Source organism: Paenibacillus sp. MBLB1832, assembly GCF_032271945.1.
Classification (GTDB): domain Bacteria; phylum Bacillota; class Bacilli; order Paenibacillales; family NBRC-103111; genus Paenibacillus_E; species Paenibacillus_E roseopurpureus.
This window is the reverse complement of the sequence record NZ_CP130319.1, coordinates 265001-380343: the sequence shown is the minus strand read 5'-3', so window position 1 is coordinate 380343 and position 115343 is coordinate 265001. Positions and strand designations below refer to the sequence as shown.

The following is a 115343-nucleotide window of genomic DNA, read 5'->3' as shown; positions in this document are numbered from 1 at the left end:
GCGGTATTTCGGATACTTCCCTTTGCGGATAAGCGTACTCTCCCTTTAATTATAATAGTGACTGTAGCACGGGGGCCTAGCGTGCCGATTCTGTAAACGCCAGGCCACGGTTGATACGTAAGACCTCCATCTACTGAGAATACGACCTGTGTAAGCTCACCTGACACACTATCTAACACAGATACGTTTTGGGCTTCTGACGGACCTGCGTTCGTCACTGTCACTGTGTAAGTGAGTACTTGGCCTGGAAGCACGGGATTCGGGCTGCTGCGTTTAACAACGGAGAGATCTGCTTGCGGCGCAAGCAGTGTTCGTTCCGTGGACGTGTTATTGGTTGGATCTGGATCTGGTGTCGTGGAAACGACGACTGCCGTATTCGTGATCGTTCCCGCAGCCGATGGATTGACCGAGCCTCGAATGAGTACGGTTACGGTTTGGCCATTGGCTATCGTCCCTAAATTAATAAAACCTGTCCATGGATTATAGGTGGTTCCTCCATCAAGGGAGTATTGAACATTCGTTAGCTCGCTTGGCACAATGTCTTGTAACATAACGCTCAGTGCATTAGACGGACCTGCATTTGATACGGATACGGTATACGTGAGCTGCTGCCCCCCAGGTATTGGCGATAATGCCCCTGTTTTCTCAACCGAAATGTCAGCAGAAGCATCAACAAGTGTAACTGTTGTTGATGTGTTATCAGAGGGATCAGGATCTGGCGTTGTTGAAGTCACGCTTACTGTGTTCGTAATAGAACCCGTAACAGATGGGCTTACAATGCCACGAAGCAGGATGGTTGCACTTGAACTATTGGATAACGTGCCCAGATTAACAGAACCCGTCCATGGGACGTACGTTATGCCTCCATTTAACGAGTATTGGACTTGCGTAAGCGAATTTGGCACCACGTCGGTCACAATCACTTGCTCAGCTGCCGATGGGCCCGCATTGGATACAACAATCGTATAGGTGAGCAGTTCGCCTGGAAGTACGGGATTGGGACTGCCCACTTTGACAACCGCCATGTCTGCTAAAGGTGTAATCGGTGTGTTGATTGTAGAGGTATTGTTGGAGGGATCAGGGTCTGGTGTCGTTGAAGTGACCGTTGCCGTATTCGTAATCACTCCAGAAGCCGTTGGGTTAACCAAGCCGCGAATATAGATGGTTGACACTAGCCCGCTAGCGAGTGTTCCAATATTGTACGAACCTCCCCATGGATGGTACGTCGTGCCGCCATCTACAGAGAATTCTACATTGGAAAGCACACTTGACACCGCATCGGTGACGGTCACGTTCTGCGCATCGGATGGGCCTGCATTCGACAAGACAATCGTATACGTGAGCAGCTCATCAGGGAGTGCAGGATTAGGACTCTCCGTTTTTACAATGGAAACATCAGCAGATACACTTACATTCGTAGTCGTCGTAGAGGTGTTATTCGTTGGATCTGGGTCTGGTGTCGTTGAAGTAACGACTGCTGTATTCGTAATGCTCCCCTCATCGGATGCGCTGACCGTTCCTCGAATGAGCAAGGTGACGGTGGCGCCGCTTGCAAGTGCCCCCAAATTATACGGATTCACCCATGGGTTAAATGTGATACCGCCATCGATCGAAACTTCTTCATTGGCAAGATCGCTTGGCACCGCATCAATAATCATGACTTCCTCGGCATCAGAAGGGCCCGCGTTGGAGATCACCAATGTGTATGTGAGTACACCACCGACTGTCACAGGGTCTGGGCTTGCTGTTTTGACAATCGAAATATCTGCTGAAGCGTTGATGGGCGTAATAACGGTAGAGGTATTATTCGTTGGATCTTCATCAGGCGTTGTTGAATCAACTGTCGCCGTATTCGTGATCGATCCAGAAGCTGAAGAACTTACGGTTCCCCTGATCAGAACGGTAGTCGAAGCTCCTGCTATCAATGTGCTTAAATTGTAAGTTCCCGTCCATGGGTTATACGTAGCTCCACCATCTACCGAGAACTCAGCTCCCGTCAATTCACTCGGCACCGCGTCCGTTAGCATGACAGCCAGCGCATTATTAGGGCCTGCATTCGCAACAACGATCGTGTACGTCAACTGGTCTCCGGCTGAAACGGGATCTGGACTGGCCGTTTTGACAACGGAAATATCCGCCGATGTATTCACGGCTATTATCACCGTTGAGGTATTGTTCGTTGGATCTGGATCTGGCGTCGTTGAATCGACAGTTGCCGTATTGGTAATCACATCGGTAGCTAACGGATCGACCGTCCCGCTGACGAGGATACTGGCTGTCGACCCATTGGCTAGTGCACCGATATTAATTGAACCAGTCCATGGGTTAAATGTAACGCCGCCATCCAGAGAATACTGCACGCCCGAGAGCTCACTTGGCACTGCATCCGTTACTGTCACATTCTGAGCGGTGTTCGGCCCTGCATTGACTACAAGCAATGTGTAGGTCAACACGCTTCCTGCTGGTACAGGATCTGGGCTTCCCGTTTTGGTAATGGATAGATCGGCAGACGTATTCACGGGTGTAATTTCGGTTGATACGTTGTTCGTAGGATCTGGATCTGGCGTTGTACTGCTGACAACAGCGGTATTTGTAATCGTGCCAGTGGCAGATGGATTGACCGTTCCACGGATCAAGATTGTCATAGATGTTCCATTGTTCAATATGCCAATGTTGTAACTGCCAGGCCATGGTGTGTAGGTTAAGCCGCCATCGATAGAGAATTCTGCGTTCGTTAGTTCACTTGGTATGGCATCAGCCAATGTCACATCGGCTGCATCCGATGGACCTGCGTTGGCGACAACGATACTATACGTGAGCACGCCGCCAGCAGGGACAGGGACAGGGCTTCCTTGCTTATCCACCGAAATATCCGCGGAGGTAATCACTGGGGTCACCTCTGTGGAGGTGTTGTTCGTTGGATCAGGGTCTTCCGTTGTCGAATCTACACTTGCTGTATTCGTAATGGTTCCAACTGCGGCAGGACTAACCGTCCCTCTTAGGAGTATGGTGACTGTATCCCCGCTGGTCACTGTTCCAATGCTGTAAGGGCTAACCCATGGGTTATACGTAACGCCTCCATCACTGGAGAATTCCGAATTAAGCAGCTCACTTGGCACGACATCAGTTAAACTTACGTTAGCCGCGTCAGATGGGCCAGCATTCGAAACGACAATTGTATACGTAAGCAGCTCGCCAGAAAGCACAGGACTTGGACTTCCAATTTTGATTACCGATAAATCGGCACTTGCAACCACAGGTGTATTCACTGTTGAGCTATTATTGGAAGGGTCAGGATCAGGGGTTGAGCTACTGACAACAGCTGTATTCGTAATAATGCCAGAAGCCGATTTACCCACAGTACCTCGTATTAGAACGAGCAGGTTGCCTCCAGCTGGTAAAGTTCCTAGGTCTACACTTCCATCCCATGCTTGATACGTTGCTCCACCATTTAAGCTGTATTCAGGGTTCTGCAACTCTGCTGGAATTGCATCCGTTAAGGTAACATCTTGTGCGTCATTAGGCCCATTGTTCGTAATATCAATCGTGTAGATGAGCTCCTGGCCCGGGAGCACTTGTGGCAAATTACTACCTTTAACAACTTGCAAGTCCGCAACCGCATCAATTTGGAGCAAATAATCTTCGACTTCTCCGTCTGAGGCTGGTCCCAAACTTCTCGTATCCTCAGCCGTAGGACTAGCATTCTGATTAACCAGTATATCAGTTGTAAATCTAAGTCTTACAAACGTGTGATCTGGTGTTAGACCTGCACCTGTGGGTACTACAAAGTTTAAAGTCACGACTTGCGTCCCTGCTTGAGATGGAACTACTTGAACGGGTGCAGCTTCATTGCCTTGGAAGATTCCGTTTCGATTGAAGTCAACCCAACCGTACAAATTAGCGGAACTTCCCGATTGGTTGGTTACCGTTACATGTAAAGAATAATTAGTGGCATTAACAGGCAGTGTAGGGAGTGGAACAGAAAGTCCGTCATCTTGTACACCTTGTATGAGATCATCGCCTGTTGCTGTAGGGTTTTGATAAGCGTCTGTTTCTGATGTGACTTGCGTACCAAGTACCAATCCGCTTAGGAGTTGATGACGAGGTCCATCGCTAGCCAGTGTGGTCGAATAGTTATTGGGGCCATTGCCTGCGGACGTATCTGGCGCATCTCCGTAATCCAGACTGATCGTCGCCAAAGGGCAAAGCGTTGCATCATTAAAGGAGGAGGTTACCGTCGTAGAAAATCTGAGGGCAGTTGCTGTATTTCCCGCAATCGTATAACGATAAATGTTTCCGTTACTATTTGAAATCGCATAGATGGTACCCGTGGCATCAATTGCTACGGCTCCGAATGGGCCTGTATTCTGAGGTGTGGTCGTTATATTGGTAATAACTCCCGAGGTGGGGGAGATTCGTTGAACAACGCCTGTTGGCGTGATTCCGTATAAATTATTGTCTTGGGAGCGATATACCCAGTCACTGACATTTAAAGCTCTGCTTAAGGCGACGCCGAAATTGCTCGTCTGTTCTTGAAAGCCGTTGGCCGGATTCACCAGTTTCAAGTAGGTTGGCGAGTTAGGTCGTAAGTCTACGACATAGAATCGTGAGTTATCGTTCACAAACACATAGTAAAAACCATTTAGATCAAATGTCCCTGTATTATACCCATCGACAGGCATTCCAGGAGGAAGCGGCGACAAAACGGTCACATTTCCACTACTATCTACACGCACAATATGATTCGTAAGCTGATCATAGCCGTAAATATAATTGTCTAACGGATTGTAAGCTATGGCATTAATTTCTAAGGCTGGACTGACCGTCCCTTGGGCAGTTGCGGTGCCCGTTACAATGTTGATGTTGTACCAAACCGATGGACGTCCTGTAAACTGAATCATTGTTGTAGAACAAAATAATGGGTTGTTCGTCGTATCATGGCTGAAATTTATGTTTGAAATGGTAGCGTTATTATTTATTTGAGTTTGGGTAACCGTAACGGTTAATTTCCTTGGCCCATTCGACACCGTAAAGCCACTAGGTTGTGTAAAAATAGTAGGGGGACACGTTACCCCAGGATTAGCAACGGGCTCATACACTGTGTAAGTCCCTGCCACACTAACGGAAAAACTATAATTGCCATTAGCATCTGTTTGTGTAGTAAGGCATGTCGCACTCGTATTGCTGTATAAATCAACGAAAACATTGGCAATCCCAGGCTCACTAGGATTGAATTGGCCATTATGATTTAAATCATTAAACACAATTCCTGTAATTAATGCAGGCATCTCAGTCATTTGCTCCTTTCATATCATCGATTATCAAGAAACACGCGCTTAGTAATCACCTCCATTTTCCGCCTATTCAATGTTTGAAATACCTAATTTGGATTAAAATGGGTATAAATAGCGCAGTAAATTAACAGGACTTGCTTACATTGTATGCGTGCGCGAATTCATGGTGTGGATGAGCTGTTATGTTGGGTCTACGTGTGCGAGGGAAACTTACTTAGAAGTTGACTTCTATCCAACAGAAGAACTACAATTTGTAGTGTCTGCTTAATTGAGGAATGTAAAAACAATACATGTCGAGGAATCACGCTACTTAACAGGAGGGAACTCATTCTATGATCTTGCTGTATATTGGACTGGCTGTTCTTGTATTGGCTATCGCAGGTTACATCTTAGCGGCCAAAGTGAATAAGGAAAACAACTCTCGATTGAAGAAGGCTGAGAAACAGCTCTTGAAAAAGAAACAAAAAACGTGGCTGCTCCTCTCCCACGCGCTTGTGATTATTGCCATTGGCTTGGTCGGAACATCGCTGCTGCAAAGCACCGCAGGCAAGTACAGTCTCGATAAGCTTAACTTTCATGCGCCGATTCAAGTGACAACTGATAAAGATTATGGCCGTGATCACAAAGACGGCACGTTGATGTATGAAATGAAAATTCCGACATCTGGCACGCACAGCCCGCACGATTTGAAGTTCGGTTTCTATAAGGAGAAACCTCCGACAGAAAAGATCGTCCACAATATGGAACATGGCGATATCATTATTCACTACCACCCCGACGCCCCAAAGGCGCTGCTCGATCAGATTGAGTATTTAACCCATTTCACGACGGCTGGCGCAGGTGTGCTCGCTGTACCAAACCCCGACGTTCCTGCGGATCAAGAGGTTGTCGTCACCGCTTGGACCAAAACGATGCCGCTCGCAAAGTTCGATGAAGCTAGTGTCGGCACATTTATTTATGAGTACATCAACAAAGGACCTGAACAAATTCCTGCTAATGTGCGTCTTGGCGGCGGTACGATGTAATTATTTTCGAATCGTTTCACGGTCAGAGACGAGCTCCGTCGGTACTAACCCCGTAATTTTACGGAATACCCGGTAAAAATATGAAGGATCATTATAGCCGATAAACTCGGCTATTTCTGTTACGGTGAGTGCAGAATGGCGGAGCATGTACACGGCTGTTTTGATCCTCGTCATGTTAACGAATTCGCTGATCGTTTGGCCTGTCACTTGGCGAAATAGGGACGCCGCATAGTTCGGAGATTTGCCGATACATGACCCTAGCTCCTCCTTGGTCACATGCTCCCGATAGTGATTCTGTATATAGCCTTTCATCTGCTCCACGAGCAGTGAAGTTCCAGTGGTGACAGCCGCTTGATCCCACTCTCGCTGCAGATACACGAACAGCTCTTGCAAATGCGCTTCACACAGCACTTTGTAGTAGGGCTGTTTGTCTTGCCATCCGCGATACATCAGGCGCAGCCGGTCGACGATAATATCGAATTTACCTGTCTTACGGGAGCTGAAGGACCCCTGTCGAAGCAAAGGGAAAAGCTCTCCAGTCGTTCGGGGATCGAAGTGCAGCACGAATTTTTCGTGAATTTTCGTTGGGACACTGCGACCATGGTGTGAGGTATGCGCAGGAATTAGCAGCCACTGCCCCTTCTCCAGCGTTTGTTTCTTCTCCTCGATGGTGTATGTACAGCGTCCGTAGGATACAAAAACCATTGTCCAACTGGCCTGCTCACAAGGTACTTCTTCCTGCCAGGTACTGCTTTTATCATAGGCAAAATCCAATAGCTGCATCTCATCGCCGCCCCTTCATCGTACTATATTACATATATCATACTATAGTTCATGGAAACTCGCACCATTTCAGCATATAATGAAGCCAACTAATCCCTTACCATCGAAAGGAAGTCCTTCACCATGCGTAAAACGAAAATTATTTGTACGATGGGGCCTGCGTGCGACTCCGTCTCTACTCTGAAAGAAATGATTCGCGCTGGCATGAGCGTTGCGCGTTTGAATATGGCGCACGGCGATCTCGATGAGCATCGCGGCCGTATTGCGCGCGTGCGTCAAGCCGCAAAGGAAATGGGCACGATTATCCCGATTCTGATGGATATTAAAGGTCCGGAAATCCGCATCGGCCAGTTGAAAGATGCTTCTTATGATCTGCAAACGGGCGATCGCATCGTATTGACAACGGAACAAATTATCGGCGACTCCAGCCGTGTCTCTGTGAACTACCCAGGCCTGCCGCAAGACGTGAAGCCTGGCAATTTGGTTCTGATCGACGACGGCTCGATCGAGCTTCGCGTCGAAATGATCGACGGCACGGAAGTGACTTGCTCCGTCTTGAATCCAAGCCAATTGAAGCAGCGCAAAGGGGTTAACCTTCCTGGCGTACGCACCTCCTTGCCTGGCGTCACCGAGCGCGATGTCATGCACATCAAATTCGGCGTCGAAGAGAAAATCTCCATCGTGGCGATGTCCTTCGTACGTAACGGCAATGACGTCCGCGAGGTTCGCGCACTGCTTGAACAATATGGTGCTGGCTTAACACCGATTATCTCGAAAATTGAAAACGAAGAAGGCATGACGAACTTCGCAGGGATCTTGGAAGCTTCCGACGGCATCATGGTTGCCCGTGGTGATCTTGGGGTTGAAATTCCGACCGAAGAAGTTCCGATCGCCCAAAAAGATATGATCCGCGCTTGTAACCTAGCGGGCAAACCGGTTATTACCGCAACGCAAATGCTGGATTCCATGCAGCGCAACCCGCGCCCTACTCGCGCGGAAGTGAGTGACGTTGCGAATGCCGTGCTTGATGGCAGCGATGTCGTGATGCTCTCCGGCGAGACGGCCGCTGGGAAATATCCTGTGGAATCCGTTACGACGATGGCCACGATTGCCGAGCGCGCGCAGCAGCTGAAAGAGCCAAGCTCCGCACTGGATGCGCAGCTGCAGGATTACAATGACGTGACGGAAGTGCTCTGTCAGGCGGTCGTATCCTCTGCGAATAAGCTGCGTGCCGCAGCGATTCTGACGCCGACCGAAACTGGCTTCACCGCGCGAATGATCGCGAAATACCGCCCAGAAGCGCCGATCATCGCAATCACGGCGAGCGAGTATGCGATCAGCCAATTGAGCATGGTGCAAGGTGTTATCCCTGTGCTTGGCGAGTTCTGCGAATCGACGGACGCGATGATTCGTCAGGCGATCTCCCAAGCGGAAGCTCTAGGCTATGTGAAGAAAGGCGACCTGACCGTCGTCTCCGCAGGTGTGCCTGTCGGGAAGTCGGGTACGACGAATTTGTTGAAGGTTGAGCGAGTTTAACGATATGTAAAAATGGAGAGGCTCCTTGGCATTTGCCACGAGCCTCTCCGTTTTTTGTTTACAAGCTTCAATTGTCAGACACCATTTTACGCCATTCGCTCGGTGAACTGCCGATGATTTTCTTGAACACCCTCGTAAAGTGCTGACTCGTCTTGAAGCCAAGCTCCAAAGCGGTCTCTGTTACAGAGATTCCTGTCTTTAACAACGTGCACGCACGTTCGATGCGGATGCGATCCATGTAAGTGGAAGGCGATTGTCCGAATATTTCATTAAAAAGTTTGAAGTAATATGACTCACTCACGCGAACGGCCTCAGCCATATCAGCAACCGAAAATCGCATCTCAGGTGATTGCGTCATTTCCTGAACGGTGCGGATGATTGTTTCTCTAAGCTCGGGCTCTACCTTCTTCGTGGTAACAGGCTGCAATAAACGAAGGATGATGTCCATCAGCTGATAGCGAGCGAACAGCAAATGATCGGGACTATCCGAATTGAGCGTCGTTTTTAGGTGTGCGAACCGCTCATGCGTGCGAGGATCGCCCTGAAATATTCGTGGAAGTCTGTGAAAACGGGAAATGATGATCTCTCGCTCTGCCTCATTCAGACGGAACCAGTTCGGATCGTTTTCCGGATCGTTGATGATCACCCACCAGATTTGACTCGGCTCCATATAATCGTACCGTGCTTTGTGCAGCTCACCTGGCCGGGTATAGAACCACTGCCCAGCGCTCATTGGAAATAGCGTTCCGTCTATTTCCCAGGTGACGCTGCCATTTTGCAAGTAGACGAATTCGTATGCATGTTCATGACGGTGTAGTGGAATTTGAAAAGCTTCCGTGTATTTCTGATGTCCAATTCGGCACAATTCTGGAATGATTCTCGCCAGGGTTGGATCGGACTCTTGTAGCGATGGTTCTGATTCAGGCGGGAACACCCATCGCGTTAAGGCAGCAGCACGTTTAGTGGACTTGTCCATCGTCAGCCTCCCGAACGTAATACGCTCATGTATCCAATCCTATTTTATATAATCTAGGAAGTCAATGATGATGTAATCGTATACACTTGGCATATAACGAGTTCAAATCAGGCTGCAAGCCGATAAGGAGCGATTGCATATGAGCGAAATGAAGCAAAGGGACTACAGCATATGGGGGCCAGAGCGTCACAAAGCGATAGAGAAAGGACTCGTGTCTGCCGAATGGTACCAGTGTCCTGTTCCACGTAAACGAATGAAGGAACTTATGGCCCGCAAGGACGGACCAGCCTTGCGCGACATCTTACTTTGGATCGGATTGTTGGTCGTTTCGGGGTATGTGGCTTTTCTAACTTGGGGCACCTGGTTGGCCATTCCCGCGTTTGCCGCATATGGCATGATTTACTCGATATCAGCCGTATCGAGATGGCACGAATACAGCCACGGAACGCCGTTTCGAACGGCTTGGGTCAACGAAGTGATTTATCAGATTTGTTCCTTTCTCATCCTGGAGCAAGCGACGAACTTTCGATGGACCCATACTAGACACCACACAGATACGATTATTGTAGGGAGCGATCCTGAAATTATGGAGCCGCGTCCGCCGAAGTTCCGTCGCATACTTCGCGTGTTTTTGCGCGTGACTGGGTTCCATCTTCAAGTTCACACGCTGCTTAGACAATCGATCGGCATATTGAACGCCGTGGAATTGGAGTTGATTCCAGAGAGCCAGCACCGCAAGCTGTTTTGGGAAGCACGGTTATTTGTCCTGATTTACGGAGGATTGATTGCGTTATGCTTTTATCTGGGAACTGTTCTGCCTCTCTTATATGTAGGTTTGCCGGCATTTTACGGCTTCTTCGCCAATACGTTGCTTGTCTTGACCCAACACATGGGCCTTTACGAGGACATGACCGATCACCGGATATGTGCCCGCACATTCTATACGAATCCGTTCCTTCGGTTTTTGTATTCGAACATGAATTATCATATGGAACACCATATGTTTCCTATGGTTCCGTATTATAACTTGCCTGCGCTGCATGCAGAAATTAAGCACGACTGCCCTGCCGCGGCTCCGAGTCTCCCATCAGCCGTTCGTGAGACAGTCGCCGCCCTTAGGCGCCAAAAGAAGGATCCTACGTATGTCGTGCCGCGTTATCGGGAGTTTGCCGAAAAGAATGCTCGGAAGCAAGCATCTGTTCCAATAACTGTGGGACAGGGAGGTGCGAATTATGACGCAGTATGAGCCATGGATTCAGGTATGCGCCGCTGAAGATATCGATCCAGAAGACGTCTTCCGCTTTGATTATGGCGAGCGAACATTTGCCCTCTATCGTGCGGACCACAACCACTATTTCGCTACCGATGGTTATTGCACACACCAGAAGTTTCATTTATCGGAAGGGCTGGTTGTGGGAAAGACAATCGAATGTCCGAAACATAACGGGCGCTTTGATTATACGACAGGGAAGCGAAGCGTGCTCCTGCTTGTGTCGATTTGAAGACGTATCCTGTGAAACTCGATGCTGAATATGTTTATATTAAAATCGATTAAAGTGAGGGGCAGCCACGCTGCACACGATCTAGAAGCCAATTTTCAGTCTTAGGTTGAAAAAGGATTAGGCAAATTTTTAAAAAAAGGGTACACTATGGACACCCACAAGTCCACTTTCGTGTATCGGAGGCATTTACTTGATCATACGGCTTGGCTACGTATCTACGGCAATGGCGATTTTCAATAACACGCCGAGCTCGACGTTTACTTATAAGCTCTTCTCGGAGCGTCCGCGCGAAGAGGCGCTGCAGCGTGCCCTGGAGATTGGCCGCAAAAACTTGCAGGCGACGCAGCGCATCCTCTACTACAATGCCGCCCACGGTATTCGGCTGTTTCGGCTGTCGTCCGCGCTGATCCCGCTTGCGACACATCCTGATGTGGGCATCGATGTTGCCGCGGAGTTTGCCAGCGAGCTGCGGAGGCTCGGCGACTTCGCAAAGGAACAGGACATGCGGCTCAGCATGCACCCCAACCAGTTCACGCTCCTGAACGGCAGCGATAAGGTTGTCGATGCCGCGATTGAAGACCTGAACTACCATGCTGCTATTCTGGATGGCATGGGACTTGACGAGTCCGCCATTATTAACATTCACGTCGGCGGCGTGTACGGGGATAAAGAAGCCGCGACGCAGAAGCTCTTCGACAACGCACCGAAGGTGCCCGCGCATGCGATGCGGCGATTGACCTTCGAGAACGATGACAAAACCTATACGCTCGAGGAAACATTAGCTGTCAGCCAGAAGCTGCAGCGCCCATGCATGCTGGATTTGCACCATGACTGGTGCAATCCCTCAGCGGCGACGCCGATCGAGCTGCTTCCCCAAATCGCGCAAACGTGGGGCGAGCTGCCAATGAAAATTCACGTTTCCTCGCCCAAAAGTGAAAAGGAGGTTCGCTCGCACGCCGACTACATCGAGCCAGAGATGCTCACCGCTTTTCTCAAAAGCTGTAAAGAGATCGACCTCCCTCGCATCGATGTGATGATTGAGGCGAAGGTGAAGGATCTCGCGCTGTTCCAGCTAGCCGAGCAGCTTGGCAAAATCCGAGGTGTGAAGCGGATTGAGGGCGGCGTTTTGAGCTGGTGAGGGGGTGGGTCCGCAATTCGGTGCTCAAACGCTAATTAACAGTGGTTGACCACCTCTATTCTCCTGCAAACTGGCTGAATTCTCGATTTAGAGGTGGTTAACCACTCTTAAATCGCACTATTCGCCTACATTTGGTGCTCAAACGCAAATTTAGCGGTGGTTGACCACTTCTATTTTCCTGCAAACTAGCTGAATTCTCGATTTAGCAGTGGTTGACCACCGCTATCGAGCCCCTCCCGAGGGGCTCCCCCGCTAAACCTACAAAACCCCAACGCAGATCGCGTTGGGGTTTTTCACTGAAGCGCGAATAGCTCTGGCGTGCGCCAAAGAGCGTCGTCACTCAGACGAGCTTCTTCCCTGCCGCGTCGTCGCCTACTTTGGCGATGGCAATGGTTCGCACATGCCGCAGGGCGTTAATCTCACCACCGACGATGATAATCAGCGCAGAAATGTAAAACCAGGTCATCAGCACGATGATCCCGCCAATGCTGCCATACGTGGCGCTGTAGTTGGTGAAGCTGTTGACATAGAAGGAGAACGCCCACGACGTTCCTTGCCAGCCGATTGCCGCGAACAGGGCGCCGGGGAGTACGCTTTTGCACGTTAAGCAGGTATTGGGGGCGATGTAGTAAATCCCAATGAAAACGACGAAGACGATGACAAAGTTAATGATCCAGCGAAGATGATTCCACAACTCCACATGAGAAGCCGCGACATGTACATGCTCAGCCAACCAATCCCCAATCCAGTGACCGAAGACGCTGAGCAGCAGCGCCGAGACGATCACGACCATCATACCCAAGGTGAGTAGTATTGCCAGGAACCGCGAGTGAATAAAACTCTTGCGCGCGGGAAGCCCATACGCTTTATTGACCGCCCGCACAATCGCATTCATCGCGGCGCTGGCGGATACTAAGGCTAAAATTAAACCGAAGGACAGGGTCGCTCCTCTTTTGACATTGAGCAAATTACTTAAGGTATCCTCGAGCCACCCTGCCACTGCGCCTGGAACGTACTCGCGAATTAAACCAATAACATCGTCCGAGTCGAACGGCAAGTACCCCAATAAGCTCATCACAAACAGCAGCAACGGAAAGAGAGAAAGTAGAAAATAGTAAGCGCATTGGGCGGCAAGCCCTGTCGCATCATGCTCCGTGAACTGCTTCCACAGCAATTTTACGTAAGATTTACCCATATACCTATTTATCCTTTCATCCCGCTGTATTTATGCTAAAATAGATGATTCAGTCCTTCAGAGGCTGGTATGAACATTGTCATGAAACAGGTGGTCAAAATGAATCCCCTTCCTATGTATACAACGCCTTTAGGCTTTAAACCAACTACGGAGCGTCCCATTCCGCACGCGCGGCTGGCGCTTATAACAAATAGCACCGAGCTCGTGCCGGATACCGATGCGGATGCTTATTTTTTCCGCGAGCTGGAACAGCACGGCATTCTCCTGAATGAAGCACAAATCAAGGCGGTGCGCCATGTGAATGGCCCTCTCCTCACACTGGCTGGCGCAGGCTCAGGCAAAACGACCGTGCTCGTCTGCCGCGTCGCCTACCTCGTTCGTGTCCATCGCGTTCAGCCGAGCAGCTTGCTGCTCATTACGTTTTCCAAAAAAGCAGCCGAAGAAATGCGGGAACGTCTCACGACGATGCCTGGCCTGGATGCGAGATCAGCGTCGATGATGCAGGTGCGGACGTTTCATGCCTTTTGCCTGCGACTATTGCGGATGAATGGGCTGCAACAGGAAATTCTGAGTGACGGGCGCTATCAGCAAATCGTGTTCAAAAAGATCATGCTAAGCATGGGCTTGCAGGACACGTACCAACCTGAAGTGCTCATTTCCTTACTTTCTTCGTACAAAATGCAGCTAATAGCAATCGAAGATCTCCCCGAGGGCACAGAGGAAGAGCAGGAAGTAAAGCGGATTTTCTTGCAATATGAACAGTGGAAAATGGAACAGATGAGGATCGATTTTGACGATATTTTGATTAAAGCGTATGAACTTCTTGGGCAGAATCCCGATATCCTGCGCTCCCTGCAGCGGAAATTCACATATATCAGTGTCGATGAGTTTCAAGATACGAATACGATTCAGTATGAGGTTATTAAAATGATTGCCCAAACCCACCAAAATTTGATGGTTGTAGGGGATGATGACCAGACGATTTATTCGTTCAACGGGGCGCGCAATGAATTTATTTTACACTTTCACAAGCAATATCCTGCCGCCACAACGGTTACGCTCGATATCAACTATCGCTCCACCTCCAGCATTGTCGGGTTGGGGAATGCGATTATTAAGCACAATGTGCAGCGGAAATCGAAGACGCTTCTGGCAACCAAGGAAAGCACGTTAAAGCCGCACTATGTTAAACCTGCGAACAGTGATGACGAGGCCGACTGGCTCATCCAAGATCTTCGGCTGAAAGTCGCTGAGGGCGGTAAGCGGTATGGGGATTTTGCGATTTTGTACCGAACGGCGAGCAATAGCCGCGCTATTATTGAAGCGCTCATCCTGCATAACCTCCCTTTCGTCGATTACGGGACCAACGATTCCTTCTATGAGCAGTGGATGGTGAAACCGATTATCGACCATTTGCGCATTGCCCATGAGCGGAGAAATTTCGAAGCGATCGAAGGTGTCCTCCCCTCATTATATATTGGACGAGATCAAGGCATGCGTATTATTCAAGATGGCGAAGCGATTCAGGCGAAAAAGTGGCCGCTGATCCATCTACTTGGGCTTCCGCAGTTGAAGGATTTTCAGAAAGATAAGCTGAAAGCTCGCATCCGTCTAATTAAATCGCTTGTGGAGATGACGCCGCTGGCGGCGATTCAGGCGATTCGAAAAGATTTCTATGATGCGTTCCTGGAAACGAATAAGCGCAGTAAGCTTACGCATCATCGCGAAATGTTGAAGGAAACGCTGGACGAGCTGGAGTCTTCGGCCAAGCGGTTCGATACAGTGGAGCAGTTTCTTTATTTTATCCATGAAGTGGCGGAAAAACGCACGGAAATGGGTCGGCTGCCAAAAGATCAATTCGCGGATAAAATTTCACTCATGACGATTCATAAGTCGAAAGGATTGGAGTTTCCAGTTGTATACCTCCTCTGTGCGATCGAGGGCAATATGCCGCATAGCTCGGCACTGGATGCGGGCCATTTGGACGATGTCAAAATGGCGGGTGTGGAGGCGCGGGATAAGGCTAGCGCCGCGCTGGAGGAGGAGCGGCGACTCGCTTACGTCGCCGTGACAAGGGCGAAAGGCGAGCTGCTCATCTCCTCGCCGGCGTATTATCGCGGGAAGAAGGCGGAGCCTTCCCGCTTTCTGCTGTCCGCGTTCCCAGACGCGGACGCAGGGGTTGTCAGCCGCAGCAAGCCGGCGGCTGTGGGTGGTTCGGCCGCTGCTTCGCGAGCGGCCGGAGGGCGGGCAGCCACAGGCGGAGCCGTGGCTGGTGCGGGCCGAGCCGCGACCGAGCGGGTCGCGGCGTGGGTGTGCGGCGCGACCGGCTGCAAAGCCTGGTCGCGGATCTCTTCGCCGCAGGAGGCACGACGCGCGGCGAAGCCGTGCCCGCTCTGCGGAGCGGGCATGGTCAAAGGCAGCCGCGAGATCCCGCTGCGGCGGTAGCGTTTTGCGCCGCGTCGCTAGTCGCGCGGCAACACGCTTGTGCGGCGCAGAATGGCCGCATGGCCCCCGCGGGCCGTCCACACGCGAATTGATGCGAATATGCATCATTTCCGCGCCCAGCATTCATCTCGCACTAAAATCCTGCAAATCTGCAGGATTTTTCTGCTTTTTCCGCTCCACAGCCCGATTACGCACCAAAATCCTGCATTTTCGCATCAATTTACCTCTCAACACCTCATCCCTCAATAATGATGCATATTTGCATCATTCCAATCTAATTTGCACAATCAACCAAACCCAACCTATCCAGCACGACAAAAACTCTCTACTAAACTAGCTAATTTCTTACTCATCTGACCACTACTTGTACAGTGAATGCGACAAAGAGCTGTTTCACTAGACTCATCATCACAACGCAAAAAAGCAGCCATCCCCCAGGATGGCCGCCCTCTGCTCTCTACTCTTTACCCACTACTCCCGCCTTACACAATCTCCTTCAAAGCAAGTAACGCCGCATCATAATCGGGATGATCCTTCATCTCGGTTAGATACTCAACATAGCGAACAGTGTCATTCGCATCCACGATGAAGATCGCGCGTTGGTCCAACTGGATCTCTTTAATCAAAACGCCGTAAGCTTGCCCGAACGAACGATATTTATAGTCGGACAAGGTCACGACTTTATCAATACCAGCTGCCCCGCAGAAACGGCTTTGTGCGAATGGCAGATCCACCGAGATGGTTAGAATCACTACGTTGTCCCCAAGCTTATCGGCTTCTACATTGAAGCGGCGTGTCTGCGCATCGCAGGTTCCTGTATCAACGGATGGCACGACGGAAATCAGTTTCACTTTGCCCGCATAGTCCGCCAAGCTCACCTCAGTCACCAAGTCTTTGTTCACTTTAAAATCAGGTGCATGATCCCCTACTTTGATTTCTGGACCCAGCAAGGTTATTGGATTTCCGCCTAAGGTTGCGATACCTGTACGTTCTTGTAGGTTGGATTGGTGTTGTGTCATTATCGTTTCCTCCTATTTTCTATAGATACTCTATTGCTCGGCAATCATTGGTTTCTCGTGTTAACGCACTTGCAATTCCTGCTCCACCGAAGCATGCTCAGTCAAATACCGCTCCGCATCCAACGCAGCCATACATCCGCTTCCTGCAGATGTGATCGCTTGGCGATAAATGCGATCTTGCACATCACCGCATGCGAACACGCCTGGAATCGCCGTCTGTGCTGTGCCTGGGATTACTTGCAGATAGCCAAGTTCATCTGTCGGCAATTGGCCTCCTAAGAAGCCTGTGTTCGGGGTATGCCCAATCGCCAAGAAAATTCCGTCAGCCTCCAGCACTTCTTCCTGACCTGTCGTGTTGTTGCGGACTTTCAGTCCTGTCACGCCCAGCGGTCCAGCCATGACTTCCAGCGGCGTCCGATCGAGGCTCCACGTCACTTTGGTGTTGCCGCGGGCATGAGCTTGCATGATTTTCGAAGCCTTGAGTTCTTCTCTTCGGTGCACAACACGTACTTCCGAGGCGAATCGCGTCAGGAAGTTGGCCTCCTCCATCGCAGTGTCGCCACCGCCGATGACGATGATTTTTTTGTTACGGAAGAAAAATCCGTCGCATGTCGCACACGTACTTACTCCTTTGCCGATATTGTCGGACTCGCCCGTGATGCCTAGCTTCTTAGCTGTCGCACCTGTCGAAATGATGACAGCGTCCGCGGTCAATTGCCCACCATCCTCCAGAAACAGGGTAAATGGACGATGAACAAAATCAACCTCTTTCACGCGTCCTGATTGAATGGCAGCGCCGAAGCGCAACGCCTGTTTCCGCATGTTATCCATGAGTTCAGGTCCTGTAATTCCGTCCGGAAAGCCTGGGAAATTATCTACTTCCGTCGTCGTGGTCAGCTGTCCTCCTGGCTGAATCCCTTCGATGACGAGTGGTGACATATTCGCTCTCGCTAAGTAAATTGCCGCAGTTAAACCCGCTGGTCCTGTCCCGATAATAATGGCTTTGTGGTGCATAGGAACGCCTCCTTTGACTTTCATTGTGACGATTCGTTTATTTAATTTGCATACAATTTAATTTACAACAACTCGATATACACATGCTATCACATCGTAATTTATATTGTCAACAAATTAATTGCACACAATTAATTAACGCGTAGCGACCCTCTTCCCATTCATCCAATCTTCAGCTTACGTTCATATTCCTTTCAGCATCACCCATCATAATGGGGATATCGAACAAGCCCTACAAATAACCACAACACGAGAGGAATCACTCCCATGAGTTCAAAAAATAGCAATCGTAAATGGATATGGACATCATCTGTCCTTTTAGTTGGTTTCATTACTTACGCTTCCTTCTTCCCACCTGTTTCTAAGTCCGACAATGCCAAATCCGTCGCCAAAGTCAACGGAGTCAGCATCACTTCGACACAGCTTTATGACGCATTGGTTGCAAGCGGAGGCGCACAAACGCTCGATTCCATGATTACTGAAGAGCTTATTAATCAAGAGAGCAAGAAGGCAGGCATTGAACTTACTGAGGCGGATATTACGAAAGAACTTCAAACCGTCAAAGCCTCGTTCGGTACAGATGAGGAGTTTAATAAGGCTCTGACCAATTACAATATGACGCTGGACGATTTGAAAAAGAGTATGAAGACGCAAGTCATGCTCAAAAAGATTTTGGAGCCGCAAGTTAAAGTGACCGATGATGACATCAAGAAATACTATGACGAGAACTTGGAAACGCTGAAAACGCCTGAACAAGTTCAGGCTGCTCATATCTCTGTTGCCACGAAGGAAGAAGCAGATGCCATTCTGGCGAAGCTGAAAAACGGCAGTGACTTCGCCGCGCTAGCGAAGGAGAGTTCCACGGATACGGCTACGAAGGATAAAGGCGGAGATCTTGGTTATATCTCAGCTGGACAAGTCGATCCTGCGGTGGAGAAAGCAGCATTTGCCCTGCAAGCAGGGGGCTTAAGCTCCGCAGTTCAAACGACGACGGGCTACGATATCGTTAAAGTTACTAATCACAAGGCGGCAACCACGCCTACCCTAGAGGAGAAAAAAGAGTCAATTAAAGAAAAACTAGTCGATGAACAAATCTCTACACTTTCACAAGCTTGGATATCACAAAAGAAATCAGAAGCCAAGATTGAAAATAGCCTAGCTACCTAACTCGCCACTAACAAACACCCCCCTTAGCTTCCGCTAAGGGGGGTGTTTGGCTTACGGCGTATGCTGCTTCATCTCATCCAGGCTCTTGAATTGATAGCCCTGCGCCCTAGCGGCGTCAATAATGGCACCGAGCGCCTCTGTATTATCCTGAGATACGGAGTGCAGCAAAATGACAGCGCCCGGGTGCAGCTGGGCCATGACATTCTTGAACGCATAGGCAGAGCCCTTCTGCTGCTTAGGCTCCCAGTCGCGATACGCAACGGACCAGAACACATTCGTGTAGTTCAGCCCTTGGCTGACCGCGAGCGAACGGTTATTAAAGATGCCCCGCGGCGCGCGCAGATATCGCATCTCCTTTTGCCCCGTGATCGCAGCCACTTCATCCTTCACTTGCGTAAGCTCCTTCTGAATGCGCTCCGCCGAAATTTGGCTCATATCGGGATGGCTCCACGAATGGTTCCCGACGAGATGCCCTTCCTGCACCATGCGCTTGAGCAGCTCTGGCTCAGACCGAATATAATGACCTGTTACGAAAAAAATAGCAGGCACGCCCTTCTCTTTTAACACGTCCAAAATACGACCCGTATAGCCCTGTTCGTACCCGTTATCGAAGGTTAGATACAATTCCTTTTGCGACTGATCGCCTGTAAAAACAGCGCCATGCTGCTTGAGCAGCCCCTTGAAGCCCTCTTCATCAATGGAGGGGGGTTGTCCGTTTACACTTTTTTTGAATCCGAAATGATACGTGCCATCGGCAGATGTCAGCGTCATTTGGCCCGCGAACAAGACGAGGGCAGCGATGAGAATTCGCATGATTTTCACGTGATCGAGATTCACTCCTTGCCTACTGTAATGAGTTGCAGCCATCGTGGTCTGTTAATTAATATGCCTCCCCGCGGCCCATTTCATTTATAATCCTTTACAATACTAGATATCCCCCCATTCCACTTGGCTTTCCTTTGAATACACTAGAGTACACGATCTGTAGGGGTGGAGATTGTTATTCGTACAAGTGATACTAATCCAACCAGAGAAGATTTATTGCATGTCCTGAAGCTATCCTCCGAGGAAGACATTTACAAGGCGCAGACCAATGGCTTCTCCTTAGCCGATATTGCCAAAGCGAATCAAGTCGATGTCCAAAAGGTGATCGAGCTTCAACTTGCCGAGTTAACAGAGCTGCTGCAGAAGCGGCTCTTCCAAGGCAGCATCACGCCTGAGCAATACTTGGCACAACGCGCAGAACTGCCCGAAATTATTATCAAAAGTGTGTACGCGCTGTGAGCGCGGCAACCATAGCAAGTCATTGAAGCACCCGTCGGGTGCTTTTCATTTATACGCACCTTCCCCCCAATGATTTTTGGGGGATCCGCCCCTAAATATCTGTATAATGTTGTATGTCATACAACATAACTGCGGGTTCAAAAAAGGATGCCAATCCGTTCCTACGGTTGGCATCCTTTTGTATGTGTTCGTGCGCTGCGCTAATTCATCCCGCGCAGGCGCTCTGCAATGACGCGCATCATGCTGCGCAGCACATCGATGTTCTGGAAGCAGAAGCTCAGCACCAAATCGCGGTGAAGATGCAGGAGGACGGTTGCTTCCTTGGCGGTGCAGTCCGCAGAGCGAGGGCCGCTGTCGATAATCGCCATCTCGCCGAAGAAGGCGCCTTCTCGCAGCAGCGCAAATTCATCGCTGCCGCGGTGCACGCGTACGCCGCCCTCGATGATGGCGTACATCGTATCGCCGAAGTCACCAGCGCGGCAGATCGCTTCGCCAGGATTGTAGGCGACTTCTTCCACCATTTGCGCCAGCCAGATGAAATCATCTGGCGCCAGGTGGGCGAATAAGTCGATTTTCTGCAAGACGAGGATGCGTCGCAGGATGACCTCGTCCCGCGTTAAGTTGGCGCCATCTTTCGCCTCCGCCGACTCCAAAGTCGGAGCCGCTTCCGCCAGCGCCTGCGCGAGCTGGGCCTGGGCCGAACCAGGCCCAGCTGGCTGCTCTTGCTCTTGCTCTTGCTCTTGCTCTTGCTCTTGCTCTTGCTCTTGCTCTTGCTCTTGCTCCCGCGCCTTCGCCTGCTCACGCCCGCGCTCTAGCTCAGCCCGCAGTCTGCGAGACAGCAGCTTCATCATTTCAACCGCAATGCTGCTCTGATCAAACATCATGTCATAAAACACAACAGAATCTAATCGCCACAGCACCATATCCTCTTCAGCTCGGATGGTGGCTGTACGAGCACTATTCGTGAGTATTGCCATTTCACCGAAGCAGTCACCAAGCTGGAGCTCTCCGATGAGCTGGTCTTTGCGGCTCACACTAGCTCGACCCTCATCGACCAGCATGAGGGAATCGCCAGGATCACCCTCTCGGATGATGGTGTTTCCTTGGTTGACCGTCATTCTTCGCATCCGTTTCGCGATCAGAGACAAGTCCCTGCTCGTCAGCCCTTGGAAAAGGGAAACTCGGCGAAGCAGCTGGACGCGATGCATCAGATCGGCGAGCTCCGCATTGTCCGCTGCTGCCCCCTTTTGCCGCGATTGATAGAAGCAGATCGTTTGCGTCAGCCAGCTGTCGCCTTGCTCGGACAACCAACCCAAATGCAAATTCATATCAACGCTGCTCACAACTGCCTTAGTCAGCTTACGTGAGCCTGCCATCAGCTTAGCCATCTCGGTTCGCAAAGCACTTTGCAGTGTCTGATCGATGACTTCCTCCGCGTTGGCCTGCTGGCGGGAGTCGCCCTCCGACCAGTCTAAATATACAGCCTGCATCGTCTGACTATCATGGATGAGGGATAGGAGCTGAAACACCCGCCGACTAATCGCGGTGCGAATCTCGTCAATCATCTTCACAATGTCGGCATAGTCTTCTCCACCCACTAAGCAAGCTCCGTGCTCGGCGAATTGACCGTATAACTCCAACTCTTGGAAAATGTATGCCTCCACTTTCCGTGCATCAAGCCCTGGAAGCCCTTTGCTCATGCGCTGCAGCGCTTGCAAGATTCGGTCGCGCAAAGCGTACGGCGCTGCCTGGTAACTTCCGAACAGCGTATCCCTCGCGCTTTGCGTGCCGATCCGTTCATAGACAGCTGGCAAATACAGGCTGACTTGCTCCAGCTCGAGATACGGGGCCAGCTTCGGCAGCACATCCACCTCATCATACGCCGCAAGGGCGTCCGTGGCGGCGCGCCGGGTTTTGCTGTCTTTTAACAAGCCAATAATCGGGATAATCAAAGGCGGAACGTGTAAAATCGCTGCTGATTCCAACGCCCGGTTTCGCACTTGTGGAGAGTTATCCTTCAGGAGAGAAATGAGCGGTTTATAGAAGTTTTTCACACGAATCTGGCCGAACAACCCTGCCATTGCAATGCGTTCCTCTTCATACCCGCTTTCCATCATATCTTTCAGCTTTCCAACGGCACGGAACATGCCTTCAATGCTGTAATATTTGACTAAACCTGCAATCGCCGCCGCTTGAACATCAACCTCATAAAATTCCAAATACGGGCTAATCACATCGATGTAGGCATCATCCGCATAGGCTGCTAAAGCGATTAATGCCTTGGCTCTGACCTGCGTATCCTCCGATGCAATCAGTGATATGAGAACAGGTTCGAAGCCCTCTGGCACCTTTTGTTCCACATAGGCCAACGCTTCCAAGCGCAATTCCACAATTGGATGATGCAGCAGCCCATCGAGATGAGGCGTCAGATCGAACGAATTCGTTTCCTTTAGCAATCCGAACGCGTATAATACTTGCTGCTTGTCCGTGCCGTTCAAGGTATCGATGAGAATTTGCCGAGTGACCGTATCCATCAGATTCAGCTCGACCTTTTTAAAGTCGTCGCCGCCTGTTTTGAGATTAGAGAGCAGCGTCGATAAATACGCTTTCTTCACCTTAACACCCGCAAAGATGCCCACCACCAGCAGTGCGAGCACGATGTAACTTAACTCCTCTGGGGCAACAAAACGAGTCACCAACAGCAGACAGATCGCCGCAAGCCCTTTGGCACCGTTACGGACGATTCCGTCGAGGAATCCCTTCGCTTTGCCCCGCCATTCAGGTGGAACAGGGAACATAACGAGCTGGCTGACCGACGAGTAAATGGTGTCGCCAACGACTTTGTCACTGCCTTTGACGACGACTGCCATCGCCAGAATCGGCAGGACGAGAATTCCAAGACTGCCCGCCAGTAGGGCAATCGGGAAGATTAACAGAGCTGTCATGACGCCGAAGCGCGTAATGACACGTCCCGAGACGAAAAGCTGCACACCCAGTGCGATCAACCCCGAGAAGCCGTAGAAGCTGCCCATGAAGCCGGCTAATGCTTCGTTTTGCAAGGTGCCGCGCAGAATGACTTTGAATTGGTAGTCGATTAAGGTTAGCGATACGACCAAAGCAGCAGCGAGAATCGCCACATATTTGAGATGCGGGACGTTGGCGAAGAGACCACCCTTCGGTTGGACCGTTGACTTCGACGATGGGGCGCGTACGGGTGCTGGCTTGGATTCAGCACTTTCTTTTTTCTTACCTAGAATGACATAGACGGCTGAGAGGCCTAGTAACTGAAGAACCGCATAGATGAAAATCAGATTCGCCGTGCCCACGAGTGGAACGAGTATTTTTAAACCAAAACCGCTCAAAATCCCACCCATCAAGCCCCCGCTGCCAACGAGTCCAATCATCTGCTTCGCCTTGCGTTGGTCCATGACGGATGTGGCGAACTGCCAGAAGCACACGATCATCAGAAAGTTGAACACGTCGTAGAGGATATAAATGACGGGAAACACCCAGCGCAGCTCAAGGCCGACGCCGAATCTGGAAACGAGAACGAGCAAGGAAATGAGCGGAATCATGACCTTCAGCAAGCTCTCGAGGCGGACTTTGGGTGAGAATCGCTGGAACACGATGCCTGCCGTAATCATCACAATCGCCTGCGGCAAATACATCAGGGACAGATAGGAATTATCAAAACGGCTCAAAAAAAGCGTATCCGCCGCGGTCCTGCCAATCGTGGAAGCTGACACAACGAAAAAGAGATAGGTGAACAACAGGAATACCTTTCGGTATTCCTTCTTTTCTTCTGTGATTTTATGTATAAGGGATTGATAGGTTCGGCTAATGCTGCTCACGGGGCACCTCGTTTTATCCATTCAAGTCTGATCTTCTACTGAAATTGTACCAGAAGTCCTAGGAAATCATAACTATTTTTTCTACAAAAAACGGCGCTGGTCACTCGATTTCATTTCAGTTTTTGTCGAATAGAGTAGTCGATCAGGTTAAGAGTGGTTGACCGCTCTTATCTTCGGGATTTAGCTAGTTTTGGTGGAAATAGCGGTGGTTAACCGCTTCTAAATGTGGGTTGGAGGTTGGATTTGCCGGCTACGGGGGTATTTAAGAGTGGTTGACCACTCTTATTTTCGGGAATTAGCTAGTTTTGTGGCGGATAGCGGTGGTTGACCGCTTCTATTTTGCTAGTGGAGATGGGGAGTGGGCTTGTGGCGCGCTACAGAAATAAAAAAAGACACATCCTCAGATGTGTCTTTTCCATTATTAGATTCGTTCGTGGTCGCCTCTCCAGCTGCGAACGGCTTTCTTGATTGCGTCTGGCGTCATGCGCTCGGCAGCTGCCTTCTGGCAGAGGCCTGGGAACTCCTCATCGGAGGCAAAACGCAATGCTGTAATTTGGGCTGTCGTCAACTTCTTGTCGAGCAGCTTGCCTGTCAGCACATAATGACGGAGGTTCTCTTCGGCCCGGATGGCGCGATCCTGCGCTTTAAGCGGATAAGAGCGAATAATTAGCAAGATCACGACCACGATTAGGGCAAGCAGCACAAACAGTATCGCAGGCATCACTTGCTCATTATCGCGTAGAGCTTGGACCAACTGCGTGATGGACAAGACGACTAGTCCCACTGTTAACAATGTGAAAACAAAGTGAAACAAGGGATGCAAGCGTTTGTGATTGGTATAATTTTGAACAATCATTTCATTATCTCCCCGCAATCTTAGTAATCTCACTCTCTAATAAGAGGTAACGATGCACACTTCTCATGATGGGCACTTTCGTTAGATTGTTTTTATCCACATACTGCTTCATTTGATCCTTAGATAGACCTAATAGTTTACCTGCTTCCATAACCGTAAGGACCGCTTCATTACTTGTTGCGTTAAATGTTGTCTTCACTTTCTGATTCCAGTCTTCAAATAATTGCATGTTCTCGCACCCTTCTTAATCCAATACTTCTATTGTAGCACGAATTGCCATGCAACATTTGATTACCTTATTACCAACTACTCCCTATCATCCGCCATCAACGATAGCAGCGCCTTCGGCAAAGCAAATTTCTGATTGCTAATCATGATCTGATTCATCGCTTCCTCGGCCATATCCACCTGCTCGCTCTTGATCACTCCGATCTCCGCGTGAAGTCGTTCCATCTGAACATCCAACGCTGCCGCGGCTGCTGCGGCTTGTTTCAACTCCTCCAACAGACGCCCTGGTACAGCTTGGTTGCCCTCATTGAACTTATAGAAAATTTTATGCTCGAGACTAGCCCAAAAGTCCATCGCAATGGTACGAATTTGTACTTCCATACAGACGCGCTCTTGGCGGTCAGACATATGAACAGGCACTTCGAGGAGCAAATGGAGGCTCTGATAGCCATTCGGCTTGGGGTTCTTGATGTAATCTTTTTCACTCAAAATATTGAGATCCGTCTGACTGCGCAACATCTGCGCGATGACATAAATATCCGAGACGAACGAGCACGTAATACGCATACCCGCAATGTCCTTGACGCTGCCTTTGATGCCTTCAAAGGAGAGGTCTCCCCCTTTTCTGCTCAGCTTCCGAAAAATACTTTCCGGCGATTTCAAACGAGACTTCGTGTGTTCAATCGGGTTATATTCATGCAGCATTTCGAATTCTTGCACGAGGATATCAATGCGTGTTTCCATCTCATCAAGGGCAAACTTATACGTCATCATGAACCGCGTAATTTCGTGCTTAAACCGTTTCAAATCATTCATTGAAAGCTGGTTCGTGATCATATTCATGCAGGGTTCCATCCTTTGTTTGGTGGTTATTTTTCCAGTCTTTGTTAGTTTAAATCATGGGGATCGCCCGAGGCAAATGTTGCGTAAACTAGCTAAGCAAGTGGAACCACTGGGTACTCAGATTACCTTAGCACCGATAAGACCACAGAGTGCTTATCTACCTCGAATCCAATGCTTCGCGCCATTTAGGACCTCCGCAGGTGCTTATTTCCACTGGCTGCCCCTCATTGTTCTCCAAAACCAAAGAGGGAGCCCCCATTATAGGAACACCCTCTTGTAGTTTTAGTTCATTTTGTACGTATTAATCATGTCCTGCAAATCTTGGGCAATGCTCGCGAGCATCTGCGAAGAGGATGTCACTTCCTGCGCGGAAGCCAGCTGCTCTTCGGTTGCGCCAGCAACGTTTTGCGATAGCTCGGAGGTGATTCGGGCCACCTGCTCCATGTTCGTCACAGTCGCAGCCACTTGCTGCGAGCTCGCTGCCATCTGCTGAGCAGCCGCTGCCGTTTCCTGGATCTTGGCGGCGACTTCCTCGGCGGAACGAACGATCGCTTGGAAGCTGAGCTCGGTCCGATCCACGGACTGAAGCCCTTTGTGCACCTCGGCGAGTCCAGCATCCATCGCTTTCACCGCCTCTTGCGTATCCTTCTGGATGTTCGTGACGACGGTACGGATGGCACCAACGGATTCCCCAGTTTGCGTAGCCAGCTTGCGAACTTCTTCCGCAACCACGGCAAAGCCTTTGCCGCTCTCTCCTGCACGCGCCGCTTCAATGGCCGCATTTAAGGCAAGCAGGTTCGTTTGGGTCGCGATCTCGCCGATCATCGTTGATACTTTGCCAATGTGCTGCGAATGCTCAGCCAGCTGATGAATCGTCTGATTCGCTTGCGTCACGGTGCTGCTCAGAGCATGCATGCTTGTTGTGACCAAATGAATGTCCTCTTGCCCATTCCGTGCTTGCTCTGTGGCATGGATGGACAGATCCGATACATCGGACGTTGTTTCCGCAATGCGCTGTACGCCAATCGCAATCTCATCCATCGCACGCGCACATTCCAGCGCATTCAGGCGCTGTGTTTCAGCTTCCGCTGCAATCGTCTGAATGTCGACCGCGACATGCTGGGAAGCCCCGCTATTTTGCTCCGAGCTGGCATATAACTGTTCGGACGATGCAGCTACCGCGCTCGATGATTCCTGCATACGGCTCATCACACCGCGGATTTGGCGCGTCATGCCGTTCACCGCACCCACCAACACGCCAATCTCGTCCTTATTCTTGAACCGCAGCTCCTCCACGGTCAGATCCCCTTCTGCCATGCGATCCAGCACGTGGGATGCGGCAATGACAGGTTTGGTAATGTTCATAATCATAACCCAGCTAATCGCCATGGACACTATGACCGCAACGGCCAACAAGATAATCGCGCTCACGATACTGCTTCGATACTGCTCCGCATTCGCAGCTACACTATCATTAGCCCCCTGCTGATTGAACGTTACCATGAGGCGGCAAATGTTTTGCACGCTGTTGTAGCTCTGGATCAGCTCATCGTACAGCTTGTCTTTCTCTTGAGAATCCGTTGCTTTGCTGAAGGAGGCGTAGTCGGTTTTCAACTTCCCCCAACGCTCCATAATCATTAAGAAGTTTTTCTCATCTTCCTGTCCTGACAGTGCATCTTGGTAGCTCTGCAGTGCTCTGTCACCTTTAACCAGTGTCGCTTCAATATCCAGCTTCGTCGCATTATCTGGGGCACTGCGCAACACCAGAAGATCCTTCGCGAAATGCTCTGTCAAATAGCTGAATTCCTGAATCAATTGCGAGCCCATCATCCAGTCCTGCGCAATACTCGCCATATCCTGTTTCATATGCTTCATTCGAACCATATCACTCAGCCCTAGAATGCCCATAAACAGCAGCACCACCGCGAAAGACCCGATCAATTTCTGACGTAATTTCATTTTAATCCCAATACGTTTACTCCAACCTAGCCATTTCTCTATTCCTTGCATGTGAATCCTCCGACCGTTCATTTTTATAATTTCTCTCTAACTCCTGATCCCAACCTATCATATCGGGCAAATGTGAAGAACATTCAATAGAAACTATTAACCACTTGTTAATTTTCTTAATAGATCCCCTTTTTCGTCACAAAACCGACAAACAGCCCGTACATTTTCAGGAAAAATGCATTAAATATAGTGCGTGGAAACTAGCAAACTAGGAAGGAGGCATGAATTGAAGTGGATCTGAAGTATTGGTGGGAAAGGGCAAAAACAGCGAGCGAGCAGGTCGGCTGGTTCCCTACTGTTATCCTTGCGCAATGGCAGCATGAAACGGGGGATTTTCGGAGTAACAACTTTGTAAAAAATAACAACATTGCAGGCCAAACCTGGCAGAACTATATGCCCGAAGCGATAAGAGGAACGGCACGTCCAGCGGCGGAAGGCGGCTACTATATCCGCTACGATGACCCTGTGACCGGGTATGTGGATTTTATTAAGAATAACGGCAGATATGCAGGCGTCAAATTAAAAACGACGGAAGAAGCACAGATTCGTGCGATTGCTGCAGCAGGCTGGGCCGTCGATCCGAACTATGCGGACAAGCTGATCCGCCGCCTGAAGGATAACGAGCAGCTTGGTTTTCGTTTAGCGACAGAGAAGGAGGAAGAAGATATGGCAAAACCTATGCAACTAGAGAACGACTGGCAGTGGAAAATGTTAAGCGATGCCCTCGATGGCTTGTATAAGAAAGGCGTCCTTACGGATCACCAATGGGCTGAAAAAGCGTACAACCACGCCCTCTCTCCTACGGAATTGGCTTGGCTGAATCTCATTGTCTATGCACGGCAAAATGGCATCAACGTCTAATCCAAATCCCCCAATAGCCCTATGGGCTGGCGAGGGATTTTTTCGTAGGGCCGTACATACACATGGAAGGAGACACCCTTGAAAGGATGTGCCTTCCACGATGGCGATGCAGCACCTTTTATCCGAGCAGATGGAGCTCTTTTTGCAAGTTGGACTAGCTGTTTTTTGGACAATCACTTATATCCTGATCATTATCCAGGGGTTCCAGGATAAGGCTAGCGGCTTGCCGCTGCCTGCCATTTGCGCTAACATTACGTGGGAGTTCCTGTTCGCGTTCGTGATGCCTTTTCACAAGGGGCAGATGATCATTTCGCTCATTTGGTTTCTGCTCGACTGCGTTATCCTGTTTCAAGCGGTCTACTATGCTGGGCGCCAGTATCCGCCTCGGCTGCTGCTGCCAGCGATCTTCTCGCTCCTCGTCATCTCCTTGCTGCTTCATGTCGGCATGGTCGTCGAATTCCATGATCCCATGGGCAAATATACCGCCTTCGGCATCAACCTGATGATGTCCGTCCTGTTCGTGGGGCTGCCCTTCAAGCAAGGACTGAAAGGCCAGTCCATTTATATCGCGTATTATAAAATGCTAGGCACCCTTTGCGCATCCGTTCTCTGCTACTCACTGTTTCCAGAGTCGTTGCTGCTCCTGCTGCTTTGTGTGCTGACGACCGCAGCGGATCTTGTGTATATTGGGGTGGTGCATCGGTTGGTTGCGCGGGGTGATGGGGTCGGCGTGAGATAGCGTGTGGGCGGGAATACATCCTCTGTTCCCGCCATCACCTGCGCCCGGCGCCATGTTTGGTTCAAACTAGCTAACGCACTTAATGCAAATATAAAAAAAGTGCCACAAATCCCAAAGGACATCGTGGCACTCACCAGCACTTTTCATGATTCACTCCACGAACCACTCAACTACCCCTCCGCAACCACGGCTCTCGCCCTAGCGATAGCCTCGTCATATCCAGCTTCTCGCCCGCTGCTCCAAGCAGCGGGCTGTTCGGTTTCTAATGCCGCCCAGATGTCGGCTGAAGATCGATGCAGCCAGACGTTCATACCACCTCCAATGGAGGTAGAAAGCTCCTTGTATGCGCCGCCTAGCCAAGCGGCAAGCTGAGCTTCACCCATGGCTTCGGCGATGAGCGAGACGCCGCCTAAGCCGCTTAGGGTACACATTTTGTCCGCTAACTCACAAGTCGTCACCATGCTTTCTCGATAGTAACGCTTCGCCTCATCCACACGTCCTTCATTCAAAGCCAATGACCCTAGCATGCGGAATAACGCTGCTTCTTCATGCGGATCGCCCAGCCGCCGGCACAGTTGCAAGCCTTCTTCGATGATAAGACGCGCCTCGGCATCCTGCGATTGGTTGACGAGTGCAATGGCTTTGAACCTCAGCAAGGAGGAGATTTGCCAGTCGGCATTCAGGCTTTTGAGAATCACATACGCTTGATCAAAAAGTGCCACCGCCTGCTGATATTGTCCTAAGACGTGGCAACCTAACGCCATATAATACAGCGCTTTTGCCTGCAAGGATGGCTCGCCGAGACTGTTTGCGAGAGACAACGCCTCTTGGATATACGCAATGGCTCGCTGCTGATCCACGAGATAAGTCATATTCACAGCCGTCAGGAGTGCATGGACTCGCGTATGAGGGAAGTCTCTGGATTGCGGTCCCTCCAACCAAATCTGCAGCCTGTCATGCCCTTCACGGGTAATTCCCAGCATCGACCAGAAGCTGTCGGTGGCGGAGATTAACCGCCCAGCCTGCTCCATCATGTTCGGCTGTGACGCGGCAGACTGCTGGCTCCAATCCATGGCTACCCGCAGATTAGACAATTCACGCGTCCATTCCTTCACTGTAGACCCTTGCATATGAGGGGTGTGCATGCCTCCAGCCGTATGCTCAATAAACGTCACATAGTACGCGCAAAATAACGCCATCCGCTCTTCCTGTTCGCCAGCTTCAAGCAATTTCTCCTGCCCATATTGTCGTATCGTCGTTAGGAGACGGTATCGAACCTCTCCATCGCGTCCTTCCGATTGGACGAGCGATTTATCAACGAGCTGGCTCAGGATATCGACGATTTCAAAGTCGTCCACACCGTCTCCGCTGCTTACCGCTTCAGCAGCCTCCAAAGAAAAGCTCCCCGCAAACACCGATAGGCGGCGCCAAAGCATGCGCTCTGACTCGTTCAACAGTTGGTAGCTCCAGTCCATCAAGGCACGCAGCGTTTGCTGGCGCGGGAGACGCGTCCTATCGCCGCCGCTAAGCAGGCGGAAGCTCTCGGCCAAGCGCGCGGCAATTTGTTCCACGCTGAGCGCTTTGACTCTTGCGGCAGCCAGTTCCAGCGCAAGCGGAATGCCATCAAGCCGAGCGCAGATGTCGGCCACAGCGGCGGCGTTTTGCTTCGTAACCGTGAAGCTGGCTTGTACCGCCTGAGCCCGATCGACGAACAGGCGAACCGCTTCGTATGCCAGGAGCTGCTCGACCGAGTGCTGCTCCTCCGGATTTGGCAAGGAAAGAGACGGAATCCGCCACAGCGTTTCCCCTGTGATCGTCAAGGGCTCTCGGCTCGTCACGATCATTTGCAACTGAGGACAGGTTTGGAGCAGATGAGCAGCTAACTGCGCGCTGGCGTCGATGAGGTGCTCGCAATTGTCTAGCACCAGTAACAACTTTTTGGTACCGAGGTACTCGATTAAAGCTTCTTTGATCGACTGCTGCTGGCCCTCCTTGAGGCCGAACACAGCCGCTACCGTTTGGTATAGCAAGCTTGGCTCTTGTATCGGTGCTAATTCAACCAACCAGACCCCGTCTGGGTAATTGGTCATCGCTTCATTTGCCAGCTGTATAGCTAAGCGCGTTTTGCCTGCGCCTCCTGGACCTAGTACCGAAAGCAAACGCGTGTGGGTTAGACGCTCATGCAGCTCACTTAATTCTTGCTCCCTGCCGATGAACGGAGTCACTTGGATCGGCAGCGGATTAACAGGTCCCTGCAAGGAGCGCAGCGGTGGGAACTCCTCCTTTAAGCCAGGGGACGTAAGTTGAAATACCTGTTCGGGCGTGGCAATATCCTTGAGCCGATGCGTCCCCAGATTGATGAGTTGCAGCTCTTGAGTCTCAAGCACCCTCGCCAACTCCACCGTCGCTGTTGAGACTACCACCTGCCCCCCATGCGCGATGGACCGAAGACGCGCACAGCGGTTGACAGTTACGCCGTAATAGTCGCCATCGCGCAGCTCCGCTTCACCCGAATGCACCGCCATGCGCACACAGATCGGCTGGGGGATCGGCCATGCGGTTTCAGCAAGCTTCTTTTGCACAGCCGCTGCGGCCTGCAACGCGTGAGAAGCCACCGTGAAGACGACGAAGAAGCTGTCGCCTTCACCACGATGTTTGACCACGATACCGCCATGCTCCTCGAAGTTCGTCGTTAATATCTCATCGTGCTGCCGCAGCGCCTCCTGCATCTCCACAGGGTGCGCCTCCCACAGTTTCGTACTTCCCTCAATATCTGTAAAAACGAACGTAACAATTCCTTGGGGTAAAGATGACATCCCGCTCGCACTCCCTTAGCTTTCCTCTATGAAATGTGTGTCTGCATCTAGTTATGATCCTCAAATTATATCAGAATCCTCCACCACTCGACACGATAATCGGAATGAAAACGTGAAAAGAGCACCCCTTGGGCACAATGTCATTTTAGCTTTCTTAATGACATTGGCCCCTCGGTGCCCTTATTATCATATACTGTTAGCTCGCGCTAACTTTACGGTATTTGAGAAAACTGCCGATCCGCCATACACAAATGTACAGATACGCCATAACCATCGTTAACACCGTGAATTCGGTGTAATCCAGGCTTTTGAAATACTGCGACAACACCACACGAAACGCGATGACCGCGACGATAACGTACTTAAAGTTTTTGTTAGGCTTCGAATAGACGAACCCGTCCTCCCGCTTCTCATACCCCGTATGGTACAACATAATGCTGCCAAGTCCTGCGCCGAGCACTATTGCACATAGAAACTCCCACCAAGCAGGGACATGGAACGGATGATTCGGAATATGCGTCAATGAGCTAATGCTGAGTCCAAAAACGATCAATAATAGGACCACTGGGACCAGCATCCCGCGTCCTTTAAAGCGAATCGGCTTCGCTCTACCACGCGTTCTTAACCAAATAACTAAAACAATAATAATAGCAGCGAACCCATAACCGATGAGGGTTTCAGCATTCATGTGAGATGTGCTCCTTTCAAATCTTCGTAGTTCAAAATTATACGTGCTATTTCCCCCCTTTTCCTCGGTCTGGAGACGGACATGTATTTTACCGCCTAAATGCGGTTGGAACTCAAGCCGAATACAGGCCACGCTCTTTTGTGCTTTTTTTCAACTGTAAAAAACATATCCTGCGCCGCGCCATCATATCGTCTACTATCCGTCAGTAAAGGGATGTGATGGCTTAACATGGACGATCTCTTTGCCCAGCAACTTGGACGTGTTCTGCAGCTTTCCTCAGGCGTATTTTGGACCATTGCGTATGTGCTCATGATTTACAAAAGCTTTCAAGATCGAAGACCAAGCATCCCGCTCGCAGCTTTGTGCGCCAATCTGACATGGCAGACAATTTTCACCTTCATTTATCCGATCGATGACCTGCAGATGCTGATTAACCTGGTGTGGCTTGCTTTGAACTTCATGATCATGCTGCAATATTTGGCTTACACAACGCACAGAAAACACAAGACGATTAGACTCCTGCTGTCGCTCGCTGCCGCGTTCCTAATTCACCTCAGCTTTACGGGAGAATTCCAGGATTTGCAGGGCAAGTATCTCGCGTTCGGAATGAATTTCATGATGTCGCTGCTGTTCATCGTCATGCTGCGCCAGCAAGGTACGCTTGGCCAATCCGTCGGGATCGGCGTGATGAAGTTTCTAGGATCGATGTGCGCTGCGATTATTTTTTACTACTTATTCCCCGATTCTCCGCTGCTGCTCGTTCTGTATGTCTTCATTATCATCCTCGACCTTACTTACATTATCATGCTGAAGCGACAAAAAAGGAGAGACGTCGGGTATATGTTTCGAAAATAAAAAATGACGGTCCTGGGCGTCCATCCCTGTACCGTCTTTTCTAATTTGATGGAACTCGCATCGCACTACTAATCAACGGCGGTCAACCGCACGCGGAAGGTGCTGCCCTCTCCCCCGACGGTCACGACCACAGGTGCGATTGGGTTAAATTTTGACACTAATGGAACTATTCATCTCTTAGCGGCCCTTGTATCGCATGGAAGATTGATAGTATGATAGGGGATGCTTAGCTCGAGCAACTAGAAACAACTAGAGGGATTAACGTCATGAAAATTAGAGATTGGGATTCAAATTTAAAAATCCGCCTCGGCGGAGAAACGGCTTTTAACGTCATTTTTTGGGCATTCTTTCCGTTTATGGCGATCTATTTCGCGGGCTCCTTCGGGAAAGGCTGGACGGGGATTTTACTCATTCTCTCGCAGACGCTTTCGGTCTTCGCCAATTTACTAGGGGGCTATTGTGCGGATCGCTTCGGACGAAAACGGATGATGATTATCGCAGCAACGGGCCAAGCTGTAGGTTACGGAGTATTCGCCTTGTCTGCCTCCCCTTGGTTGGCGCTGCCTTTTGTCAGCTTTCTCGGCTTCAGCTTTGCGAGCTTCTCAGGCTCGTTGTACTGGCCTGCCAGCCAAGCAATGGTGGCGGACGTTGTGGATGACGCGGATCGCGCTGGTGTATTCGCCGTCTTCTATACGGCAGCGAATATGGCCGTCGTTGTCGGTCCTTTGCTTGGTTCGCTGCTGTATACGGATAATCCGTATCTCGTCCTTGCAGCAGCTTCGGTCTTCTGCTTGGCGCTCGCGCTCTTCATGAGCCGGCGTCTCCACGAAACGATGCCGAAACAGCTCGCGGAGCAGCATCGTGCACGACGTGATCTGCCTTGGTACAAGGCGATCGCTGTGCAGTTCCGTGATTACCGCGTCATTGCGACGGATCGGGTATTTCTACTGTTCGTTATTGCGGGCATTCTGTTATCGCAAACCTTTATGCAGCTGGACTTGCTGTTCCCCGTTTTCCTGAAAGAGACCGTCTCCATGACGACGTTGCTTCACTTCCAGGACTGGCATTGGCAAGTGACGGGCACGCAGCTTTTCGGCGTCATCGTTTCCGAAAACGGCCTATTCGTAGCCCTTTTCACGGTCATCGTGACCAAATGGATGATGAAGTATCGCGACCGTTACGTGTTCATCGGCGGGTCGATTCTTTATGCGTTTGGTATGGTTCTTTTCTGCCAGATGTCGACGTTCATGGGCTTCACTCTTGCCATCGCCGTCTTCACACTGGCTGAACTGATGTCCGCTGGACCGCAGCAGGCCTTTGTTTCGAGGCTAGCTCCTGAGCATATTCGCGGCCAGTATTTTGCCGCTGCAAGCTTGCGGTATACGATCGGGCGGACGCTCGCGCCGTTGTCGATACCGATCAGCAGCTGGATCGGCTTCACGTGGACGTTCTGCCTGCTCGCCGCCATCGCCGCGTTGTCCGCTGTGATCTACCATCTGATGTTCAATCAGTATGAGCATCAGAGCGAGAGTACACTGAGTAGTGAAAATCGTGTAACTAGCTAATTGAGATGTTTGTAGGGCCTGTTGCAACCTGTATTTGATCATTGGTCAAATACAGGTTGTTTGGCGTGGATTGGGTATAAAGTGATGTAGTTTGGATGCGACGCGGAGACGGAACGTGGGTGTTCTATTTTGCCGATTTTCGTGGTTTTGAGCTTAAAACGTGGAAATAAGTTACTGACGTTCCGCGTGACGTGCCTTTTCGGCGATTTCGCCGCAAATAGCGATTCGTCGTTCGTTTAGCAAAGCGGGTGTCCCCGAGGACACCCCCTCCGCTGCACTTACTCGCAGGCCACGCCGTCGTTGTCCCCGTCCAGCTTGGCGCTGTAGCCAGGCTCGCCTCGGCGGATCTGCGAAACGCCGGCCGCCCTCGCTTCCGCGCACGAGTTGTAGCTCACGCCAGCCTTCGGCGCCGCGGTCGCAGCTGCGCCAGACTTAGCCACAGCCGTCGCTGATGGGCTCGGCTTCCCTGACGCAGCTCCCTCGTGAAAACCATCCTCCTGCGCGTAATTTTCCACGCTCCAGATGTTCACGCCCTTCTGCTGCGCCTTCTTCTGAATGTCGCGGAACTGATCGACATACTTCACATTAGGCGGATACACATACGCCACGCGGGCATAGCCATTTTCGAGCAGCAATTCGTTAAACATCTTATCGCCAATGTATAAATAGCATAGCAATCTGCCGTATTTATCCCGCTCCGACACATCCAATTCCAATTGGACGTCCTTGTCTGTGAGCATTTTTTTCGCATAGTTCGACGCTTCAATGGCAAAAGGCTGCACAGGCTTCTCAGGATCCACGCTTTCTGGTGTATCCACGAGCAGCAAGCGGATCGTTTCCTCTCTAACTTTTCCGCCCTCAGTATAAGACACCTTCATGGTGTCGCCATCGACGACCCGAACCACTTTCGCTGGAATACGCCGATTCGTCAGCGCCTCTGTTGTCGCCTTCGACGTTGCAGTTACCTTTGCAGCTTTAGGCGAAGCCGTTGCACTTTTCTCAGCCGATTCCTGCGAGCAGGAAGTAGCCAAGATCAAGAGGAGACAGCATATACTGGCTCTGATTATCTGTGTGATTTGAACATTCATAGGGGTACCTCCACGTTGTGACTGTTCTAAGATTGTTCATTGGCTCTGTTATGGATAGATACTTGAGACTTACTTTGTTCCCTCTGAAGTGAGTTAAGCCATGATTTCCGCTGCTTCCAGCAAATGATCCGCGCTATAATCAGGTTGGACTGCTACGGCCTGGACCATGACTACTATTCTCCATCTTGCATACCCCTTTTTCCAGGCAAGTGGAGATATTTTTGAAGCTACTCAAGTATATCCTGCCAGCCCCTTGTCAGTCATTAGCGTTTTTTTGATACCCTTATCCTCCTCCTTCCACCCAAAATAAAAAGCACCCTCACCAGGTGCCTTCCTACGATCCTTACAGGATCACGTCATATTTCGTATAAATATGGAACTTAATGTTGTGCATCATCGAGGCTAAATTGTTAATTCGCTCATTTTCCATTCGAACATAGTCATAGGATTGCATCTTGTCGAGCGCTTCTAATCGCTGCTTCGCCATCCAAATTTCTTCTACTTGTCTGCGCGTTTGAACTTTCGGACTTCTAGTTATTGTTGGCATATAGGCGAATCCCCCATCGTATTCGTGTCTTGTTTGTTGCTGTTAAGACCAGCATACGATGGACTTGTGTCAGGAATACGTCAAGATGCGTCAATTTTCAACAAGGTTAAGGTAAAAATGGATCCACTTGGACTGCTCTCACGCAAGAAAAGCTGACCTCGCTGCGCATGCGCCAACATGAGGCTGTACGGCAGCCCTAAGCCAAGCCCTCGGACCTTATGCTTTTTCCCCTGACCGCGGTAGAATCGTTCAAAAATGTACGGCTGCTCCTCAGGCGGAATGCCTTTCCCTTGGTCAGCGACATCGATGCCAATTTCCCGATCGCTGTAATCGTACAAGGAAATTCGCAACCCCCCTCGATTAGCACCCGCATGCAGGCTGTTATTCAACAGGTTAATGAGGATTTGCTGGATCCTCCCAGTGTCCCCCATGACGTCAAGCTCTTCCCGCGTGCTCTCTACTTGAATGTCCAACTGTTGCTGCTCTTCCTGCGCAATGCGCCATTGATATACGACTTCCCTAACAAATCGATGAAGCTCGATCGGCTCATTCGTAACGCGAAGCGCCCCCGTGGCAAAACCGTTGAAATCCAACAAATCCTCCACCATATTGTGCATCCGCTCGGCCTCTTTCAAGGAAAGTTGAATAAATTCCTCGCTTTCGGCGCCCTCGACAACTTTATCTTGCACGGCCTGCAAGAGCCCGCTGATTGAGGCGACCGGTGTTTTGAGCTCATGGGTGACGCCCGCGATCAGCAGGGTACGCAGCGACTCCAGTTGCTTCAAACGACCTGCCATATCTTGAAAAGTAGCCGTCAATTGCGCGACTTCCTGCTCTTGGCTATTGCTTTGGAAGCTGACGTCATAGTTGCCCAGCATGAGCTGTTTGGCGGCATCCGCCACTTCCTTGATCGGTTTAATTAGACGCCGCGTCAGCAGGTACATGACGATCCATCCGAGTAACCCCCCGCCTGTTAACAGCGTGTAGAGCATGGCATAATTGACATCGACATCCGCGATATCATGCTCTGGGAGACTCAAATAGACACCCCCCACGATCTTCTCCTCTTGCATAATCGGACTAGAAACCATGTAAATGCTGACGCCTTCGGTATCCCGCTTCTTCACGTACTCCGTTGTTTGCGGCAGCTTGCCATCGAACATTTCTTCAGGCGGCCCTTGTCGAGGCCGCTCACCATTCGGTCCTCCGCCATCTCGCGGCGGACCGCCATCATTTGGCGGCTGCCCGCGATCACCCTGCGGCGCGCCTTGGCCAATCTTCGGCGGCAGGTCATTTGGCGGCGGCTGATTGCCTCCTTGTCTACCCTGCTGCATATCGTTAATCTCTGGTGTAGGAAAAATAATTCGCTGATCCGCCGATTTGATATGTGCCCTAATCGGATTCTTGAACGATAAATCCCGCTGAAGATTCGCTAGCATCGCCGAAATTTCATTCGTCGCAATGAATTCGCCTTTACTATTTACTACCTGCTCCGCCATACGCACGGCAATATGTTCGACCGTCGCAATCCGATCCTGCCGTGTCACATACTGCAGCCACTGTACGGCAATGAAACCAACGATGAAGATGCCAATGAGCATTGAAATCAAATACGTACGCGACCAAACCTGCAGCAGCGTGAGCCGCTTTTTATTTGTCATGAACATGGAATTGGTACCCCATTCGGTGCATAGTTCGAATCTCTCCTTCGCTCGTCGGCCAGTTCTCGAGCGCTTTGCGGATGCGTTTGACGACCAAATCGACCGCTCGGTCGCTGCCGTCATAGTCCATACCCCATACGGTATCCAACAAATGTTCGCGTGTGAACACCTGATTCGGATTTTCCGCAAGCAGCATGAGCACAGATAAATCGCGCGGTGTAAGCACAACCTTCGCACCATTCAGATATACATCGTGGGACTGGAAGTCGATCTTGAGTGAGCCGTATTGGCGCACATGTCTTCTCTCCATCACATTGGAGAACCGACGCAGCACTGCGTTCACACGCGCTACAACCTCGGCACCCACGAAAGGTTTGGTCATATAATCATCTGCGCCAAGATTCAGTCCCGTGAGCTTCTTCTCCGTTTCGGACAAGGCTGTCAGCATGATGACGGGACACACGCTTTTATCACGAATATAGGTCAAGATCTCCCAGCCATCCATACCAGGCAAATGCACATCGAGCAGCACCAGATGCGGCTGAACGCGGTCGAACACCTCGGTGGCCTCAGCTCCATTGTGTACCGTGATGACTTCGTACTGCTCCTTCTGCAAATAGGCGGCAATGACGCGGGCGATCGCGATTTCATCTTCAACGATCAATACTTTTCTCAACATATTCTCTCCTTTATCGACATCAATCGGCAACATTTGCTACTTATATTCCACGCGTAGAGCCCTATCTCCTTGTCCACCTGGTATGGTAACGACGGCTCTGACAAGCCCAGTATAGCAGGAAAACATGTCAGAGAGATGTCAGTAACGATGCAAAAGAGGTGTCCTGATCGGACACCCCTCACCACACTCATCGCTGCGTCACTGCGCCTCGGAACGACAAAGCCAGATCCAGCACATGCTCCGCTTCATTATAGGAAGCTACATCGGCCTTCTGATTACCGTCGAAGTCGGCAACGACGGCTTCGCGCTTCGCGCCCGTCGCCCACGGGCCGAAGGCATTGTCCAGCGGCTGGAAGCGGTGCTCCCCTTTATTTTCGAACACATGCCATATGCCTGTCTCGGCTGTATACGTAATCAAGTCGCTGCGGCCATCGCCATTCGCGTCTCCGACGAGCAGTTGATCGCCACGCCCTGTCTTCACACTATCCACCGCCTGCGGAGGGGCAAATCGGCCTCCTCGTCCATGGTAGAGGATCGAGATTTTGCGGGCCTTACGCGAGTAACACAGGATATCATCAGCATCAGGGCCCTCGAATCGACCTGGATACAGGTCGGTATCGTCATCAAGCTCCGAGGTCACTTCGGCATATTCGAGCTGCTGATGCAGATAGCTGATCTCCACAATGCCCTTCTCTCCCTTGGCGATCAGGCCCCTTCCCTCTTCCGATTGGAAAGGCTTCAGCCCGTGAAGGCCCGCTGGGACAATCCCTACAGATTCAGGTGTTCGGAAATGTCCTTTATCCGCCCAGGCGACACGCATATCACCAGTCAGCTCGTTGTAGGCGAGCAAGTCTTCCTTGCGATCTCCGTTCAGATCAATCAACAGCGTCTGTTCCTCAGGGGCAAAAGCTTCCTTCAACCACACCTGCGACGCTTCTTGCGGCCGATTCCGAGGCCATGTATACGTGCCAGGGATGACGAGTACGCGATGGGCTTGACGCACGATGACATCGGCATGCCCTTGACCTGTCACATCGCCAAGCATCACATTGCGCAGCTTCGTGCCGAGCGGCAGACTCACGCGATGCGCAGGCGAGAAGGGAACGATATCGTAGAGCGAGCTCCAACGATAGCCCTGCGCCTTGAAGCCTTGTACCAGCTTATGAAGATAAGAGGCATCCTCCCCTTTTTTATACCGATAGAGGGGAAGTTGATCCTTCATGATTGCTTTGCCCTCAGCATCCAACTCTGGCTCCAGCTTGGCGAATTCCAAGAAAGGATGGAAGTAGAAGGAAGCTAAGGCGTCATCGGACTTCGCTTTACTCAGAATTTGCTCAACAGAGCTGGCGTCACTCACATATCGGAACGGTGCAGGGATATAGACCGAGCCTAGACTGTCCTGACCGAACGTATTGACCGTATCGTGGTAGTTCACGTCTTTGGTGGAACCTTTTACATAAATATCAGGTTGAAATAGCATCCCCATATAGGAGCGGAAAATGGCCTGTTGCTCACGCGTATCCTGATAATGCGGCGATTCCCAGAATACAGGATGCAAATCCGCTTTGGCGAAGGCCGCCAAGCTGTCTTTCAGACGTTCCACCGCATAGGAGGTTTCTTTCGTTTCTGGTGCACCGTCCACATTAAACTCAGCGCCGATGCCTGAATTTTGTTCGCCGTCCTCACGATAGGACTCCCCGTACTGGTGGCGGTAGCCGTGCATGCCCAGCAGCCCGCCTTGGCGCTCAGCCCCTTGCAACAAAGAGATAAAAGCGCTTACAACAGGGTCAGGGTTCGGATCATCGATCCCTCTTTCTTGCCAGACGCCATCGGCTTTCAAGCTCATTCTGCGCGGAATGACCGCCACATGAAAAGGCACATCTTCAGATGCCAAATAATCGATCACAGCCCGTAGTTTGCCGAGACCTTCCAATGTATTGTAATCGCCGCCAAGCCCCACATCCTCCAGACGGATGAGCACTTGCCGCTTCTCCAGACGTTTATTGATTTGAGGGGAGACGCTCGGTTCTGCTTTCGTTGGGATATAAGCAAATGCTGCTGCCACAATCATCCCGCCGAACACACCGAGACCAATTTGCTTCCAAAGTTTACGTTTCACACTAGATGGCTCCCCTAATTGATGTCTATCACACTCGTAATTAGTAGTTCAACTTCTCGACTGCATCCTCCTACCAAAAAGGTGACAGACTTGTCGACTACTGCGCCTCCGAAATGGCTGCATACAAGCAGTAATTATTTTTGCCTCGCATCTTCGCCTCGTACATCGCTTGATCCGCATGCTGCAGCAGCGTCTTCCCTATGGTTCCGTCAATAGGATAGATAGCGACGCCAATGCTGGCCGTAACATGAATCTCCTTACCGTCTACCGTGTCTAATTCATTAATCGTTTGAATAATGGTTTGGGCAATCTGCTCTAATTGCTCCTCTGTTTCCAACCTATTCAGCAAAACGATAAACTCATCGCCCGCCCAGCGCGCACAAATGCCGCGGTTTCCGACACAGCCTTGAAGGATGCCGGCAACTTCCTGCAGCAACCGATCACCCATTTCATGACCATAGGTGTCATTCACCTTCTTGAAACCGTCCAAATCCATAAAATAAATAACGGGCAGCATCTTGCTTTCTTTGGCCTGCTGCATCGCCTCCATCAGCCGTTCTCCCAAATATCTGCGGTTCGGGAGCCCCGTCAATTCGTCGTAATACACCATCCGAACTTCGTCCGTTCGATCATGGAATCCGAATAAATGTCCGAGCAGCGTGCCATCTGTCTCATTCGCAATCGGGCTGACATAGCACTCGTAATACTTCGTCTTTTCTTTGCTGTTTACCATCGAAACCCGCTCACGGAAAGGCTTCATGCGACCTTGCAAATAGCCCTCGATCATTTCAGATAAAGAACCCTGCGCAGCTTTCAGACACGAACAGTAAACCGCCAACTTCTCGCCGCGAAGCAGTGGCTTTTCGAATAAACGCTCGAAACGTCGATTGGCGAAAATAACGTTTCCCTCGCTATCGCACATCACAATCGCTTCCCTGCTGGAGGCTAGCATGCGCTCGATGATCTCTTTTTGTTCTGCGATTTTCCTCTCTGCAAGCTGGCTTTCACCGAGCAACTCTTTATAATTGCTTTCGCTCTCGCTTACTTTGCGGTACAGCTTCGACATCTCCACGTACATCTTATTAAATTCATAGATCATCCCTGACAGAACGGCATTCGCACACACGAACGTGTTTAACTTCGCAACATACCATCCCACGCTGTACCTGCCGCCGCCGCACATGACGACTGCCACATCCAGCATTGAGGCCAGCAAGGCAACACATAACCATGCCGATGTGACGGTGCTTCCACGCGATATCTTGTAAAATACGACCAAAGCAGCCAAGCTGATGAGGACAATCGGTAAGCCAAAACCGTAAATAAACCAGGGTGTAAGACGGCCTTGGCTGAGAAGAACAGGCAGCAAGCTTTCCCCGTACAAGCAAACAGCCGTCAATAGACCAATCAGAAACAGCGTCCCCGAGATGCCCAGCACCACAAGTTGGCGTGCCCTTTGAGCACTAAGCTCAACCGCTTTATAGGCATGATCCAACCACATATAGAGGAACAGGGCGAGCGGGAGTCCGAAATGCCCTAATATATACATCCAAGGAGCTGTCTGTGAACTGGCATGGAACAATCCCGTAGGAGAGAAAATGCCTGGGAACACAAGCATATACATCAAGCTCATACCCGCCGAGTAAAGATAACCTGTACCCAGCACAAGCACAGCAGGCGCTCGATTGATTAAAAATTGACTAAATAGCACATAGGCTGTGATTAGTTCGAAACAAATAACGGTCGAAAAAATCGCCGGTTGATACGCCTGAAATTCCGGCAGCTTACTACTAGCAATCGGTAACGAAAGCAAAGAAATCAAGCAAACAATGGCGCCGAAAATGAAGGTAAATCTTCGCTGCGAGCGGCTTCCTGGCATCGTTAATAGATTATGGATGGTAAGTTTAGATGCTTGAACATTCATCATGGAAGCCCTCCAACTCGGAAATAGATTTCAATCCAAAATTATTCGACAAAAAGCGCTGATTTCCTTTCGAAATCGGCAAAAATCATGAAATTCATGTAAAACGCACACTATTTCTGTCTATGCGTTCTTGTTGGCAGTTAAATAGACAAAAGCACCCTAATGGGTGCTTCTTCCTTTCCATTCAACTTACCGAATGCGTAGTTCCCATCGCGCTGACAGGTTGGCATTTTCTCCCCATTTTCAAAGCATACATATCCTGATCCGCTACATGCAATAAATCCTCCAATGTCTGCGCTTCATCTGGATACATGGCTGTTCCAATGGAAACCGAAAGATCTATTTGAAACTCTTGAGAAGCTATCGCCAATTCCCGCTGCATATGAGCAATCAGCATCTCTTCTGTGTATGCACTCGACGGGGTAGATAAGAGCAAAAACTCATCCCCCGCCCACCGTGCGGCTACATCCTTCTTTTGCCCATAGAGCAGTAGAATATTTGCAATTCGTTGCAGGACTTGATCGCCGATTTTGTGCCCGCAGGAGTCATTGATTAATTTAAAATCATCCACGTCGATAAAATATAACACCAGCTTCGCCTGCTTACGATCTACGGAAGCGATGAGCTTCGGGAATGCATCCTGTATGAATCTCCTGTTGTACAGCGTCGTCAGATGATCCTTTTCCGAAAGAAATTTCAATCGATCAAACTGCTTGCCCAACATCCACCCCGCCAATAATAAGCACATACCAAATAAGGGGAACTGAAGTAATGGAACATGATAATAAATAAACGCATACATTCTAAAGGCGATGATTATCACTAAAACGATTGATATTATAAGGATTCTTCCCGAATACTTCATCCTGATCACCATGATTCGATTTGTGTCTTCAATGCTTCTATAGTGACACACTTCTTCTAAGTATGACAAGAAATATTTGGCTGTTTTTTGTTATATTTTTACTTTTAGTTAGAAAAACTAAACCGTATCAGGGCACGATCGACCTCACTGCATGCCGTTTTCACCATGATTCATATGATCTTTACTTCCTGCTCATCTTGCCATGACAATTGCCTATTACAATAAAGATATCATGATTTGACGGAGGCCCCATCCTATGAAAACGAAGATTGGTTTGTTCTTTTTCTGCCTATTCTCCCTTATTGCTGTTGGCGCCGCGGCCAACGAGCTTCAACCAGAGAAGTCTTCCGAGACGGCACGTACCGAGCATGTAATCGTGCGTCCGTACTCTCCCGAGCTGTATGACTCCACCGAACAATTCGAGTACGAATTCGAGTGGCAGCATGGGAAGATTATTGCGAATCCTCAGTAGATGGTATAACGAAAAAGCACCCAGTGATGGGTGCTTTTTCGTTTAGGCGTTTGGATGCTCGTACTATTCAACAGTTACACGGACAGTTGAAGTTGCGCCGCCAGCGTAGGTAACTGTTACATCAAACACATCGCCTGCTGTAACGGTGGATGCTGTTACTGCGGCATTTGCCAATCCATTGTTCGTAATGCTGATTGCACCAGTTACAGGTGTAATTGTAACACGCGGAGCAGCTACTGTTGTTCCGTCAGCAAATGTTATATCGCCTGCCGCTGCCGCTGCGACTACGGAGACACCATATTGATCAGTTACAACAATGTTTGTTTTGTCATTACCTGCAGTAATATTTGCGATGGAGAATCCAGCACCAGCAGTATGCTTCATTGTAGTTACAGCAGTCGAGCTAGTCGTATTGTCATTTACAAACTTAACTGTTTTTACTGAAGGAGCAACCTTGGAAATTGTAACATCTTGGTTGAATTGTTGACCAGTTGCATTAATTGTCACCGTAATTGGAGCAACAACCTCTGTCTTATCAGTACCGTACGTTGCCGCAGTTGTTTGGTCAATTACTGAATCACCACTAACATCTGTTTGTACTGCGCTATTTGTTGAAGTAATCGTATAATCATTAGATACAGATAGTAGAACTTTGCTGCCGTCAGCTAATACTCCATAAACTTTAACAGCCTTATCATAAGCAGCAGCATCAGTATTTGCAGCAGCAGCACCTTTTTCATCATATACGGTGCCTACTGTATCTACAGAGTAAGAAACATACTCTGTACCATCTGTGACGCGCATAGTCACTTCCCCAGCGCTTGCAGTTTGAGGAGTACCTGCTTTTACTAATGTAAATGTTAATTTTTCAGTACCGTTAGCTGCACCTGCTGTTACAGTTACTGGAGTTACTGTTCCTCCAGAACTTGTAATATTTTTAGCTGCATCAGTATTACCTACAGCTACTACTGTAGCATTTTCATCTTCTGTAACTAGGATTTTATTACCAGCATCAAGCCATGTAGTTACAGCAGCATCCGTCATGACACGACCGTATTGATCTTCTACTACTAAGTTGCTAACACCTACAGTTGTTGAAGCAGAACCTACTAAAGTCTTGCCAAAGTCAGCGTCTACCCCTCTTATAACTGTAGGAATTGCTTCATCTTTTACGTTAAGTGTAAGTGTCGATACTTTGTTGCTAGATGTAACAGCAATCAGGGAAACTACGCCTTTTGTAGATACTTGAGCAGCTGGAACTTTAATGACTACTGCGCCATCTTTAAGTTCGAACGGATTGGTTAATGTTGCACTGCCGACAGTGACTTTTGTTCCTTTTGTTGCGTCGTTAAGGGTCTTTACATCAGTAATTGCTTTACCAGTTTTATCTAAAGCTTCAACACCAATATAAACATCTTCATTAGCTGCAACTAACCCTGGATTTGTAAGATTTACAACATCTGAACGTACCGACTCAACTACTTTAACCTCTAATGATGCACTCTTACCAGATGTTGTCGAAATTAATGTAACGATATTTGAACCTACTGTAATGCCTGCTGCAGGAGCATTAATTGGCAAAGCTACTGTATCTACACCATCAACTTTAATTGTTGTGAATGCAGTTGCAGCATCAGTGGATGCATTATTAGTTTCGTTGACAAGTAAATTAGCAGCGCTTAGTTTTGCTGGATTAGTAATGGCAGTACCATACTGATCTTTTGCATCTACTAATAAGTAGAACTTGTCAGTTGCAAGATTAGTGTCTTCATTTAGTTGTTTACCATCTTTGTTGTAAAGCTTCACGATAGAGATGTCTGCAACTTTCGCTTCTGAAGAGACTGTGAGAGTAGCAGTTGCAGAAACAGCAGTTGCTGGATGAATAAGAGTCACACTAACTTTATCATTTGTAGCAAAGTCCGTTTTTGCGATTGTAAACTTCCCAGCAGTCGCATCAGGTGTACCAACAGTTGAATTCGAAGTTAAATCTGTGGTGCTAGTAATATCTTCACCATATTGGTTGGTAACCTTATAACCAACAGTGGCACCATCAATATTCCCATCTGCATCAAAATCTGAAAGAGGAGCAGTTTGAGATAGGAATTCAATTTTAGATACTTTTTCACTCACTGCTGTTATCGTTTTAGTAAGTGGTGCAGTAGAAAGCCCTGAAACACTAATTGCATAATCACCATCTGTCAATTTGCTGCTCAACTCAAGAGTAGCGGTTTTCTTATCAGCAGAGAAGGTAGTTGTAGCAATGTTAGTTGTAATCGTGCCCTTCTTCACAGCAAATACCGCTTTGGTATCGTCAACCGCTTTGTTAAACGTTACCGTTAGTTGCTTAGCCCCTGTCGCTTTAACATCGCTAAGCGTAACAGCCTGCGTAGCGCTAACCGCCACATCCGCCGCATACGAACCGCTCACCAGGTCAGCGCGACTTGCCATTTTGGAACCGTCTGCGCCAAGGTCAATACCGTTTGCTTTGGCTACATCCATGTAACCTTGGTACCATGGGGTGCCTGGTGTTTGTTTAACGTCAGCTGTTTTACCAAGACCTTTTACGAACATGGTAGCCAATTGTCCGAGTGTTACGTTATCTTTCGGTGCGAAGGTAGTATCCGTCATACCGTCGATAATGCCAGCTTTTTTAGCCGCTTCGATGTAAGGAATCGACCAGCTGATCGATCCATCCGTTGAGCTGACATCCGCAAAACTTGACTTTGTTTCTGTGCCGACAGTTAAACCCATGACTTTGGAAACGAGCTTAGCTGCTTCAGCACGTGTCATATTGCCAGTGATATCAAACGTTGTATCTGTTTTACCTTCCATGTAACCCTTAGCAAGCAAAGCATCCACTTTGGCTTTCAGCCCTGCATCAATACCAACAAGATCCGTAAAGTCTGCGGACGTTTTTACACCTGATGTCTGCGTTACTGCAGGCGGGGTTGTAGGAGTTGTAGGATTAGCTTCAGCCGCGTGTGCGAGTCCCCCCGACAGAGGAATCGTAGAGACGAGCATGCCCCCCAGCATAACTCTCGCTACGTTGACTCTTATTTTGGGGTACTTCTTCTTTACATAAGCTTGGATATCATTTGTTAATCCTTGCTTTTCCTTATTATTGGGTCCCGATTCACTTGCAAATTCGACATCCTGTGTGTCAAGGTAAATGATTACTTCATAACCATCTTTCGTTCGTTTGAGTTCATCACGTAAAATATTCAACTTTAACACCCTCCAAATTAGCTATTTAGTTAGCGCAGTAATTAGACGGCTTCCTATCGTCGCATTGTTATCTTTTCCTTCATCGGAAATGCTATTCACGTTCTAGGATTCTTTTCAGCAACTTTGCTAGAAGGTATTCGACAAATTTTTACAGGATCTCTACCGTTTTTCTTCATTCATGGCGCAATAGATGAGTCTAAACTTAGATTTGAAAACCATGCTGCTAACACTCGTCATCAGACAGCTATTCACCGCGGTATTCATTATGCCTATTGGTGTCAGCATAAGAGCGATCCTACAATCCGATACTTTTTCTTTGCAAAATGTGTGCAAGCCACGGCATGGCTGATCCTTATGCTACGCGGCGGCGTGACAGATACATTTACGGTATGCCTTGTGAATTCATCACGCGAAACCTGTATTTCGCCTGGGTCCTCGCAGGTATTGTCGGCTTTCACAGCATCCTGCTGATCCAGAATACAGAAAATTTTCGCATCGCTTTTGTTTCCATCTGCTTGGCTTCTGCTCTTCTGCTGCCTGCGTACCGTATGATTCACAGAAAAAGCACATCCACGTTGACCAATGTTCTTGGCTGGTTTTATTTAACGATCCTTTGCTTATTGCAGCCAATACAGGCTTCATTCTCTTAATGAAAGAACAAGCCGACCAAGCTCTGCTCCGCCTGGCAAACTATAATGATTTAACGGGGACGTTAAACCGCAGGACGTTTATTTCACGGACTCACTATTACCTTGCCGCTTATGCCAAGAAAAAGAAGCCAATCTCGCTGTTGCTTTTTGATGTCCCGAGGCACTGTGGATACGGAGCAGCATATTGTGCATGTGTAAAAAATAAATAGCTCCCGACGTCTTTCCAGGACGGGAGCGTTAAGGCTGTCGCTTATGAGAGCGGCGGCCTTTCTTTTTCACAGCTGTTTATTGCATGACGTTTGTGACAAACTACAAAACACTTTGTATTGTGAGAACTTGGACGACAAGATTCCTGATACTTTGCATCTCATTCTTGTTAATTTAATCATAGTCACCTAAATCAGACGGAAAGTAGGTTGGTATGATGCTGTCACTCAATAACAAGCCCATACAGCTCGCACAATTAGCAAAGCTAATCCAAATGGATGAACATCGTCTTTCTCATATATGTCGGGGGATCGAGGAAAATGGGTACATGTTTACCCGGAACGAACACGGGCATATTGATCTATTTGATAAGGATATTACGGTAGTGTTGAGTTTTTGTTGGTGACGAGATGTCAGCTGCCAATGACGAGCTTGAAATATAAAAAGAGGCACCTGCCCAAATTAGGCCTGTGCTTCTTACAACTTCACCCTACTCCAACCCATAATTCCTAACCAGCGCCGCCAAGCCACCCGCAAAACCACTGCCAATCGCCTGGAATTTCCAATCACTTCCATATCGATAAAACTCACAGAAGACGACAGCCGTTTCAATCGAAAACTCTTCACCCAAATCGTATCGCATAATTTCCTGCTTTGTAACTTCATTCACTACCCTCACGAATGCATGGCTAACTTGTCCAAAATTTTGAGAACGTTGACTAGCCTCATGAATCGTCACGGTAATGCCAATCCGGTTGATCGTGGCTGGGATCTTAGCAAAATCAATGATGATTTGTTCGTCATCACCGTCGCCTTCCCCCGTTCGATTGTCACCTGTGTGAAGGACCGCACCGTCATATGCTTGGAGGTTATTATAAAAAACGAAATCTGCTGCTGATTTTGCTTTACCATCTTCATGAAGAAGAAAGGCCGATGCATCCAGATCGAATTCGCCTCCCCCTTGGTATCTATTAATATCCCAGCCAAGTCCCACGATTATTTTGGTTAGACCTGGGTTTGTTTTCGTTAAGTCGATACGTTGACCTTTAGACAAATCGATTGACATGGTTATCTCACCTTTCGCTCAGCTTACTGAGTTTAGTTTACCATATTTTATGTGATTGTTGCGCGCTGCAACGAACGACAAAAAACTTCCGCTCATTGTATTTAATGAGCAGGAATTCATGGTGCTGGTTATGGCGATTAACACCATCAATAGCTGGAATCGAATTGGCATAGCCACACGTTTGCTGCCGAGTCGAAAATAGAAGAGAGCACCCTAATGGGCGCTCTCTCACTTATACAACAAATTTGCTGACTTCATTTCTTAGCAGTACCGCAATTCCGCTCATTTCTTTGAGATTGTTGGACAACAAATCAATGGACGCATGCTGTTCTTGGATAAAAGCAGATACCTCTTGGGTAGATGCGGTCATTTCCTGTGAAGTCGCTGATGCTTCTTCAATCGCGGTTAGCACATGCTTGGAATTGCCCAGCACCATATCAATCGTTTGCAGCAAATGCGTAATGCTCACTTCGGTGTCATCAACATGCACCTGAATTTTTTGCAGCGAAAGGTTGCCCTGCTCTGCCTTCTGCGTAAGTGATGTAACCGCTGTACTGCTGAGCTCCATCATGCGAACGGAAGCTTGCGTCTCCTGTTGGATCACATGGACTAATGCCGCGATTTGCGAGGTCGCCGTGTTCGACTGCTCCGCAAGTTTGCGAATCTCTCCCGCTACGACCCCGAATCCTCTACCGTGCTCACCAGCACGCGCCGCCTCAATAGAAGCATTCAACGCGAGCAGATTGGTCGTCGCTGTAATACCTTCAATTGCGGTCACAAACTCACCGATTTGGTGAGAGCTCTCTTCCAATTTTCGAATAGCAGACATGGTTTCATTGGTAACGCCAACGATTTGATCAACCTCATGTGCCGCCTCCTGCATCGCTTGTCCTCCAGAAGTGGCAACACTCGCAGACTGCTTGGCAAGCTCGACCGACCTTTCCATTTCACGCTTGGTTTCATTGACCTGCTCTTGGGTCCTCGTCATTTTATCGAGGATTCCCATTACCGTCACTGCTTGGGAGCTTGTTCCCGTTGCGATGTTCTCCGCAATGAAAACAACTTGATCGGAGGCTTGACCCACTTCCGTTGCCGATTTGGCCGAGCTGCTTGCAATGTGATCGACCTGATTCGCATAGCTCACAACGTTCGCGACAATCCCTCGCAAATTAGCAATAAACTGATTGAAAGAGGCAGCGAGGTCGCCTATTTCGTTTCGGCTGGAAATGGCTATGCTTTGCGTTAAATCTCCGCCTTTTTCGACCAAACGATTAATTTCATTTCTCAATTTAGTTATCGGCAACGAAACATACTTATGAATAAACCAATACATTAATGCAATGAACAGAGCGATCGCACCAAGGAATACAAGAATGCTGGTTTGCAGATAGTGATTGATTGGATGCATCAATTCCGAATAATCCATAACAGCCACAATTTTCATCCCCGTGTCTCCGACAGGAGCATAAGCGACATAAGCTTCTTCACCAGCATAGTTGGTTTGGATGAAGCTGGCGGCGTCCGCATGAATGATCTGATCGCCAATCGAGCGAACATGTTCGTCCGGATCGTCTGATATTTTGATATCCATCGTTTTTTCTTTGACTGGGTGTGCGATATAAGCGCCATCCGCCGCGAGCATGAAGGCGTGTCCTTGTTCACCGATTTTCATCGATGTCACCAGCTTCTGAAGCTCTTCCAGACCAACATCGATTGTTGTTACGCCAATCACTTCGTTACTTTTCTTTATCATGCCAGTCACCGTAATCATCGCTACACCTGTAACGGCATCCTTATACGGTGAGGACCACACGTTCTGTTTCCCCAGGAAACCGTTCTTATACCACTCTTCCTTTAAATAATCGAAGGTGCCCGTACTGTATTGATCATCAAACACAATACCTTGCTTATCCTTATAAGCGTACCGCGCAAAAAGCTTCGCTTTCGGGTCGAATTTGTTCGGCTCCATCCAGAAACCTCCGCCTACGATAAGCGGATCAGCCGCAACAAACTGCTTCGTGATTTCTTCATTTTTCTTAATGTCCTGAATGGAAGACTGACTAATCGAATACGCGAGCCCTTCCCCCAGTTTCGAAGACCTCTCCAACATCGCGTACAGCTGATCTGCCTGCTTATTTGTCTGCAGCAGCAGTTTTTGTTCGGCATCCTTCAGCACCTGGCTTTTAAATTGCACAAATCCGAACATCGATTGTCCCACAAACATCAATACCGTCATGGATGCCAAAATTAAAACAAGCACAGTTTTTAGACTTCTCATCCTGTCAATTTCCCTTCAGCTTTAATATGTTTGACAACGCTTTCTTGGTCCCATGTGCCTAGTATTCGACATTTTTCTTCATGTTCCTTTTCCTTTTGATAAATGACAACGTTTCTTTCACTTTTCATCGATTCAAATGACTTTAGAAGATAAAAACCTCGGCATCACCGCAATTGCAGTAACACCAAGGCATTCCAATGGTTCAAATTTGTAGTCGTGAATCTAATTACATCTTAAATCTGTCCACCAAAACGAGCAACTCATCTGCCATGTGTGTAAGGCCTGAAGAAGATGATGAAATCTCTTGCATAGAAGCCAACTGCTCTTCTGCAGCCGCAGATACGTTCTGAGTTCCAGATGCTGCTGCCTGAGCCACACTGGCGATGCCTTCAATCGCTTGAACAACTTGCGTGGTTCCAGCTGAAATTTGAAGCGTTGCTGCCGAAACCTGCCGTACTTGGCTATTTACCTCATCGACAGATTGTTCGATCTCAGAAAATAAATGACCTGCCGTATGAACGACTTCCATGCCCAGATTGACTTCCTTAACGGCCGATTGCGTAGATGCCTGAACCTTATCGATCTCAGCCAGAATGGTACGGATTAGACCCTCGATTTTTTCTGTCGACTGGGCGGATTGTCCAGCAAGCTTCTTTACTTCATCGGCTACTACAGCAAATCCGCGTCCGTGTTCACCTGCCCTAGCCGCTTCAATTGCTGCATTAAGCGAGAGCAGATTGGTTTGCTGAGATATTTCTGTGATGGCTTCCGTAATTTGGCTAATCTCTTTGGAAGTAACGGCGAGTTGGGCAATTACTTGCGCAAGTCCATCCACAGAACTGCTAATGGAGCTCATCTGGCCTATAGCGGTTTGAATTGCACGTCCGCCTTCCGAAGATTTCTCAGAGGCCGTTGTTGTCGTCACCTGAGCAGATTGTGCGTTCACTGCAATTTGCTGAATTTTTGCCGATACTTCATGGATGGTTTGAACGCTTTCCTCTACCTTGTAAACCTGCTGATTAGCCCCATCCGCCATCCGCTCGGTAATCCCCGCAATATGCTCGGTTGCCTTGGAGCTCTGCTCTGCGCTTGCCGATAGCTGCTGCGAAGAAGCAGCCAGCTGATTAGAGGATTGACTTACTTCAAGCAGCACGGATTGGAACGATTCGCAAATATGGTTAAAGCTATTCGCAACGACTCGGAACTCGTCCTTCGTACTAATTTGAAAGCGTACTGTCAAATCGCCGTCAGCAAGTTGCAGAGCGGCCTTCTCCATATCGAGAACTGCACGAGTAATCGAACGATACAGCGCCACAAACAGATAGATGGATGCCAATACCGCTAATAAACAAATCAGTTGAGTCAAAATCGCTATCTTGTTCTCGCTGGCAGCACGCTTATGCAAACTTTGATCGATCCAATCGATCCGCCCACTCCACTGCTCATAGAAGCGATCTGCCACCTCGCCCGATAACTTTTGCCAATCTTGTACCTGCAGTGAAGCTTTGAGCGGCATAATAACTTTGGACTTAACTTCATCCAACATCCGTGTAACGGCTTCCTGCGTTTGCTCGTCTCCAGCTTTCACACCATGATGTGCGACTGCTTGGGCAGTATCCGAAGAAGCTTGAAAAATGGCCGCCCATTCCGTTTGAACCGTTTCTGCTCCCGCTGCAATTTTATTTTTATCATTTACGCCAAATGTTGATAAAGTAACGGCCATCAGCGTATCGAGCTGAAAGTTATCGAAGTGAAGTAAGAGTTCGGGAAATTGCCGAATGGTCTCATCCTTGATTTGAAATAGTTCTGGTTGCGAATCCAATAGAAGGCCTGACGTCATTCCCAACCGATCGATTAGCTTGGATAACTGGTTGGATAATACCGTGTGTGCGTCAAAGCTTTCAATACGTTTAAGTTCAAGCCCTTTCGTTTTTAATTGGTCCCACTGGCTGACGAAGTCGCGCCACGCCTCCTGCAGAGATTGATCCTCACCTTCCTTCGCCACGTAGATTCCAAGCATTTCAATCGCAATGTCCGCTTTGGCTTCTGCAGCTTTCGAACGCGCGACATCCGAGGGATTATTCCGAGCACTCTCCTGCAGTGTCCGATGCAGCTCCAGCGTACGTAATAAATCGCCTACTGTACGCACGGCCTCCAAACCATCCATCTGCTTGTGAACAGCAGACAGCGAGACGCGCGAGTCAATAACAGACTGACCCGTCAACACGAGCAATGGCACAAGCACCACAATGCCGATCAACGCAAACTTACCCAAGAAAGTAAGCCGATTTAGCAATAAGATCCCAGGCTTCAAGCCGCGCGATCCGATGGACTTCCACCATCGAATGAGAATAATAAATCGTTCCATCGTACCTCAACATCTCCTTCACAAATTAAATGACAAACAAGTTTAAACCTAGATGATGAGAATAATATTGTTCCCATTGTGAGCATGTCATCGGCTGCCCGTAATAAAACCCTTGTGCAACGCTGCACCCCAGTTCCAGCAGAACCTTTTCCTGTTCGGCGTGTTCGACACCTTCGGCGATGACATCAATGCCCCGTCGATTCGCAAGGAGAATAATGGCCGAAACGATGAAGCGCTGATTATCATCTGTGTGAATGTTTCGTATTAACGACCTGTCCAGCTTCAACCGATCGATAGGTAATTGGTGCATACGATGATAATTGCTTAATCCAGCACCAAAATCGTCAATGGCTATTCTAATTCCCAAATTACGGACCTCACGAAGCTTCCGGCTTACTTGATCAACGCGCTCAAGCTCCATAGATTCCGTGATTTCTAGTTCGAGAAATTGGGGATCGACTCCAGTCTCTTGGATGACACGGTACAAGTCTTCCAGAAAAGCCGGGCTGTTCAATTGATTAGGCGATATATTGATGGAAATAAACAGCGGCGGAAGCCCACGCGCGGCAAAGCGATGGTTCGCCCTACACCCTTCCCGCATGACCCATAAACCAAGTTGTACGATAAGTCCGTTCTCTTCGGCCATTGGAATAAAGGATGATGGCGGTATTAAACCATAATTCGGATGATTCCAGCGGACAAGTCCTTCAATACCTACGATATACCGATGCTTCATGTCGATTTGCGGCTGATAGTAGAGACTCAATTGATCAGTTTCAATGGCTCTCCCCAAATCCTTTTTTAAAGAAGAAAATGAAATGGGTACGTTGACAATAAGAATCACCTTCTATTCTACTCTCGAAAATTAAATATAATAAATCCGATAAGTTTACTTAGTTTTGGATTGTAGCATGAAGGATTTACCATGTCAACAAATGTCAAATATGAAGAAATGTTTGCCGGACTTTGTCGATTTGCACCTAAATCCCTTAAGGAAGGCCGTCTAAAATTTCTGTTGACAGAACTTTCCTTTCAATGTTAAATTGATTTCAAAATAACACCAAGTAAACACATCGGAATTGTTAAGTTATTGGTTTAGCCAAAACATTTAAGCAGTAAGAGAGGGGTCATTATTCATGGGGAACACAATTGCTTGGAAACCGCTTGTAAAACGAACGTCATCATTATTCGTGCTGTCTGCACTCATTGCAGGTACAGTCGCTTGCGGGGGTAAGGAAACAACGACACAGCCTGCTGCCACGGCAGCAGCCACAAATGCAGCAACTGCTGCGGCCAGCACCAAACCAGCAGGAGGCAAATCCTACGAGTTGCTCAACGTATCGTATGACCCGACGCGGGAGTTATATGAAGCGTACAACAAAGCGTTCGCTAAGCAGTATGAAGAGAAGACAGGCAACAAAGTAACGATCAAGCAATCTCATGGCGGTTCCGGCAAGCAGGCGCGATCCGTCATCGACGGGATCAAGGCCGATGTGGTAACACTGGCGCTGTCCGCAGATATCGATCCATTGGAGAAGGAAGGCCTGATCCAGCCAGGCTGGCAGCAGGAGTTCAAACTCAACAGTGCACCGTACACATCAACGATCGTGCTCCTCGTACGCAAGGGCAATCCTAAAGGCATCAAAGACTGGGATGATTTGATCAAACCAGGCATTGAGGTTATTACGCCAAATCCGAAAACGTCGGGCGGCGCGCGTTGGAACTACGTCGCAGCTTGGGCGTACTCGCTGGGCAAAGGCAACGATGAAGCGCAAACGAAGGCGTTTGTCGGCAATATTTACAAGAACGTCAAGGTGCTTGGCACTGGCGCACGCGACTCAACGACAACATTTGTTGAGCAAGGTATTGGCGATGTGCTGATCGCTTGGGAGAACGAAGCTTTGCTATCCGTGAAATCGGAACCGAACAAGTATGAAATCGTCTATCCGTCCGTCTCCGTCCTTGCTGAGCCGCCAGTAGCAGTTGTAGATAAAGTTGCAGACAGCAGAGGCACACAGGAAGTTGCCAAAGCGTATCTTGATTATTTGTACAGCGATGAAGGCCAAACGATTGCCGCAGAAAACTTCTACCGTCCGACTTCTGAGGCGATTGCGAAAAAATACGAGTCCAAATTTCCGAAACTTAAACTCGTGACGATCAATGACGCGCCATACGGCGGTTGGGCGAAAGTACAATCGGCTCATTTCAACGATGGAGGCATCTTCGATCAGATTTACAAACCAGCAGCTAAATAAAAGGGGTTAACCTCATTATGCGAAAACGTTGGAAAGATAAAAGCATACTCCCCGGATTCGGCGTCACCATGGGCTTTACCCTGCTGTACTTGAGCCTTATTGTGCTGATACCACTATCCGCGCTCATCTTGAAGACAACGACGATGCCCTGGGATCGCTTCTGGGCAGTTATTACTGACCCGCAGGTGGTTGCTTCGTATAAACTGACATTCGGCGCTTCACTCATCGGGGCGCTGATTAACGCCGTCTTCGGTTTCATCGTAGCCTGGGTGCTCGTGCGATACCGTTTTCCAGGCAGTCGCATTCTGGATGCGCTGGTCGATATGCCCTTCGCTCTTCCGACGGCCGTGGCAGGCATCGCTTTAACCAGCCTGTATTCCACCAAAGGCTGGATCGGCTCCCTCCTGGAGCCGTATGGCATCAAAATTGCGTTCACACCGCTGGGCATCATTATCGCGCTCACATTTATCGGGCTGCCGTTCGTCGTACGGACGGTGCAGCCTGTCATTGAAGAACTCTCTGCCGATACGGAGGAGGCGGCGGCAACGCTCGGAGCTGGACGGCTTCGCACGTTCTGGAAGGTGATCTTGCCAGAGCTGCTCCCAGCCCTCTTGACTGGTTTCGCTCTGGCGTTTGCCCGAGCAATCGGCGAATACGGCTCCGTCGTATTCATCGCTGGTAACATCCCAATGTTCACCGAGATTACACCGCTGCTCATTATGACGAAGCTCGAACAATACGATTACACCGGTGCAACGGCCATTGCCGTCGTGATGCTGGTCGTATCGTTCGTGCTGCTGCTGCTCATTAACTTCGTGCAGTGGTTCGCAAACCGTAAAGTCATCTCGAACTAATCGGGACCCTAAGTGAAAGGGGGAAACCGCAACATGGCGGGGATTGCAACGAATAGCCAAACAAAAAGTCGTACAGCTTGTCCGAAGCATGTGACCGAATCCCCTTGGGTGAAATGGACGCTAATTGGCATAGCACTTCTGTACTTAACGCTGCTGTTGGTACTTCCGTTAATTACTGTTTTTGTGCAGGCATTTAAAAAAGGCCTTGCGGTCTACCTCTCCGCCTTCGATGATGAAGCGGCGAGGCATGCCATTCTCCTAACTCTCAAAACGGCGGCGATTGCTGTGCCTTTGAATATCATTTTTGGCGTGTGCGCCGCATGGGCCATTGCTAAATTTAAATTCAAGGGCAAGAACGTGCTGATTACGCTGATCGATCTCCCCTTCGCGATTTCACCCGTTATTGCAGGCCTCGTTTTTGTGCTGCTATTCGGAGCCAGAGGCTGGCTTGGGCCGTGGTTAAACACGCATGATATCCAGATTATTTTTGCGTTGCCAGGTATCGTTTTGGCTACTGCTTTCGTCACCTTCCCGTTCGTTGCCAGGGAGTTGATCCCCGTCATGCAGACACAGGGAGTGCAGGAGGAAGAAGCAGCGACAACACTCGGCGCTAAGGGCTGGTATATCTTCCTGAAAGTGACGCTGCCCAATATCAAATGGGGATTGCTGTACGGCATCATCCTGTGCAACGCGCGGGCCATGGGTGAATTTGGTGCGGTATCGGTCGTTTCTGGGCATATCCGCGGGGAAACGAACACGATTCCGCTTCACATTCAGATTTTGTATCAGGAATACAAATATTCGGCAGCGTTCGCTTTTTCAACATTATTGGTCGGACTTGCGCTGATCACACTGCTGGCCAAACGATTCCTGGAGTGGAAACAGGCAAAATCGGAGACATAACGGGGGAAGGAACATGCAGATCGAAGTTAGACAGCTTTCTAAACAATTCGGTGGCTTTCAGGCTGCCGACAATGTGTCGTTTAGCGTGCAGCAGGGCCAACTGATTGGCTTCCTAGGGCCGAGCGGCGGCGGCAAAACAACCATTTTACGCATGCTGGCAGGCCTGGAAGAGCCAACTAGCGGACATATTTTGTTTGACGGACAGCGGGTTAACAACCTACCGCCGCAGGAGCGGAATCTTGGTTTTGTTTTTCAGAACTATGCGCTTTTCAGGCACATGAACGTGTTCGATAACATCGCATTCGGACTGAATGTTCAGAAGAAGAAAAAGGCGGAGATTCAGGCTCGCGTACACGAGCTCATTGCGCTGACTGGGCTCACTGGGCTGGAAAAAAGACTCCCGCATCAGCTGTCTGGCGGACAGCGACAGCGTGTGGCCTTCGCTCGGGCATTGGCTCCGAGTCCTGGACTGCTGCTTCTCGATGAGCCATTCGCGGCCATTGACGCCAAAGTACGCAAGGAACTGCGCAGCTGGTTGCGCGAGACCATTAATAAACTCGGTATCACGACCATATTCGTTACCCACGATCAAGAGGAAGCCGTCGAGGTGGCTGACGAGATCATGATCATTTCGCAGGGCCGACTGGAGCAGAAGGGCGCGCCTATCGATATTTACAAGAACCCACAAACACCTTTCGTGGCGGGCTTTATTGGCGAATCAAGCGAAATTCCGGATGCCCACCAACTGCGAGGCTTCGAGCAATTGGCGAGCGGCAGCAAGGCCGTGATCCGACCCGAATTCGTCGAGGTCGGAAATAAGAGCGAGCTTAGCCACCCCTCGGCGTCCCAAGAAGGCGTCGTGCGAAATCTTTTCTTTCGCGGAACGAGCTGGCAGGTAGAAGTAGAAGTCGGCGCGTTCAAGCTGATCGCATACCGATCGTTAGAGAAGCCACCGCTGAATCCAGGCGCAAGCGTTCACGTGCTCATCCATCGTGTTTACGCATTCGATGGCATCAGGACGACGGCTGTCGAGAATGGGCATAAGCATGATCCGATACCGGTGAGTGTAGTTTGAAGAAAGCAAAACCACAGCCTTTGCGGTTGTGGTTTTTGTTATGGAAGTGTGGGCGTGTAGGCATACTTCCCTATCCCCCCACAGACACCTAGATCACCAATCGGGCACACAGAGGGGAACTCTGATGATCACGTCCGGCACATTCAGTATTCAAGAGCAAAGCTACGCCATGTACGATCAAGGGTGGAACCTCATTTTCGTGAATATGCAAGAAGTCATCAAACTGATTCCAACAAGCTCATGAGTTATCGCTCAGCATTCAAGAACAAATCGGAATCGCGAAGTACAAAATCAATTTGGAGCGGAGAATTCAATAAAACTTAGTTAATTTCTCCTATCAGGGAGTATTTCAAGGAGGAAAGGAAACCCTGATAAAGAAAGAAGTAACGAGGTCAATCCATAGGAGGAAATCATGGGAAGAGTAGTTCATTTTGAGATTCATGTCGACGATATGGAGCGTGCCAAGAAATTTTATGGCGAAGTGTTTGGATGGACATTTGAGGATTGGAGTGATTACGCGGGCATGCCTTATTTTGGGGCTGTGACCGGCGATGCCGATCAGATGGGTATTAACGGGGCTTTGATGAAGCGCCACGGCGCTCCTCCACAACCGGGCCAAGCCATGAATGGCTTCGCTTGTACAATGGGCGTTGGCGACTACGATGCTACGGAAGCCAAAATTCTTCATCTCGGCGGCAAAGTCGCATTGCCGAAGCATGCATTACCTGGAATGGCATGGCAAGGGTACTACATGGACACGGAAGGCAATGTTTTTGGCGTTCATCAGCCGGATGTAAACGCGAAATAGCTTAACAAGGGCCGTCCCAAAAGTCATAAATGACTAAGGGGCGGCTTTATTTGTCCTGTACATCCTTGTATTCAACATCGCGAGCGGTGTGAATCCACGAGATAAATTCAGCATCTTATCTTGGTGCCATGGATGAGCAGAAATTAAGGAATTCTCTGCTTAATATGAGGTCTGTGTCACTTTTTATAAGCTAAAGTACCGTCAGACCCGTCTCTGGATGGACGAAACTGACGGTACTCTTAAAATGCTACTCTACTTAATAGACATAGTCGGATCTCGCTACCTCTAAAGCACCACTCCCGCAGCTACTAATCGCCGCTGAAGCTCTTTAACATCCACATCAGCTGGAGTAACTCTGCTAATGCAGATCAGAGCTGCTGCGGTCCCCGCGGCTTGACCGGTTGCCATGCAGCTTGGGGTTAACCGCGTCGTTGCCAACGCTTCATGCGTTGTCGATATACAGCGGCCTGCAGCCAGCAAGTTGTTAATGTCTCTGGCTACGAGACAGCGGTACGGAATATCGTAAGCGCCGTCTCCCCCGACCCCAGCTTCCGTCACGCCCTTTCCAGATGGGTCGTGGATATCAACCGGGTATCCGCTTCGCGCTATGGCATCATCGAACTTCCTCCCCTGAACAACGTCATCCATCGTCAAGGCGTAGAGCCCGTCGATACGGCGTGTTTCACGAATACCGATTTGTGCGCCTACCGATGAAATGGATGCCTGTTCGAATCCTGGGACGGATGTCTGAAGGAATCGAGCCATGAGAAGCACCTGCTTCCTCCCCTCCTCCTCGGCTTGCGTTAAATCTTCCACATCTGTTCCGTCGAGCCCCTGCACTCGCGTACAATTAATCAGCACCTCATCTGGGGCAGGACCTGTAAAAAACAAAACCTGATCACGGTTAATGGGCACACCGCTCTGTTTCCATTCCTTGTAGAAGCCCGACACACCCGTTAACGGGATGCCGTCCTCCTTCATTGCTCCAATCGGCGTTTTACGGTAGAAATTATCAGGATTATCCAGCATAGCTTGGCGAACTTTGCTTAAATCGACGCCTCTCATCCGAAACTTCATGGTCATCGGCTGCGTGCGTTTGTCTCCCTCTCGCCCCTTTAGTGTCGGCGCTCCAGATAAGTAGGCTACATCCCCATCCCCTGACGTATCGACGAAGACACGACCCGCAATGGTATACCGTCCTGACTTGGTTGTTATTTCCACTGACGTGATGTTCCCGTCCTCTACCTGGACGCGATCCACAAAGCTGTGCAGCACGATTTTCACACCTGCCTCCCTCAACATATCCATAGCAAGCACTTGAAACACTTCTGGCGAATATGGCGTAACGGTGTGAACGAATCCTACCGTACAGCGCTGATGACCTGGGGAGCCATTCATGACTATCAATCGGTCTATGATCTCCTGAGCGATTCCTTTAATAGCCTGCTCGCCTGAATCCGTATGAAATGTCATCCACGGATACACGGATGCCGCCGTCGACATACCCCCCAGAAACCCGTATCTTTCTATTAAAATGGTCTTGACGCCCTGACGCCCCGCAGCAATAGCTGCGCAAATGCCAGCGGGTCCGCCTCCCGTCACCACAACATCAGCCTGTATTGTTTTATTCAAAGTAGATACCTCTCCTATTCCTTTAATCCTGTCATGGATACACCTTCAATAAACTGCTTTTGCGCGAAGAAAAAAACGATTAGCAAGGGAAACGTCGCCATCACCGACGCACTCATTAAATGATGCCAGGCCGTACCCGCTTCGTCCGTAAACAGGGAAAGGGCCAAGGGCAAGGTCATCAGCTTACGGGCATTAATGAAAATAAGCGGGTCGAAGAAATCATTCCACACGGTAAGAAAGGTGAAAATCGTCAACGTTGCCACGGCCGGTTTTGCTAAAGGGAGCATAATGTTCCAGTAGGTTCTCCATCGGCTGCAGCCGTCGATCATCGCCGCTTCTTCCAATTCCTTCGGTGCACTAATAAAAAATTGCCGCATAATGAATACCGCAAACACCCCGCCCGCCCCGAAGATGGGCAAAATGATGAGAGGCAAGTGGGTATTAATCCAGCCCAGTTCTCGCATAAAAAGGAACATCGGAATGGCCGTTACCTCATTCGGAATCATCATTGTACTGAGTAACAGTAAGAAGACAACATGACGCCCCTTAAACTCAATTCTCGCAAATGCATACCCAGCAAGAGAGGCGAAGAATGCGGTACCAGCTGTAACCAATATGGCAATATACACGCTATTGAAATAAAACAGATGAAAAGGGATAGTCTTCAGCACTTCGGAATAATTGGCCCAACGCACCGGCGAGGGCAGTAATTCGGGTGGAAACACGAATATTTTCGCTGGTTCCTTTAAGGAAGTGGAAACCATCCATAGGAAAGGCACCATCATAAATAACGAAATTACCGTTAGAACGCTATAATGGAGCCCTCGCTCTATATGGCTTGCACGGAGCATCCCTCCGTTAGTTTTCATGGAATACCCACCTCTTTCTAAGCTGCCACTGAACCAAGGTTAACCCCATCACGATAAAGAACAAGATATACGCCAACGAAGATGCATAGCCGAATTCATATAGCTTGAAAGCCTTTTCCCAAATGTAATAGACCAATACCTTCGTGCTGCCGCTTGGACCGCCTTGGGTCATGACATAGATTTGACCGAACACCTTTAAGGAACCAATAATCGTCATAATGACCGTAAGAAAAATGGTTGGGGTAATCATCGGAATGGTAACTTGAAAAAAGGTTCTCGTTCTGCCTGATCCGTCAATTTTCGCAGCCTCATAAAGATGAACGGGCACCTGTTGAAGAGCGGCAATAAAGAGCACCATGTTCAGCCCCACGTTCTTCAGCACACTGGTGACGATTACGGCTGGCATCGCCAAATTGGGATTATACAGCCACGCTGGGCCTTGAATACCAATAACCTGCAGAACTTGATTAATAAATCCAGAATCCGTAGCAAACATGTATTTCCATACAATGGACCAAACAATGAGGGAGGTCATCACAGGTACGAATATAGCCGTTCGGAACCATCCCATCCCGGCAAAGTTCTTGGAAAGCAGCAGCGCCAGCAGCAGCGCCAGCACGATATTCAGCGGAACGAGGCCAGCCGCGAACGCGAGCGTATTGCCGAGCACCTTCCAGAAATCCGCATCTGACATAATGGTTGCGTAATTATCGAACCCTATGAACCTCGCTTCTCCGAGCAGAGGCCAATCGGTTAAGCTCATATAGAAGGCGGTTAGCAAAGGAACGAGCAGTAACAGAATGAAACCTAGAACCATGGGGGAAACGAAAAGCCAACCGGTTAGATTGGCTTCTCTGGATAACCGGTTAACTTTCTTGTTTGTCATAAGCTCCCTCCTGATGTCCTGTCTATAGCTTCTCGAAAAGCGGAGACCGCTCTTTGAATGCCTTCTTTACTTCGCCCTGTGACCACGGCTCCAATCAGGAGTGCCTTAACGCCACACTCGCTAAGCGCAGGAACGTCCTCGGGAGTCAGCTTGCGCTGGGACGGTACGATGACAGGCACCCTGGCATGCTGTACGAGAAAGCGATATTTCATTAAATCTCCAAAATGAAGCGGTGATCCGTATTCATCACCAGGAATGATGGAAGCCTCCAAGGCATCCATACCAAATGCCTTGGCCCCCTCCACCAGCTTCAAGTCAAAGGCTGGGTCCGTTGCGAACGTCTTGGAAAGACCCTTAGCTCCCAACAGGAACGTAGACATATGATGGGCATAGATGGAGAAGAAGTCCACACCGAGTGCTGGCAGCTTCTCGATTTCATCCCGCTTCACCTCTGCCATGGCACCTCCAGGAACAATCCCGAACGGCCCTTCATAAAGCGAACGGATTTCCTGAAACGTAGCCTCATAGTGACCAAGCGGTCCAAAGCTGTTGCCGCTTGCTCTGTGGCTTACGTTCATATGCACCTTCAGCCCGTCTGCTCCTTCCGCCAGGGCTGCCTTAGCCAGCTCGACGTCGTTCGACGGCAAGCTGACTAGCAATTGGAGCCCTTCCTTCCCTAATGCTGTACGAAGCCGGCTCATGGCTTCGCCTTCAGAAGCGGCGTCACCTTCTGCTCCATATTTTTCACGATTTGTTCGGGCTGAGCCGCTTGGCCAAATAGTTGATCAAAGCCAGCCAAAATCTCGGTGTCTATTTTTTGCCACTGTACATGGCCTGGCTGCATTCTTGCTTTTGGCATCTCGTCAATGACAGATTGCTTAATCGCGGCAACATCCGGATTGCCAGGCTGATTCAAGAACGCGTCAGAGTTAAGCACGGATTTACGCGGAGGCACGAAGTACGTGGACGTCGCCTGAACACCTTCCTGACTAGCAAGGAATTTCATCAAGTCCTTAGCTTCCTTCGGATGCTTGCTTTCTTTGAACACGACGTATCCCGCTTGACCCAGCATTGGAACAGATCCCTTTGGACCGGACGGCATAGGGGCGATGCTCCATTTGAAGTCCTTGATTGTACGTGCTTTCGATACATAGCTGTAGACATCGAAGAACATCGCTATTTTGCCCGTTTCAAAGCTGACTTGCTCGCCTGCTTTCGGGTGGGAACCGTCCGTAAACATCATGGTTTGCAGCATTTTTAACGTATCCACACCGTACTTATCGTTCCATGTAAACTCAGTCATATCCTTATTAAATGGACCACTTCCCTGCGACCAGGAGTAGGAGGAAAGCAGAATCCACGTTTTCCAATCCCGGAAAAAGTTCGCGCCGTACACTTTATTAGCGCCGCTGCCGCTGGACAATGCTTTTGCCGATTTCATGAATTCTTCCCACGTCCATTTGCCTTGCTTGGCCAATTCATTAGGTGATTGAAGTCCCGCTTTAGCAAAAAGATCCTGGTTATAGAACATCACGCTTGGCGGCGTTGAGAACGGGATGCCGTACAATTTGCCATCTTTGCGGAACAAATCCAAGGTGGACGGGATCAAATCATCCATATTAAAGGTCTTGTCATTCTTGAAATCGGATACATCCTCGAGAATGCCGTTCGCCATGAATTGAGGAACCATACGTTCTGCGGCCCAAGCCAAGTCTGGCAACTCCCGCCCCGCCGCTAGCACGGATATTTTCTGTTGATAGTCCGCGAACGGAATGGACTCCAGGTTGACTTTGACATTCGGATGCTGAGCGGTGTACTTATCTGTCAGCGTCTTGAGCAAATCCATATGGGCTTGGTTCCCCCACGTAACGAACTTCAGTTCGACCGGTTTGTCGGAACTGCCGGCTGTCTTGGAATCAGAATTGGTATTTCCACATCCTGCTGAAACCGCTGTCACAAGACAAGTAAGAGCAATTAGCGTCAGTTTTTTCAAATTGTTATCCCCCTGTGTGTGTAATGTTCTTGCTGTCTTTTATTTTAGTGAAAGCGCATTCTTAAAGAAATCACGCAATCTTTAGATTTGGTACAGAATTTCTAGAACTTATTGTCCGCATTCTTCACGATACGCACCTGGCGTCGTCCCTACCTGGCTTTTGAACACCAGCATGAAATGCTTCGGGCTTTGGTACCCGGATAATCTGGCTACGTCATAGATCTTCAGATCCGTTGTCGCCAGCAGCAACTTCGCTCTCGCCATTCTCATTTCTGTAATATAATCCGACAAGTTAAGCCCCGTATCTTGTTTAAACAACTGACTAAGGTACGCTGGATTCAGATGAATATGGTCCGCAAGCACTTGAAGGCGCAGATCACCTTCTGGATGCGATTGAATGTACTCCTTCACTTTACGGATGGCTCTCCGGCCCTCTCCTTCTTTACCTTCTTTACCTTCCTCCGAATCCAACTCGGCATGCTCTGGTTTATTTTTGGAATGCTTTCCGTGAATTTTATCCAAGGCTGTCACCAGCATCATACGGTCAATTGGCTTCAGCAAATAATCCGAAACACCGAGGCGCAAGGCCTTCTGAGCATAAGCGAAATCGCCATAGCCGCTAATAATGATAATCTGCATATCCGCATGCTGCTCCCTCACCTTGGCAATGAGCTCCAGTCCGTCCATTTCGCGCATTCGAATGTCTGTGATGAGCACATCAGGAACATTCCTCGCTAGATAGTCAAGTGCTTCCCGTCCGTGAGCGGCTTCATAGACAACCGTAAAATCGCTGCTCACTTGCCCGATCAGGTTCACCAGACCTTTGCGTATGACCTCTTCGTCCTCCACAAGCAGTATGGTCATCATGCTCCATCGTTCCTTTCCTTTAGCGGAATGATAATCGTCACAGCTGTACCTTCTCCGTCACTTGCGTCAATATCCAGCTCGAAAGCTCCCGGGTACAGCAAGGCCAATCTTTGATAAATATTGCGCAAAGCCATACCGCGGTTCGTTCCTTCCTTCAGCAGCGGTAAATGAATGGAAGTCTTTAACTGCTGTATGTGTTCATCCTTCATGCCAGTCCCATCGTCCCTCACCATCAGCAGGAGGTCATTGTCATGTTGTGCGGCAGAAACCCAAATCGTCCCGCCCCTCTCCAAGCTGTCAAGTCCGTGATAAATCGCGTTTTCCACCAATGGCTGAAGAAGAAGCTTTGGAACTAGGCAATGCTGCAGGGATGCCTCTTCTTCCATATCAAAAACGGCCAGCAGTCTTTCACCGTATCGAAGTTGTTGGATTTTGACATATGATTGAACGAACTGCCATTCCTCTTCTAGTCTGACAAACCGATCTGCTCGGTCAACGGTATAGCGAAGCATTCTTCCTAAAGCACTCACCATGTCAGACACTTCATGGACGCCCTTCTGCACCGCCATCATATTAATGGATTCCAATGTATTATAAATAAAGTGAGGATTAATCTGGCTTTGAAGCGCAACCAGTTCGGCCTCTTTCTCCCGCAGACCAATTACATACACCTCATTGACCAAGCGCTCAATTTCTTCTACCATCCGGTTAAACCCGATTCCGAGCTGCCCGAATTCGTCCTGCGTCTCAATAGGAACGCGATGATGAAAGTTCCCGTTCTGCACCAGGAGCATCTTTTGCTTCAGCTTGAGAAGCGGTCGACTCAGTTGATATGCGAAATAGAAGGCTAACAGCCCCGCCACAACCAGGCACCCCGCTGCCAAAATCAGTGTAAAATTGCGCAGATCCTTCGTTTCCTTCAGCAACGCACCTACTGGAATAAAACTAACTACCTTCAATCCGGAATAATCCGAAACATTCCTAATGACCATATAGGTTTCGGCGTTGATCCTCATTTGATGAACACCGTTCCCGGTCCAACTCGTCCCTTGCAGCACACCGTTCATGCCAGGCGCCAATGCCCCGCGACTCTCTTCGAACACCAACTCATTCGCCCCATTGACGACAAGCAGACTGCCTTCCTCCTCAAATTTCACTTTGGATAAAATACTGCGAAAAAAGTCCAGCTTCATATCAATGATAATTACGCCGAGCGCCTGACTGGTCGTCTGATCACGAAGCAAACGCGCGACAGACACCGTTGTTAACGGATTGACATAATACGACGGTTGGTGCTGTGGAATCAGCGTCCAGGCTCCATCCGCTTTGACCGCACGCTGGTACCATTCTTCCCGAGATACATCCAAGTACGGTTTAATTAAGGAAGGATCCACATTCGTAAAAACATATCCGTTTCCCGCGATAATATGAATGCCGTGAAGTTCAGGTCGATTGTACGCAGACCCGGCAATATAGAGAGACATTTTGTCCAATTCCTCAAAGGTGGGTCGCGTATTGACGTTAATTTTCAGATTGTATTTTTGTAAAATAGCAACCACTTGAGCGTCATACAACGGAACCAAGGACAACCTCTGCAGCTCCGTGAAAGTCCTGTCTAAATTCTGGTTGATTTGATCCGTTATTTGCCCAGCGTAATCAGCCGTCTTCAGTTTCATGGAACTCGAGAAGTCATAGTACGTTATTATGCCCTGTATGCTCAGGGGTACCGCAATGAACAACAGAAAAATACACAAAATTTTATATCGCAGACTGAGCTTACTTAGTGACTTCCGATTCCACATCATACTTACCCTCATTAGGCATCTCCGTTCAATAGAAATAGACCGCTCATCCAAGATAACGGTCTTCTTCTCTCCTCTATAATTTCCTTTTTTCAGACTCTAAAAACCTTTAGTTAATTACATCCTATATTAGCAGAACAGTGTCTGCATGAACATCATAGCTAGCAACAATGAATCCCTACGATAAAATGGCCTGTCATGTGCCATTGACTTTCCCGCTTTTTAGCTACTCCCCATCCTTCTCCTCTCGCTCTACCTTTTCCAGCATCTTCAGCAAAGTTGGGGAAATCACAAACTCGACATCATCATTAATTCGCCAGTCCGCCAACTCAATTCCTTTCTCTACAACTTTTTTCGGTATCGAAATATCCGGTTCAAACATCAGAAACTCCGAAATAAGCGTCGTAAGATGCCATCCTTGATAAGTGAAATCCCGATCACTGCGTTCAAATTTTTGATATTGTCCCAAACTGCAAGTACACTTCACGATTTCGTCGCCAACAAATTGAAACGCGACTAACTTGCGTAAACGGGAGGGATACACATACAAACAAAAAGGTGATCCTGATCCCTTCAATGGATACCCCACCTTCAAGTCGCTGAAATCAAAATTGATTAGTGGTCCCCAAACATGATGCAGAAACATCCTCAATTCATCGTGGAAAACAGTTGCCTTCTTTTTACTTACCGTTCGTTCGATCCATTATCCCAATTCCCCTTAAATGACATCCAACTCATGATTTCCTTCTCTTTATCCGCATAGTGCTTCTGCAAATAATCCCTAAGAGGTGCGAACGCTTTGTCTAGCCACTTTTCCGTCACTCTCTTGGGTATTTCAACTTTTGCATACATCCTCATACTCCTCCATGCAGACAAAAAAGCACCATGCATGCGAAATAAATATTCCGCGTGCAAGGTGCTTCCGTGTCCAAACAAATTATGTTAAGAGTAATCTATCGTATAAATGATATCTTGTATATAGATTTCCAGCTACTGTATTCGACATCCTTGCCTTAAGCTATAGCTACTACTGCCTTCGCCGTTGGGGACTTGAACCCTTAAGATTGCTCTGCTGTGCGCACACAAAAGACACCCCGAAGAGTGTCTCTGTACTTTTATGGAGGTGAGGGGAGTCGAACCCCTGTCCGAAAATATTGCCACACAGGCATCTACGGGTGTAGTCACAGTTTTGATGTCACCCGAGCAGCGCCCCGTAACCGGCTATGCGTTGGGTCAGCCTGATTATCTTCTTACGTCGACCCCAGGCGGAGACCGAACGTCGTATCCCACTATCGTTGAGCCCCTATCCCAGTCACATGGGCGATGCTGAGTAGAAGCACGCTAACAGGTTATTAAGCTGCTAAAGCGTAAGGTTGTGTTTGTTTGCCATTTAATAGGCTTTAGCGTTTTAGAGTGGACGCGTCCCCACTACCCGCAACCCGCGCTCAAACTATCCCCGTCGAATCCAAGAACACCCCCGGATTGCCTTCGAAACCGACCATGCGGACGTTGAAGGTGAAAGGACAAGCGATCGAGCGAAGTTACACTTGCAATCTCTTTGTCACAGTTATTAGTATACCATAAGTACGAGAAATAGGAACACTAGGTTCATGGAAGCTAAGGGGTTACCTGCCAATACAACCAAGTTATCTAGCAATCTTCTGCTTCTCACGGAGTGCGCGTTGAATATCGCGTTGCGCGTCTTTTTTGGCAGCGGATTCACGCTTGTCGAATTGCTTCTTCCCTTTACCAATGCCGATGAGAAGCTTCGCGTAGCCGTTGCGGATATACACTTTCAAAGGAACGAGTGTGTATCCTTCTTGCTTTGCTTGGCCTAGCATTTTGGCGATTTGCACTTTCTTCAACAGCAACTTACGCGTCCGAGTTGGATCCCCAGGATTGCTGCGGTTCCCTTGTTCGAAAGGGCTTATGTGCATGTTGTGGACAAAAGCTTCGCCATTGCGGATCGTCGAAAAGCTATCGCCGATATTGGCTTTTCCTGCCCGTAAGGATTTGATCTCCGTGCCGGTCAGGACAAGTCCGCATTCATACGTATCTTCAATAAAATAGTCGTGTGACGCCTTTTTATTCTGGGCGAGTAGTTTGCCATCGGCCTTTTTGGTTGCCACGTGAGATCCTCCTCCCGCACGCGAAATGCAGGCAAATCTTGCTACAATTGTGCAACCTATTGTAGCAAGATCCCACCCGAAAAGCAAGAACCGGCGCTATCTCCGCCGCTTCTTGCTTCCATCGCCGTCGTCGCTCCGGCGCCGGCCACCCTTGGCGAGCGCGTTCACGCCGCTCGCCCAATCCATGCCGCTGCGCTCTGCAGCAGCGCCACCGCCACCGCCCGCTTGGGCTTCGCCCCCAAGCGAACCCTCGCGGCCGCTGCCCGTGCGGCCGGCCCCAACGGAAGCCAGCCGCTGGCTGAGGCTTCCGCCTTCACCGATGCGCGGCGCCACCTTCTCACCGCCGCGCTTCCCGCCTTTGCCGCGATTCTCGCTCCACGGCGTGCTGCCGCCCTTGCCACGCCGTGCCTTCCCGCCGCGTGCGCCGCTCTCCCCAGCATTGGTGCCATCCGCCCCGCTGCCAGCTCTACGACGCGAGCGCGCCGCTCCATCGGCAGAGCCTTGCCCCTGCTCGGAGCCTACCGCGGCGCCCTCACCACGTGCGCGCGCCGCATTTTCAATGCGCTGCGCAGCAAACATCTCATTGCGGCTGCGCTTTTTACCTCTATTGCCATTATCATTGCTTCGCTCTTGACCTGCACTGCCATTGCTTCGCTCTTGACCTGCACTACCATCTTTTCGCCCTTGACCTGTACGCCCATCATTTCGCTCTTGACCTGCATCGCCATCTCTTCGTCCTTGACCCGCATTTCCGCGCTCTTGACCCTGCACTTGCTCGCCTGGCTGCGCCTTCGCAAAGCCACCTTTACCTTTGTACCCGCCTTTACCCTTCTCAGGTCTTCCATCCGATCTACCCTTACCTCTATCAGATCCGCCCTTATCTTTTCCTCCAGCACCAGGCTTCCCGCGGAAGCCTTTGAATCCCCCAGCACCTTTGAACTTGCCGCCACCGCCGCCGCGGCTGAATCCGCCCTCTTTGCGAGGCTTCATATCGAGCAATTCGAAATCGATCGTATGCTCATCCATATTCACACGTGCCACACGCACGGTAATGCTATCGCCAAGGCGATAAATCTTGGAGGTACGCTCGCCAATCAAGGCATGCTGCCGCTCGTGATGATTATAGAAATCATCCGTCAAATCACTCAACCGAATGAGACCCTCAACGGTGTTGTCGAGCTCAATAAACATACCAAAGCCCGTTACGCTCGAAATAATGCCTTCGAACTCTTCGCCGACTTTATCCATCATGTACTGTGCTTTCTTCAGCGCTTCCGTCTCGCGCTCGGCATCAACCGCAATGCGCTCCCGCTCTGAAGATTGCTGCGCAATATCGTTCATACGCGAAGCCAAATACTCATGACGCTGATCCGGCAAGGTGCCGCCATTCTCGAGCACCTCACGAATCACACGATGAATAACTAAGTCTGGATAACGACGAATCGGAGACGTAAAGTGGGAATAGAATTCCGCCGCCAACCCGAAATGCCCCAAGCTCTGCGCATCATACTTGGCCTGTTTCATGGAACGCAGCATCACTTTACTGATGACCGTTTCCTCTGGTGTATCCTTAATGTCCTCCAGCAATGCTTGCAGTGAGCGAGCATGAATAGCACCGCCTTTGCCCCCGCGCATCGTATATCCGAATGACGTCACAAACTCCATGAAATGCATCAACTTTTCAGCATCAGGGTCCTCATGCACACGGTACAAAAAAGGCACTTTCAACCATGTGAAATGCTCCGCAACCGTCTCATTTGCGGCCAACATGAATTCCTCAATCATCATTTCTGCGACGGAACGCTCTCTTTTCACAATATCCGTAGGCTTGCCTTCTGCATCCACCAAAATCTTGGATTCCTCAAAATCGAAATCAATCGCTCCACGCTTCATCCGTCTGGAACGCAAGCGAGCAGCCAGCTCTTCCATGCGTTTGAAATCTTCCATCAAATACGCATACTTTTCAACGATTTCGGGCTCTGCTTCACCAGTCAGCAGCTTGCGCACATTCGTGTAAGTCATACGTTCGCTCGTTCTGATCACACTGGTGAAAATATCATGTTTCACGACCTTCAAATCCTGGTCGAACTCCATCTCACAGGACATCGTCAAACGATCGACACGCGGATTCAATGAACATATTCCATTCGACAAACGATGCGGCAGCATCGGAATGACGCGATCGGTCAAATACACTGAACAACCGCGGTTGTATGCTTCAATATCCAGCGCTGTACCTTCGCGCACATAATAACTAACATCGGCGATGTGGACACCCAGTCGGACGTTCCCATTTTCCAATAACTCCACATTGACCGCGTCGTCCAAATCCTTGGCATCTTCGCCATCAATGGTCACAATCGTCTTAGCGCGCAAATCACGACGCCCTTGGCTAATAATTTCCTCTTCCGTAATCGCATCTGGCGCGGCATCTGCTTCCGCTAGCACTTCAGGCTGAAACGTTTCTGGCAGCTGATGCTTGCGCACGATAGCCAAAATATCCACACCTGGATCATCTTTATGACCGAGAATCTCGATGACTTCGCCTTCAGCAGCGGAACGCCCCTCTGGATAGTTCACGATTTTCACGACGACCTTTTGCCCAGATACGGCTCCCATGAACGCATGCTGCGGAATGAAAATGTCCCGCGTCATCCGCTTATCATCCGCAATCACGAAAGCATATGTTTCCTGACTTTGAAACACACCAACAATCTGCGTGTTCGCCCGCGTAATAATCCGCACAACTTCGCCTTCCAGACGCCCGCCGCCTTGGCTGCGCGAGGTAACTTTGACGAAAACGATATCCCCATTCATCGCCGTGTTCAGGTCATGCGCGTTGATGTACACATCGGGATGCTCCCGATCTTCAGGGATTAAAAAGGCAAACCCCTTGGCATGAGCCTGCAACCGCCCGCGCACGAGATTCATCCGCTCTGGAACGCCATAACGGTCACTTGCATTTCGCACAATTTGGCCGCTTTCTTCTAACGCATTTAACATTTTAATAAAATCTTTAAACTCATTCGCACTGCCAATGCCAAAATGCTTCTCCAACTCTTTATAGGACATCGGTTTATACGATTGTTCCTGCATCAAACTAATAATTTCATTTTCTTTGATCATGCTACTATTCACCTTCTTGTTGTTGTTCTAGTCCGCCGTTCCTAATTCCCTTGCTCCATAGTATGCCACTTGCAGCGAAAGGATAAACGCCGAAATATCCGCATATATGCGCTCCCGCTCCTGATCCAACAGCAACCCATGCGTCGATTCCTTATAAAATTGCAGCTCCGACACCCGCGATTTCACCTTGTCCTGCAAAAACGCTGCGGAGCTAGGATGGACGACCCCATCCTTATTCCCTTGTCCGATCCAAATCGGGGCTTCTACACGATTAAGCGCCTTTTTGACTTGCTTCATCAGCTTTCTTAAGCTGACGACACAGCGAATCGGCGTTTTGGTATAAGCACATGACTCATCTAGTAAGGTGGAGATTTTCTTGGGTTTCTTCGCTATGTAAGGTATAAAATATTGCAATATCACTGCCCACGCCGATTTCCTGGAATGCAGGAATATAGGAGTAGCCAGCGATATGACGCCCGCCGCAGCGCGCTCTCCCGCCAGCTTCAAGGCGAGTAAACCGCCCATGGAGTGTCCCATTATCACCACGCGCTTGCAGTTCGCTGCAAGCTGATCGTAGCTCTCCAGCACATGCCCATACCAATCCGTCCATCCAGTCCGTCTCATATCTTCCGGCGAAGTGCCATGTCCTGGTAATCGAACCGCTTGAATGGTGTACCCTTCCTCACGCAAGGTGTAGCCGATTCGTCGAAATTCCGAAGGAGATCCTGTAAAACCGTGAATCATCAGGATGCCAGTCTCTTGGTTATCGCCATGCCCCCTCCAATAGAAAGGCTCTGTCGACTTATAAATACGATCTTCGATGAGGCCCATTCCTTTCTCCTGCATACGCAAAAAATGAAAAAACAGCAGGAGTATAGTTCCCCTGCTGTAATCGTTTTATGTGTGTTAAGCTTTCACTACGTAGGCTACGACAATGGAAAGAATGAAAAATGCAGCAGCAAGCCCCATTGTAGTACGAGACAACAATAGTTCTAAACCACGTGCTTTTTGCTTGCCAAATAAATGCTCAGCGCCACCGGAAATGGCACCGGACAAGCCTGCACTTTTTCCTTTTTGTAGAAGGACAATCGCGATCAATCCAACAGAAGCTATGATTAACAAAATTTTCATAAAAATTAACATATTAGCACCCCAATTGCCTATACTTTGCCTTATACAACTAGCATGAGTATTCTATCACAGTTCGTCCACAAATACAAGGTTACTCCCGATACGACGATACTGCTGCAGGTCTGCTCCGCCTCGCCGCACCTTTATTGCGCCCCAGAAAAGCACTCACCGCTTGCTTTGCACACCAGAGGGCAAACAATGTAAAGCCGATCGCCCACACGATCGCTGGAACCCCTGTGTGATTCGCCAGATTGGTGGCGTCACCTGCTTTTCCACTATTTTGCGCCGCGTATAGCACTAAGGAAATGGGTCCAAACACTGACTCCTCCAAGCAGAGGAACGCGAGCAGCAGATAGTAGAAGTCACGCAGCCATTTCGGCGTCAGCGCCAATACGACTACCGTGATCACGATGAAACCGACCAAGAACATTATGCCATAGCCGTTGCGTACGAATAGGACGAGAGACAGAATGGACAGGATCGCCGTCACCTGTAAGCCCAGCCGTTGCTTGCCTTTTGCATAGGCTGAAAACAGGAACCATGCAAACATAGATGCCGTCATATAGCCAGCAAGCGATACAGGGATAATCGCCCATGACTTCGTCATCGTGGACAATGTCACACCGCTTTGATCTCTGTACAGCTCAATGTACATGACTTTTCCTGACAATGCTAGTGTGACCACCGCATGCCCGAACTCATGCACCATCGTGTCCAAGTTTCGGAAGAACGCTGTCGGGATCCAGTGCGTGAGCACTGCGGAACCTATCAGAAATAGAATCGTTTTCACCCAGTTGCTCAAAAACATGACCTCCCTTGCATCGCACGACTTCACTCCCAGTATACGCCAAAACGGGCAGGTGTAAGCACCTGCCCGCCTTTATTACATACGTTAGAAACTATTTGAAGTTTCTCAAGTTATAGAATGCTTTTTTACCAGCGTATTGAGCTACTGTGAACAACTCGTCTTCGATGCGAAGAAGTTGGTTGTATTTCGCTACGCGGTCCGTACGGGACGGAGCACCTGTTTTGATTTGACCAGCGTTTGTTGCAACCGCGATGTCCGCGATTGTGCTGTCTTCGCTCTCACCAGAACGGTGGGAGATAACTGCTGTGTAACCAGCGCGTTTTGCCATTTCGATCGCATCAAAAGTCTCAGTAAGCGTACCGATTTGGTTAACTTTCACCAAGATGGAGTTGCCGATGTTTTGCTCGATACCTGTGGAAAGACGCTCTGTGTTTGTAACGAACAAGTCATCACCAACGAGTTGAACTTTGCCCCCCAATTTCTCAGTAAGCAATTTCCAACCTTCCCAATCGTCTTCGGAGCAGCCGTCTTCAACTGTGATGATTGGGTATTTATCAACCCATGCAGCCAAGAAGTCAACCCACTCAGCGGAAGTGAAGGATTTGCCTTCACCTTCAAGATGGTATTTACCGTCTTTGAAGAACTCCGTGGAAGCAACGTCCATACCCAAGAATACGTCAACACCTGGTTTGAAACCAGCTTTTTCAATCGCAGCAAGGATTGTTGTGATTGCTTCTTCGTTGGATGCGAAGTTAGGAGCGAAACCGCCTTCGTCACCAACTGCTGTGTTCAAGCCTTTTTCTTTCAATACGGATTTCAAGCTATGGAAAATCTCTGCGCCGATGCGAAGAGCTTCTTTGAAAGTTGGTGCGCCAACTGGCAATACCATGAACTCTTGAACGTCAACGTTGTTGTCAGCGTGCGCCCCACCGTTGATGATATTCATCATTGGAACTGGAAGTGTTTTTGCGTTGAATCCGCCAAGGTAAACGTACAATGGAACGTCTAGAGCGTCAGCTGCTGCGCGAGCAACAGCCATGGAAACCGCTAGAATTGCGTTAGCGCCAAGTTTTGCTTTGTTTTTCGTACCGTCAAGCTCGATCATTTTGTTGTCGATACCAACTTGATCAAGAGCGTCTAGCCCGATGATTTCAGGAGCGATGATTTCGTTTACGTTCTCAACAGCTTTCAGAACGCCTTTACCAAGGTAACGTCCTTTGTCGCCATCACGAAGCTCAACAGCTTCGTATGCGCCTGTGGAAGCGCCTGAAGGTACGATTGCGCGGCCAAATGCGCCGGACTCAAGGTATACTTCTACTTCAACAGTCGGGTTACCGCGGGAATCCAATACTTCGCGTGCGTAAACATCAGAAATAATTGTCATTGTGATAAAACACTCCTTCAATAATATAAATTTAGTTATCTTTTTAGAATTGTAGCGCCAGTCATTTGCTCTGGTTGCTTCACTTCCAAGAAATCTAGCATCGTTGGTGCAATATCTGCCAGAATACCGCCGTCTCTTAGTGTAACAGATTTGTCCGTCACAATAAAAGGTACTGGATTCGTTGTATGCGCTGTGTTGCGTGAGCCGTCTTCATTCGTGACGACGTCGGCGTTTCCGTGGTCCGCTGTGATGCAGACAACGCCGCCTTTCGCTAGAACCGCTTCGACAACTTTTCCTAGACACTCATCTGTCGCTTCGATCGCTTTCACTGTAGGCTCCAGCAATCCGGAGTGACCGACCATGTCTGGGTTCGCAAAGTTCAAAATAATCGCATCGTGTTTATCCGCTTCGATTTCCTTCACGACAGCTTCTGCTAGTTCATATGCGCTCATCTCAGGCTGCAAATCGTACGTTGCTACCTTAGGAGAAGGAACAAGCAAGCGCGTTTCGCCTGGCAACTCCGCGTCGCGGCCGCCGCTGAAGAAGAACGTTACGTGCGGGTACTTCTCGGTTTCCGCAGCGCGAAGCTGAGTCAATCCGTTCTGTGCCAGCACTTCACCAAGCGTATTATCGAGATCCTTCGGTTTGTAAGCTACGAAACCGTCTACGGACTCGCTGAACAGCGTCAGACACACGTAGTACAGGTTCTTAGCCGCTTTAGGACCGCGATCGAATCCACGGAAGTCTTCATTCGTGAAGACCTGAGAAAGCTGAATGGCACGGTCTGGACGGAAGTTGAAGAAGATGACCGCATCGCCTGACTCGACGAGTCCAACGGGCTGGCCGTCTTCCCCTACGATGACCGTTGGCATAACGAATTCGTCATACACGGATTTCTCATAGGATTCAACGATCGCTTTCATCGGATCCGTGTAGGCTGGACCTTCGCCATACACCATGGCGCGGTAGGATTTCTCCGTACGCTCCCAGCGTTTATCGCGGTCCATCGCATAATAACGACCTTGAACAGTCGCGATTTTGCCTACGCCGACTTCCTTAATTTTGTTCAGCAAGCTTTCCATGTAACCTTTCGCTGAATCGGGCGCCACGTCGCGGCCATCCAAGAATGCGTGGATGTACACTTCACTGAACTCTTCCTTCTTCGCTAGGTCAAGCAGGGCGAACAAATGCTGAATGTGACTGTGTACGCCACCGTCGGAAAGCAACCCGTAAAGGTGCAGCTTTTTGCCGTTATTTTTGGCATGACGAAGTGCGCCTACAATCGTTTCGTTGTCGAAAAATTCGCCATCACGAATCGATTTCGAAATCCGCGTCAGATCCTGATACACGATACGGCCTGCGCCGATGTTCAGGTGTCCGACCTCCGAATTCCCCATCTGGCCTTCTGGCAAACCGACAGCCTCACCGCAAGCGGTGAGGGTTGTATGAGGGAAAGTGGACCAGTAACGGTCATAGTTCGGCTTTTTGGCATGAGCAACCGCATTCCCCTGCTCTTCCGAGCGGAGTCCGAAGCCATCGAGAATGATGAGTGCTACCGGTTTCGGTCTGGACATGTTACTTCGCCCCCTGGACGAGTTGGATGTAGGAAGCGGACTCTAAGCTCGCTCCGCCTACAAGCGCGCCGTCGATGTCAGGCTGTGCCATGTACTCAGCAATGTTGTTCGGCTTTACGCTGCCGCCGTATTGGATACGGACTGCTTCCGCTACACCTGCGCCGTACAGACCGCTCACCAATGTTCGGATGTAACCGATCACGTCTTGTGCATCTTCCGCTGTGGAAGATTTACCTGTCCCGATCGCCCAGATTGGCTCGTACGCAATAACAACTTGTGCCGCTTGCTCTGCGCTCAGACCAGCAAAAGCCGCTTCCGTTTGCACTTTACAAACGTCTTTCGTTTGACCCGCTTCACGCTCTTCCAATTTCTCGCCTACGCAAAGAATTGGTTTCAAGCCGTGTTTGAAAGCCGCAACGACTTTCTTGTTCACGATTTCGTCGGACTCAGCGAAGTACGCTCTGCGCTCGGAGTGACCGATGATCACATACTCAACGCCAAGATCTTTCAGCATAACGCCGCTGATTTCGCCCGTAAATGCGCCGTTATCTTCGAAGTGAAGGTTTTGTGCGCCAACATGAACGTCTGTGCCTTTCGTTGCTTCAACAAGCGCAGGAAGGTTTGTGAAAGGGGAGCAAATTACGCTCTCCACGCCCGCTACTGTGCTGCCTTTCACTTCGTTTACGAAGCTGATCGCTTCGGAAACCGTTTTGAACATTTTCCAGTTACCTGCGATAATCGGTGTTCTGCTCATGGGTTAGAGACTCCTTTTTATAGAAAAATAATGTCTTATTTATCGTTCAATGCGACTACACCTGGCAATGCTTTACCTTCCATAAACTCCAAGGAAGCGCCGCCGCCTGTGGACATATGGTTCATTTGCTCAGCCAAGTGGAATTTCTCTGTAGCTGCAGCGGAATCGCCACCGCCGATAACTGTGTAGCCTTCTGTTTTCGCACAAGCTTCTGCAACCGCACGCGTACCGTGGGAGAATGGCTCGATTTCGAATACGCCCATCGGTCCGTTCCAAACAACTAGTTTGGACTTCGCGATCACGTCTGCATAAAGCTCACGCGTTTTCGGTCCGATGTCAATGCCTTCCCAATCTGCAGGAATGCTGTCGATATCAACGATTTGAACGTTCGCATCCCCACCGAATTTATCCGCAACCACGATATCCACTGGAAGCAGGAAGTTCACGCCTTTTTCTTTTGCTTTCGCGATAAAGCTAAGCGCCAAATCAAGCTTCGAATTATCAAGAAGTGATTTACCGATTTCATAGCCTTGTGCTTTCAAGAATGTATAGGACAGACCGCCACCGATAAGGACGTTATCTGCAATGTTCAGGAGGTTCTCAATGACAGCAATTTTATCTTTTACTTTGGATCCGCCCACGATGGCTGTGAAAGGACGCTCTGGGTTGTTCAGCGCTTTGCCTAGAACTTCAAGCTCTTTCTCCATCAAAAGACCGGAAACAGCTGGAATATAAGCTGCTATTCCTGCCGTCGAAGCATGTGCACGGTGAGCAGCACCGAAAGCATCGTTCACGAACAAGTCAGCCAGTTCAGCGAAAGCTTTCGCCAATTGGGGATCGTTCTTCTCTTCACCTTCGTTGAAACGAACGTTTTCAAGCAAGAGAACGTCACCATTTTCAAGCGCATCGACTTGTGCTTTCACGATTTCGCCTACGGATACATCCGCTTTGACCACGTTTTGACCAAGCAATTCAGCTAATCTAGCTGCAACTGGTATCAAACGAAGTTCTTCAACCACTTGTCCGTTAGGACGACCAAAATGGGCAGCAAGAATGACTTTAGCGCCTTGCTCGACTAAGTACTTAATCGTTGGCAGTGTTTCTCTGATACGTGTATCGTCAGTAATTTGACCATTTTCTACAGGAACGTTGAAATCAACACGAACAAATACTCTTTTCCCAGCTACTTCAACATCGCGAACACTTTTCTTATTCATCTTAAAAGCCTCCTGAACGGGTATGGGTATCTTCCAGCCTATCTCTCATATGGGTAAATCGCACATAAAGAGGAGAATCGCTTCTCCCCTTCATGTGGTTTTTCAGTTGAATGAAGGAATACTACTTATCCTTCATTCAACCTGGATAAACGCTCTCGTCCGTAATGGACGAAGGATTCGTTTATCTTGGATGATTATGAAATTACAGACCTTTTTTCGCGATGTAAGCTACCAAGTCAACAACGCGGTTGGAGTAACCCCACTCGTTATCATACCAGGAAACAACTTTCAACATGTTGTCGCCAACTACCATCGTGGACAAAGCGTCAACTGTGGAGGAAGCTGGGTCACCATTGAAGTCGCTGGATACAAGCGGCTCTTCTGTGTAGTTAAGGATACCTTTAAGCGGGCCTTCGGAAGCTGCTTTCAAAGCTGCGTTTACTTCGTCAACGGTTACGTTCACTTTAAGCTCAACAACCAAATCTGTTACGGATACGTTAGGTGTAGGAACACGCATAGCCATACCGTTCAATTTGCCTTTAAGCTCAGGAAGAACTAGACCGATTGCTTTTGCTGCACCAGTGCTGGAAGGAATGATGTTCTCAGCTGCTGCGCGAGCACGACGAAGATCTTTATGTGGAACGTCAAGAACGGATTGATCGTTTGTGTAAGAGTGAACAGTTGTCATCATCCCTTTAACGATTCCGAAGCTATCGTTGATAACTTTCGCGAAAGGAGCTAGACAGTTTGTTGTACAAGAAGCGTTGGAGATAATTGTGTGAGCTGCTGGATCGTATTTGTCTTCGTTTACACCAAGTACGATTGTGATATCTTCGTCAGAAGCTGGAGCGGAAATGATAACTTTCTTAGCTCCACCTTTCAAGTGAAGGGATGCTTTTTCTTTCGCTGTGAAGATACCTGTGGACTCAACAACGATTTCAGCGCCTACAGATGCCCAAGGAAGGTTCCCAGGATCACGCTCAGCAAAAACTTTGATGGAAACGCCATTTACGATTAGTTCGCCTTCGCCAGCTTCAACTGTAGCGTCAAGTTTACCGTGAGTAGTATCATACTTCAGCAAGTGAGCAAGTGTTTTAACATCTGTCAAATCATTTACTGCTACGATTTGTACATCTGGGTTGTTCAATGCTGCACGGAATACGTTACGACCAATACGACCAAAACCGTTAATACCTACTTTTGTTGCCATCGTCAATTCCTCCTAAGATTACATGAATAATTATATTTCAAAACGCAGCCAGATAAGGCATACGTTATGATGTCATCTTACTAGCTAAACATGCTTCATAATTTCCAAAGCTGCCGCTTCGTCGGTTACCAGCACGTCTTCCTGCCCATGTCTGAGAACTGACGCAATTGCCTCGCCCTTGCTCTTACCGCCTGCAACACCAATCACAACCTCCACCCGCTGCAGATCCTCTAGCCGCAGTCCAACTGTCGGCATCTTGTGAACCACATTCCCTTGGCGGTCAAAATAGTATCCGAGCGCTTCCGCCAGTGCACCTTCCGCTCTCAGACTGTCCGTAGTCTCTGGATCGACTTTACGTCTTCGTGCCATGACCATAGCATCTCCGATACCATGCACAACAATGCGACAACTGCGCACCGCGCCCACAACTTCCTGAATCTGCGAATCCTGAATGAGGGATTGATACGCTTCTTCCCCAAGATGATCTGGCACATGCAGCAGTCGATACTTACCGCCTGTTTTCTTCGCCATAATGGAGGCAATCGTGTTCGCTTGCATATCCACGCTTTCACCAAGTCCACCGCGTGCAGGTACGAACATACTGCCTTTCATCGAAGAGGAGAGAACCAAATGGTTCGCAATCTGCGCCATCGTCGAGCCGCCTGTTACCGCGATGATATCATCTTTGGCTACATACTTACGTAGAGCAGCCGCACCTGCGCGCCCAAGCTCTTTCTTCGTAAAGATTGAGGAGTCCGCGTCGCCAGGAACAATAATCACCTGCGATAAATGAAAAGCCTTTGCCACACTGTCTTCCAAATCGGTGAGTCCAAACGCCATCTTAATGATCGGCTGCATATCCTCTAGCAATTGATGGCCAGACTCGCTAAGCTTCATACCTGTCGCATCGGACTCCAACAGTCCTAGCTCCTTCAAGAAGTCCACTTCGCCACGGAGTACGCGCTCTGTCATATCGAGTGAGGACGCTAACGTCCGCCTGCCCACGACACCGGAAACTAAAATGTGCTGCAGAATCGAGTAGCGTTTCTTCATGATGTCCATAAGATCAGGCATGAGCTGTTTCTGAATATCAAGAATCTCTCTCATAGGACGATTACTTTCGCTCCTGATCCATCGTAGGACGTTTTGTGTCCCAGGTATACATTTTGTGTCCCACCTGGGTGAAAAAAAAGTTCCTTGCATCTGACTTATTTTGTTTCGCATTTACATTTCTTATTATAACCAAAATCTGTGCAACATTCAACATTTGTTCAAACAATTTCATCAATTTAGGCTGAAAGGGCTTTCTGTCTTGCTTTTTCTGGGGACCTGACTTATAATAACCCTTGCTTCACTTTTATGCGCCCGTGGTCCAATGGATATGACGTAGGCCTCCGAAGCCTGAGATAAAGGTTCGATTCCTTTCGGGCGCGTCCAGCAACACCGTACAACGAATACCGCAGTTATGAAAAACCTCGAATCAGCGCTGAAGCTGATTTTTTTTGCGTTTAGTTTGACCTTTCTTGACCTTCGGACGTTTTTTCGTTATCATACTTGTAGATACTGTAAATAGTATGTAACCCAACCCAAGGAGGTCATTCTCATGAGTTTTATTCCTATGGTCGTCGAACAGGACGCGCGCGGTGAAAGAGGATATGACATCTACTCTCGCTTGCTGAAGGACCGCATTATTTTCCTAGGCACAGGTGTCAACGATGTTGTGGCGAACTCCATCATTGCTCAGTTACTCTTCTTGGCCGCTCAAGATCCTGATAAAGATATCTCGCTATACATCAACAGCCCAGGCGGATCCATCACGGCTGGTATGGCGATCTACGACACGATGCAGTTCATTAAACCAGACGTATCCACGATCTGTGTTGGTATGGCCGCTTCGATGGGCGCATTCCTGCTCACGGCTGGCGCCAAAGGCAAGCGTTACGCGCTGCCGAACAGCGAAGTGATGATTCACCAGCCGCTAGGCGGTGCAGAAGGTCAAGCCTCAGACATCGAAATTCGCGCGAAGCGCATTTTGAAAATGAGAGACAACCTGAACACGATCCTCGCGGAGCGTACAGGTCAAACATTCGAGCGTATCGAGAAAGATACAGACCGCGACAACTTCATGAGCGCACACGAAGCTATGGAATACGGACTCATCGATAAAGTCATCGAGCGCGTCTAAACTTATACAAAAACCAGCCTGATCCCCTGCTCATCTGAGCAGGGGGATCGGCTGGTTTTTTAGTTTCTTATTTCTTATCTTCGAGTGGATAGAAAATCAAATCAATTGGGAATGCCGAGCCCGCTGGAGGCGTGAACTCAATATCTAAAGCATCTTCCGTGCCTGTCGTACGCGCTAGCACCTCTAAGCCATCAAACGCTGTGAGGACTCCGGAATACGGTACAGGAATGATTTCACCATTAATCTTAAATGGTCCCTTGAATACGCCGCCTCTGGCCATAATCATCACAGCCATCTTGCGCGGCTTATCCGCATGGATTTTGTAAACGACGCCGTAATTCCCGCCATTGATCACATCTAGCTTACGCATGACGTCGTAACCCTTCACGAATGGATCGGTTTTGTTGTCCCCTATTGTGAGTACAGACGTTTTCGTGAAGCTTGAAGCATCCACTTTCCATAGAATTTCAGATACAGGGAACGTCCCGCGCACATGGCCATTAAAGGAGAGCAGCGGCAGATCTTTTACCGTTGACGTTGTTAGCATTTGATCCGTTGCAATAAAGGACATTTGAAGCTCGCCATTCGTTTCGACGTCATAGAACAAATTGACCCCTTGGCCAGGGTAGAACTCCGGCAGTTTCGCATACACATAACTGGCGTGAGGCAGCACGGTCATTTCGTCGGTATACACATTGTTCAGCAAGAAATCGACAGATGCTTCACTGCCAATCAAATTCGCGTATACCGAAGGGTAGACCTCGCCTTTGTTCGTCGTTTTAATCGTAATCGGCTTATCCGTATTGTTCGTTGCAAAAATCGCAAACGTCATCTTCTTATTCGTGCCGTTGATATGGTCCGCGTACAAGCGCGCTTTGCCATTGATGTTGTCCTGATACAGAATCCCGTTCGTTGTGAACTCCTCAGGACTGTCACTCACCAGCAGTGAGCGGCCTTGCACTTCTTTCACTTCCCGCGGAAGCATCGGCATATCGGTGAAATGCGAATAAATCGTCGGCCAATTCGTTTTGATAAATCCGCCAACTGGTTTCGTATAAATCGGATATTCGACTTCACTTAAGTATTGTTCATTAACGACCGTTACATAGCTCTTAAACAGCTTACTCACATGGTCATGACGATCCTTAACCGTTAACGTGACAGGGTAGCTGCCTGGCTTAAAGAACGCTTCTTGTTTACCCGTCCAGTCATAGGAGACAATCCCTTCAGCATCTGGATCATAGCTCAAATCCACATATTTAACGGGCTCTCCCAGCCTGTAGGTAGGCTTCGCTGTGGAAAACTTAGCTACGGGACGTGAATTGCTGTCCTGATTGATATAAATCCCTTCAGGTGCTTTGAAATGGACAATCTCCACACGTCGAAGTTCACTGTTGTACGTGTACTTAGCTCCCATGTAATCAGCCAACCACGTCAGCTTCACAAGAAGCTTGCCGTTCACGATTGCCGCTACGGAATTGAACGGGATATCGACACCATTCGTCGTCACCGTCTTATGATCGGAATCCAGCACGATATTATAGCCTGGCGGCGCCATTTGGATGGTACGGGATAAATCGTTCCACTCCACTTGGAAACCCATCGTATCGCCAAGAAACTTGGCTGGAACAAAGGTGCTGCCATCAATAATCGTTGCAGGCGAGTCTAGGTGTATTTGCTCTTGATTGACGAATGCTTCTGCCTTATCAATATAAAGTAGAATAAAGGACGAACTTGTGGATACCGCCTGTGCGGCTGGTGCCCCGATCGTGGTGACAAGAAATAAAAGTAGAGCAAGTAAAGCAGTCATTTCTTTCTTCATCAGATTCATTTGTACGGCTCCTTCTCCAAGCTTAGATAGGCACGTTTGGAGGAACTACAAATAGCCTTATCCATCGTGACCACGTCTATTAGACGTAGCCAAGTGAAAAAGGTTGCTAATTTCACTAAATGTTAACAAATTTGGCGTCTCACACTGAAATGGGATTACCCCTTAAAATTGCAAAAAAGCCCCCTCGAAAGGCAGGCTTTTAAAGGATTATTGGTTTTCCAACTCTTCCTTACTGACTAATGTGACTAAAGCGTTTACAGCCTGCTCGGCATCCGAACCTTCTGCACTTATGAAGACTTCGGTCCCTGTGCTTATCGCAAGACTCATAATTCCCATGATGCTTTTCGCATTCACTTTCTTCTCATCTTTCTCAACAAAGATCTCGGATGAAAACTTATTCGCCTCTTGAACAAACAATGCCGCAGGTCTGGCATGAAGTCCTGTTCTCAACTTCACAACGACTGGACGTCTGGACATGGAACTAATTCCCCCTAGTGTGGAGCTTATATGGATTACTACTAAATAACAGCGTTTAGCTTATGTTTTAATATTATAGCATTTTTCCTTCAAGTACACTAGAAAAAATGCGAAAAACTTATGGGAGTGTTATTGGGGCCTAGTTTATCTGCGAATTTCGGTGTTTTTCGGCCAATTCGTCTATTTTTCGCAGCCGATGATTGACACCAGACTTACTTACACTGCCTGCTAGCATATCACCGACCTCCTTCAAATTCAAGTCGGGATGCATAAGTCTGATCTCTGCAACCTCTCTTAACTTCTCAGGTAAACTGTCGAGGCCGACTTCGCGCTGCAGCAATCGAATGTTCTCGATCTGTCTGACAGCGGCCCCGATCGTCTTATTCAGATTCGCCGTCTCACAGTTCACGATCCGATTCACGGAGTTTCGCATATCCTTCATGATCCGGACATCCTCGAACCGCAACAGCGCCTGATGGGCACCGATGATGCTCAGAAACTCAATAATTTTCTCGCCTTCTTTGATGTACAGCACGAACCCTTTCTTTCGCTCGATAAATCTAGCATTGAGATCGAACTTATTCGCAAGCTGCGTTAGCGCCTTGCAGTGTTCTTCATAGAGTGAGGCAATCTCCAAATGGTAGGATGAACCTTCCGGATTATTTACGGACCCTCCTGCCATAAAGGCCCCACGCATATAAGCACGCTTACAGCAATTGCCGCGAATAATGTCCTTATTAATGCCTGTCGTAAAAATGAATCCCTCGGAAACAATTTTCAAATCGCTGAGCAGCTCCTGAACTTGGCCAGGGACCCTTACGATATAAACATTGTTTTTCTTGAGACGCATCTTCTTACGTACAAGAAGTTCCGTGTGGGTATTATACGTCTTCTTAATCAACGAGTAAATACGCCGCGCGATCGCTGCGTTTTCCGTAGAAACGTCCAGCACAACACGCTGGCTCGTTAACTGTACAGAGCCATTCATGCGAATGAGCGCGGACAGCTCCGCTTTTTCACAACAAGGTTCGGAATCGTTGATTAACGTTAATTCTTTTTTGGTTGTTGCCGCAAAGGACAAGGGACTCACTTCTTCCTTAACAGCCAGCTTTCGACGAGCTGATAGATATGGTCACTCAATTTCTCGGCATCATGACGAAGATAGGTGCGGAACAGCACAAGTCGATCAGCGATTACGCGATAGCCTCTTTTCGTCACTTCGTCTAAGTCTAAATGAACCGCTTTCGAACCTTTTTCCGCATATCTCGCTTGCACTTGAGGCGGAATTTCACCATTATTGACAATTACATAATCAAATAAATGCTGCCCTAAATGATCGTAGATGGCATCCAAATGATCACTGACTGAGTAATCGTCGGTTTCGCCTGGCTGTGTCATGACGTTGCAGATGAATAATTTCACCGCGTTCGAAGCCATAATTTCTTCGACAATACCTGGCACAAGCAGATTAGGCAATAAGCTCGTATATAGACTGCCAGGGCCGCAAAGAATCGCATCCGCCTCACGAATCGCATGAATCGCATCCGTTAGCGGCGTTACATTTGCAGGCTCGATGAAGACTTGCTTGATCCGCCCGTCCGCCTTCGGAATTTTGGACTCACCGACGACCAAAGTTCCGTCCTCCATGAACGCTTTCAAGACAATCGCTTGATTGGAAGCTGGGATAACCCTGCCCCGCACAGCGAATACGCGGTTCATTTCCTGCACAGCGGTTACGAAATCACCTGTAATATCTGTAAGTGCAGCTAATATTAGATTTCCCAGACTATGTCCAGCTAATCCTGTCCCGTTCTGAAATCGATATTGAAGCATCAACGACAATAAAGGCTCGACATCGGCTAACGATGTTAACACATTTCGAATATCGCCTGGCGGCGGCATCTGCAATTCATTTCGCAGGATACCTGAGCTTCCTCCATCGTCTGCAACGGTCACGATAGCAGTAATATCAACTGGCTTCTCTTTCAGTCCTCGCAACATCACCGAGAGCCCCGTTCCACCGCCGATCACGACTATTCTGGGTTTACGCTGTAATTGCCCACGCTCCATACTTCTTTCACCCTCTTACTCGCATAGCCGCTATACGCGGTCCCTCTCGGCATCTCGATGACTGAGACGCACGGTCTCTGTTTCACTGTTTCCCATGACTCTACCCAGATATTCGGTAATCGCTACCGATCTGTGCTTGCCGCCTGTACAGCCGATTCCAACGACAACCTGACTTTTGCCTTCTTTCTTATACTGTGGCATTAAGAAGTTCAACATATCCAAGAGTTTAGTAAGGAACTCCTGTGTCTCCGTCCACTTCATCACGTAGTCATAAACATCTGGATCTTGCCCTGTTTGCGGGCGAAGCTGTTCCACATAATGCGGATTAGGTAGGAAGCGCACATCGAAGATAAGATCAGCATCAATCGGGACACCATATTTGAAACCGAAAGAGATTACATTTATAGATATGCGATTAGCTTCTAGATTGGTGAAACGGGATATAATTCTTTCTTTCAAATGCGCTGGCTTCAGACTGCTCGTATCAATGACCTGTGTAGCTAGGCCCTTGAGCTCTTCCAGCAGTTTACGCTCCAGTGCGATCCCCTCCAGCGGCAATCCGTCTGGCGCCAATGGATGGCGGCGGCGGCTTTCCTTGTACCGTTGAACGAGCGTCGCATCCGTCGCATCTAAGAATAAAATTTCATAGCTGAGCGTGTAATTCTCTTGAATATACCGCAATGATTCCTGAAGGGCAGTGAAAAACTCACGTCCGCGCAAATCGATCACCAAGGCGACTTTGCCGATTTTCCCCATCGACTGAACGATTAACTCGGCGAACTTCGGAATGAGGACAGGAGGCAAGTTGTCAACGCAGAAGAATCCCAAATCCTCCATACTTTGGACAGCAATGGTCTTCCCAGCACCCGACATTCCTGTAATGATGACCAGTTTGGCTAAAGGGTGGTTCTCTTCCATGAATGACACCTTCCTTTGGGATGCTCTCACAGATGAACCTTTGAGGGTGCTCACCTGCGAACCCGGTCTAACCAACTATCTTAAATTCAATCCCGCTGCGCCAACTACACCTGCATCGTTACCCAGTGTTGCTGCAACAATTTCGACACCTTCTGCAGCTGCAGGAGGCGTGAATTTGATGAAAGTCTCACGAATCGGTTGGAACAAAATTTCGCCAGCCTTCGACACCCCACCGCCGATGATAAAGCGCTTAGGGTTGATCACAACAGCTAATGCTGCCATGGAACGGCCGATATAATAAGCCGCACGATTAACGATGCGCAGGGCCACTTCGTCGCCGCTTTTCGCATCATCGAATACATGCTTGGCTTCAATTTTCTCATGTAGAGCAAGTGATGTACGCTCACCGCGTTCAACCGCTTCCTTCGCCATTCGCACGATGCCTGTTGCCGAAGAAACGGTCTCCAAGCAACCCATTTGACCGCAGCCGCATTGAATAGCTTCAATATCAGGAACGATTGACATATGACCAAGCTCGCCAGCCATGCCCGCAGAACCTTGATAAATTTTACCGTTAATAATGATACCGCCGCCAACGCCTGTTCCCAGTGTGTAGCAGACCACGTTCGGAATACCTGCTCCCGCTCCTGCCCACGCTTCACCTAGTGCGGCTACGTTAGCATCGTTATCGATTTTAACTTGTTTACCCAGAAGTGTTTCAAGTGTCTTCTTCGCTGGGACGTTATGCCATTGCAAGTTTGGAGAAAATTTGACAAAACCTTCTGGAATATCCATAAAGCCAGCCAAGCCAGCTCCGATTCCCGCAACTTGCTCCCATGTGTACGAAGATTCTTCGACAATTTGACGCACATACTGCGCGATACGTTCAAGAACGGAGTCCGCACCTAGTTCAGGTGATGTTGGACCTTCCAACGTTTGCAGCAGCTTCCCTTGCTCGTCACAAATACCTACTTTAATATTCGTGCCGCCTAAATCTACACCGATATAAATTTGATTGGACATTACAAGGTCACCTCATGAATAATCATAAAATTTTCGGACATTTGCTCCTTTACCCACTATAAGACAAGCCTGAGAACAGGTCAAGATAGACAGGTGCCCCCTATAAAAGAGAAAACGCGGAAAGCGTAGCCTTCCACGTTAACTGAAATGCCTTACGACTTACAACGAAACGCTCCAGTCATGAACACTGTTGCCTTCTAGGAACTTCTCGGCTTCCAAAGCTGCCGCACAACCGCTGCCCGCTGCTGTGATCGCTTGACGATACTTCGTATCCTGCACATCGCCGCAAGCGAATACGCCTGGGATGTTCGTCTCTGTAGTACCTGGTTTCACCACGATATAACCGTGCTCATCCGTTTCAATCTGACCGCCGAGGAATTTCGTATTCGGTGTGTGGCCGATAGCGACGAAGATACCGTCTGTTTCGATGATTTCTTCCTCGCCGGTTGCATTATTTTTAACTTTAAGGCCTGTTACGCCTTTCTCTCCTGCAACGACTTCAAGCGGCGTATTGTTCAGCGCCCACTTCACTTTCTCGTTGCCGCGTGCGCGGTCTTGCATAATTTTGGAGGCGCGAAGCTCATCACGACGATGAACAAGGCGTACTTCCGATGCAAAACGCGTCAAGAAGTTTGCTTCTTCCATCGCGGAGTCACCGCCGCCAACGACGATAATCTTTTTGCCGCGGAAGAAGAATCCATCACACGTCGCACAAGTGCTGACACCGCGTCCGATGTTTTCTTTCTCATTCGTGATGCCGAGCAATCTAGCTGATGCACCCGTGGAGATGATCAACGTTTCAGTCTCGATTTCGCCAAGACCTTCCACTTGCAATTTGAAAGGGCGGTTCGTCAATTCTACAGAGTTAACCCAGCCCGTTTTGAATTCAGCGCCAAAGCGTTCAGCTTGTTTGCGCATATTTTCCATTAATTCAGGTCCCATGATGCCTTCAGGGAATCCAGGAAAATTCTCGACTTCGGTCGTTGTTGTCAATTGTCCGCCTGGTTCTGGACCTTCGATAACAAGCGGGCTAAGATTCGCACGCGCCAAGTAAATGGCGGCTGTCAGACCAGATGGTCCTGTTCCTACTACGACTGATTTATACATATGGTTTCCCTCCTACGCGCTTTCCTTAGGAAAGCTGTCTTTACTGAACATGTGTAGCTCTATATGTATGAAAGCCGAAACTTTCATGTTGCAGGAAGCTCGGCTATCAAAGACTCGTAAATTTATCGAAAATCGCATCCATCTTCTCGCGAAGACCGCAGGTTTCATCGATCAGCTTCACATGCCGACTGACGGTGGATACCGTTACGCCGTAACGCGTAGCAACCTCCTGATAGGAAATTGCCCGGCGATGCATCTTCGCAATCAAATATTCCAGCGCTGCAGCCCAACCCTCTGATTTATGAATCTTAGGGACGGCAGGATACATCTTGGTTAAGAACTCGATCCACAGGATTTCGAGGTCATATTGCTGCACCATGTCATAACGCTTGTGCATATGCGAAAGCGCGGTTTCCATGACACGCTGCCAACTCGCATCCCAAACAGGCAGATGAGGAGAATACGGCGATGCTTCGACCAAGACTTCCTCATTTTCCAAAAAGGCAGGCAGTGAATCACGAATCCCCATACTTCTCAGGACGAAAATTGCCACCTTCTTCAGATAGTCATCCTCATTCTGATCCAAGATGAAGTTCTGCAGCGCATCCTTCACTTCGTTATCGGCAATCAAACCGAACGCTTGAATGACTTGCAGCTTCGTCTCCACGTCACCGTGCCGTAAAGCCCAGAAGAACGAGGACCGCACGAGCGGATCCTTCTTGAGCTGATCGGGAATGCCCTGCGTCGATTTCTCCAACGCACGGAACTGTTCCTGGAAAGGCAGGTGGTAGTGGTAACTCCACGTTAATGGGACTGCTGGAGACGTTTCTCTCACCCGCAGCTGTTCCAAATAAAACTTCGAAATCTCCGTACCGGGATCCAGCTTCTGAACCTGTTTCCAGTAACGATACGCTTCTGCAAAACGACCGATATGGCAGGCTGCAACAGCAGCATAATGATACAAGCAAGGGTCTGCCCCGCCGTCGCCGGCTTTCAGCAGCCTCTTGAACAAATGGTAGGCCTTCTCATGCTGAGAGAGAATCCCCATGGTCGTTGCCAGCTTGAACACGTGCTCTTGCTGGAACGGGAACGTCTTGCCGAGCAAGGACGTGAGCTCCGTTAGTTCCTTCTTGTTGCCGAAATGCTGATGAAAGATCGCCATATTGCAGAGTGCATGCAGATTACCAGGATCAATAACCAGCACCTCTTGGATCGTGACCATCGCTTTCTCGAACTGCCCCATGTAGTAGTAGGCCAGCGCCAAATTGTTGCGTGCCGCCGTGAAATCGGGCTTCTTCTTGACAAGGTTCTCCAGTTGGCGAACCGCTTCAGCGAATTTACCTTCCTCCAACAACGCGCGCGCCTTATCATGCTCGAACAGCCCTTCTCGACTCTTAATGCTAGTGAGAGGGGCCGGTCGATCAAGCTCGTAGCTCAGCATCTCCATCATCTCTTCGGATTCGTCCATGAATTGACCCGTCGGGTCATTCTCCAAATACCGAACCAATGCCTGTTCTGCCTGCTCGAAATTTTCCATGTTGGCGTAGTTATTTGCCATATAAAAATGACACTCGGTCATCTCGGGATCGATCGTTTCAAGGATATGCTGCAAAATTTGGTTCGACTCGTCATAATTGCCCACTTCGGAGAGAACTCCTGCGAGATTGCAGTGATTCACAGGGTTATCCTGCTCATATTCTGCCGCTCGCCGGAAATATTTTAATGCCTTATCATAATGAAACCGATCCAAAGATTGAACCGCTCTCTCGAAAAAGAAGGCGGCATCCATGTTAATTGAAATAACTTTTGGTTGGGAAACTGCGGATATACGCTTTTTCTTTTCCATCGCAAGACACCTCCGGCAATTTGATTACACTCAAATTATACCATAGATCGCTTGGAAGCCAAAAACATTATCCGAAGGAAAGATATGGAGCTTTGAAAAATTGATGTTTCCTATACGCCGCCGTATTTGAATAGGGAGGATAGGGATCCACCGTCATTGATGATGCGGATCGCATCCGACAACAAAGGCGCAACCGAAAGCACGTTGAACTTCGGAGAATGATCCTCTGGAATCGCAATGGAATCCGTAATAATGACTTCTTTGATGCTTGGGTGATCGAGACGCTGCAAGGCTGGGCCAGAGAATACAGGGTGCGTTGCACAAACGTAAACATCAAGCGCGCCGCGCTCTTTGAGGCTCTCCACGACGTTGACGATCGTAGTCCCTGTATCGATGAGATCCTCGATAATAATCGGCGTACGCCCAGCAACATCACCAATGACATGCGTAATCACAGATTCATTATGCTCTGGGCGCTTCTTAATCATCATCGCGAAAGGCGCATCGAGAATGTTAGCCATTTTCTCAGCTGTAGTCGCCCGGCCCGCATCCGGAGATACGATAACTGGGTTTGGCAGACCTTTCCTTTTAATGCTGTCGCTGATCAGATCAAGCGCTGTCAAATGATCCACCGGAATATTGAAGAAGCCTTGAATTGCAGGTGCATGAAGGTCAATCGTAACGACACGAGTTGCTCCTGCTGCCCCGAACAAGTCGGCAACTAATTTAGCTGAAATCGGCTCACGCGGAGCGGCTTTGCGTTCTTGACGAGAGTAACCATAGTAAGGAATGACAAGGTTGATTGTTCTTGCAGATGCTCTTTTCGCCGCATCCATCATGACCAGAAGCTCCATCATATGCTCATTGATCGGATGGGAGAAAGTTTGTACCAGAAAGACATCACAGTTACGAATCGTTTCTTCGTACAGGCAATAAATTTCTCCGCTTTTGAAACGGGATAATTTAATTTGCCCTAGCGGCTGGCCGAGCTCTTTACAAATACTTTCTGCAAGCTTCGGATTCGAAGATCCGGAAAAAATTTTAACATTGTCGCTATGCATGGTTACTGGTTACCTCCGAAGGTTCATTAAATAAATTCAGTCTGTCCTACTTATTATACATGATTCATGTCACGTTTAAAAAGTCACAAGATGTCGTTTTCGAGCAGAAAATGTGGCTATTTCGTTAAATCCAATCGTTTTCAATAGCTCTCTAGCTTCATCCAAATACTGAGACAACCGTTCCGGCTGGTGCGCATCGGAGCCAAGCGTCACAGGGATTCCCACCTTATGGCAATACTCCAACATACGTCTGCTAGGGAACATCTCTTTGCACGGATGACGCAGACCAGAAGCATTCAGTTCAATCGCCAGTCCGCACTCTTTCACGGTGTCCAGCGCTGCTTTCTCGAGCTCCCATGTATCGCGATCCGGCACATAACCGAATCGTTTGATCATATCGATATGGCCGATATAATCATACAGCCCCGTTCGAGCTGCTTGCTTCACTGCCTCGTAGTATTGGGTATAAACTGCAAAAATATCCTTACCTTCCCAACCCGCCAGCTGTCTAAAATCAGAAATATCCCACTCACCTAAAAAGTGGACCGATCCGATCACATAATCCCAAGGATATGCCTGTATAATCGCTGCGATCTGAGCTTCATGACCCTCAATGTAATCGCCTTCCAATCCTACGCGAATATCGATCTGATCCTTGTACTTCTCCTTCAGGTGAAGGCATTCTTCCACATAACGGGGAAGCTCCTCCATCGGCATCGCCATTTCTGGCCAATACGTCTGCGGATCGACATGCAAAAGCGGCATATGATCAGAAAGCCCCAATTGGGTAAGCCCGATCTCGATGCCGCGTTTGACGTATTCCTCCAGTTCCCCAGAGGCATGACCGCAGCGCACATGATGTGTATGATAATCAATCAACATCGTGAATTCACTCCAGGTCGTTTACTTTTTAACGTGACGATTCGCCAGCTCTTTCATAATATCATCCAATGGCAATTTATTATTACGTAAAAGGACCATTAAGTGAAAAATAAGATCGCTCGCTTCATAGCGAAGCTCGTCATTGTCTTTATTTTTAGCTGCAATAATGACTTCCGCTGTTTCTTCGCCGACTTTCTTGAGAATTTTATCGACCCCTTTTTCGAAAAGGTAAGTCGTATACGCACCCTCAGGACGCTCCGCGTCACGGGAAGCAATAACCGCTTCAAGCTCGCCTAGAATGGCGAAACGATCGCCAGTGGCGGCAGCAGGAGCAGTTTCTTGGGCTGAACCTTCCACGGCAATGTTGGATGTAAAGCAGGAGTACGTGCCATTGTGGCAAGCAGGTCCCACTTGGTCAACAAGAACGAGCAGCGTGTCTGCATCGCAGTCGTAGCGAAGTGCTTTTACCTTTTGCGTATGACCAGAAGTTGCTCCTTTATTCCAAAGCTCATTGCGAGAACGGCTCCAGAACCACGTGTCGCCTGTTTGAATCGTGCGATGCAAGGACTCACTGTTCATGTAAGCGAGCATCAGCACTTCTTTGCTTCCGGCATCCTGCACAATCGCAGGAACAAGACCGTGAGCGTCAAACTTGATCTGATCTATTGAAAATGTCATCGAATCTCAACCCCTTTACCTTTCAGGTCTGCCTTGACCCCATCGATCGTTAACTCTTTATAGTGAAAAATCGTCGCCGCTAATCCAGCATCAGCTTTGCCTTCGGTAAACACGTCATAGAAATGTTCGGCTTTCCCCGCTCCGCCAGAAGCAATCACGGGAATCGTCAACAGCTCGGATACCGCACGCGTCAGCTTGATATCAAAGCCATCCTTCGTACCATCTGCATCCATGCTCGTTAACAGAATTTCACCTGCACCTAGCTCTTCCACACGTTTCGCCCATACCAGCGTTGGGATGCCTGTCGGTTTGCGTCCACCATGCGTGTACACTTCCCACTCGCCCCACTCGGGATTGAACTTCGCGTCAATGGCCACTACGATGCACTGTGAACCGAACTTACGCGCGCCATCCGATACGAGCTGAGGATTCAGCACCGCCGCCGTGTTGATCCCGATCTTGTCCGCACCTGCGCGAAGGAGACGCTTCATGTCATCGACGCTCGAAATACCGCCGCCAACCGTGAACGGAATTGTAATCTCGCCAGCCGTCTGACGAACGACCTCAACCATCGTTGCTCGCCCTTCAACGGAAGCCGAAATATCGAGGAACACAAGCTCGTCCGCGCCCTCCCTATCATAAATTGCCGCAAGCTCGACGGGATCGCCAGCATCGCGCAAATTGACGAAATTAACGCCTTTCACGACCCGGCCATCCTTGACGTCGAGGCAAGGGATAATTCTTTTGGCTAACATGCTCAGCACCTCCTCGAGACCGTTCAATACTTATTTACAAAGGGTCAAAAAATTGCCCAACAGCTTCATGCCGATCTCTCCGCTTTTCTCCGGGTGGAATTGCATGCCGTAGACGTTCTCACGGCCTACAATCGCCGTTACAGGCTGATAGTAATCTGTGACCGCCAACAGATCGCTTTCGCGCTCCGGCTTCGCATGGAAGGAGTGTACGAAATACACGTGCCCTTCCTCAATCCCTGTAAAAATAGGACTCTCACTCTGTCTGTAGCTCAGACGATTCCAGCCCATGTGCGGCACTTTGTAGTCTCCGCGGAAACGCACAACCGAACCTGGCAGAAGGCCTAGCCCTTCATGCTCCCCATGCTCTTCACTGCTAGAGAACAGCAGCTGCATGCCTAAGCAAATGCCCAGCAAAGGTTTGCCGGACGCTGCGTATTGCTTCACCGTCGCATCCAACCCTGACTCACGCAGATGCTCCATCGCATCCCCGAACGCGCCAACGCCAGGTAGGATCGCTCCTTCTGCCGCTAGAATCCGTTCCGGGTCCCCCGTAACGAGCGCTTCATAGCCGAGCCGCTCCACGGCCTTGCTCACGCTATGTAAATTGCCCATTCCGTAATCAATAATGGCGATCATGCCTACAGCACTCCCTTCGTCGAAGGAACCCCCTGCACACGAGGATCAATCGATGTCGCTTCATCCAACGCACGTCCTAACGCTTTAAACACGCCTTCGATCATGTGATGTGTGTTTTGTCCGTAATGCACGATAACATGCAACGTGATGCGCGCTTCAAGCGCGAACTTCCATAGGAATTCCTGAACCAGTTGTGTTTCAAAGCTGCCAACATTCGCTGTCGGATACTCTGCACGGTATTCAAAATGCGGACGGTTGCTAATATCGATCACAACCTGCGCTAACGCTTCATCCATCGGTACGAACACGCTCGCATAGCGTTTGATCCCGCGTTTGTTGCCGAGCGCTTCGCGCAGCGTCTGACCTAGGCAAATGCCGATGTCCTCCACCGTGTGGTGGTCGTCGATTTCAATGTCGCCTTTGGCATCCACTTTCAAATTAAAGTGACCGTGCTTCGTGAAGAGATCCAGCATATGATTCAAAAATGGAACGTCCGTTTGGAGCTCGGAAATTCCTGTTCCATCTACCTCAAAGGAGAGCTTGATGTCCGTTTCATTGGTCTTGCGGGCTACACTCGCTGTGCGAGTTCTTACTTGATCCTGTTCAGCCATCTACTTTAACTTCCCTTCCTTTTTGAGTCGAATCTCCACTGCGCGCGCATGTCCTTCCAGCCCCTCGTTTCGAGCCAGTGTCATGATCATGTCGCCGTTCGCGAGTAACGCTTCTTTGCTATAGTGAATAACGCTTGATTTTTTGAGGAAATCGTCCACATTCAGTGGCGATGAGAATCTGGCTGTGCCATTCGTCGGCAGCACATGGTTCGGTCCGGCGAAATAATCGCCGACAGGCTCTGTGCTGTAGGCGCCTAGGAAAATGGCACCTGCATTTTCGATGCGCGGCAGCCATGTGAATGGCTCCTGCACAAGCAGCTCGCAGTGCTCAGGCGCCAAGCGATTGACGACGTCGATGCCTTCATCGAGTGAGTCGACAAGCAGGATCGCGCCTTTCGTCGCCGTGGACACGGAAGCAATGGCTTTTTTCGGCAGCACGTCCAGCTGCCGCCAGAGCTCTTGCCGAACGTCCTCGGCAAGCTCGCGCGAAGGTGTCACCAGAATCGACGGTGACATCTCATCATGCTCGGCCTGCGCCAGCAAGTCGGCCGCGATGTACTGCGGATCGGCGTGCTCGTCGGCGAGCACGACAATGTCGGTAGGGCCGGCGATCATGTCGATATCGACGACGCCGAACACGTAGCGCTTCGCCAGCGCGACGTAGATGTTGCCCGGGCCGACGATTTTATCGACCGGCGCGATTGATGCTGTGCCGTAGGCCAGCGCGGCGATCGCCTGCGCCCCGCCTACGCGGTAGATCTCTTTCACACCCGCTTCGGCTGCAGCCACGAGAATATGCGGGTTAATCACTTCTTCGCCCGCGGTGGACGGCGGTGTCACCATCGCGATCTCCGGCACCCCTGCAACGATCGCAGGGATGGCGTTCATGAGCACCGAGGACGGATACGCCGCCTTCCCTCCGGGCACGTACAATCCGACCCGCTTCAGCGGTCGGATGATTTGGCCCAGCAGACTGCCGTCCGGCTGCAGGTCCATCCAGGAATTGCGTTTCTGCTTCTCATGAAACGCACGAATGTTCGCGGCGGCTTGACGCAGCGCCGCCAGGAACGAGGCGTCGACCTGTGCGTACGCCGCTTGGATCTCTTCATCGCTGACGCGAAGCTCAGCGACATCTACGCCGTCGAACTGCTGCGCGAGTCGGCGCAGCGCGGCGTCGCCGTCCTGCCGCACCTCATCGATGATGCGGCGGACGGATTCATTTTGCTTAGGGGAGCCGTATTCGACCTCGCGGTTTAATTGAAATTCGGATGCTGGCATAATCCGCATTCTCATCATCCTTTCATCTATAGCTTAGCTGTCGGCAATACCGCCTGCAGCAGATCACACAACCGTTGGATGGAGTCGTTCTTCATCCTGTAGCTCACACGATTCGCAATTAAGCGGCTCGTGATTTGGAAAATTTCCTCTTGCTCCACAAGCCCGTTTTCTTTTAAGGTTTGCCCTGTTTCCACCATATCGACGATGCGGTCAGCAAGACCGATCAGCGGTGCGAGTTCAATGGATCCGTTCAACTTGATTACTTCAACCTGCTGACCTTGCTCACGGAAATACTGTGATGCCACGTTCGGATACTTGGTCGCTACACGCGGATTGATCACTTGCTTCCAATCAGGCAGCCCAATAACCGACATGCGGCAGCGCGCGATACCCAGATCGAGCAATTCATAGACGTTCCGATTCTCTTCCATCAACACATCTTTACCTACCACCCCGATATCGGCTACACCATACTCGACATATGTAGGCACATCAACTGGTTTGGCTAAAATAAATTCCATCCTGGCCTCAGGCACAGGGATAATGAGACGGCGTCCTTCTTCCAAATCCTCTGGAATCGGCAATCCCGCTTTATGAAACAGCTTCGCTGCTTGTTTATAGATACGGCCTTTCGGCATCGCTACTTTTAGAATGTCATCCACCGTTCCAACCTCCTCCTTACTTACTTCCCTCACTAACGGATTTACTCTGCTGTGATCAATTGAAACACATCCTGATATCCGTCTCTACGCACTTCGACAGGCTTACCGTTTTGAACTTGTATGAGCTGTGTGACAACCATAGCAGCATTACCCATATCGCTCCGCATATCCTTAGCCAACTGCAACGCCTCTGCACGATGCTCCGCATCATAGACAATGAGTACACGTCTCTTTTGTGAGACTTGCTCTTTCCCCGTCACCTCAAGAATCCGATTCGTCTTAAGCGCAAAACCTGTCGCTGGCGCTGGACGCCCGAATTGGCTCAACAGGTTGTCGTATCGACCTCCGCTGCACACAGGGAAGCCAAGATCAGCGGCATAACCTTCAAACGTCATACCCGTATAGTAGGAGAAATCTCCGATCATTGTTAAATCAATCACCACGTGCTCACTGACGCCGTAAGCCTTCAGCACGTCCCATACTTCGCACAAATGTCGGATCGCGTCCTGTGCAATCGGATGCTGAGTAACCATGCGGGCCTGTTCGCAAATCTCATCCCCGCCACGTAATCTCAGCACACCATTCAGCTCACGCTCTACGTCAGGTGTCAGAGATAACGACTTGATCGCTTCTCGGTACCCCACATAATCACGACTGAGCAAATGCTCCTTCAGAGTTAGCTGTGCATCTGTACGTCCATCCAGAGTTTCTTGGAACAAACCATTCAAGAAGCCCACATGACCGAGCGCGATCTTAAACGTTTCAACACCCGCCGCCTGTAGAGAAGCAATGGCAAGTGCAACGACCTCAGCATCAGCTTCGGATGAAGCGTCACCGATCAATTCGACGCCCGTTTGATAGAACTCGGAATCACGGCCCGCTTCCTCTTCGATCGAGCGAAAAACATTCGAATGATAGGATAGGCGAAGCGGAAATTCTTGTTCTTTTAAAAGCGAAGAAGCTACACGCGCGATCGGAGCTGTCAGCTCTGAGCGAAGCACTAAGGTTTTCCCTTTGCGATCCAACAGCTTGAACAGCTTCTTATCTTCTGTCGAGCTTGCAACGCCGACTGTATCGTAATATTCAAGTGTAGGTGTAATGATCTGGTTATAACCCCAGCGTTCCATACATGCCAACACACGGGATTCTATATTTCTAAGTTTCGTTACCGCTTCAGGCAAATAATCTTTCACACCTAGCGGTTTTTCAAATACTTTTGGCTTCGACACCGTCTCACCTCAATAAGTGGAATATATTCAAGTTCATTCATTCGTTTTTTACTTTACTACGTTAACGTGCTACCATACTACCAAAATAAAGAATGTACGGCTATTTTATCACGTATCCCCTAGAGCGTCAATCATCAGAACCAAGAATGGCATATAAACCCATATGGGTCAACTGGTTCCGACTCACTCTCCTGATAACAACGAAAAAGGCGCCCCCAAGAGGACACCCATTTAATAAAGATCAAGCCTACACTACTCCACGCTACCCGCACGGATAACTTGCAGCGGATTGCCAGCTACAAAACTATGCGGAGCCACATCCTTATGTACCACTGATCCAGCGCCGATAATCGCATAATCACCAATCGTCACGCCAGGAAGAATCGTTGTATTCGCCCCGACCAAGACATGCGAGCCTATGCGCACATCGCCTAGTCGATATTCCTTCGTAAGATATTCATGTGCGAGGATCGTCGTGTTATAACCAATAATCGTATTGCTGCCTATATGTATCTTTTCTGGAAAAAACACATCCACCATCACCATCAAGGCGAAAGCCGTCTGCTCCCCGACCGTCATCCCCAGCACGTGCCGATAAATCCAGTTTTTCATACGTAACGAAGGAGAGTACCGGGTAATTTGGATAAATACAAAATTCTTAATGGCCTTCCATTTACTCACCGTGTGATAAATTTTCCATAACGCATTCGGTCCTTCAACCGGGAATTTCTCCGTATTCCTCAATCAGCCTTCACATCCGCCAAAATACCAACGAGCGGCAGCAGATCGAACATATCTTCAACGATATGATCAGGGTTATACTGCTCCAGATAGGAGCGACCCTTCCATGACCAGGCGACCCCAACCGAAGTAACTCCCGCATTTTGCGCTGCCTCGATATCATAATGACTATCGCCTACCATCATCGTTTCCTCAGGACGACTCCCCAGCTCTTTCAGTGCTGCAAGGATGCCCTCTGGATTCGGCTTCGCTTCTTTCACATCTTCCACAGTGACGATCGTACTAACGAATGCATCTAGGCCGCATAGCTTTAGCCCCATCAAAGTCGTTTGTCTGATTTTGCTCGTTACAATACCGATCTTAATGCCATTCTCATGAAGCTTCGTCATTACCGTGCGTACATGCGGGAATTCTCTGACTAATTCGTCATGTTTGGCTAGATTAAATGTCCGATACTTCGTAATCAGCGCTTCTACTTCCTTTTTCCCTGTAAAAAACTCCATTTGCTCTACCAACGGACGCCCCATATTCGGAATAATGCGCTCCCTACTGAGGGGTTCTGGTGTTTCGCCTTCCAAGCTATGCAGAAAGGATTGCACAATTAACTCGTTCGTATCAACGATCGTGCCGTCCAAATCAAACAGTACGGTTTGAATCATAGTCGACTCCTTCATCTGACGCTTCCTCTTTTACTACCTGGTTTTTCTCGATCGCCTTTGTAGACACGATAGGGTCGGCGTATCTCTCGTTAGCATACCCTTTTTTCCTCCGAACGATGATTAACACGATAGCCGCGATCACAATCAGAAGCGATAATAGCTGCGAGAACCGAACATTGCCGCCATACGTCAACTCGCCAGGTTCAAATACCAGCTTCATTGGCGACCACAGCGCATTCATCAAAGAGGCTAACCATCCTGGCCCTGTGATGTCCAAGCTATCTGTCCGGATTCCTTCAATAAAGAAGCGTCCAATCGAATACCAGATAAAGTAACTAATAAATAGCTCTCCAGCGCGCAAGAACGGTCTACGTCTTAAATACAAAAGCACAAGCAATCCAGCTAAGTTCCATACCGATTCATACAGAAAAGCGGGGTGGTAGAATACACCATTAATATTCATTTGATTTACGATAAAATTAGGCAAATGAAGGCTATCTCTCAGGAACGACTCGGATACTGGCCCCCCGTGTGCTTCCTGATTCATGAAATTGCCCCAACGACCGATCGCTTGTCCAACGATAAGCCCTGGTGCCAGAATATCCGCGATGCGGAAGAAATTATAGCCTTTAGCTCTAATATAGAAAGAAGTACCGATAATGGCTCCGATCAGCGCCCCATATATCGCAATACCGCCATGCCAGATCATGAAGACTTCCCATAAATTATCCTTATAGTCTGCCCATTGGAAGCCCACATAATAAATCCTTGCGCCAATAATGGCAGACGGTACCCCGATCAATAACAAATCCATGAAGAAATCCGGAACGATACGGAATCGTTTCCCTTCTCTAATTGCTATCATCAGACCCACTAATGCAGCTGTTCCTAAAATAATGCCATACCATCGGACATGAATCGGCCCTAAGGAAAATGCAATGCTCTCTAACATAGTTTCACTCCTTTAATAGGTATGTTGCATGTTTTATCAATCAAAATCTTCATAATCCTCATTAATCGATTCCGTCAATTTATTCGTAAATTGCAGTGCCGCATTGTATCCCATGCGTTTCAAACGATAATTCATAGCCGCAACTTCAACGATAACGGCCAAGTTTCGGCCTGGACGAACAGGGATCGTCACGAGTGGCAAGTCCGTATCGATAATTCTCGTCAACTCTTCATCTAAGCCTAGACGATCGTATTGTTTCTCTTGCTGCCAGTTCTCCAGCTTCACCACAACGGAAATTTTCTTCACGTTCCGGATGGCCCCTGCCCCGAATAACGTCATCACATTAATAATGCCGACGCCGCGAATTTCGAGCAAATGGCGAATCAATTCCGGCGCATTCCCCGTTAACACTTTATCGCCATTCTGACGAATTTCCACCGCGTCATCCGCGATGAGTCGGTGCCCTCTCTTTACAAGCTCCAGCGCTGTTTCACTTTTCCCGATGCCACTGCTTCCTGTAATCAGCATGCCAACCCCGTACACATCTACAAGAACCCCATGTATGGTCGTGCTTGGAGCCAGCTTATTCTCAAGAAAGCCCGTCAAGCGGCTGGCGAAAATCGTCGTTGAAATCTGCGTGCGCAGCACAGGCATGTTCTGCTTGTTCGCCTCTTCGAGCAGCTCTACTGGGACATCCAATCCTCGTGTTACGATGATACACGGCGTTTCCTCAGGCGCACATAGCTGCTCTACCCGATTGCGGCGAACCCCAACCGTCAGCATTTCCATAAAGGTCACTTCGGTTTTGCCCAAAAGCATAATCCGTTCTCTCGGATGGTAATTGAAATAGCCCGCCATCTCAAGACCAGGACGATGCAAATCTCCCGTGGTAATCGGCCGTTTTAAGCCGCCTTCCCCAGCTAACACTTCCATATGTAACTGCTCTATCATCTCGGAAACCTTTACTTTTTTGGCCATTGTTCACTAACTCCTTCGAATTTGCTTATGTACCAGGTGCTCAGCATGCAGCAAACAGGCTTCCCAATAGTTTCATCGTAATAGAATACCTTATTGAAATCAACTCTCGTGTGCATAATCCGCGGCACTTCATACAAAAAAGCCAGCCGATAACGGCTGGCCTTTCTGTACAATCCTATAGGTTAGGGTTAACCAAGATGGAAAGTGTTGTTTCTTTATCGAAGAAATGAACTTTGTTCATATCAAGTGCCAATTTAACGTTAGTACCTTCTTTGATTCCAGAACGACCGTCAACACGTGCAATTACAGTGTTAGCGCCAATACCGTTCAAGTACAAGTACATTTCATGACCCAAGTTCTCAGTCAATTCAACGTTTACGTTGAATACTGTGTTCGGGGAAGCTTCCAAGAATACTGGCTCTTCGTGAATATCTTCAGGACGAACTCCCAGAATCACTTCTTTGCCAACGAATCCTTTGTCTTTCAGAACTTGTGCTTTACCAGCAGGAACTTCTACGTTTACGGAACCAGCTTTGAAGAAAATGCCGCCGCCTTCTTGTGTCAATGTTCCAGACATGAAGTTCATGGATGGGGATCCGATGAAGCCTGCAACGAACATGTTCACTGGGAAGTTGTAGATTTCTTCTGGTGTAGCCGCTTGTTGAATAATACCTTTATCCATAACAACGATACGATCGCCCATTGTCATTGCTTCGATTTGGTCATGCGTTACGTAAATTGTCGTAACACCAAGACGTTTAGTCAATTTAGTGATTTCCGCACGCATTTGTACACGAAGTTTCGCATCCAAGTTGGAAAGCGGCTCATCCATTAAGAATACTTGTGGCTCACGAACAATCGCACGGCCCAAGGCAACACGTTGACGTTGACCACCAGAAAGTGCTTTTGGCTTACGATCCAACAAGTGAACGATATCTAGAATTTTCGCTGCTTCGCGAACACGAGCATCGATATCAGCTTTTTTGAATTTACGAAGTTTCAAACCGAACGCCATGTTTTGATAAACCGTCATATGCGGATAAAGAGCGTAAGATTGGAAAACCATCGCGATATCGCGATCTTTAGGAGCTACGTCATTTACAAGGCGGTCTCCGATGTAAAGTTCACCTTCAGTAATTTCCTCTAGTCCTGCGATCATACGAAGTGTTGTGGATTTTCCGCAACCGGAAGCACCTACAAGAACTACGAATTCTTTATCAGCAATTTCAAGATGGAAATCCTTAACTGTGGATTCTTCTGCACCAGAATACTTTTTAACGATATGATTTAAACGTACGCCTGCCATGATTTCATTCCCCCTACAATTTATCGTTCGAATGCGTTCTTTATCAACATTTCTATATTCACATCTTACCCCACTAACAGCGGACTGACTATGCACAATCCCTACAAAAAAATCACTTTCTTTTCGTTACTTTGTACAATAGCAGTGCAAGACGTACTAAAACGGCATGATTGAAGGTCCTAACATCCAATCCTGTCTCGTTTTTGAACTTATCCAACCGGTACAACAGCGTATTACGATGAATATATAACTTCTTCGCCGTTTCACTCACATTGCAGTCTAAGGAGAAGAAATGATCCAGCGTTGTTACTGTCTCACTATCCAGCACATGATCCGTGCCGCGGAGCACTTGATCTAAGAAATCAGCTTTATCTTCTTCTTCAATAAGATGCAGCAACTTCTCCAGACGAAGCTCCCAGCGCAAATGAATAAAGCTGCCAACATGGAAAGATCGGCCTAGCATAATTGTTTCACGTAACTTCAGAACAGTAGCCAGCAAAGATTTCGCCGGTTTCACTGGAAAATCAATTGCTAAGTGACATTCGCCTACCCATTCATTGGCCAGCATCTCATATAATCCTGAACCCAAGGCATCTAGCGTTTGCTCAACGCTTTCCTCCTCGTCCCCCTCGCGCTCCTCACTGCCGCTCGTGATTAATCCTTCTGGTGCTAAGATCATCCATTCCTTCTCTAGCAGTGGGATTAGAATAATATCTGCTTCGAAGAAAGACTCCAATAGCTTCTTTAGCTCCGTGTAAGAGACGCGTTGATTAGCGGGATAATCTCCATAGAGCAGTAGAGGAATTTTCGTTGAATAAAGAGAAGATTGTGACGCCAACGCATCCGGCAGCTCAGCATGGCTTGTCCCTCGCTCCATTTGCAGCAGCAGCCACTCTCGGAGTTGCTGAGATTTCCTCTCATCCTCGGAAACAAAAGCTTGCTTCTGCTTCTTCTCCTGCGGTTGCTTCGATTCAATCGTCAATTCGACAAGCTTTCGCTCGGATACGGACAATTGGCTCCCATTTATTTGAAAGACACGGATTTCCTTATTTTCCTGAGAAACGAAGAATAAGACTTCATCACCCAAGTTAACACTCCGAGTGAAGCCTTCTGGCTGCTTTCGCTGATCCTCCACAAGCTGGTACCAATCGGACTCAGGTATCAGGCTCATCTGTACCCGCGACTGTAAAACCGCTTCCAATCGCTCTTTGACTTGCTCCCAAATCATTGCCTTCACTCCCTGCACCACATGCAATTTTCTATCTATTCTCTCTATTGTACCATAGGTTCGGGCTACCCTGTGAATCCGAAAGAACCCCCGGACCAGATGAGGTCTCAAGGGTTCTTTTTTCCTGCCTTATTTCAGAATACGTCGAGCCGTTACATAGTGGTCTGCCCACCATTCTTTATTAATCGACGTATATTTAACTCCGCCTTCACCGTACGTATGAATCATCATGCCATCACCGACATAGATGCCCACATGCCCAATATTTTTACCTGAATCTACCGTTGTAAAAAAGACGAGATCACCCGTTTGCAAGTTGCTCTTGCTAACGTACACACCTTCCTTTGCTTGGTCGCGCGATACACGCGGCAGCGTGATCCCGTACTCAGCAAATACCGTCTTCGTAAACGAGGAGCAATCCATCGTTTTTGTTTGTCCATATTTTGCACCGAATACATAAGGAGTCCCTAAGTACTTCTGCGCGGTTAGAATGAGTTCAGCTTTCAAACGATCTTTCGCATTTAGAATGCTTCTTCCCCCAATAAACCTGCCTTTCAGTTCACTCACATTGCGTGTAACGACTTCATCTTTGCTCTTGGAGGCCATGACTATCTTTCCTGAACCGATATAAATCCCAGCAAACGTCGGCTTCGTGCCACTGCCAAAGAATAGCAGATCGCCTGGCTCTGCCTTATCTATTTTTCTAATTTTCGTGGATTTCATGTTAAATTGTCCGCTCAACGTTCTAGGCACCGTATAATTTAATGTTCCATAAACGTAATAGATGAGACCTGAGGAGTCAAATCCTGCAGATGGCGTTTCATCACTTTTCGTATAATCGACACCAATCATCTTTTTCGCTAGAGAGACGGCATCCATATCATCATTTGCAGCATAGGCAGAAACTGCCGTTGTTGCTGATAATGCAATTGTAATAGCAGCTGTCAGTCCTAAGGCACGTCGAGCAAATCTCTTTATCATAGTAGTTCCTCCTATAAGTGCAATGTTAGATGTCTACGTTCTCTTTTCCAAGTACAAGAGTACCACGATAGCGAAAAGTCTTTCATTCTAAAGATATTACCTATCCGTCATGACTTTGGTATCCGTACCAATCATTTCAACATCATTCTTGAAGAAACTAAATAAACCTCATATTCTCAGCTGTTTTGGAAATAATTGTAGTAGTACTTTTGCAAGATGATTTCTTGCTATGGAGGTAAAGAGGCATGAGTGATCATAACCATTATCCAAGCTTTGACATCATGGAGGGCTTTACCGAGTGGGATAAACATACCCAATCCATTATAAAAACACGTATGCATCGCGAGCATGCCTTGAGCTCCTTGACCGCAATTGAAGCTGAGAACTTGCGGGCTTGGTGCTCCTTGCTCATGGACGATCATCGAGGTGAAGTTATTCAATTTATCATTCATCATATCGACCACAAATTAACGGACCATCGCGGCGAGGGCTATCAGCTGGTAGGTATGCCTGGCCTTCGTGAATTCATAAGCCGAGGACTTAAAGCTATTGATGAAACAGGCTGGTATCAGAACAGTCAGCCTTTCTTTCAATTAAGAGAAGATATGCAACGCAACATCATGCTGCAAATTCATGATGGAAGTTATCCGACTACGAAAAATTGGGAAGGAATATCTCAAAAATTATTGTTCGACAAGCTCCACCAACTCAGTATTGAAGCTTACTATGCACATCCGCTCATTTGGTCTGAAATTGGGTTTGGCGGGCCTGCCTATCCTAGGGGGTATTCTTTACAAGAACCAGACCAACTCGAAACCTGGGAGGCTGTGAAACGATCATGAAATGGCGCAATGAAAATGAAATAGTTGATATTGTTATCGTTGGGGCAGGTGCAGCTGGCGGAGTTTTAGCAAAAGAGTTAAGCGAAGCTGGTCTTGGCGTGGTTGTTCTCGATGCCGGCCCTTGGCGCGATCCTCTGCGTGATTTTGCCAGTGATGAATTAAGCATGCAAACCTTAAGATGGGAGGACACACGGCTGGTGGAGGCCGATCCATCGTTTATCTCAGGACATCATCAATCAGGGAAAGGAATTGGCGGAGGTACACAGAACTTCACAGGCGTTTTCCTACGGTTCCATGAGTCTGATTTCAAAACAAAAGCCATCGATGGTGTAGGCGAAGATTGGCCCTTTCATTATAAGGACCTTGAACCTTATTACACGAAAATCGAACACGAAGCATCCGTTTCTGGACCCAAACATTTCCCATGGGGGAATTTCCATGGTCCTTATCCTTACCCAGCCCACGAGAGCTTAAGCCAGAACGCTATTTTGTTTCAAAAAGGCTGCAAATCGCTCGGTATTCAATCCGCCCTGACACCATTGGCCATCCTTTCCGAACCTGCTGAAGGCCGACCCGCTTGCATAAATCGTGGATTCTGCCTCCAGGGTTGCATGCCGCAGGCCAAATTTAGTACGCTCAGCGTTCACATCCCTAAAGCCGTTCAAGCTGGCGCCGAAATCCTTGCGGAATGCAGAGTCATTCAAATCGAAGTAGATTGCTATGGACATGTGTGCGGTGTTCTCTTTGTCCACCACGGGACAACCTATCGACAGCGTGCCAAGACCGTCATACTCTGTGCACATGCGGTAGAAACACCACGACTGCTCCTTCACTCCGCGACACCAGCGTTCCCAGATGGATTAGCCAATTCCAGCGGTTGGGTAGGACGAGCTATCATGACCCATAGCAGTCACGACGTCTATGCGAAATTCGAGCAAGAGGTTCGCCTGTACAAGGGCATTCCTGTTCTCGCGTCCACACAAGACTTCTACGAAACGGATCCACGAAGAGGCTTCGTCCGCGGCTACACCCTGCATGCCCATGGCTCGAGGCCGATCGAGATGGCCGAAGGAATTCGCAAAGCAACGCATGCCCCTATGTGGGGTACTTCCTTCCGGCAAACCATGCAGGACTACAATTTCTATGGTCGCTTGAAAATGGTAGGAGAAGTGCTTCCCGACTGGCATAATCACGTATCGCTTTCAGATGAAAAAGATGAGTGGGGCATGCCAATTGCCTCCCTCTCGTTCCATTACAGCGACAACGATCTCAGACTCATCGATCACGCCGTTGATTACATGAGCATGATTCTTCGTGCCGCGGGCGGTGAAAATCCCTATGTCGTACCTGACACCCAACATTTGATGGGCGGATGCCGGATGGGCAATGACCCGTCCACCTCAGTGGTCAACTCGTATGGTCAGAGTCATGACATCCCCAATTTGTTCATCTGCGATGCCAGTATTTTCGTAACCTCCAGTGGTGGCAATCCCACACTGACGGTCATGGCTCTAGCCGCTCGCACTGCAGATTACATCATTGACCTTGCGAGCTCCTAATTGTTATCCTTACTGGTAATGAACCATTCTAAGGAAAGGAGCTAACACAAACATATGGCTATTGCTGAATTCACCATCATTCCCATCGGTACAGCAACAACAAGTCTCAGCAGCTATGTTGCTGACTTACATAAAGAATTAGCGCGGCATACGGATATCCGCTTTGAAATGACTGCCATGGGCACCATTCTGGAAGGCCCATTGGACCGACTATTTGAGGTCATCCGCAGCGTCCATGAGGTTCCCTTCATGAACGGCGCTGCTCGAGTCTCGACCTCCATCAAAATCGACGATCGGCGCGATAAGAGCGCCTCGATCGAGCAAAAGATGCAATCGGTTGCATCTAAGCTGTGAACAGCAAAAAAAAGCATCCTAATCGTTTAGGATGCTTTTTACTATACAAACAAAAAAAGACCCCTCGGCCTTGTACGTTTACTTATAAAAGTGAGTCATGTAGGATTCGAACCTACGACACCCTGATTAAAAGTCAGGTGCTCTACCAACTGAGCTAATGACTCGTAGGTAAAAATGGAGGCTGATGGATTCGAACCACCGAACTCGAAGAGAGCAGATTTACAGTCTGCCGTGTTTAGCCACTTCACTAAGCCTCCGGATACGAGATACCCGTATTGCCAATGCAATACAACCATCTCAATGGCTTTGGACGGAATCGAACCGCCGACACGAGGATTTTCAGTCCTCTGCTCTACCGACTGAGCTACAAAGCCAAATGATTGATTTATAACATATTTTTCATTAATTGTGATAAGAAATGGCGGAGCTGACGGGATTCGAACCCGCGGTCTCCTGCGTGACAGGCAGGCATGTTAGGCCACTACACCACAGCTCCATGCTACAAATCTTTACAAAAAATGGTGCCGTCGAGAGGACTTGAACCCCCAACCTACTGATTACAAGTCAGTTGCTCTACCAGTTGAGCTACAACGGCATAAAAAATAATGGTGGAGGCTGACGGGATCGAACCGCCGACCCTCTGCTTGTAAGGCAGATGCTCTCCCAGCTGAGCTAAGCCTCCATCTGGTTTTTTGGTTTTATGGTAGCGGCAGAGGGGCTCGAACCCCCGACCTTACGGGTATGAACCGTACGCTCTAGCCAGCTGAGCTACGCCGCCACATAAAATGTATATATATTTGGAACTGGCGGAGAGAGAGGGATTCGAACCCTCGCACCACTTACGCAGTCTAACCCCTTAGCAGAGGGTCCCCTTATAGCCACTTGGGTATCTCTCCAAGATATATATACGATTCAGGAATAGTATTCCCTGAAAACTAGATACGAAACTTTGTAAAGTATGCTACTTAGGAAAGCTGAGAGACTTTTAGCTCCGCTAAAAGATCCCTATATTAGGTTAAGCCCTCGACCGATTAGTATTCGTCAGCTGCATACGTTACCGCACTTCCACCTCGAACCTATCAACCTCGTCGTCTACAAGGGGTCTTACATACTGGGAAATCTCATCTTGAGGGGGGCTTCGCGCTTAGATGCTTTCAGCGCTTATCCCCTCCGTACATAGCTACCCAGCGATGCCTCTGGCGAGACAACTGGTACACCAGCGGTACGTCCATCCCGGTCCTCTCGTACTAAGGACAGCTCCTCTCAAATTTCCTACGCCCGCGACAGATAGGGACCGAACTGTCTCACGACGTTCTGAACCCAGCTCGCGTACCGCTTTAATGGGCGAACAGCCCAACCCTTGGGACCTACTTCAGCCCCAGGATGCGATGAGCCGACATCGAGGTGCCAAACCTCCCCGTCGATGTGGACTCTTGGGGGAGATAAGCCTGTTATCCCCAGGGTAGCTTTTATCCGTTGAGCGATGGCCCTTCCATTCGGTACCACCGGATCACTAAGTCCGACTTTCGTCCCTGCTCGACTTGTAGGTCTCGCAGTCAAGCTCCCTTATGCCTTTGCACTCTGCGAATGATTTCCAACCATTCTGAGGGAACCTTTAAACGCCTCCGTTACATTTTAGGAGGCGACCGCCCCAGTCAAACTGCCCACCTGACACTGTCCCCATACCGGATCACGGTACCAGGTTAGAACTCCGATACGATCAGGGTGGTATCCCAACGGCGCCTCCACCCAAGCTGGCGCTCAGGCTTCAAAGGCTCCCACCTATCCTGTACAGATCGTACCAAAGTCCAATATCAAGCTGCAGTAAAGCTCCATGGGGTCTTTCCGTCTTGTCGCGGGTAACCTGCATCTTCACAGGTATTAAAATTTCACCGGATCTCTCGTTGAGACAGCGCCCAAGTCGTTACGCCATTCGTGCGGGTCAGAATTTACCTGACAAGGAATTTCGCTACCTTAGGACCGTTATAGTTACGGCCGCCGTTTACTGGGGCTTCAATTCATAGCTTCGGGTTGCCCCTAACCACTCCTCTTAACCTTCCAGCACCGGGCAGGCGTCAGCCCGTATACTTCGCCTTGCGGCTTCGCACAGACCTGTGTTTTTGCTAAACAGTCGCTTGGGCCTTTTCACTGCGGCCCCCTCGGGCTATTCACCCTACCGAGGCACCCCTTCTCCCGAAGTTACGGGGTCATTTTGCCGAGTTCCTTAACGAGAGTTCTTCCGCGCGCCTTAGAATTCTCTTCTCACCCACCTGTGTCGGTTTGCGGTACGGGCACCTTCGCCTGGCTAGAAGCTTTTCTTGGCAGTGTGAAATCATGACCTTCGGTACTTAAGTTTCCCTCCCCATCACAGCCCAGCCTTACGGTTAGCGGATTTGCCTACTAACCAGCCTCACTGCTTGGACGAGCATCCATCAGCTCGCGTCACTATCCTTCTGCGTCACTCCATTGCTCATAACGGCTACGGTGGTACAGGAATTTCCACCTGTTGTCCATCGACTACGCCTTTCGGCCTCGCCTTAGGTCCCGACTTACCCTGAGCGGACGAGCCTTCCTCAGGAACCCTTAGGTTTTCGGCGGATCAGATTCTCACTGATCTTTTCGTTACTTATACCGGCATTCTCACTTGTGTACGCTCCACCTGTCCTTACGGTCAGAATTCAATGTATACACAACGCTCCCCTACCCATGCACACAAGTGCAAGCCATAGCTTCGGTGGCGTGTTTAGCCCCGTTACATTTTCGGCGCAGAGTCACTCGACCAGTGAGCTATTACGCACTCTTTCAATGGTGGCTGCTTCTAAGCCAACATCCTGGTTGTCTGTGCAACTCCACATCCTTTCCCACTTAACTCACACTTGGGGACCTTAGCTGATGGTCTGGGCTGTTTCCCTTTTGACAATGGATCTTAGCACTCACTGTCTGACTCCCGGATTTAAGTTTGTGGCATTCAGAGTTTGACTGGACTTGGTAACCCTTGGCGGGCCCCGCACCCAATCAGTGCTTTACCTCCACAACTCAACATCCGAGGCTAGCCCTAAAGCTATTTCGGGGAGAACCAGCTATCTCCGAGTTCGATTGGAATTTCTCCGCTACCCCCACCTCATCCCCGAATTTTTCAACATTCGTGGGTTCGGGCCTCCAGTGAGTGTTACCTCACCTTCACCCTGGACAGGGGTAGATCACACGGTTTCGGGTCTACGTCTACAAACTAATGCGCCCTATTCAGACTCGCTTTCGCTGCGGCTCCGTCTCTTCAACTTAACCTCGCTTGCAAACGTAACTCGCCGGTTCATTCTACAAAAGGCACGCCATCACCCGTATAGAGGGCTCTGACTTCTTGTAAGCACACGGTTTCAGGTTCTTTTTCACTCCGCTTCCGCGGTGCTTTTCACCTTTCCCTCACGGTACTGCTTCACTATCGGTCACTAGGGAGTATTTAGCCTTGGCAGATGGTCCTGCCGGATTCCGACGGGGTTTCACGTGACCCGCCGTACTCAGGATACCTCTAGGCATACGTTCGATTTTGGCTACAGGGCTTTTACCTTCTATGCCGGACCTTTCCAGATCACTTCGCCTACCGAACTTTTGCCACAATGAGGTCCTACAACCCCAAGGAGCAAGCTCCTTGGTTTGGGCTATTCCGCTTTCGCTCGCCGCTACTGACGGAATCACTTTTGTTTTCTTTTCCTCCAGGTACTTAGATGTTTCAGTTCCCTGGGTCTGCCTCTACAGTAGCTATGTATTCACTACTGAGTAACTGCGCATTACCACAGCTGGGTTCCCCCATTCGGACATCCCCGGATCAAAGCCTGCTTACGGCTCCCCGAGGCATTTCGTCGTTCGCCACGTCCTTCTTCGGCTCCTAGTGCCTAGGCATCCTCCGTGTGCTCTTTCTAGCTTAACCTAGAAATTACATTTAAAGATTTTGTGTAACCCTAAGGTTAACACAACCTAAGTTCTTACTTTACATTTCGTTTCGTTATCTAGTTTTCAAGGAACAACTTTGTTACAGTGATTCGATTTTCTTCACCCTATTTCAGCGGCGAAAGTTATCTTATCATATCTTGCAACACCATTTCAAGTCGAAATTTCTTGGAAATCTCTGTCTTCAAATGGATTATGGTGGAGCCAAGCGGGATCGAACCGCTGACCTCCTGCTTGCAAGGCAGGCGCTCTCCCAGCTGAGCTATGGCCCCATATAGGAATTATTAAATTGGTGGGCCCTAGTGGACTCGAACCACCGACCTCACCCTTATCAGGGGTGCGCTCTAACCAGCTGAGCTAAGGGCCCGTATAGGGAAATTCCTCAAAATAAAAACCCACCTACAAGCTTTCGAAGCTTTCTCCGAAAGCTTGC

The 115343-nt window shown here is 49.0% G+C and carries 95 protein-coding genes, 11 tRNA genes, 1 rRNA gene and 1 other RNA gene (1 of these 108 cut by a window edge); 26 read left to right on the top strand and 82 right to left on the bottom strand.

The annotated features are described in order from the left end of the window. A protein-coding gene (locus tag MJB10_RS01725; RefSeq protein ID WP_314801046.1) for a DUF7507 domain-containing protein crosses the window boundary here: on the bottom strand, positions 1 to 5288 show its 5' portion. It extends 277 nt beyond the left edge of the window; 5288 of the gene's 5565 nt are visible here — the first part of the coding sequence; its start codon is at positions 5286 to 5288; its stop codon lies off the left edge, out of view. 338 nt (positions 5289 to 5626) lie between these two features. Here MJB10_RS01725 and MJB10_RS01720 point away from each other — a divergent pair, with 338 nt between their 5' ends. Next, a complete protein-coding gene (locus MJB10_RS01720) occupies positions 5627 to 6319 on the top strand; it encodes a DUF3105 domain-containing protein (protein ID WP_314801044.1) in 693 nt (230 codons plus the stop codon). On the opposite strand, the gene MJB10_RS01715 is transcribed toward MJB10_RS01720, so the two are convergent. Beyond that, the gene (locus tag MJB10_RS01715; protein WP_314801041.1) at positions 6320 to 7102 is read right to left on the bottom strand and encodes an AraC family transcriptional regulator; all 783 of its coding nucleotides are present in this window, start codon (positions 7100 to 7102) and stop codon (positions 6320 to 6322) included. Positions 7103 to 7225: 123 nt separating this feature from the next. Here MJB10_RS01715 and pyk point away from each other — a divergent pair, with 123 nt between their 5' ends. Then, complete coding sequence (gene pyk / locus MJB10_RS01710) at positions 7226 to 8638, top strand: pyruvate kinase (RefSeq protein ID WP_314801039.1); 1413 nt, start codon at positions 7226 to 7228, stop codon at positions 8636 to 8638. 67 nt (positions 8639 to 8705) lie between these two features. On the opposite strand, the gene MJB10_RS01705 is transcribed toward pyk, so the two are convergent. Beyond that, the gene (locus MJB10_RS01705; RefSeq protein WP_314801037.1) at positions 8706 to 9614 is read right to left on the bottom strand and encodes an AraC family transcriptional regulator; all 909 of its coding nucleotides are present in this window, start codon (positions 9612 to 9614) and stop codon (positions 8706 to 8708) included. Between the two features lie 139 nt (positions 9615 to 9753). Here MJB10_RS01705 and MJB10_RS01700 point away from each other — a divergent pair, with 139 nt between their 5' ends. From MJB10_RS01700 to uvsE, 3 genes are all read left to right on the top strand, one after another. Beyond that, the gene (locus MJB10_RS01700; protein ID WP_314801035.1) at positions 9754 to 10860 is read left to right on the top strand and encodes a fatty acid desaturase; all 1107 of its coding nucleotides are present in this window, start codon (positions 9754 to 9756) and stop codon (positions 10858 to 10860) included. Continuing rightward, positions 10847 to 11116 (top strand): Rieske 2Fe-2S domain-containing protein, encoded by a 270-nt coding sequence (locus MJB10_RS01695; RefSeq protein WP_314801032.1) that lies wholly within the window; start codon positions 10847 to 10849, stop codon positions 11114 to 11116. Before MJB10_RS01700 ends, MJB10_RS01695 begins: the two co-directional genes overlap by 14 nt. Before the next feature lie 190 nt (positions 11117 to 11306). After that, positions 11307 to 12254 carry a UV DNA damage repair endonuclease UvsE gene (gene uvsE / locus MJB10_RS01690; RefSeq protein WP_314801029.1) on the top strand — a complete coding sequence of 316 codons (948 nt, stop codon included), beginning with the start codon at positions 11307 to 11309 and terminating at the stop codon, positions 12252 to 12254. Between the two features lie 340 nt (positions 12255 to 12594). Here the strand turns inward: uvsE and MJB10_RS01685 are convergent, their stop codons facing one another. Then, complete coding sequence (locus MJB10_RS01685; protein ID WP_314801027.1) at positions 12595 to 13449, bottom strand: YihY/virulence factor BrkB family protein; 855 nt, start codon at positions 13447 to 13449, stop codon at positions 12595 to 12597. A 114-nt stretch (positions 13450 to 13563) separates the two neighbouring features. Here MJB10_RS01685 and MJB10_RS01680 point away from each other — a divergent pair, with 114 nt between their 5' ends. Then, positions 13564 to 15894: a UvrD-helicase domain-containing protein gene (locus MJB10_RS01680; protein ID WP_314801023.1), complete on the top strand. Its 2331-nt coding sequence runs from the start codon at positions 13564 to 13566 to the stop codon at positions 15892 to 15894. A gap of 482 nt (positions 15895 to 16376) precedes the next feature. Here the strand turns inward: MJB10_RS01680 and tpx are convergent, their stop codons facing one another. Beyond that, positions 16377 to 16913: a thiol peroxidase gene (gene tpx, locus MJB10_RS01675; RefSeq protein WP_314801021.1), complete on the bottom strand. Its 537-nt coding sequence runs from the start codon at positions 16911 to 16913 to the stop codon at positions 16377 to 16379. A gap of 60 nt (positions 16914 to 16973) precedes the next feature. After that, entirely contained in the window at positions 16974 to 17927 is a 954-nt protein-coding gene (gene trxB / locus MJB10_RS01670; protein WP_314801018.1) for a thioredoxin-disulfide reductase, read from the bottom strand. Between the two features lie 267 nt (positions 17928 to 18194). Here trxB (MJB10_RS01670) and MJB10_RS01665 point away from each other — a divergent pair, with 267 nt between their 5' ends. Further along, entirely contained in the window at positions 18195 to 19094 is a 900-nt protein-coding gene (locus MJB10_RS01665; protein WP_314801016.1) for a peptidyl-prolyl cis-trans isomerase, read from the top strand. Positions 19095 to 19145: 51 nt separating this feature from the next. Here MJB10_RS01665 and pdaA read toward each other — a convergent pair whose 3' ends face one another. Next, complete coding sequence (gene pdaA, locus MJB10_RS01660) at positions 19146 to 19907, bottom strand: delta-lactam-biosynthetic de-N-acetylase (protein ID WP_397386605.1); 762 nt, start codon at positions 19905 to 19907, stop codon at positions 19146 to 19148. 177 nt (positions 19908 to 20084) lie between these two features. Between pdaA and MJB10_RS01655 the strand changes: the two genes are divergently transcribed. Next, positions 20085 to 20378, top strand: coding sequence for a hypothetical protein (locus MJB10_RS01655; RefSeq protein ID WP_314801014.1), 294 nt, complete (start codon positions 20085 to 20087; stop codon positions 20376 to 20378). Positions 20379 to 20578: 200 nt separating this feature from the next. Here MJB10_RS01655 and MJB10_RS01650 read toward each other — a convergent pair whose 3' ends face one another. The 5 genes from MJB10_RS01650 to MJB10_RS01630 form a co-directional block, all read right to left on the bottom strand. Continuing rightward, the gene (locus tag MJB10_RS01650; protein ID WP_314801011.1) at positions 20579 to 24229 is read right to left on the bottom strand and encodes an Npt1/Npt2 family nucleotide transporter; all 3651 of its coding nucleotides are present in this window, start codon (positions 24227 to 24229) and stop codon (positions 20579 to 20581) included. A gap of 421 nt (positions 24230 to 24650) precedes the next feature. After that, a complete protein-coding gene (locus MJB10_RS01645; protein ID WP_314801009.1) occupies positions 24651 to 25085 on the bottom strand; it encodes a DUF6526 family protein in 435 nt (144 codons plus the stop codon). 4 nt (positions 25086 to 25089) lie between these two features. Then, positions 25090 to 25314, bottom strand: coding sequence for a DNA-binding protein (locus tag MJB10_RS01640; protein ID WP_314801006.1), 225 nt, complete (start codon positions 25312 to 25314; stop codon positions 25090 to 25092). A 77-nt stretch (positions 25315 to 25391) separates the two neighbouring features. Next, entirely contained in the window at positions 25392 to 26156 is a 765-nt protein-coding gene (locus MJB10_RS01635; protein WP_314801002.1) for a GTP pyrophosphokinase, read from the bottom strand. Positions 26157 to 26438: 282 nt separating this feature from the next. Next, entirely contained in the window at positions 26439 to 28166 is a 1728-nt protein-coding gene (locus tag MJB10_RS01630; RefSeq protein WP_314800999.1) for a methyl-accepting chemotaxis protein, read from the bottom strand. Positions 28167 to 28397: 231 nt separating this feature from the next. Here MJB10_RS01630 and MJB10_RS01625 point away from each other — a divergent pair, with 231 nt between their 5' ends. Together MJB10_RS01625 and MJB10_RS01620 are read left to right on the top strand one after the other, a co-directional pair. Continuing rightward, the gene (locus tag MJB10_RS01625; RefSeq protein ID WP_314800997.1) at positions 28398 to 29027 is read left to right on the top strand and encodes a glucosaminidase domain-containing protein; all 630 of its coding nucleotides are present in this window, start codon (positions 28398 to 28400) and stop codon (positions 29025 to 29027) included. 100 nt (positions 29028 to 29127) lie between these two features. Then, positions 29128 to 29766, top strand: a complete 639-nt coding sequence (locus MJB10_RS01620; protein WP_314800996.1) for a transmembrane-type terpene cyclase — start codon at positions 29128 to 29130, stop codon at positions 29764 to 29766. A 170-nt stretch (positions 29767 to 29936) separates the two neighbouring features. On the opposite strand, the gene MJB10_RS01615 is transcribed toward MJB10_RS01620, so the two are convergent. Then, complete coding sequence (locus MJB10_RS01615) at positions 29937 to 32582, bottom strand: adenylate/guanylate cyclase domain-containing protein (RefSeq protein ID WP_314800993.1); 2646 nt, start codon at positions 32580 to 32582, stop codon at positions 29937 to 29939. A gap of 196 nt (positions 32583 to 32778) precedes the next feature. Continuing rightward, positions 32779 to 33270, bottom strand: coding sequence for a CcdC protein domain-containing protein (locus MJB10_RS01610; RefSeq protein ID WP_314800991.1), 492 nt, complete (start codon positions 33268 to 33270; stop codon positions 32779 to 32781). Positions 33271 to 33498: 228 nt separating this feature from the next. On the opposite strand from MJB10_RS01610, the gene MJB10_RS01605 reads away from it, so the two are divergent. Together MJB10_RS01605 and MJB10_RS01600 are read left to right on the top strand one after the other, a co-directional pair. Beyond that, positions 33499 to 34125 (top strand): transmembrane-type terpene cyclase, encoded by a 627-nt coding sequence (locus tag MJB10_RS01605; RefSeq protein ID WP_314800988.1) that lies wholly within the window; start codon positions 33499 to 33501, stop codon positions 34123 to 34125. Between the two features lie 266 nt (positions 34126 to 34391). Continuing rightward, positions 34392 to 35690 (top strand): MDR family MFS transporter, encoded by a 1299-nt coding sequence (locus MJB10_RS01600; protein WP_314800985.1) that lies wholly within the window; start codon positions 34392 to 34394, stop codon positions 35688 to 35690. A 278-nt stretch (positions 35691 to 35968) separates the two neighbouring features. Here MJB10_RS01600 and MJB10_RS01595 read toward each other — a convergent pair whose 3' ends face one another. From MJB10_RS01595 to MJB10_RS01565, 7 genes are all read right to left on the bottom strand, one after another. After that, positions 35969 to 36778: a thermonuclease family protein gene (locus MJB10_RS01595; RefSeq protein WP_314800982.1), complete on the bottom strand. Its 810-nt coding sequence runs from the start codon at positions 36776 to 36778 to the stop codon at positions 35969 to 35971. Between the two features lie 343 nt (positions 36779 to 37121). Further along, positions 37122 to 37325, bottom strand: a complete 204-nt coding sequence (locus MJB10_RS01590) for a hypothetical protein (protein ID WP_314800977.1) — start codon at positions 37323 to 37325, stop codon at positions 37122 to 37124. 80 nt (positions 37326 to 37405) lie between these two features. Further along, a complete protein-coding gene (locus MJB10_RS01585; RefSeq protein ID WP_314800974.1) occupies positions 37406 to 38986 on the bottom strand; it encodes a HAMP domain-containing sensor histidine kinase in 1581 nt (526 codons plus the stop codon). Beyond that, positions 38976 to 39662 carry a response regulator transcription factor gene (locus tag MJB10_RS01580; protein WP_314800972.1) on the bottom strand — a complete coding sequence of 229 codons (687 nt, stop codon included), beginning with the start codon at positions 39660 to 39662 and terminating at the stop codon, positions 38976 to 38978. The genes MJB10_RS01585 and MJB10_RS01580 overlap by 11 nt, the downstream gene beginning before the upstream one ends. A 190-nt stretch (positions 39663 to 39852) precedes the next feature. Continuing rightward, on the bottom strand, positions 39853 to 41784 hold the full coding sequence (locus tag MJB10_RS01575) for a DUF2334 domain-containing protein (RefSeq protein ID WP_314800970.1): 1932 nt from the start codon (positions 41782 to 41784) through the stop codon (positions 39853 to 39855). 97 nt (positions 41785 to 41881) lie between these two features. After that, positions 41882 to 43708 (bottom strand): diguanylate cyclase domain-containing protein, encoded by a 1827-nt coding sequence (locus MJB10_RS01570; protein ID WP_314800969.1) that lies wholly within the window; start codon positions 43706 to 43708, stop codon positions 41882 to 41884. Between the two features lie 184 nt (positions 43709 to 43892). Continuing rightward, complete coding sequence (locus MJB10_RS01565; RefSeq protein ID WP_314800967.1) at positions 43893 to 44408, bottom strand: GGDEF domain-containing protein; 516 nt, start codon at positions 44406 to 44408, stop codon at positions 43893 to 43895. 421 nt (positions 44409 to 44829) lie between these two features. On the opposite strand from MJB10_RS01565, the gene MJB10_RS01560 reads away from it, so the two are divergent. Next, the gene (locus tag MJB10_RS01560; protein ID WP_314800964.1) at positions 44830 to 45045 is read left to right on the top strand and encodes a hypothetical protein; all 216 of its coding nucleotides are present in this window, start codon (positions 44830 to 44832) and stop codon (positions 45043 to 45045) included. A 63-nt stretch (positions 45046 to 45108) separates the two neighbouring features. On the opposite strand, the gene MJB10_RS01555 is transcribed toward MJB10_RS01560, so the two are convergent. Continuing rightward, complete coding sequence (locus MJB10_RS01555; RefSeq protein ID WP_314800961.1) at positions 45109 to 48270, bottom strand: S-layer homology domain-containing protein; 3162 nt, start codon at positions 48268 to 48270, stop codon at positions 45109 to 45111. 190 nt (positions 48271 to 48460) lie between these two features. On the opposite strand from MJB10_RS01555, the gene MJB10_RS01550 reads away from it, so the two are divergent. Then, positions 48461 to 48619 (top strand): hypothetical protein, encoded by a 159-nt coding sequence (locus MJB10_RS01550; RefSeq protein WP_314800958.1) that lies wholly within the window; start codon positions 48461 to 48463, stop codon positions 48617 to 48619. Positions 48620 to 48659: 40 nt separating this feature from the next. Beyond that, on the top strand, positions 48660 to 48920 hold the full coding sequence (locus MJB10_RS01545) for a hypothetical protein (protein ID WP_314800955.1): 261 nt from the start codon (positions 48660 to 48662) through the stop codon (positions 48918 to 48920). A 697-nt stretch (positions 48921 to 49617) separates the two neighbouring features. Here the strand turns inward: MJB10_RS01545 and MJB10_RS01540 are convergent. Then, positions 49618 to 50193 carry a TerD family protein gene (locus MJB10_RS01540; RefSeq protein ID WP_314800952.1) on the bottom strand — a complete coding sequence of 192 codons (576 nt, stop codon included), beginning with the start codon at positions 50191 to 50193 and terminating at the stop codon, positions 49618 to 49620. 55 nt (positions 50194 to 50248) lie between these two features. Between MJB10_RS01540 and MJB10_RS01535 the strand changes: the two genes are divergently transcribed. Next, a complete protein-coding gene (locus MJB10_RS01535) occupies positions 50249 to 50395 on the top strand; it encodes a carboxymuconolactone decarboxylase family protein (protein WP_314800949.1) in 147 nt (48 codons plus the stop codon). Between the two features lie 30 nt (positions 50396 to 50425). Here the strand turns inward: MJB10_RS01535 and MJB10_RS01530 are convergent, their stop codons facing one another. The 3 genes from MJB10_RS01530 to MJB10_RS01520 all read right to left on the bottom strand — a co-directional run bounded on the left by MJB10_RS01530 (position 50426) and on the right by MJB10_RS01520 (position 55683). Next, positions 50426 to 52471, bottom strand: a complete 2046-nt coding sequence (locus MJB10_RS01530; protein ID WP_314800947.1) for a methyl-accepting chemotaxis protein — start codon at positions 52469 to 52471, stop codon at positions 50426 to 50428. Positions 52472 to 52697: 226 nt separating this feature from the next. Further along, complete coding sequence (locus tag MJB10_RS01525) at positions 52698 to 54839, bottom strand: methyl-accepting chemotaxis protein (protein ID WP_314800943.1); 2142 nt, start codon at positions 54837 to 54839, stop codon at positions 52698 to 52700. Between the two features lie 25 nt (positions 54840 to 54864). Then, positions 54865 to 55683 (bottom strand): putative bifunctional diguanylate cyclase/phosphodiesterase, encoded by an 819-nt coding sequence (locus tag MJB10_RS01520; protein ID WP_314800941.1) that lies wholly within the window; start codon positions 55681 to 55683, stop codon positions 54865 to 54867. Positions 55684 to 55975: 292 nt separating this feature from the next. Between MJB10_RS01520 and MJB10_RS01515 the strand changes: the two genes are divergently transcribed. From MJB10_RS01515 to MJB10_RS01495, 5 genes are all read left to right on the top strand, one after another. Then, positions 55976 to 57094, top strand: coding sequence for a sulfate ABC transporter substrate-binding protein (locus MJB10_RS01515; protein WP_314800938.1), 1119 nt, complete (start codon positions 55976 to 55978; stop codon positions 57092 to 57094). 17 nt (positions 57095 to 57111) lie between these two features. Beyond that, positions 57112 to 57948 (top strand): sulfate ABC transporter permease subunit CysT, encoded by an 837-nt coding sequence (gene cysT, locus MJB10_RS01510; protein WP_314800935.1) that lies wholly within the window; start codon positions 57112 to 57114, stop codon positions 57946 to 57948. Between the two features lie 33 nt (positions 57949 to 57981). Then, positions 57982 to 58851: a sulfate ABC transporter permease subunit CysW gene (cysW, locus tag MJB10_RS01505; protein WP_314800934.1), complete on the top strand. Its 870-nt coding sequence runs from the start codon at positions 57982 to 57984 to the stop codon at positions 58849 to 58851. 13 nt (positions 58852 to 58864) lie between these two features. Beyond that, positions 58865 to 59926: a sulfate/molybdate ABC transporter ATP-binding protein gene (locus tag MJB10_RS01500; RefSeq protein ID WP_314800932.1), complete on the top strand. Its 1062-nt coding sequence runs from the start codon at positions 58865 to 58867 to the stop codon at positions 59924 to 59926. Between the two features lie 412 nt (positions 59927 to 60338). Continuing rightward, positions 60339 to 60734, top strand: a complete 396-nt coding sequence (locus MJB10_RS01495; RefSeq protein ID WP_314800929.1) for a VOC family protein — start codon at positions 60339 to 60341, stop codon at positions 60732 to 60734. Between the two features lie 285 nt (positions 60735 to 61019). On the opposite strand, the gene MJB10_RS01490 is transcribed toward MJB10_RS01495, so the two are convergent. The 21 genes from MJB10_RS01490 to MJB10_RS01390 form a co-directional block, all read right to left on the bottom strand. After that, positions 61020 to 62366: an FAD-dependent oxidoreductase gene (locus MJB10_RS01490; protein ID WP_314800923.1), complete on the bottom strand. Its 1347-nt coding sequence runs from the start codon at positions 62364 to 62366 to the stop codon at positions 61020 to 61022. A 14-nt stretch (positions 62367 to 62380) separates the two neighbouring features. Beyond that, positions 62381 to 63217: a carbohydrate ABC transporter permease gene (locus tag MJB10_RS01485; RefSeq protein WP_397386604.1), complete on the bottom strand. Its 837-nt coding sequence runs from the start codon at positions 63215 to 63217 to the stop codon at positions 62381 to 62383. Positions 63218 to 63224: 7 nt separating this feature from the next. Continuing rightward, entirely contained in the window at positions 63225 to 64121 is an 897-nt protein-coding gene (locus tag MJB10_RS01480; protein ID WP_314800919.1) for a carbohydrate ABC transporter permease, read from the bottom strand. After that, positions 64118 to 64822 (bottom strand): hypothetical protein, encoded by a 705-nt coding sequence (locus MJB10_RS01475; RefSeq protein WP_314800916.1) that lies wholly within the window; start codon positions 64820 to 64822, stop codon positions 64118 to 64120. The genes MJB10_RS01480 and MJB10_RS01475 overlap by 4 nt, the downstream gene beginning before the upstream one ends. Next, a complete protein-coding gene (locus tag MJB10_RS01470; protein WP_314800913.1) occupies positions 64819 to 66114 on the bottom strand; it encodes an ABC transporter substrate-binding protein in 1296 nt (431 codons plus the stop codon). The genes MJB10_RS01475 and MJB10_RS01470 overlap by 4 nt, the downstream gene beginning before the upstream one ends. A 108-nt stretch (positions 66115 to 66222) precedes the next feature. Further along, the gene (locus MJB10_RS01465; RefSeq protein WP_314800910.1) at positions 66223 to 66981 is read right to left on the bottom strand and encodes a response regulator transcription factor; all 759 of its coding nucleotides are present in this window, start codon (positions 66979 to 66981) and stop codon (positions 66223 to 66225) included. Continuing rightward, positions 66978 to 68657 (bottom strand): cache domain-containing sensor histidine kinase, encoded by a 1680-nt coding sequence (locus MJB10_RS01460; RefSeq protein WP_314800907.1) that lies wholly within the window; start codon positions 68655 to 68657, stop codon positions 66978 to 66980. Before MJB10_RS01460 ends, MJB10_RS01465 begins: the two co-directional genes overlap by 4 nt. A 352-nt stretch (positions 68658 to 69009) precedes the next feature. Next, a complete protein-coding gene (locus MJB10_RS01455; RefSeq protein ID WP_314800904.1) occupies positions 69010 to 69429 on the bottom strand; it encodes a hypothetical protein in 420 nt (139 codons plus the stop codon). Positions 69430 to 69467: 38 nt separating this feature from the next. Then, on the bottom strand, positions 69468 to 69635 hold the full coding sequence (locus MJB10_RS01450; RefSeq protein ID WP_314800901.1) for a hypothetical protein: 168 nt from the start codon (positions 69633 to 69635) through the stop codon (positions 69468 to 69470). Between the two features lie 263 nt (positions 69636 to 69898). Then, positions 69899 to 70262, bottom strand: a transfer-messenger RNA (tmRNA) gene (gene ssrA / locus MJB10_RS01445). Between the two features lie 167 nt (positions 70263 to 70429). Then, on the bottom strand, positions 70430 to 70912 hold the full coding sequence (gene smpB, locus MJB10_RS01440; protein WP_314800898.1) for an SsrA-binding protein SmpB: 483 nt from the start codon (positions 70910 to 70912) through the stop codon (positions 70430 to 70432). A gap of 96 nt (positions 70913 to 71008) precedes the next feature. After that, entirely contained in the window at positions 71009 to 74038 is a 3030-nt protein-coding gene (rnr, locus tag MJB10_RS01435; RefSeq protein WP_314800896.1) for a ribonuclease R, read from the bottom strand. Between the two features lie 27 nt (positions 74039 to 74065). Next, a complete protein-coding gene (locus MJB10_RS01430) occupies positions 74066 to 74884 on the bottom strand; it encodes an alpha/beta hydrolase (protein WP_314800894.1) in 819 nt (272 codons plus the stop codon). Between the two features lie 60 nt (positions 74885 to 74944). Next, positions 74945 to 75181: a preprotein translocase subunit SecG gene (secG, locus tag MJB10_RS01425; RefSeq protein ID WP_314800891.1), complete on the bottom strand. Its 237-nt coding sequence runs from the start codon at positions 75179 to 75181 to the stop codon at positions 74945 to 74947. 79 nt (positions 75182 to 75260) lie between these two features. Next, positions 75261 to 75977, bottom strand: a complete 717-nt coding sequence (locus tag MJB10_RS01420) for a M50 family metallopeptidase (protein ID WP_397386603.1) — start codon at positions 75975 to 75977, stop codon at positions 75261 to 75263. Positions 75978 to 76068: 91 nt separating this feature from the next. Further along, the gene (gene eno, locus MJB10_RS01415; protein WP_314800884.1) at positions 76069 to 77361 is read right to left on the bottom strand and encodes a phosphopyruvate hydratase; all 1293 of its coding nucleotides are present in this window, start codon (positions 77359 to 77361) and stop codon (positions 76069 to 76071) included. Between the two features lie 35 nt (positions 77362 to 77396). Beyond that, positions 77397 to 78935, bottom strand: coding sequence for a 2,3-bisphosphoglycerate-independent phosphoglycerate mutase (gene gpmI / locus MJB10_RS01410; protein ID WP_314800874.1), 1539 nt, complete (start codon positions 78933 to 78935; stop codon positions 77397 to 77399). A 1-nt stretch (position 78936) separates the two neighbouring features. Continuing rightward, on the bottom strand, positions 78937 to 79689 hold the full coding sequence (gene tpiA / locus MJB10_RS01405; protein WP_314800871.1) for a triose-phosphate isomerase: 753 nt from the start codon (positions 79687 to 79689) through the stop codon (positions 78937 to 78939). Between the two features lie 35 nt (positions 79690 to 79724). Further along, complete coding sequence (locus MJB10_RS01400) at positions 79725 to 80906, bottom strand: phosphoglycerate kinase (protein ID WP_314800867.1); 1182 nt, start codon at positions 80904 to 80906, stop codon at positions 79725 to 79727. A gap of 202 nt (positions 80907 to 81108) precedes the next feature. Further along, a complete protein-coding gene (gap, locus tag MJB10_RS01395; protein WP_314800864.1) occupies positions 81109 to 82116 on the bottom strand; it encodes a type I glyceraldehyde-3-phosphate dehydrogenase in 1008 nt (335 codons plus the stop codon). A gap of 84 nt (positions 82117 to 82200) precedes the next feature. Continuing rightward, complete coding sequence (locus tag MJB10_RS01390; RefSeq protein WP_314800863.1) at positions 82201 to 83223, bottom strand: sugar-binding transcriptional regulator; 1023 nt, start codon at positions 83221 to 83223, stop codon at positions 82201 to 82203. A 254-nt stretch (positions 83224 to 83477) separates the two neighbouring features. On the opposite strand from MJB10_RS01390, the gene MJB10_RS01385 reads away from it, so the two are divergent. Then, a tRNA-Arg gene (locus tag MJB10_RS01385) sits at positions 83478 to 83549 on the top strand. A 170-nt stretch (positions 83550 to 83719) separates the two neighbouring features. Next, the gene (clpP, locus tag MJB10_RS01380) at positions 83720 to 84301 is read left to right on the top strand and encodes an ATP-dependent Clp endopeptidase proteolytic subunit ClpP (RefSeq protein WP_314800862.1); all 582 of its coding nucleotides are present in this window, start codon (positions 83720 to 83722) and stop codon (positions 84299 to 84301) included. Positions 84302 to 84368: 67 nt separating this feature from the next. Here the strand turns inward: clpP and MJB10_RS01375 are convergent, their stop codons facing one another. The 24 genes from MJB10_RS01375 to MJB10_RS01260 all read right to left on the bottom strand — a co-directional run bounded on the left by MJB10_RS01375 (position 84369) and on the right by MJB10_RS01260 (position 108210). Next, positions 84369 to 86132, bottom strand: a complete 1764-nt coding sequence (locus tag MJB10_RS01375; RefSeq protein ID WP_314800861.1) for a stalk domain-containing protein — start codon at positions 86130 to 86132, stop codon at positions 84369 to 84371. Between the two features lie 207 nt (positions 86133 to 86339). After that, positions 86340 to 86609, bottom strand: a complete 270-nt coding sequence (locus MJB10_RS01370) for an HPr family phosphocarrier protein (RefSeq protein WP_028555561.1) — start codon at positions 86607 to 86609, stop codon at positions 86340 to 86342. 139 nt (positions 86610 to 86748) lie between these two features. Continuing rightward, positions 86749 to 87690, bottom strand: a complete 942-nt coding sequence (gene whiA, locus MJB10_RS01365) for a DNA-binding protein WhiA (RefSeq protein ID WP_314800839.1) — start codon at positions 87688 to 87690, stop codon at positions 86749 to 86751. Positions 87691 to 87695: 5 nt separating this feature from the next. After that, entirely contained in the window at positions 87696 to 88679 is a 984-nt protein-coding gene (locus MJB10_RS01360; protein WP_314800837.1) for a gluconeogenesis factor YvcK family protein, read from the bottom strand. Between the two features lie 30 nt (positions 88680 to 88709). Continuing rightward, positions 88710 to 89597: an RNase adapter RapZ gene (gene rapZ, locus MJB10_RS01355; RefSeq protein ID WP_314800835.1), complete on the bottom strand. Its 888-nt coding sequence runs from the start codon at positions 89595 to 89597 to the stop codon at positions 88710 to 88712. 75 nt (positions 89598 to 89672) lie between these two features. Then, a complete protein-coding gene (locus tag MJB10_RS01350; protein WP_314800833.1) occupies positions 89673 to 90620 on the bottom strand; it encodes an ROK family glucokinase in 948 nt (315 codons plus the stop codon). Between the two features lie 159 nt (positions 90621 to 90779). Then, a complete protein-coding gene (gene trxB / locus MJB10_RS01345; RefSeq protein ID WP_314800830.1) occupies positions 90780 to 91727 on the bottom strand; it encodes a thioredoxin-disulfide reductase in 948 nt (315 codons plus the stop codon). A 106-nt stretch (positions 91728 to 91833) separates the two neighbouring features. Further along, positions 91834 to 93573, bottom strand: coding sequence for a tetratricopeptide repeat protein (locus MJB10_RS01340; RefSeq protein WP_314800827.1), 1740 nt, complete (start codon positions 93571 to 93573; stop codon positions 91834 to 91836). A 110-nt stretch (positions 93574 to 93683) separates the two neighbouring features. Then, positions 93684 to 94634 (bottom strand): ribose-phosphate diphosphokinase, encoded by a 951-nt coding sequence (locus MJB10_RS01335; protein ID WP_314800824.1) that lies wholly within the window; start codon positions 94632 to 94634, stop codon positions 93684 to 93686. A 75-nt stretch (positions 94635 to 94709) separates the two neighbouring features. After that, positions 94710 to 95516, bottom strand: a complete 807-nt coding sequence (hisJ, locus tag MJB10_RS01330; RefSeq protein ID WP_314800823.1) for a histidinol-phosphatase HisJ — start codon at positions 95514 to 95516, stop codon at positions 94710 to 94712. Between the two features lie 21 nt (positions 95517 to 95537). Next, a complete protein-coding gene (gene hisIE, locus MJB10_RS01325; RefSeq protein WP_314800820.1) occupies positions 95538 to 96194 on the bottom strand; it encodes a bifunctional phosphoribosyl-AMP cyclohydrolase/phosphoribosyl-ATP diphosphatase HisIE in 657 nt (218 codons plus the stop codon). Next, the gene (hisF, locus tag MJB10_RS01320; protein ID WP_314800817.1) at positions 96191 to 96949 is read right to left on the bottom strand and encodes an imidazole glycerol phosphate synthase subunit HisF; all 759 of its coding nucleotides are present in this window, start codon (positions 96947 to 96949) and stop codon (positions 96191 to 96193) included. Before hisF ends, hisIE begins: the two co-directional genes overlap by 4 nt. A 30-nt stretch (positions 96950 to 96979) precedes the next feature. Beyond that, on the bottom strand, positions 96980 to 97585 hold the full coding sequence (gene hisH / locus MJB10_RS01315) for an imidazole glycerol phosphate synthase subunit HisH (protein ID WP_314800814.1): 606 nt from the start codon (positions 97583 to 97585) through the stop codon (positions 96980 to 96982). Positions 97586 to 97587: 2 nt separating this feature from the next. Further along, a complete protein-coding gene (gene hisB / locus MJB10_RS01310) occupies positions 97588 to 98196 on the bottom strand; it encodes an imidazoleglycerol-phosphate dehydratase HisB (protein WP_314800811.1) in 609 nt (202 codons plus the stop codon). Further along, positions 98197 to 99483: a histidinol dehydrogenase gene (hisD, locus tag MJB10_RS01305; protein WP_314800807.1), complete on the bottom strand. Its 1287-nt coding sequence runs from the start codon at positions 99481 to 99483 to the stop codon at positions 98197 to 98199. A 17-nt stretch (positions 99484 to 99500) separates the two neighbouring features. Next, complete coding sequence (gene hisG / locus MJB10_RS01300) at positions 99501 to 100136, bottom strand: ATP phosphoribosyltransferase (RefSeq protein ID WP_314800804.1); 636 nt, start codon at positions 100134 to 100136, stop codon at positions 99501 to 99503. A gap of 41 nt (positions 100137 to 100177) precedes the next feature. Further along, the gene (locus tag MJB10_RS01295; protein WP_314800801.1) at positions 100178 to 101365 is read right to left on the bottom strand and encodes an ATP phosphoribosyltransferase regulatory subunit; all 1188 of its coding nucleotides are present in this window, start codon (positions 101363 to 101365) and stop codon (positions 100178 to 100180) included. A 252-nt stretch (positions 101366 to 101617) separates the two neighbouring features. Continuing rightward, complete coding sequence (locus tag MJB10_RS01290; protein WP_314800798.1) at positions 101618 to 102109, bottom strand: acyltransferase; 492 nt, start codon at positions 102107 to 102109, stop codon at positions 101618 to 101620. Then, positions 102106 to 102765 (bottom strand): pyrophosphatase PpaX, encoded by a 660-nt coding sequence (gene ppaX, locus MJB10_RS01285; protein ID WP_314805441.1) that lies wholly within the window; start codon positions 102763 to 102765, stop codon positions 102106 to 102108. The genes MJB10_RS01290 and ppaX overlap by 4 nt, the downstream gene beginning before the upstream one ends. Beyond that, a complete protein-coding gene (lgt, locus tag MJB10_RS01280; RefSeq protein WP_314800796.1) occupies positions 102743 to 103717 on the bottom strand; it encodes a prolipoprotein diacylglyceryl transferase in 975 nt (324 codons plus the stop codon). Before lgt ends, ppaX begins: the two co-directional genes overlap by 23 nt. Positions 103718 to 103753: 36 nt before the next feature. Then, positions 103754 to 104695 carry an HPr(Ser) kinase/phosphatase gene (gene hprK / locus MJB10_RS01275; RefSeq protein WP_314800793.1) on the bottom strand — a complete coding sequence of 314 codons (942 nt, stop codon included), beginning with the start codon at positions 104693 to 104695 and terminating at the stop codon, positions 103754 to 103756. A 175-nt stretch (positions 104696 to 104870) separates the two neighbouring features. Next, on the bottom strand, positions 104871 to 106001 hold the full coding sequence (locus MJB10_RS01270; protein WP_314800789.1) for an ABC transporter ATP-binding protein: 1131 nt from the start codon (positions 105999 to 106001) through the stop codon (positions 104871 to 104873). 112 nt (positions 106002 to 106113) lie between these two features. Next, positions 106114 to 107229: a PucR family transcriptional regulator gene (locus MJB10_RS01265; RefSeq protein WP_314800787.1), complete on the bottom strand. Its 1116-nt coding sequence runs from the start codon at positions 107227 to 107229 to the stop codon at positions 106114 to 106116. Positions 107230 to 107358: 129 nt separating this feature from the next. Beyond that, complete coding sequence (locus MJB10_RS01260; protein ID WP_314800784.1) at positions 107359 to 108210, bottom strand: C40 family peptidase; 852 nt, start codon at positions 108208 to 108210, stop codon at positions 107359 to 107361. Positions 108211 to 108455: 245 nt separating this feature from the next. On the opposite strand from MJB10_RS01260, the gene MJB10_RS01255 reads away from it, so the two are divergent. From MJB10_RS01255 to MJB10_RS01245, 3 genes are read left to right on the top strand one after another with little or no spacing between them, the layout of a single operon-like run. Next, positions 108456 to 109052, top strand: coding sequence for a gluconate 2-dehydrogenase subunit 3 family protein (locus MJB10_RS01255; RefSeq protein ID WP_314800781.1), 597 nt, complete (start codon positions 108456 to 108458; stop codon positions 109050 to 109052). Beyond that, positions 109049 to 110611: a GMC family oxidoreductase gene (locus MJB10_RS01250; protein ID WP_314800777.1), complete on the top strand. Its 1563-nt coding sequence runs from the start codon at positions 109049 to 109051 to the stop codon at positions 110609 to 110611. Before MJB10_RS01255 ends, MJB10_RS01250 begins: the two co-directional genes overlap by 4 nt. Positions 110612 to 110665: 54 nt before the next feature. After that, complete coding sequence (locus MJB10_RS01245) at positions 110666 to 110965, top strand: MTH1187 family thiamine-binding protein (RefSeq protein WP_314800775.1); 300 nt, start codon at positions 110666 to 110668, stop codon at positions 110963 to 110965. Positions 110966 to 111056: 91 nt separating this feature from the next. On the opposite strand, the gene MJB10_RS01240 is transcribed toward MJB10_RS01245, so the two are convergent. The 11 genes from MJB10_RS01240 to MJB10_RS01190 form a co-directional block, all read right to left on the bottom strand. Beyond that, positions 111057 to 111129 (bottom strand) — tRNA-Lys (locus MJB10_RS01240). An 11-nt stretch (positions 111130 to 111140) separates the two neighbouring features. After that, positions 111141 to 111222, bottom strand: a tRNA-Tyr gene (locus MJB10_RS01235). A gap of 44 nt (positions 111223 to 111266) precedes the next feature. Then, a tRNA-Phe gene (locus MJB10_RS01230) sits at positions 111267 to 111339 on the bottom strand. 45 nt (positions 111340 to 111384) lie between these two features. Further along, positions 111385 to 111461: transfer RNA gene (locus MJB10_RS01225), tRNA-Asp, on the bottom strand. Positions 111462 to 111484: 23 nt separating this feature from the next. Then, positions 111485 to 111560, bottom strand: a tRNA-Thr gene (locus MJB10_RS01220). Between the two features lie 11 nt (positions 111561 to 111571). Then, positions 111572 to 111647: transfer RNA gene (locus MJB10_RS01215), tRNA-Val, on the bottom strand. Positions 111648 to 111666: 19 nt separating this feature from the next. After that, a tRNA-Met gene (locus MJB10_RS01210) sits at positions 111667 to 111743 on the bottom strand. A gap of 26 nt (positions 111744 to 111769) precedes the next feature. Next, positions 111770 to 111861, bottom strand: a tRNA-Ser gene (locus MJB10_RS01205). A 115-nt stretch (positions 111862 to 111976) separates the two neighbouring features. Further along, positions 111977 to 114890: ribosomal RNA gene (locus tag MJB10_RS01200) — 23S ribosomal RNA — on the bottom strand. Positions 114891 to 115106: 216 nt separating this feature from the next. Continuing rightward, positions 115107 to 115182 (bottom strand) — tRNA-Ala (locus tag MJB10_RS01195). 18 nt (positions 115183 to 115200) lie between these two features. Next, a tRNA-Ile gene (locus MJB10_RS01190) sits at positions 115201 to 115277 on the bottom strand. Positions 115278 to 115343: the final 66 nt, after the last annotated feature.

Coding starts and splice junctions, on each gene's coding strand:
- MJB10_RS01720 (WP_314801044.1), top strand. CDS start 5,627: ATGATCTTGCTGTATATTGGACTGGCTGTTCTTGTATTGGCTATCGCA.
- MJB10_RS01715 (WP_314801041.1), bottom strand. CDS start 7,102: ATGCAGCTATTGGATTTTGCCTATGATAAAAGCAGTACCTGGCAGGAA.
- pyk (WP_314801039.1), top strand. CDS start 7,226: ATGCGTAAAACGAAAATTATTTGTACGATGGGGCCTGCGTGCGACTCC.
- MJB10_RS01705 (WP_314801037.1), bottom strand. CDS start 9,614: ATGGACAAGTCCACTAAACGTGCTGCTGCCTTAACGCGATGGGTGTTC.
- MJB10_RS01700 (WP_314801035.1), top strand. CDS start 9,754: ATGAGCGAAATGAAGCAAAGGGACTACAGCATATGGGGGCCAGAGCGT.
- MJB10_RS01695 (WP_314801032.1), top strand. CDS start 10,847: ATGACGCAGTATGAGCCATGGATTCAGGTATGCGCCGCTGAAGATATC.
- MJB10_RS01685 (WP_314801027.1), bottom strand. CDS start 13,449: ATGGGTAAATCTTACGTAAAATTGCTGTGGAAGCAGTTCACGGAGCAT.
- MJB10_RS01680 (WP_314801023.1), top strand. CDS start 13,564: ATGTATACAACGCCTTTAGGCTTTAAACCAACTACGGAGCGTCCCATT.
- tpx (WP_314801021.1), bottom strand. CDS start 16,913: ATGACACAACACCAATCCAACCTACAAGAACGTACAGGTATCGCAACC.
- trxB (WP_314801018.1), bottom strand. CDS start 17,927: ATGCACCACAAAGCCATTATTATCGGGACAGGACCAGCGGGTTTAACT.
- MJB10_RS01665 (WP_314801016.1), top strand. CDS start 18,195: ATGAGTTCAAAAAATAGCAATCGTAAATGGATATGGACATCATCTGTC.
- pdaA (WP_397386605.1), bottom strand. CDS start 19,907: ATGCGAATTCTCATCGCTGCCCTCGTCTTGTTCGCGGGCCAAATGACG.
- MJB10_RS01645 (WP_314801009.1), bottom strand. CDS start 25,085: ATGATTGTTCAAAATTATACCAATCACAAACGCTTGCATCCCTTGTTT.
- MJB10_RS01640 (WP_314801006.1), bottom strand. CDS start 25,314: ATGCAATTATTTGAAGACTGGAATCAGAAAGTGAAGACAACATTTAAC.
- MJB10_RS01635 (WP_314801002.1), bottom strand. CDS start 26,156: ATGAATATGATCACGAACCAGCTTTCAATGAATGATTTGAAACGGTTT.
- MJB10_RS01630 (WP_314800999.1), bottom strand. CDS start 28,166: ATGCAAGGAATAGAGAAATGGCTAGGTTGGAGTAAACGTATTGGGATT.
- MJB10_RS01620 (WP_314800996.1), top strand. CDS start 29,128: ATGGCGATGCAGCACCTTTTATCCGAGCAGATGGAGCTCTTTTTGCAA.
- MJB10_RS01615 (WP_314800993.1), bottom strand. CDS start 32,582: ATGTCATCTTTACCCCAAGGAATTGTTACGTTCGTTTTTACAGATATT.
- MJB10_RS01610 (WP_314800991.1), bottom strand. CDS start 33,270: ATGAATGCTGAAACCCTCATCGGTTATGGGTTCGCTGCTATTATTATT.
- MJB10_RS01605 (WP_314800988.1), top strand. CDS start 33,499: ATGGACGATCTCTTTGCCCAGCAACTTGGACGTGTTCTGCAGCTTTCC.
- MJB10_RS01600 (WP_314800985.1), top strand. CDS start 34,392: ATGAAAATTAGAGATTGGGATTCAAATTTAAAAATCCGCCTCGGCGGA.
- MJB10_RS01595 (WP_314800982.1), bottom strand. CDS start 36,778: ATGAATGTTCAAATCACACAGATAATCAGAGCCAGTATATGCTGTCTC.
- MJB10_RS01590 (WP_314800977.1), bottom strand. CDS start 37,325: ATGCCAACAATAACTAGAAGTCCGAAAGTTCAAACGCGCAGACAAGTA.
- MJB10_RS01585 (WP_314800974.1), bottom strand. CDS start 38,986: ATGACAAATAAAAAGCGGCTCACGCTGCTGCAGGTTTGGTCGCGTACG.
- MJB10_RS01570 (WP_314800969.1), bottom strand. CDS start 43,708: ATGAATGTTCAAGCATCTAAACTTACCATCCATAATCTATTAACGATG.
- MJB10_RS01560 (WP_314800964.1), top strand. CDS start 44,830: ATGAAAACGAAGATTGGTTTGTTCTTTTTCTGCCTATTCTCCCTTATT.
- MJB10_RS01550 (WP_314800958.1), top strand. CDS start 48,461: ATGAGTCTAAACTTAGATTTGAAAACCATGCTGCTAACACTCGTCATC.
- MJB10_RS01545 (WP_314800955.1), top strand. CDS start 48,660: ATGCCTTGTGAATTCATCACGCGAAACCTGTATTTCGCCTGGGTCCTC.
- MJB10_RS01540 (WP_314800952.1), bottom strand. CDS start 50,193: ATGTCAATCGATTTGTCTAAAGGTCAACGTATCGACTTAACGAAAACA.
- MJB10_RS01530 (WP_314800947.1), bottom strand. CDS start 52,471: ATGAGAAGTCTAAAAACTGTGCTTGTTTTAATTTTGGCATCCATGACG.
- MJB10_RS01525 (WP_314800943.1), bottom strand. CDS start 54,839: ATGGAACGATTTATTATTCTCATTCGATGGTGGAAGTCCATCGGATCG.
- MJB10_RS01515 (WP_314800938.1), top strand. CDS start 55,976: ATGGGGAACACAATTGCTTGGAAACCGCTTGTAAAACGAACGTCATCA.
- cysT (WP_314800935.1), top strand. CDS start 57,112: ATGCGAAAACGTTGGAAAGATAAAAGCATACTCCCCGGATTCGGCGTC.
- cysW (WP_314800934.1), top strand. CDS start 57,982: ATGGCGGGGATTGCAACGAATAGCCAAACAAAAAGTCGTACAGCTTGT.
- MJB10_RS01500 (WP_314800932.1), top strand. CDS start 58,865: ATGCAGATCGAAGTTAGACAGCTTTCTAAACAATTCGGTGGCTTTCAG.
- MJB10_RS01495 (WP_314800929.1), top strand. CDS start 60,339: ATGGGAAGAGTAGTTCATTTTGAGATTCATGTCGACGATATGGAGCGT.
- MJB10_RS01485 (WP_397386604.1), bottom strand. CDS start 63,217: ATGCTCCGTGCAAGCCATATAGAGCGAGGGCTCCATTATAGCGTTCTA.
- MJB10_RS01480 (WP_314800919.1), bottom strand. CDS start 64,121: ATGACAAACAAGAAAGTTAACCGGTTATCCAGAGAAGCCAATCTAACC.
- MJB10_RS01475 (WP_314800916.1), bottom strand. CDS start 64,822: ATGAGCCGGCTTCGTACAGCATTAGGGAAGGAAGGGCTCCAATTGCTA.
- MJB10_RS01465 (WP_314800910.1), bottom strand. CDS start 66,981: ATGATGACCATACTGCTTGTGGAGGACGAAGAGGTCATACGCAAAGGT.
- MJB10_RS01460 (WP_314800907.1), bottom strand. CDS start 68,657: ATGAAACTGAAGACGGCTGATTACGCTGGGCAAATAACGGATCAAATC.
- MJB10_RS01455 (WP_314800904.1), bottom strand. CDS start 69,429: ATGTTTCTGCATCATGTTTGGGGACCACTAATCAATTTTGATTTCAGC.
- MJB10_RS01450 (WP_314800901.1), bottom strand. CDS start 69,635: ATGTATGCAAAAGTTGAAATACCCAAGAGAGTGACGGAAAAGTGGCTA.
- rnr (WP_314800896.1), bottom strand. CDS start 74,038: ATGATCAAAGAAAATGAAATTATTAGTTTGATGCAGGAACAATCGTAT.
- MJB10_RS01430 (WP_314800894.1), bottom strand. CDS start 74,884: ATGCAGGAGAAAGGAATGGGCCTCATCGAAGATCGTATTTATAAGTCG.
- secG (WP_314800891.1), bottom strand. CDS start 75,181: ATGTTAATTTTTATGAAAATTTTGTTAATCATAGCTTCTGTTGGATTG.
- MJB10_RS01420 (WP_397386603.1), bottom strand. CDS start 75,977: ATGTTTTTGAGCAACTGGGTGAAAACGATTCTATTTCTGATAGGTTCC.
- eno (WP_314800884.1), bottom strand. CDS start 77,361: ATGACAATTATTTCTGATGTTTACGCACGCGAAGTATTGGATTCCCGC.
- gpmI (WP_314800874.1), bottom strand. CDS start 78,935: ATGTCCAGACCGAAACCGGTAGCACTCATCATTCTCGATGGCTTCGGA.
- tpiA (WP_314800871.1), bottom strand. CDS start 79,689: ATGAGCAGAACACCGATTATCGCAGGTAACTGGAAAATGTTCAAAACG.
- MJB10_RS01400 (WP_314800867.1), bottom strand. CDS start 80,906: ATGAATAAGAAAAGTGTTCGCGATGTTGAAGTAGCTGGGAAAAGAGTA.
- gap (WP_314800864.1), bottom strand. CDS start 82,116: ATGGCAACAAAAGTAGGTATTAACGGTTTTGGTCGTATTGGTCGTAAC.
- MJB10_RS01390 (WP_314800863.1), bottom strand. CDS start 83,223: ATGAGAGAGATTCTTGATATTCAGAAACAGCTCATGCCTGATCTTATG.
- clpP (WP_314800862.1), top strand. CDS start 83,720: ATGAGTTTTATTCCTATGGTCGTCGAACAGGACGCGCGCGGTGAAAGA.
- MJB10_RS01375 (WP_314800861.1), bottom strand. CDS start 86,132: ATGAATCTGATGAAGAAAGAAATGACTGCTTTACTTGCTCTACTTTTA.
- MJB10_RS01370 (WP_028555561.1), bottom strand. CDS start 86,609: ATGTCCAGACGTCCAGTCGTTGTGAAGTTGAGAACAGGACTTCATGCC.
- MJB10_RS01360 (WP_314800837.1), bottom strand. CDS start 88,679: ATGGAGCGTGGGCAATTACAGCGTAAACCCAGAATAGTCGTGATCGGC.
- rapZ (WP_314800835.1), bottom strand. CDS start 89,597: ATGGAAGAGAACCACCCTTTAGCCAAACTGGTCATCATTACAGGAATG.
- MJB10_RS01350 (WP_314800833.1), bottom strand. CDS start 90,620: ATGTCCAATCAAATTTATATCGGTGTAGATTTAGGCGGCACGAATATT.
- trxB (WP_314800830.1), bottom strand. CDS start 91,727: ATGTATAAATCAGTCGTAGTAGGAACAGGACCATCTGGTCTGACAGCC.
- MJB10_RS01340 (WP_314800827.1), bottom strand. CDS start 93,573: ATGGAAAAGAAAAAGCGTATATCCGCAGTTTCCCAACCAAAAGTTATT.
- MJB10_RS01335 (WP_314800824.1), bottom strand. CDS start 94,634: ATGCATAGCGACAATGTTAAAATTTTTTCCGGATCTTCGAATCCGAAG.
- hisJ (WP_314800823.1), bottom strand. CDS start 95,516: ATGTTGATTGATTATCATACACATCATGTGCGCTGCGGTCATGCCTCT.
- hisIE (WP_314800820.1), bottom strand. CDS start 96,194: ATGACATTTTCAATAGATCAGATCAAGTTTGACGCTCACGGTCTTGTT.
- hisF (WP_314800817.1), bottom strand. CDS start 96,949: ATGTTAGCCAAAAGAATTATCCCTTGCCTCGACGTCAAGGATGGCCGG.
- hisH (WP_314800814.1), bottom strand. CDS start 97,585: ATGATCGCCATTATTGATTACGGAATGGGCAATTTACATAGCGTGAGC.
- hisB (WP_314800811.1), bottom strand. CDS start 98,196: ATGGCTGAACAGGATCAAGTAAGAACTCGCACAGCGAGTGTAGCCCGC.
- hisD (WP_314800807.1), bottom strand. CDS start 99,483: ATGCGGATTATGCCAGCATCCGAATTTCAATTAAACCGCGAGGTCGAA.
- ppaX (WP_314805441.1), bottom strand. CDS start 102,765: ATGATTCAAACCGTACTGTTTGATTTGGACGGCACGATCGTTGATACG.
- lgt (WP_314800796.1), bottom strand. CDS start 103,717: ATGTTAGAGAGCATTGCATTTTCCTTAGGGCCGATTCATGTCCGATGG.
- hprK (WP_314800793.1), bottom strand. CDS start 104,695: ATGGCCAAAAAAGTAAAGGTTTCCGAGATGATAGAGCAGTTACATATG.
- MJB10_RS01270 (WP_314800789.1), bottom strand. CDS start 106,001: ATGGCAGGCGTACGTTTAAATCATATCGTTAAAAAGTATTCTGGTGCA.
- MJB10_RS01265 (WP_314800787.1), bottom strand. CDS start 107,229: ATGATTTGGGAGCAAGTCAAAGAGCGATTGGAAGCGGTTTTACAGTCG.
- MJB10_RS01260 (WP_314800784.1), bottom strand. CDS start 108,210: ATGATAAAGAGATTTGCTCGACGTGCCTTAGGACTGACAGCTGCTATT.
- MJB10_RS01255 (WP_314800781.1), top strand. CDS start 108,456: ATGAGTGATCATAACCATTATCCAAGCTTTGACATCATGGAGGGCTTT.
- MJB10_RS01250 (WP_314800777.1), top strand. CDS start 109,049: ATGAAATGGCGCAATGAAAATGAAATAGTTGATATTGTTATCGTTGGG.
- MJB10_RS01245 (WP_314800775.1), top strand. CDS start 110,666: ATGGCTATTGCTGAATTCACCATCATTCCCATCGGTACAGCAACAACA.